This is a genomic window from Deltaproteobacteria bacterium, assembly GCA_021737785.1.
Classification (GTDB): Bacteria; Desulfobacterota; DSM-4660; order Desulfatiglandales; family Desulfatiglandaceae; genus AUK324.
In genome coordinates this window covers 1-93996 of sequence record JAIPDI010000019.1, presented here as the reverse complement: position 1 = coordinate 93996, position 93996 = coordinate 1, and the positions used below count along the sequence as shown (strand labels likewise).

Sequence of the window (93996 nt, the reverse complement as noted above, 5' to 3'; positions counted from 1 at the left end):
AATTCACAATTCCTCTATTATCGCCATATGTTTGAACTCTTTCTCGCAATGAAATACCTCAGGGCCAAGCGAAAGCAGCGGTTCATATCCGTCATTACCATTATTTCCATTCTTGGCGTCATGGTCGGGGTGATGGCGCTTATCGTGGTCCTTTCAGTGATGAACGGCTTCCGGGCGGACCTGATGTCCAAGATCCTGGGGGTCAACTCCCACGTGCTGGTCCTCAACCTCAGCGGCCCCTTCGCCGAGTACCGTCAGGTCGAGCAGGACGTGAGCAGGGAAAAAGGGGTTGTTGCGGTCACGCCGTTTATTTTTACCCAGGTCATGATCAACAATGCAGGGAATGTATCCGGCGCGGTCTTGAGGGGCATCGATCCTGACAGCGCCGGTTCGGTGATCGGCTTTCAAGACATGATCAAAAACGGCTCGCTCTCTTCCCTGGCAGGGGAGGTGGATGATTTTCCGACCATCATTATTGGAAGTGAACTCGCCAAACGGATAGGGGCCCATGCCGGAAGCGAGATCACCGTCATCTCGCCGGAAGGGAAATTGACGCCCCTGGGAAGAACCCCCAATACCCGAAGATTCAAGGTCTCCGCCATATTTGACTCAGGCATGTATGAATACGATGCCTCCATGATCTACATCTCCCTGACAGAGGCCCAGGATTTTCTGGCCCTGGGCAACAAGGTCACAGGAATAGAGGTCAGGGTGGAGGATGTCTACCAGTCGGACAGAATAGCGAAGAATATTCAGGAGCGGCTGGGATATCCCTTCTGGACAAAAGACTGGAAGCTCATGAACCGGAGCCTTTTTTCTGCGCTCAAGCTTGAAAAGCTGACCATGTTCATCATCCTGACCATGATCGTGCTGGTGGGGGCCCTCAATATCATCAGCACCCTGGTCATGGTAGTCATGGAAAAAACAAGGGATGTGGCTATCCTGAGGGCCATGGGCGCTTCCGCCAGGAGCATTATGTCCATTTTCATGTTTCAGGGGCTCCTCGTCGGTGTGGTCGGCACCATTACCGGCCTTGTCTGCGGCCTGGGGATATGCCAGTTATTGGCCAGATATAAATTTATCAGCCTTCCTTCGGATGTGTATTACATATCGACCCTCCCTGTCCAGGTGGAGGTTGCGGATGTGTCATTTGTTGCCGGGGCTGCAGTGGTCATATCCTTTTTAGCCACCCTGTATCCATCCTGGTATGCCTCCAGATTGAATCCGGTGGAGTCTTTCAGGTATGAATAACCAGACGGTTATGGAAAGCTCCGACTCCCCCATGTTAAGGCTTGAGGAGGTATTCAAGTCTTTTCATCACCATGGGGAAATTATCGAGATCTTGAAGGGGATCAACCTGGTGATTCGTCCTGGGGACAGCATGGCGATCATGGGTGCGTCCGGGGTGGGAAAGTCGACGCTGCTCAATATCATGGGAAGTCTTGAACCCCCTTCCAAAGGGGTCGTCCGATTCCGTGACATGGATATGTACCAGATGGATGAAGGAAGATTGACACGCCTGCGAAACAGGGAGATCGGTTTTGTGTTTCAATTTCATCATTTATTGCCCGAGTTGAATGCACTGGAAAACACCCTGATGCCCGCCCTCATCGCCAGGCATCCAAAAAAGACCGCCGTCTCAATGGCAAAGGATGTCCTTTCAAAGGTCGGACTTGAGAAGCGGATGATGCACCGTGCAGGCGAGCTTTCAGGAGGGGAACAGCAACGCGTGGCCATCGCAAGGGCCATGATCATGCATCCGAGGCTGATACTGGGGGATGAACCCACCGGAAATCTTGACTGGATGACAGGGCAAGAGATCGCCGATCTCCTTTTGCGTCTCAATCAGGAAGAAGGCGTTGCCATGGTCATTGCCACCCATAACCAGCGACTGGCGAAGAGAATGTCCAAACAAATGGAGCTGATAGATGGACAGATACGGTAGAACACATCGCAAAGGGAAGAGCGCAGAGCGCAGGGAGACGGCCGTTATGCACCATTCACCAGGGGCCATGCGCTTTGGGGCGGGCAGGATCATATTTCAGGCACTGCTGCTCCTGATCCTGTGTGCTTTTCTTGTGCCGGAGGCAGCGGCCGAACCCAAGGAAACCATCGCAGTTCTGCCCTTTAAGATCAATGCCCGGGGACCGCTCGGACATCTCCAGTTGGGGCTGCAAAAAACACTTTCCTCCCGGTTGGAGGAAAAAGGCTTTCACATCATCCCCCCCCACGAGATCAACAAATCTCCCATTGCCTTTGCGCCGGCACCGGAAATGACGGACCTTGTCGCCCTTGGGAAGAGGCTCGGGACGGATTGGATGGTGGCCGGGAGTCTTACTCAGATCGGAAACAGGGCGAGCATCGACCTGAAAGTGATGGACATTGCCCTGAAGAGGCCGCCGTTTTTTATCTTCCAGGTCTCGGAGGATATAGACGATGTGGCCGATACCATGAAACGTCTTGCCGTCAATGTCTTTGATCGGGTCACGGGCGTACCCGAGATCGACTCGGTCCAGGTGGCCGGCAATCGTCGTATTGAAAAGGCGGCGATTCTGGCCGTAGCCGGGATAAGGGCAGGGGATCGTCTTGACTATGACAAACTTGATAAGGACCTTCGAGATATCTACAAGATGGGGTTTTTTGAGGATGTCAGGATGGAAACCGAGGACGGGCCTTCGGGAAAGATCGTTACCTTTCATGTGACGGAAAAACCCTCTGTCGGGAAAATAGTATTTGAGGGGAATGAAGAGGTGGATGACGATGACCTGAAGAAGGAGCTGGGAATAAGCCTTTATTCGATCCTGGATCATAACGAAATCAGACAGAGTATGAACCGGCTGAAAGAATTCTACCGGGAAAAGGGCTACTACAACGCCGAAATCGAGGAAACCACCGAAACGATCCCCAATAATGAGGTCATGTTGAAGTATAAGATTAAAGAACATGACAAGGTTTACATCGAAAAGATTCAATTCGTGGGGAACAAGCATTTTGATGATGACGACCTGAAGGATATCATGGAAACCAGTGAGAAATGGTTTCTTTCATGGATTACCAAGGCCGGGATTCTGGACAAAAAGAAACTGGAATTCGATATCCACAAACTGACCGCATTTTATCACAATCACGGGTTTATCAAGGCGAAAATAGGCGAACCGACGGTCGCATACGACGACACCATCGAAGGTCTGGTCGTCACCTTTGATGTTATTGAAGGGCATCAATACGGGGTGGACAAGGTTGCCGTCGAGGGGGACCTGATACAACCTGCCGACGATCTCCTGAAGAAGGTTCAAATCGGCAAGGAAGAGGCATTTAATCGGGAAGTGGTTCGACGGGACATCCTGGCGTTGAGGGATGTCTACGCAGATCATGGGTATGCCTATGCAGAAATCCAACCGATCGTCAAGGAAAACGATGAAACGTTTCTTGCGGATGTTACATATAATATCTCCAAGGGGGAGAAAGTACGCTTTGAAAGGATTGCCATCTCGGGGAATACGGTGACGAGAGACAAGGTCATCCGGCGCGAACTGAAGGTCATCGAAGGTGAATATTTCAGCGGACAAGGTCTCAAAGAGAGTACGGCAAACCTGAATCGGCTCGGCTTTTTCGAAGACGTTCAGATGGAGACAAAAAAGGGGAGCCGGGACGACCTGATGAAACTGGATGTCAAGGTGAAGGAGCGGGGGACCCGGACCTTCAGCGTGGGCGCCGGGTACAGCTCTGCATATTCCGGTTTTGTCATGTTCGAGATTGCGGATGAAAATTTCCTGGGGTACGGGCAGAAACTCATGGCCGCGGCGAGGATCGGCGGAAAGAACACGGAATTTGATATACGATTCGTGGAGCCCTGGCTCTTTGATACGCGGTGGTCGTTTGGTGCGGATCTTTACAAGTGGGATCAGGAATATACGGATTATTCAAGGGATGCAATGGGTGTCGCCCTGAACCTTGGTTATCCTCTTGATTTTATCGATGACTACACCCGGGCCTTGATAAGATATGACTACGACAATTCCAGGATTTACGAAGTGCAGGAGACCTCCGGACCGCTCTTCGACATGAAAGGCCGGAATGTCACCAGCAGCGCGGCCCTTATTTTCAAACGGGACAGCAGAGACCATCTTTGGAATACAACAAAAGGGTCGATCAACGAATTGTCAGGGCAGTATGCGGGACTCGGCGGCGATGAGCAATTCATCAAATACAAGGCCAGGACCGCCTGGTTCTTCCCCATGTTCTGGGAGACGGTATTTATGGTGCAGGGGAGGTGGGGCTATATCCAGGATAGGGGAAAACTTTCTGTTTTTCAGAAGTTCTTTCTGGGGGGCATCAATACGATGCGCGGATTTGATTACGAGAGCATCTCTCCTGTAGACTCCAATGGATACAGGGTCGGTGGCACAGGGATGATGGTCTATAATCTGGAATATCGTTTTCCCGTGCTTAAAGAGCAGGGGGTCGTGGGGCTCGTGTTTTTTGACACAGGCAATGTATTTGATTCGGATTATGACCAGCCCTGGTCCTTCGACCTCAAGAAGTCTGCGGGTGCCGGGGTGAGATGGTATTCTCCGATCGGTCCGCTGAGGCTGGAATATGGGTGGAATCTCGACAGGACCGGAGACGAATCCTCCGGCAGATGGGAATTCAGCATAGGGGGGATGCTGTAGTCGATGGGTTGTCGCTCTATGGGGTAGGGGCAAAATAATTAAACGTCTCGGAATTTATATAAGTTGTTGTAATCATATATCTTTCTCCGGCAATTGGCTGTGCCGTTGACCTGGAATGATGGAATCGTGGAATAATGGAATGATGGCCATGAGAATCAGAAAATCATTTTTTCTAATTGTCTCCATTCCGCTAAACCCATTATTCTCACGCCTGGGCGTGATTCCATCATTCCAACATTCCAGTTGGGGCGAAGCCCCTAAGTTCTGCCTAAGTATGATTTGGTCGTTATTCCTACAAATGGATTTTATTTGTCATTTATCATTCAATCAATATCGTCAATATCAACCATAATGGGGGTAAAAATGAAAAAAATTAGTCTTTTGGTCATCTGTTTTTCTATGATTTTTTGTTTTCAACATGAAAATGTCTTGGCAGAGACCGTCAAGATCGGGGTGCTCAACATGAAGCGGCTTCAGCAGAATTCCGTCAAATTTCAGAAGATCAGAGAGGAGTTGAAGGCAAAATTCAATGCCCTCCAAAAAAAGCTGGATGCGGAGAGGGCCCAGATAGCCAAAATCGAGGAGGAACTTCAGAAACAAAGCATGATGTTGAGCCTGGACGCCAAAGAAGGCAAGGAGATGGAATTGGGCAAAAGGACGCGCCACTACAAGTATATGTATGAAGAAGTCACCCAAGAGATGAAAAATGCCGAATATGAGGCGACCAAAATGGTGGGAAAAGACATAGAAAAAATCGTAGAAAAAATCGGCCAGACAGAAGGATTCAGCGTCATTCTTGAAGAAGGGACAGTTGGGCTGGTATATTATAATAATACCCTGGATATCACGGACCGGGTGACCAAGGCGTATGATGCAACAAATTGACAGTGAAGAACGGGCCTTGACTCTCGACGAGATCGCCGATGCTGCAGGCGGGAAGGTCGTCGGAAACGGGGACGTTGTTGTTACCGGCATCAACTCCCTGAACGATGCAGGTCCTTCGGAAATCTCGTTCTTTTCAGATCGACGATATGAGGAGAGCCTGCGCAAGACCCGCGCCGGCGCCCTGTTGATCTCCCATAAGACCGACTTGTTTAGCGGCCCGCAGATCATCGTTTCCAACGCGGAACTGGCGTATGCCAAGGTGGCCGCGCTCCTCGCCCCTCGAGTATCGAGAGATATGGGGATCAGTCCGGAGGCCGTCATTCATGAGGGAAGCCTTATCGGAGCAGGTGTGTCCATTTATCCGATGGCGTATGTGGATCAGGGGGCGGAGATCGGTGACGGCACCACCCTCTTTCCCGGGGTATTTATCGGCGAGGGCGTAAAAATCGGCAGGAGATGCCTCATATATCCCAATGTCGCCATCTTAAGAGGGTGCCTCATCGGAAACGACGTCATCATCCATCCGGGGAGCGTCATCGGCGCCGATGGGTTCGGCTTTGTCCGGGACGGCGTTGCGTCCGTAAAGATCCCTCAGACCGGGATCGTCCAAATCGATGACCGCGTGGAGATCGGGTCCAACAACTGTATTGATCGGGCTGCACTTGGAAAGACATGGATCAAGAGTGGGACCAAGACCGACAATCTGGTGCATATCGCTCATAATGTCGTCATTGGAGAGGATACCATCATCGTGGCCCAGGCAGGTATCTCCGGGAGCTGTCACATCGGGCGCGAGGTGGTCATCGGCGGTCAGGTCGGCATCATAGATCATGTCGAGGTGGGAGACAGGGCCATGATAGGTCCCCAATCCGGCATTGCAAAGCCGATTGCTCCAGGTGAACTGGTCTCCGGCTCCCCTGCGATATCCCATCGACTGTGGCTCAAGACCACCACCTTGACATCACGGCTGCCCGAATTCAATCAGCGATTGAGACAGTTGGAAAAACGGATCGAGGAGGTTGAGCGGCATTCTCACCCCCCTTCGGGGGATGGTTCCTCAGATAAGGCCGCGGAATACGGGAAGGAGTAAGTTCGACCATGGATTTACCGCTGACTTATGAAGATATTATCAAGATTCTTCCCCATCGTTACCCGTTTCTGTTAGTCGATCGAATCATTGAACTGGAAATGAACAAGCGGGTGGTCGGGATCAAGAACGTCACCGCCAACGAGCCGTTTTTTCAGGGTCATTTTCCAGGTAATCCTATCATGCCCGGGGTCCTTATCATTGAGGCGATGGCACAGGTGGGCGGCATTCTGGCCCGGTTGTCCGTGCCCGATGTGCTGGAGCGGGAGATGGGCAATTCAATCTTTTTCGTATCCATGGAGGGGGTGAAATTTCGGAGGCCGGTCATCCCCGGCGACCAGATCAGATTCGAGCTTGTTCCCTTGCGGACCGGATCCAGGATCTGGAAGATGGCAGGGAAGGCCTCTGTAGAAGGGGAAGTGGCTGCCGAAGCCATTCTGGTGGCTACCATCGGCTGAGGGATTTCGATTTATGATGTGCCGATTGAAAGATCCGTAAGACCAACCAAAATGATAATGGACGAATACCAGTGGACAACTCAATCAAAATACATCCTTCGGCAGTGGTCGGTTCAACTGCCCATCTTGCCGATGGGGTGGAGATAGGTCCTTACGCCACCGTGGGAAACCATGTGGTTATCGGAAAGGATACAGCGATAGGCGCTCACGTGGTGATCGAAGGCCATACCCGGCTCGGGGAACGAAACCGGATTTATCCCTTTTCTTCCATCGGCACACCGCCCCAGGACATCGGGTACCATAATGAGGATACGCGCCTCATTATGGGAAATGACAATATCGTCAGAGAATATGTCACCATCAACCGGGCCACCACCAAAGAGGAGTGGGAAACGGTTATCGGCAGCAATAATTATCTGATGGCCTATGCCCACATCGCCCACGACTGCCGGCTTGCAGATCATATCGTATTAACAAACGGCGCTACCCTGGGCGGGCACACCCATATCGATGAATACGCCATATTGGGGGCGTTCCTGGCTGTTCAGCAATTCGTTCGAATCGGTGCACATGCCTACCTGGGGGCCAAATCAGGGATCGACAGGGATGTCCCCCCCTTCATGATAACGGCCGGGCCCAGGGCAAAACTATATGGAATCAACCAGAAGGGTCTGATTCGAAGGGGCTTTTCACAGGGGACCATCGACATCCTCAAAAAGGCGTACAGCATCATCTGGCGTGAAAACAGGAGTTTCAGGGATGGCATCGCTCAAGTCAAAACAACTCTTGAAATCATACCTGAGCTGAAGATGCTGCTGGATTTTTTGGCCGGCTCCAAGCGAGGTATTCTGCGATGAATATGGTCCCATTGTGCGGCCGGAATAAACATGCTTTTCAGGCCAGATAAACTATGGGGAAGAATAGCGGAATAATCGGCATCATTGCCGGTGGCGGCCAGTTTCCGCTCCTTATCGCAGAGGCTGCCAGAAAGGAGGGGTTGCGGGTCGTTGCCGTGGCCCACCTGGGTGAAACCGATCCGGAACTCTCGAGCCAGGTGGATGAAATTGTCTGGGTCAAGCTGGGACAGTTGGGGCAATTGATAAAGACGTTCAAATCGCGCGGCGTCACAGAGGTCTTGATGGCAGGGACCATCACCAAAAAGCGGATGTTCGAGATCAGGCCTGACTTGAAAGGGCTGGCCATCATGTCGAAACTTGCCTTCTTTCATGATGATGACATTCTCAGGGCCGTTGCCAGAGAGCTGGACAAGGAAGGGCTGACAATTACCAATTCCACCCGGTTCTTGCCCGAACTCATTGCCCCGGAAGGATGCCTCACAGCGAGGCGTCCCAGCAAGGCCGAAAAGGAAGATATCCGGTTTGGATGGAAGATGGCCAAGGAACTGGGTCGTCTGGATATCGGTCAGTGTGTGGTGGTGAGGAAGAAGACCGTTCTGGCCCTTGAAGCCATTGATGGCACCGATGCAACCATTCTCAGGGGGGGGAAGCTGGCTCAGGAAAAGGCGGTCGTCGTAAAGGTGAGTAAACCCGGGCAGGATCTCCGATTTGATGTTCCCTGTGTGGGTCTTGAGACCGTACGGACCCTCTCACGGGTAAAGGGTGCCGTGTTGGCCGTGGAGGCAGGGAATACCCTCTTGTTTGACAAAACAGAGATGATTGCCGAGGCCGACAGGAAGAATATCGCCATTGTTTCTCTGGGCACCGCACCTTGATGCGCAGGATCGAAAAGGTTGAGGAATATTGTCATAAGGTAAATGATTTGGCCGATGGATGTGAGATCCTGAAATGGAACAGATAAAGACGAGAATCGGGGTTATCGGTGTCGGGCATCTGGGGGAGTACCATGTACAGAAGTACAGGGCGCACCCGGGGGTGGAACTCGTGGGCGTTGTGGATGTGGACAGGGATCGCGTCAATGAGATCGCCCGGCGTTACCACACAAAGGCATACGCGGATCACCGGCATATCCTGGACAAGGTGGATGCCGTCAGTCTGGCCGTGACGACGGAGATGCACTTTGAGGTGGCCAAAGATGTTCTGGCCGAAGGGGTGCACATGCTCATCGAAAAGCCGATCACCTATGACTTAAGCGAGGCGGATACCCTCATCCGCATGGCCCGGGAACGGAATCTGGTGCTTCAAGTGGGTCTTGTCGAACGGTTTAACCCCGCCATTGTCAAGATGATGCCGCTGCTGAACAACCCCGTTTTTGTGGAGTCCCACCGCATGAACCTTTTTACCACAAGGGGGCTTGATGTTGACGTGGTCCTTGACCTGATGATCCACGACCTGGACATTATTCTTCACATGATCCGGTCAGAGGTGAGAGAGGTCCACGCCGTGGGTATGCCTGTCATTACCAATAAGACCGACATCGCCAATGCCAGGATCATTTTTGAAGACGGAACCGCTGCCAATCTGACCGCGAGCCGGGTATCCGGGAAAATGCTGAGAAAGATCCGTGTGTTTCAGCCGGATGCCTATCTGTCTGCCGATTGCGGAAAACGTCAGCTCACCGTGATCAGCCTTGACAATCAGAAGAAAAATTCTCACAATTTTCCCGAAGTGACCACAAGCAAGAAAAAGTATGCGGATAGCGACCCCCTGAATGACGAGATAAGGGCGTTTATCAATGCCGTCATGAACCAATCCGAACCTGTGGTGACCGGCCAGGACGGGCGAAATGCCTTGAGAATCGCCCTTAACATCATCGACCAGATAGAGAGAGGCTGCCAGAATTTTAGCCCCGCCTTCTGATACCGGAGATCGTCGGCTGGTACTGATCGTTGCCGGTGAGGCCTCGGCCGACCTGCACGGGTCCAATCTCGTGAAGGCCCTCAAGCGCTTAAACCCCGGCGTGGTCTTTGAGGGCATCGGGGGCAGCAGCATGGCTCAAGCAGGGGTCAGGATACTCGTCTCATCCTCGGATATGGCCGTGGTCGGCTTGACCGAGGTCCTGCGCAAAGTCCGAACCATCGTCAAGGCGGCGGGTACGATGAAATCTGCGCTGAAAAGTCTTCGTCCGGACCTCTTGATCCTCATTGACTACCCAGACTTCAATCTTTATCTGGCCCGGATCGCCAAGGGGCTGGGTATCCCTGTCCTGTACTATATAAGCCCCCAGGTATGGGCATGGCGGGGGGGACGGGTAAAGAAGATAGCCAGGCGGGTCGACCGTATGGCAGTCATCCTGCCGTTCGAAAAATCGTTTTACGGAAAACGAGGTCTGAACGTCGATTATGTGGGGCACCCCCTGGTGGATGAATTTGAATCCAAAGTTCGGGAGCGCGTCTTGCCGGGCCGGACCCAGGCCAGGGGCCCAGGCCTTCAGAGCAAGACCCATATGCGACATCCGGTCGTGGGGTTGCTTCCGGGGAGCCGGAAGGATGAACTCAGAAATCTCCTCCCTGTCATGATCCGGGCCGTGGAGATCCTCAAGACCAAATATCCCCACATCCAATGCCTGCTGCCGTTGGCCCAGACCATTGAACGTAAATATGTCGAGACCTTTGTCCGAAACACCCCATTGAATATAGAAATCCACCAAAACGACGTCTACCGGACACTGGAGCACTGCCATATTGCGCTGGTAGCCTCAGGCACGGCGACCCTGGATACGGCAATCATGGGAATCCCCATGGTTGTGGTATACAAGGTCGCCCCTTTCTCCTACTGGCTCGGAAAGAAGTTGATCAGGGTGCCGTTTATCGGGTTGGTAAACCTCGTAGCCGGTGAGAGGGTGGTCCCGGAATTGATCCAGGACGAGGTGACGCCTGACAGGCTTGCCAGCGAGGCACTTTCGCTCCTCGAAGATGAGGAGAGGAGGGAAAAGATGATCGTAAAGCTGAAAGGGATACGTAAAGACCTCGGAAAGGGCGGGGCATCTGAAAAGGCCGCCCGAATAGCCATTGAGATGATGGAATGAATGGAGCGATATCTAAATGGCAAAGACGATTTTAATCGTGGACGATGAAAAGAGTATTCTTCAGTCACTGATCGGTATTCTTTCAGATGAAGGGTTTGAGGTTCTGACTGCCGAGAGCGGGACAGAGGCATTGGATAAGATCAAGGAGGCAACGCCGGATCTGGTCCTCCTGGATATCTGGATGCCGGGACTTGACGGCCTTGAGACCCTGCAAAGGATCAAAGCGGAGTATTCAAACCTTCAGGTGGTCATGATGTCGGGGCACGGCAGCATCGAAACCGCAGTGAAGGCGACCAAAATAGGGGCCTACGATTTCGTGGAAAAGCCGCTTTCCCTGGACAAGCTTCTCCTCTCCATCAATAATGCCCTTGAATATTATAGACTAGAGGAGGAGGTGAGCCTTCTCAAGGAAAGGGAACGGAACAGGTATCACATCACCGGCAGCAGCAGGGCGATTAAGGAATTGAAGGAGCAGATCAAGATCGTCGCCCCTACCAATGCATGGGTCCTTATTTCAGGGGAAAACGGTACAGGAAAGGAGCTTGTGGCCCACACCATCCACCTCTTGAGCCGGCGCAGTCACAAGCCTATCGTGGAAGTAAATTGCGCGGCCATACCTGAGGACCTCATCGAGAGCGAGCTTTTCGGTCATGAGAAGGGCGCATTTACCGGGGCCTCCACCATGAGAAAGGGGAAATTTGATTCCGCCCACGAAGGGACCATTTTTCTCGATGAGATCGGCGATATGAGTCTGAAGGCCCAGTCGAAAACCCTCAGGATCTTGCAGGAACAAAAATTCGAGAGGGTAGGGGGAACCAAGACCATTCACGTGGATGTGAGAGTGATCGCAGCGACCAATAAAGACCTTGAAGCCGAAATCGAAAAAGGCACCTTCAGGGATGATCTGTACTTCCGGCTGAATGTCATCCCCATCCGGGTACCGTCTCTCAGGGAGCGGCTTGAGGATATCCCCAGCCTGGCAAGGGAATTTATATCGGAATTTTCCCTGACCACGAATATTGAGGCAAAAGAGATCTCCGAGGAGGCCATCTCCATCCTTCAGAGATACGATTGGCCTGGAAATGTCAGAGAATTGAAGAACCTTATCGAGAGGCTCATGATCATGGTGCCAGGGAAAATTATCCAGGCCAAAGATATTCCATTACCTTACAACCGGACCTCCGAGGCGAAAACCAGCGTTGAATCGGGTGTTGTGTCCGATTCCCTCAAAGAGGCAAAAAGCCAGTTCGAGAAGGCATTTATTCAGGCAAAGCTGCAGCAGTTCAACGGAAACATCTCCCAGACAGCCGAGGCCATCGGTATCGAAAGAAGCAACCTTCACAAGAAGATAAAAGGATATCAGCTGGATACATACAGGGATGAATGAAAAGGGGCCCATCAAAGATCTCGGAGAAGGTTCCTGGACGTGCATCTCCTGTGATCGGTGGAGACGGGGATCCGTTTGACGGGCCAAATGACGGAATTTGAATGGTGACCCCTTGTGAAACTTGAGAGTCCAAAGTTCTCACGTCATGCCGGCCTTGATCCCCGCAAGTACGGGATCTTCGACCGGCATCCAGAACATTTAACTTCTTAAAAAGACACTGGATTCCGGCTTGCGCCGGAATGACGGCCTGGAATTTATGCATTCAATAAAATCAATATATTACGAGAACTTTGGACTGTGGCGTTATGAAAGAAAAACCCCCGAATCCTGTGAGGAAATCGGGGGTTAAAGGCGTTTTGGGGGCTTCTTGGATCTTTTTTTGGTGGAGGCGGGGGGAGTCGAACCCCCGTCCGGAAACATTCCGCATAGGCGTCTACATACTTAGCCCAATTTTTAAATTTCACCTCAGGGATCACAATTGGGCAAGGCGTCCTAGAAGCTAACCTGTGTAAAGTTTCGCCTTTCCGTTTCACAGGTCCAACGGATCAGCTAGCCCGCTAGTCGACGTCTTTTTCGGTCACGCAGGCAAAGACCGAGAAGACGTTAGCCTATTTTATGCGGCTAAGGCATACGCATAATCGTCTGCGTTTGTGTTAAGCCCACCTGTTTTACGAGCAGCTGGAACCTCGGTATGCAACCTACACTTCAATTATCCCCGTCGAAGCCGTTTCGCCCCCTCAAACGAAGATTATGGATGAAAAGTCATTGGTTATTTTGTTGGTTTAATAATAATTACGGATGGCCCGGTTGTCAATAATTACTTTTCTTACGGGCCTGATCCATCTCCCGTTTCAACTCCTTTTCCTTCAATGACCTCCGCTTGTCATATTTCTTCTTTCCTCTTGCCAGAGCGATTTCCACCTTGGCCCGCCCCTTTTTAAAATAGACTTTGGTGGGGATCAGGGAATACCCTTTCAGCTCGGTCTTTCCGATCAGACGTCTGATCTCCTTATTGTTCAGCAGAAGCTTTCGAGCCCGGGTCGGATCCAGGTCAGCCCCATGGGCAAATGGATAGGGAGAAATATGCATGTTATATAGAAAAACTTCACCCCGCCGCACCCTGGCATAACTGTCCACAAGATTGGCCCGTCCCTCCCTGAGGGATTTCACCTCTGCGCCCAGAAGCACCATGCCCGCCTCAATAAATTCGTCAAGATAGTACTCATGACCGGCCTTTTTATTTTGACAGACCGTCTTTATCGCTGAATCCCGAATCACCGGCATAAAACCGCCCCTCCCAAATGCCCATCCAAGGTCCTTCGATGTCTCATTCGCATGGCTGTCCTTCAATTATCATTGGATGATAAAAATCCGTCGAAACCGGGCCTTTGATTTTGGATGCTTCAGCAGTCCATATGTAATCGTCGATAATCAATTCAGGAGGTATCCCTTTTCCTCCAACTCGGGAAATATCCCCCGGGTCTGCTGCAAGATAAAGGTCCGCACTTCTTTGGCGGTGTTCAGCAACATGATCTTTTCCAGGTCTGCCCGGGCCTGTTCCATCGGAATCGCCCTTACCATTTTTTTGATGAGAGGGATTGCCCTGGCGTTCATGCTGAGCGCGTCGAGGCCGATCCCTAACAAAATGGAAATGCAAAGGGGATCGCCTGCCATCTCCCCACACAGGGAAACCGGTATCCCGGCATTTCTGCCCGCCACGACCACCTGCCGGATCATCCTGAGAATGGCCGGATGAAACGGCTGATACATGTAGGCCACGTGCTCATTGACCCGGTCAATGGCGAGGGCGTACTGGATTAGATCATTGGTTCCGATACTGAAAAAATCGACATGACGGGCCAAGACCTCGGCCATGGTAACGGCTGAGGGGATCTCAACCATAATCCCGACTTCCATGGCGTTATCATACGGGATATGTTCCTGATTCAGGTCTTCTTTGACCTCGTCCAGAATTATCTTTGCATCCAATAGTTCCTGGAGACCGGAGATCATCGGGAACATCAATCGGATGCTGCCGAAGGCACTCGCCCTGAGAATCGCACGGAGCTGGACTTTGAATATCTCCGGCTCCCGCAGGCAGAAACGAATGGCCCTCAGCCCGAGTGCAGGATTATTCTCGTTGGACATGGACGTCTCTGACGCAAACTTATCGCCTCCTAAGTCCAGGGTCCGAATGCTGACCGGTGCCGGCCGCATGATCTCCACGACCTCCCGATAGTCTTCAAACAGTTCCTCTTCATCTGGGAAGCCTTTTCCTCTAAGATAGAGGAATTCCGTTCTGTAAAGCCCAATCCCTTCGCCGCCATAATCTTTGGCAGCAGTCACTTCTTCCAAGAACTCGATGTTGGCGGTAATGGCAATCCGATGCCCGTCAGGGGTCTCCGCCGGGAGATGGCTCATCCGGGCGATGCTGGACCTGTATTTCTGGAGTTGGAGCTTCCGTTCCTGATAAAGGATGATGTCGCTGTCTTCGGGATTGATCACGACCACGCCGGAGGTCCCATCAACAATCAGGAGATCGCCGTCTTGCACAAAGGCAGTCGCGTGCTCAAGACCAACCACCGCCGGAATTTCCAGGGCCTGGGCCATGATGGCGGTATGGGAGGTCTTCCCCCCAACATCGGTAATGAACCCCATCACCTTGGCGGTATTCAATTCAGTGGTATCCGCCGGCGACAGATCATGCGCAACAATGATCACTCTCTGATTGATATCACTCAGGCTGTGCCCGCTGTCGCCGGAAAGGGTCCTGAGGAGGCGATCCGTAACATTCTCCACATCGCTGATGCGTTTGCTGATATAATCGTCATCGATTTGTTCAAAGACACCTCGTATCTCTTCCAGTGTTTTCTTGAGGGCCCATTCGGCATTTATCTTTTCCTCAAGGATCTTATTGATGGTGGAGTCGCGGAGCATGCTGTCCTTAAGGATCATCAGGTGGCTGTCCAATATAAAGGCCTGGTCCTTCACCATATCCGGCATCTTGTTCTTGAGAGAAATAAACTGGGCCTCCACCGAGCGGAGGGCCTCTTCAAATCGTTCCACCTCCCGATTCAACTGCGCTTCGTTGACAAAGCACTGGTACAGGATCTTGGCCTTTGACCGGTCCACCAGATGGGCCTTGCCGATGACGATATCGGGATAGACGGGAATCCCCCGCAGCTCTTTTTGGGCGGTCACAGAATCCATTTTCATGCCCGCTCTCCAAAGTTTCGCTCAAATAACTCACTCAATTTTTCCATAAAGTTCTCCGAATCGTCTCCCACAATCCTGGCCTCCATCTGGGTTCCTTTGGGGCATGCCAACGTCAGTATGGACAGGATGCTGGAACCATCCACCTCTTGGTCATCTTTCTTGAGAAAGAGTCGGGAATCATACTGCCTCCCCAATTCCACTATCTTGGCGGCCGACCGGGCATGAAGGCCCAAGCTGTTTCTGACCTTGAGTCTTCTGACGGATTCCACGGTGTTCTCTCCTCCTGCCTTACTTTTTTCGTCAAGGCATGCTTTGTATACCTGCCGATAGGCCAATCCTTCTTCTTCAGAGATCAGAGCAGCGATATCCTTTGTGCTCCTCCGGTCGGTCCTGATCAGCGACTTTATCTGATTTAAGGCCTTTTCGCTTAATCCTCTGGATGCCTCTTTAGATTCACTCCCTGCCACCACGAGTGTAAATTCACCCCTGATTTTCTCCGGCGTGAGAGAGGCCAGGATATCTCCCGGGGCGCCCCGCTTTACCTCCTCAAAGACTTTGGTCATCTCCCTCAGCATGACCATTCGTCTCTCTCCGAATATCTCTTCCAGATCGGCCAACATCGCCTGGATGCGATGCGGGGCCTCGTAAAAAACCATGGTACGGGTTTCCGAGACCAGTCTTTTCAGCTCCTTTTTTCTCTTCCCTGGCTTATTTGACAAAAATCCCAGGAATAGAAAACGATCCGTGGGAAGGCCGGATACAGATAGCGCGGCCACCACTGCCGAAGGCCCTGGAACAGGCCTTACCCTGATGCCCTCCTCCGCCGCCCGGTTGATCAGCCGCACCCCCGGATCAGAAATGCCGGGGGTCCCGGCATCGGTCACAAGGGCAATGTTCACCCCGGACTTGAGCCGGCGGATGAGCGGTTCGGTCTTCGTGTTCTGATTATGCTGGTGATAGCTCGTGAGGGCTGTTTTGGCGCCATAACGCTCACACAGATGTCTTGTATGAGAGACATTCTCTGCGGCGATCATGTCAACGCTTTTCAGGATTTTCAAGGCCCTCAAGGTAATGTCTTCCAGATTGCCGATGGGCGTGGATACCACATATAGAATTCCATATGTTGGATCGCGGTCATCAATGACATCCGGATTTTCCACTGCAGGTCCTGCCTAATAGGCCAGATCGAAGGCGTTTTTTATGACTTCAATTTCAGGTTCGCCTGGTCCCAGGCTGACGGCGACCACATCGAATCTGGCCTTGATATCGCAACAGTTCATTGATTTCATATAGGCCAGGGCAACCTTTGAGAGCTGCCTCCGTTTCCTCTCATTAACAGCCTCTTTGGCATAGCCGACGGTCTTTCCCTTTCTGGTTTTGATCTCAATGAAGACCAGGGTGTCGCCATCCCGTGCAATCAGGTCCACCTCCCCCAAGGGGCACCGGTAGTTTCGAAGAATGGATCGATACCCCAGGCGTTTTATCTTCCTGAGGGCCAATTCTTCTCCAAATGCGCCTAATTCGAGCCGTTCCCTTGTCAAAACCCGCCTGCTTTCTGTAGATCGTCTCTCTTGCTGCGCTCTCACCGCAAAACAGTCTGATGCATCCAACCTGGGGCAAGCCGGGCCTAAACATTCTCAAAAAATGAAAATTGTGCCCGTCTTGAACTCAATGTGGTTTTCCATTCCCACGCGACTCGTCTAAAGGTCAACCGGTGAAATGGACATGGTCCATACGCCTTCAGTGCGGCAAGGTGTCGGGCGGTTCCATAGCCCTTGTTTTTATCAAAATCGTAGACGGGATACATTTTATGACAGGCCCGCATGATCCTGTCCCGGTACACCTTGGCAAGGACTGAGGCAGCAGAGATGCTGGTACAGATCTGGTCGCCCTTCTTAAGACATCTCTGAGTGATGGAAATGGGAACTGGATGGATCCCGTCAACAAGAAGGATCTCCGGTTGCGGGTCAAGGGCCTTTACAGCGCGCGACATGGCCTCGAGTGAGGCCCTCAGAATATTGAATTCGTCAATATACCAGCGAGGAACAACACCGATGCCCGTGGTTAAGGCCTCCCGCTGGATGACGGCGAATGCCTCTTCTCTCTTCCCTGCCGTCATCTGTTTTGAATCCCGGATTCCCTGCAGATCCGGAGTTCCGGAAAAGATGACTGCCGCGGCCACCACCGGACCGGCCAGGGGACCCCGACCTGCTTCATCCACCCCGGCGATCAGCCGGTATCCGGTCTGTCGCGCCAACCCCTCATAAAAAAAGGGAGTTCCGGTCAAGGGGTCGACACACTCCGGGAAGAGCTGAAAATTTTCATGCGGACCCACGGCTACCCGTCTCGCGGACCGGCGCCATCCGATTTCCTGAACCGACGCGCATCGGCTTCATCAGGTTCGTTTCTCCTTGATCCTGGCCGCCTTTCCCCTCAGGTTTCTCAGGTAGTAAAGGCGTCCCCTCCGGACCTTGCCCCTTGTGACGATCTCGATTTTATCTATCACCGGGGAATGCAGCGGAAAGATCCGTTCGACACCGATATTGTAGGAGACCTTCCTGACGGTAAAGGTGGCGCCGGTAGTCCCCTTCCGCTTACGAATAACAACCCCCTGAAACATCTGGATTCGTTCTTTCTCGCCCTCTTTTATCCTGGCGTGTACCCGAACCGTGTCCCCCGGCCTGAAATCGGGAATATCGACACGCATCTGTTCCTTTTCAAGCGCTTCCATGATATTCATGTTTTTCTCCTCTTCTTGTCATATATCGAAGCAGCAACGCGTCAGTCCGGACCTCCTGCGTCCTGCCCGTATTCAAAGCTTCTTCTATCCCGCCAACCGGTCCAGTATAATGGCTGCCGCGGTCCTGACGGAGAGATGATTGTAGCCTTTTTTCCCCAGGATAGGGACCAGCACCCGGTCCGCCTGCCTTATCGCCTCTTCATGAAGGCCCCATGCCGTCCCGAATAACAGGGCTACCACCTCATTATTCCAAATGGCCTCCCTCGCCTCTGTACAGGATATGGACCGCTCTTTCGGGTTTGCTGCATCAGTGGCGATGGTTAAGGGAGCCTCTCCCTCCATTTCATGGATTCGGGCGATTGCCTGCTCCAGGGTTCCCACAACGGAAACGCATTCAAGCGCCTCTTTCCGGTGCCGGTTGTACCGGCCGCCATACCCTTCGAGCCAATGCCGTAGAACCCGCCTCGCAAATTCCTGCTGATCATCAAGCGGGGTAACAATAAAAAATCTACTGACATCATATGTCGTGGCCAACCTGGCCATATCATGAATATCCAGGGTGGTGATGGCAGACACGATCTTCTCATGGTTCTTGTTGTAAACAGGAAAATGAACCAGTCCGATGTAGAGACGCACCCACGCCCCCTATAGTTCCGCCAGAAACGCTCTGTCCTCTGCCGTCAGGTTGGCCTGTTTCAGGAGGTCAGGTCGTCTTTCTACGGTCCGTCTGAGGGATTCCTTCCTGCGCCACACCCTGATTTTTTCGTGATCCCCGGATAGGAGGACGTCCGGTACGTCACTTCCCTGGAACGTCCTGGGCCGGGTGTATTGAGGGTATTTCAAAAGGCCGTCTTCAAAAGAATCCTCGACACTGGATCTTTCACCCCCCAGAACCCCCGGGATGAGTCGGGCCACCGCATCAATGACCACCATGGCCCCCAGTTCCCCTCCCGTCAGGATATAATCGCCCACCGAGAGTTCCAAATCGATATGGGTCGACAGGATCCTCTCATCGACCCCTTCATAGCGGCCGCAGATCAGGATAAGTTGGTCCCATCGGGACATCTCCCATGCCATCGACTGGTCGAACCGCTTTCCCTGAGGACTGAGGAGGATCACCCGACTTATTCCGTTAACCCTGTCAATCGACCCCAGGGCGCGGGAGATAGGCCCCGGTTTCATGATCATACCGTCGCCCCCGCCATATGGACGGTCATCTGTGATTTTGTGGGTTCCTCTCGCAAAGTCGCGGATATTGACCAGCGTGACACCCACCAATCCCCTGCTCACCGCATGGCCCAAAACACCCTGTCTCAGATAGGCCTCGATCATTTCAGGAAAGAGGGTAAGAACGCTAAAAGTCATTCAGGTTTAACAACCCCTCCATGGGCGAAATGGTCATTGTTCCCTTTTCGAGGTTGATCTCTTTGACCACCTCGTATGTGGCCGGGACAAAGATCTCTTTCTTGCCTCGCCCCACCACATAAATTTCACCGCCCCCTGCGGGTATAATTCGGGAGATGTCGCCGATATACTCCCCCGTGTTTTGAAAGACCTTAAGGCCGATCAGTTCATGCCAGAAATATTCCCCTTCCTCGCGGGGAATGGTTTCAGTTGGGATCAGGACTTCCGCTTCTCTCAACTTCTCCGCCTCTTCTAATGAGTTCACTCCCTCCAATTTCATTAAGACAATATTCTTGTGAGGATTTGCAGACACCACCTTGCACGCATGGATCTCTCCGCCGGCAGGTCTTACAAGAACTTCCGAGGTCTGTCTAAACGATGCCTCAGACCGAGCAAAGGACCGGACACGGAGGAGCCCTTCCAGCCCATGCGGTCTAAGGACCTTCCCTATCAGGAGCAAATTTCCGGCCACCCCGGATACCAACGCTATTCTATTATCTCCAGAACCGATCGTTTCTTAATCTTTGTGGAGGCTGCGCTGAGAATCGTCCGCATGGCGCGTGCCGTGCGGCCCTGCTTGCCGATGACTTTTCCGAGATCATCCTTGGCTACTTTCAGCTCAATAACGGACGTCTGTTCTCCCTCTATTTCCGTAACGGCCACTTCTTCCGGTTTATCCACGAGCGCTTTCGCAATATATGAAATCAACTCCTTCATCGATTCACCTCCCATCTGATCAGGCAGAAACGTCACCTCAATTTGACGCTGAATGGGATTGCATCATGCCTTCCTTCTTCAGGATGGCCTTGGCCGATTCCGAGACGCGCGCCCCTTGTCCAAGCCAGTAGTTTACCTTCTCTTCGTGGATCTTCACTACCGCAGGATCCTTCGTGGGATCATAATAACCCAGTATCTCTAAAAATCTTCCATCCCGCCGTGCTTGTGAATCGGCCGCCACCAGACGGTAAAACGGCTTCTTTTTCGCACCCATCCGTGTCATTCGAATTCTAACTGCCATTTGCCCTTATCACCCCCTCGTTTCACTGGTCCCGGCAAGATCAAAACCGGGACCTGATTAAATGCCCAATCTTCAGCCGAAAAAAGATGGGATTTCCAAGCCACCCTTTTTGGTAAAGCGTTCCATCATCTTCTTTGTCTGCAAAAAGTTTTTTAATAGACGATTCACGTCCTGAACGGTTGTCCCGCTCCCTCTGGCAATTCTTCGTCTCCTGCTTCCATTAATAATTTTATGCCGCCGTCGCTCCTCCGCGGTCATGGAGTCGATAATCGCCTCCACTTTGACCAATTCTTTTTCATCCGGTTTTAGATTTCCGAGTTTCTTCAATTTGCCCATTCCCGGGATCATCCCCAGGATATCATCGAGCGAGCCGAGCTTTTTCATCTGTTTCAACTGTGAGCGGAAATCCTCAAGATCGAATTCGCTTCGTTTAAGCTTTCTTTCCAGCTTCTTGGCCTCTTTTTCATCGAATTCCTCCTGGGCCTTCTCGATGAGAGACAGCATGTCTCCCATTCCCAGGATCTGTGAGGCCATCCTGTCCGGATGAAACGGTTCCAGCGCATCGACCTTCTCCCCCACGCCCACAAATTTAATGGGCTTGCCGGTAATCGCTTTTATGGAAAGGGCGGCGCCGCCCCTTGCATCCCCTTCCATCTTGGAGAGGATCACGCCGGAGATATCAAGCCGCGCATTAAACTCCTTTGCCACGGTGACCGCGTCCTGCCCGGTCATGGCATCAGCGACCAAGAGGATCTCGGTCGGATGCATTTTAGACTTGATCGTCTCCAGTTCGGCCATGAGGGTTTCATCGATATGGAGGCGACCGGCGGTATCGATAATCAGTACATCCGCCCCTTCCCTCCCGGCCCCGGCCAGTGCATCTATGCATATGCTGTCAGGACGCTGTCCTGCTTCAGTGGGGTAGACCGGGACATCGATCTGCACCCCCAGCTTTTTGAGCTGATCCACAGCGGCCGGCCTGTAGATATCTGCAGGGACCAGATACGGATGTCTTCCCTGTTTTCGCAGATGCCGGGCCAGTTTGGCGGCTGTGGTGGTCTTTCCCGATCCTTGGAGTCCCACCAGCATCAGTACATGGGGGGTCCGTCCCACCAATTCAAGCCCTGTCCGGGCCTCACCCATTAATCGGGCCAGCTCTTCATTGACAATCTTTACAATCTGCTGCCCGGGGGTCAGGCTTTCAAGAACGTCCTGTCCGATTGCCCGTTCCCGGATGTCCGAAATCAGGTTCTTGACCACCTTATAGTTGACATCCGCTTCCAGAAGGGCTAAACGCACCTCTTTCATGGCATCCTGAATGTTGGCCTCGGTCAATCTTCCGCGACCGGTCAACTTTTTGAGGGTGCGATTCAGTTTTTCTGATAAGCTGTCAAACATGGAGTTACGCTCTTGATTTTGTAATCGGTTAGTTTATGTCAATTCATTTATTTATGTCAACAAAAATCATAGACATTATCGGGCTCTTTGCCAGCTACTGTTAAACTATTAACACATTTTAACAATTTTGCCACTAAAATGTTCGCATGCCGCCTGAAACCGGATCCCGGCTGCCCGGAATCCCGCCATCCTGAAGGATGTGCCATCCATTCCCTTGGGCAGCAAAATCCGAGCATCAGAAATCCATTGTCAGCGGTTCCGAATAGACCGGCTTCCCGGGATTCCGGCATCCCGGTATCCTATTGTTCAGTGTCCACACTTGGGCGGCCTCTTTCTCTTGTGTGAAAGCTATCCAAGATGTACCCCTCGCCGAGGCAGCATGATCCAGCCCTTTTCCTCGGTGATGCGTCATTTAAGGGTTGCCAATGTGGAGGATTCCTTCTAATATTCAGGCGGTACATCCGCGCCTGCGGCACGATGCTCATTTTTCGGGATCAAAGGCGATTCGCCATTCATGCAAAGGGAAACGCACAGTCAGGGGATTATTCATCCGGTAAAGGGAAAGAGGGATCCCACACTAGGTCCTGTTGTGCTGATGGTGATGCTCCCTCAGGAGCTAAAGCGGCTTGTCCGGCTGTCCGGGGCAATAGAAATTCAGTTCAGTGACTCGCCCCTGTACCGGCTCTACCGGGCTGAAAGTGAAACGCCTGCGTCCGCCGTTGCCCTGGCAGGGCCGTTTATCGGCGCTCCCCATGCGGTCATGGGCCTGGAAAAACTGATTGTTATGGGGGCCAGACAGATATGGGTTCTGGGATGGTGCGGATCATTGCAGCCTGATCTGAACATCGGCGATCTGGTGATCCCGGTCCGGGCAATATCAGAAGAGGGGACTTCACAGCATTATCCTTTGGCAGGTGAGGAGCCCAGTGCCGATCCAGGACTCAACCGGATGCTGGCAGGCGCCGTTGTCCACAAAGGCCGGGAGGCTGTAGAAGGAGACATCTGGACCACAGATGCCATCTATCGGGAGACCCCGGAGAAGGTAAGCCGTTTTCAGAAATTGGGCGTTCTGGCCGTGGATATGGAATTATCGGCCCTCTTAACGGTAGCGGCCTATCGTTCATCGTCACTGACAGCCCTGATGGTGGTTTCAGATGAACTGTCTGATCTTAAGTGGAAGCCGGGCTTCTCCGAACCCAGATTGAGAGAAAGCACCCGGCTGGCAGGCGACCTGCTTTTCGATCTTTCCAAGACCTCGGCGGACCGCTATCCTTTGAAATAAAACAGCCTGGTGACAGGATCGTGATAATGACCAGCGTGGAAAAAGAAATCGAAGCCCTTCGGGAGAAGCTCCGATATCACAACCATCGATACCATGTTCTCGACGACCCTGAGATCTCCGACGCCGAATATGACCGGCTCTTCAGACGTCTCGTCGATCTGGAACAGCAGCGGCCTGAACTGGTAACCCCTGATTCGCCCACACAGAAGGTGGGGGCGGAACCCCTCGAGACCTTTTCCGATGTAAGACATCGGACCCCCATGCTGAGCCTGGAAAATGCCTTCAGCGACCAGGAAATCAGGGAATTTGACGCGCGGGTGAAACGGTTCTTGCAGGACGATTCCCCCATCCAGTATACGGTGGAGCCCAAGATCGACGGCCTGGCCGTGGAACTGGTATATGAAAAGGGCGCTCTCAAGGTGGCCTCGACTCGGGGAGACGGCTTTGTGGGCGAGAACGTCACGCTCAATATCAAGACCATTTTGGACATCCCCTTGACCCTGACAAAAAAGAAGGACGGACCGCCGTTCCCTGATCTTCTGGAGGTGAGAGGCGAGGTCTACATAGAACTGGAACCTTTTGCAACTCTGAACCGGGAGCGGGTCGCCAAGGGGCTCTTGCCCTTTGCCAATCCGAGGAATGCGGCCGCCGGTTCTCTGCGACAGCTCGATCCGAAGGTAACGGCAAAAAGGCCTCTCCATATGTTCTGTTATGGCGTCGGGACCGTTGATGGGATACCCGGCGAAACCCAGTACGAGCGCATGCTTCAACTTCAGGAATGGGGCCTCCGGGTCAATCGGCCATATACCCGCATCTGTGAGGACCCGCCGGAGGTCATAGACTACTGCGGTCATCTGGAAGAAATCCGGTTCCGTTTTCCATATGAAATCGACGGTGCGGTGATCAAGGTAAACCGGTTGGATCTGCAGGCCCGTTTAGGAGAGAAATCAAGAAGCCCCAGATGGGCCACGGCCTATAAATTCAAGGCGAGTCAGGAGACCACGACGCTTCTCAAGATTGATGTTCAGGTGGGGCGCACCGGCGCCTTGACGCCGGTGGCCCACCTGGAGCCGGTTGAAGTGGCCGGCGTACTTGTGAGAAGGGCAACGCTCCATAACCAGGAGGAGATTGAAAAAAAGGATATCCGGGAAGGGGACAGGGTCATTGTCCAGCGCGCAGGCGACGTTATCCCCGAAGTCGTCAAATCGATCCGGTCCTTGCGGACCGGCCGGGAAAAAAGATTCATCATGCCCTCTCAATGTCCGGCATGCGGCGCAGATGTTGTAAAAAAAGGGGGAGAGGTGGTGTTGAGATGCCCCAACCCGAACTGCCCGGCCCAGGTAAAGGGGTCTTTCAGACATTTTGTTTCCAAAGGCGCCATGGATATTGACGGACTTGGGGAAAAGATCTTAATTAAGTTGATCGAGAAGGGGCTGATCCAGGAAGAAGCCGATCTGTATACCCTCACCCTTGACGATCTGCTCAAATTGGACAAGATAAAGGAAAAATCAGCAGGCAACCTCCTGACAGCCATAGCAAAAAGCAAAAAGGCCACATTGGCCAGGTTTATTTACGCCCTCGGAATACGGCATGTGGGGGAATTCATCGCCAGCATTTTAGCCAGACATTTCGGAGGGATTGAACCTCTTATCCACGCAACAGAGCAAGAACTCCTGGCCATCGACGGAATAGGTCCCCAGATCGCCGAGAGCGTCATTACCTATTTTGATGACCCTCGCAACAAAGAGAGACTTGACAGGCTCCTGAAGACGGGAATAGAACTGGAAGCCCCCTCCCTTCCCCCGGTCTCAGCGGTTGCGGGGAAGACTTTTGTCATCACCGGTACACTTTCCTCGTTAAAGCGTTCAGAGGCCAAAGAGATCATCTCGAGCAAAGGCGGGAGAGTCGCCTCCTCTGTGGGGAGCGGCATTGATTACCTGGTAGTGGGCGCCTCCCCCGGATCCAAACTCAAAGCGGCCCAGGATATGGGGATCCCGACCCTGGATGAAGATGCATTCCTGGCACTGCTGAATGCTTGACCGGGAGTCAAGGGGTTCGGGAATTAAGAAACTGCACGAGAGATTTATTGTAAACAGAAACATCCGTTTAGATAATTTCCTTGTGTCTTTGTACCTTTGTGTGAGACTTGGGTTTATTGGTGTTGTCGATCAAAATTGTAGTCTTGAAGGCTTGGCGCTGTTGCGCGAGGCATTGTCCCAGGAGATGTGACGATGAATAACACCAGGATGCGCCTCATCATTGAAGGCCGGGTTCAAGGCGTGTGGTTCAGGGAGTCCACCCGGCGGGAGGCTGCATCACTGGGGCTGACCGGATGGGTAAAAAACCGGCCGGACGGGGCCGTGGAGGTCCTGATCGAAGGGCCTGAACAAGATGTCAACAGACTGGTTTCCTGGTGCCGGAAAGGTCCCCCTGCCGCCAGAGTGACCGGCATTTCCAAGGAGCAGGAGACCTGGCAGGGCGAGTTTGACTCTTTTGACATTGTTTTTTAGGAGGAAATACGTGCGGATCAGACGGTTTTCACAATTACTTTTATTGATCTTTGTGCCTCTTTTCATTGCTGTTTCGGGCTGCAGTACTACGGCATCCCTGACACGGAAGGTCCTTCCCGAATCCTGGGCCAGAAAGATTCTGCCGGAGCAACCCAATCTTAAACAGCGTGTCATGGTCTTTCCCCTTGTGGACCAGGCAGATCTTGGACCCCAGATAACGGGCCAGTACAGCCGGCGGTTCTATGATTTATTGAAGGCATCTCCCCACCTCCTGGTCAATGAGCCCCCGGACGGCATGTTTTCATCCCTGGCCATGGAATCCCCCCAATTCGGAGTGGTCACTCATTCAAGTCTAGTGGATTTCGCCCAGAGTCTGGGAATGAACGATCTTATCATCGGGGTATTGAATCCGGTAGAGATCAGCATTCGGAAGACCGGGATATGGCCCTTTGACAAGTGGCGGAAGTTTTATGGGATTTCCATGGCCGTCAACATCATCGACACTGCAAGCAAGACCCTCCTGTTGACCCATGTGGAATTGGAGGAGTTTCCCGTGGCCCTGGATGAGGCAGAGGATCTGGATGAAAAGGCCTTCATCAATGAGGTGTCAACAAAATCGTACCCTGAGATGATACAAGAATTGGCTGAAATAGTGATCAGAGAGCTGCACCAGCAACCCTGGACAGGAAACGTCCTGGCAGTGGAGAATAACGCTATCATGATCAATGCGGGAAAGGAAGTGGGGCTTGAACCGGGAAAATTGTTCGAGGTCTTCGCCCAGGGGAAATCTGTCCCTTCCGGCAGCGGACGACCGATTTATCTTTTTGGAGAAAAAATCGGCGTGATCAAGGTCAACTCCGTAATGGAATCCCACGCCCTGGCCGAGCCTGTTTCCGGAGGTCCTTTTGAACCCAAGCAGTTCGTCAGGTTTATACCATGATATAAGAATTATGGAATTGAGGAATCAAGAAATTGCATGAATAATCCTTCTTAATCGCTCAATTCTTGAATCCCTGAATTCTTAAATGCCTAAGGCGGCCTGACTGCCGCAACCAAACAGGTTTCCTATGGACCCCCACGGGCAAACTTCTTCGCACGTTGCAGAAAAGTTACAGACAAAGAGTCTAAGGCGGCCTGACGACCGCAGCCAAAAAGGTATGGGTGCAACTCCCGGCAGTTTTCCGAGCGCTTACCGATAAGGCACCAACTTCTCCGCATGGTCCAGAGAAATTTTAACCAAAGATTCTAAATCCAAAAGCGGTTACCATGGACAAGATCGTTATTGAAGGGGGAACTCCCCTGAAGGGCGCTGTCAGCATCAGCGGCGCCAAAAATGCGGCCCTTCCGGTGATGGCTGCCTGTCTCCTGACAGGTGGCTGGCATCGACTGACACGGATCCCCCAATTGAGAGACATTCGGACCATCCAGCAAATCATGTCGGATCTGGGCACGGTATTCAGGCAAGAAGGGGAGGAGGGCGCCCTCGAGGTGGATTCAGGCAATCTGACAGGCTATGAGGCCCCCTATGAACTGGTCAAGACCATGCGGGCATCCATCCTCCTATTGGGACCGCTCCTGGCCCGGTGCGGCAGGGCCAGGATCTCTCTACCCGGCGGGTGCGCCATCGGGGCCCGGCCCGTCAATCTTCATCTCAAGGCCCTGGTGGCCATGGGGGCTGATATCTATTTGGAGCATGGGTATATCAATGCCCGGGCAAACCGTTTAAACGGCGCGAACATCTTTTTTGACATCCCCACGGTCACCGGTACTGAGAATATCATGATGGCCGCGGTTACGGCCCGGGGCCGGACCATTCTCAAAAATGCGGCCAATGAACCTGAGGTTCAGGATCTGGCCGATATGCTCCGGTCCATGGGCGCGGACATCCAGGGGGACGGGACAGATACCGTTGTCATTCAGGGGGTGGATCACCTGAGGCCCTGCCAACACGAGATCATACCCGACAGGATCGAGGCAGGGACCTTTATGATCGGAGCGGCCATTACCGGAGGAAACATCACCATCGATGCCTGCCTGCCCGGCCACCTGACCTCCCTTGTCGAAAAGCTGAGACTGGCCGGTGCGGACGTCGACGCAGGGGATCGTTGCATGACCATACGGGGGCCTGACCGCATTCAGAGTGTTGACATCCAGACCATGCCCTATCCTGGTTTCCCTACGGATCTCCAGGCCCAGTTCATGACCCTCATGGCCGTTGCCGATGGGTGGAGCATGATCCGGGAAACCGTCTTTGAGAACCGATTTATTCACGTCAGCGAACTGCAGCGCATGGGCGCAGATATCGAAACCAACGGGAGTCAGGCCCTGGTCAAGGGAAAAGAACGGCTCTTTTCCGCTCCGGTTATGGCAACCGATCTCAGGGCCAGTGCGTCCCTCGTCCTGGCCGGACTGGTCGCCGAAGGGGGGAGGACCGAGGTACACCGGATCTATCATCTGGACAGGGGATACGAGGCCATTGAAAAGAAATTCAGCGGATTGGGGGCCGCCATATGGCGAGAAAGCGGGTAGCCTGTTTCATCGCCCGCTCATACCCATGGCCATATCATTTGCCGGGGGCATCCTGGCGGCCCATGAAATCCCCTTGCACCACCACATTCTCATCGCCGGCCTCTTTTTTTCCATCATCACATCTCTTATTTCGTTTCTTTTTTACCCTCCCCGCCTGAGGGGGTATTGCCTCCTTTTTGTATTCTTTTTTTCCGGCGCCCTGATGATGCAGGGGAACCCCGCCCCCTCCCGGCTGATCCCTCTGGCGACCCGGAACGGAAAGGCGCTGATCGAGGGGACGGTTCGCGATCCGGTCAAGGTCATCGACGACAGAATCGGACGGTTTGCACTTTACGCTACGGCCCTCTGTCTTCCTGAAGAGACTGTTCCCCTGGATGAACAGATCGCGGTCACCGTGTATCGGAATCTCCCCGAGCTTCACCCGGGCGACCGGATTCGTTTCCCGGCACGCCTGCGCCTTTTCAGAAATTTCAACAATCCGGGAAATTACGACTACGAAGGGGCTATGAAATTAAAGGGCCTTACGTGCGCGGCCAATGTCTCCGAAGGGACACGGATTCTACGGTTGGGACCCGGCCGCCTTCCCTTTTTTCGAGAAACGGTGGAAAGGCTCCAGCGGCCGATCAGGGAATTCTTCCGTGAGCGCCTGAGTCCACGCAACAACGCCCTCCTCCGCGCCCTGATTCTGGGTGAACGACAGGGGATTTCTACGGAGCTGAGAGATCCTTTCAACCAGACCGGGCTGGGTCACCTCCTGGCAGTGTCCGGGCTCCACATCGGCCTGGTGGCCGGCGCGGCCTTTTTTCTCTTTAAGTGGTTCCTTTTCCGCTCCTACCGGCTGACCCTCAGCGTAGATGTGCGGAAACTCGCCGCCCTGTTGACGTGTCTCCCTGTCATCTGCTACACCCTTCTTGCAGGTTTCCAGGTCTCCAGCCAGAGGGCCATGATCATGGTCCTGGCGTTTTTGGGGTCCCTTATCCTGGGGCGTGAACGGGAGGTCTGGTCCACCCTGAGCCTGGCCGGGCTCATTATCCTCCTCTTCGACCCCAACGCCCTCTTCAGCGTCTCCTTTCAACTCTCCTTCATGGCCGTGATCGGCATCCTGTGGCTGACCCCGGCCATACTGAACCGGCTCCACCTTCCGGTGAACACCTTCCCTGCGAAAGCCCCTTCACGCAACCGCCTGCTCGACTATTTCATAGGGCTCACCGCAATGAGCGCGGCCGCGGCCTTCTTCCTCCTTCCTGTCACCTCCCATTATTTCCACCGGATTTCCCTGGTGTCTGTCCCTGCCAACCTCACCACCGTTCCCATATTAGGGATATGGCTCATTCCGCTGGGCCTCCTTTCCGCTGTCATTGTTCCCATTTCCGCAGAGATCGCCGGGCGCTTGCTCCAGATTGCGTCATGGGGACTCGACATATGGATGTCCATTATCCAATTCTGGGCCGACCTCCCCTGGTCGAACATTTGGACAATCACTCCGAATCTCTTTGAGATACTCATCTTTTACCTCTTCCTCTTTTTCGCCTTTTTCTTCAAGCGTTGCAAATGGGCAAGGACGGGCCTTGTGGTGGTTGCCGTTCTGACCCTGGGCGATATCGCCTACTGGGTACATGCCGTCCGGTTCAACAAAGACCTTCAGGTGACCTTTTTAGATGTGGGAAAGGGGAACGCCGCCCTTGTCTCGTTCCCCGGCGGGAAAAAGATGCTTATCGACGGCGGGGGATTTGCGAGCGGACGCTTTGACGTGGGAGAGATGGTCGTAGCCCCCTATCTGTGGCATTCAAAGATCCTGCGGGTCGATTACCTGGTCCTGAGCCACCCCCAGGCAGACCATATGAACGGTCTCCGTTTCATTGCCGGATCTTTTCACCCAAAGGAATTCTGGCATAATGGAGACCAGGTGGAAACCCAAGGCTACAAGGACCTCATGGCGATTGTCGATGCTCGGAAAATCCGGAAGGTGCTCCCTGCTGACCTGAGGGGCGAGATTCAGATAAACGGCGTGCGTGTCCAGGTCCTCCATCCCGATCCGGATGGCCCTGTTGTGCGGGTCAAGGACGACGGCAAGCAGCTCAACAACAACTCTCTTGTCCTCAAGATTACCAGTGGAGATACGTCCTTTCTCTTTCCAGGAGACCTGGAAAAGGCCGGTGAGGAGGCCTTGATCGCCCGTGCAGGTCCGATGATCCAGAGCCATATCCTCCTGTCGCCCCATCACGGGAGCAAGACTTCCAGCTCCGAGAAATTTCTGAGATTGGTGAAGCCTCGTCTCTGTATCATCTCTTCAGGCGAAAGAAAGGCCCGCCATTTTCCCCATCCGGCTGTCCTTGAGAGGCTCCGCAAGATGGGATGCCAAATCCACCGCATTCCGCTGTCAGGGGCCGTCACCGTGACGGTGGGTCATGACCAGGTCAAGGTCAGGACCTTCTTAGGCGGCAGACATCCGTCCAAAAATCCCTTTTCTGGAAAAGAGAGAGATGGTATAAGAGATCAGTCCAAACGGCCTTACCGTTGAGAGCTCTCCTGTGATTTGAAACCATAGGTGGTGTCTTCGAAAAGGGGACTCCGGGGCTTGGTTGTTTTCAAGAATTTCTTCGATCGACAAACATTCATCGACCATCATCAATTCGGTATGGCAGACAGATTCCATTCCCTCAACGAGTGGTTCAAGACCCGCCGCTTCCTGTTCACGCTGATCGCATTCATGCTTCTGTTTATCCTCTATCCATTAACAGAAGAATTCGTCAGGATCAGCTTTTTCCTTGACATCTTTCTGTCCATCGTTCTCTTGTCCGCGATTTATGCAGTGGGGGAGCGAAGGGGGCCACTTGTTTTTGGCGTTTTAACGGCTGTCCCGGCCTTCTTGGCGCACTGGGTACACTTTTTCTTTGAAGTCCAGGTCCTTCATTTGATCGACGTGGTGTTTGGGATCATCTTTTTTGCCTTTGCCACCGTCACCATCGTGACCCACCTGTTCAAAGAGAAACGGGTCACGGCAGACCTCATCCGCGGAGCTATCTGCGGCTATCTCCTCATCGGGCTCATGTGGGCCTTTGTTTTTTCCCTGGTTGAAACGCTTCGACCCGGTTCTTTCGTCTCAGAGGCCGCCGCCAATCTAAATCTGGAAAACTTGATATATTATAGCTTTGTCACCTTATCCACAACCGGATATGGCGACATTGTCCCCATGACCAACCAGGCCAGATCCCTCTCCATCCTGGAGGCCGTCATGGGGCAGATGTATCTGGCCGTCAACATCGCGACCCTTGTGGCCATTCGCATCTCTCAGTCATCGGGAAAAGACCCGGAATGACGTGACGGGCACCATCTTCTATAATGAAGGCAGGCCATGACGCAAGCGCTCCCCAAGCCAAATCTCCCGCCCTGCAAGGACCTGTATATCTATCTAATCAAAGGGGTGTTGAGGGCCGACGATGAGGCCCTCCTCGGCAGCGGTTTTCTTGGAAACTGGGTGGAAGAGGGGAGTTCTTTTCTCTTTTTTTCCAAACCTTCTCGCAGCCGGATCACCCGGCTGTTGGCCGCCCGGCCGGTTCTGGAATTGGATGATGTGTTTCATTTCTCCTATGAAGCGTGGCAGGGCGGGGGTCTCGATCCCCTCACGATCGACCCGTTTCTGATTGTGCCGCCATGGCTGGAAACGGATCCGCAGCAAGGTCTCATGACGATCCTCCTGGACCCGGGGGTGGTTTTCGGCAACTGTCATCACCCCACCACACAGGCCTGTTTAAAGGCCCTCTCCCTCGTGGCCGGAAAGACCCCTTTAGGGCGGGTGCTCGATCTGGGGACCGGCACGGGCATCCTGGCCCTGGCAGCCGCCCGGCTGGGGGCTCGAAAGGTATTGGCTGTCGATTTGAACCCTCTCTGCGTCAAGACCGCAGCCCGGAACGTGGAGTTGAATGACCTTTTGGGGGTTATCCGTGTGATGGAAGCGAGGGCGGAGGATGTGGCAGACGACCCCGCGGACCTGATCGTCGCCAACATCCATTATGAGGTGATCAAACAGCTTCTGGAGCAGAAGGCATTCCATAGAAGTGCGAGGCTGATTATCTCAGGCCTGATGCGGAGCCAGTACCGGGACATTATTGTCAGATTGAAGGAATTTGGGTTTGATCCGGTTCGTGAGTGGGACCATGATATGACCTGGTACACGGTCTTGGCGGGTCGATAATCGTATGATGGAGGGTGGGTCACGGAATTCCGGTGTGGGCGGCCTCTGGCTTCCCGCACCGGAATTCACGTCTCAACGGGTTCAGCCACTGACTACTTGAGTCCGTCTTCCTTCTTTGCCTCTTCCATCTTCAAGCCCCCGATTCTGGGATGGGGCCTGCCGCAATCGGTCACCACAAGGGCGACGACGATCTCATCCGCTTTAGGGGCATCGTCGATTCGGATTGCCATGGCATCGAAGTGGCTCCGAACAAAGGCCGCGTCCTTGTAGTGGGTGGGCACATCGATTTCCGTGCCCATGCCGCCGATCTTTTTGGCTGACGGAATGAGGGCCTTGCCCCCGCCCACTGCGTCACGAAAGGGTTTCCCCAGTTTGGGATGAAGGATGGCCCCTGCGTGTTCCCTCTCGCCGTTCTCGCCCACAATGGCACCCTTGCCGTACCCTTCAGCCGCTTCCGGTTTGATCCCCAGGGCCTCCACGGCCATCTTGCCGAGAATCCCTCCGAGGGCCTCCCCGATATCCATCAAAGGGGTCAGGTCTTCTTCATATGTGCCGGCAAAGGGGTTCTTGATAACCGCAACGGCAGCCGCCCTCTTGCCGGGAGGCGTCATGGGGCGACCCCCTTCGGATAGGATTTCTTCGACAATGGTCACGTATTTTCTGACTTCCATTCCAATTCCCTCCTGTTGTGTGATTTAAGATTTTGCAGCAAACGATGTCCTCTTATCCGGGGATCCATGGATCAGGCATTTTCTGAAATAATCAGTCATCCCGATCTTGCCGTCAACCACGACACATGAACCCAGGATGATCTTTCTTTCCACCAATTCCGCCGACCTTTCCAGCGCCCGTTGCAATGAAAGGGATTTCGTCTCTTCATTCAAAGGCCCGATCTTACAGGTGACGGCGATGCCGGGTATATCGGTAGCGGGATCGATCTTCTCTGCATCCTCCTGGATCACCTGCACATCCTCCACAAAACTCGCATTGCCCACAGCCGTGGCCGCTGCATCGGCGACGGAAGCCTTATGGGCGATCACGGTGGCGGCCGAGGCGATGCCTCTGGTCAGGCTCCGACCGCCCAGGCCGCTGGTGGCCACCCCCCAGGAGGTGCGCTCGGATTCGAGCCGGAGCACATGGGAAAATTCATGGCGCCTTACATCCTGACGGATCCCCACGGTTACCGATCCCTCCCCCCGAAGCCGAACGGCGATATCCCCTCCGTTATTGACGATCGCCTTTGTCATCCCCCGATCGGCCAGGTAATCGGCCACTGCATCGGCAATGGTCCCTGCCACAGCGGCCATGGGGGTCAGGTCCGCATCCCCCACTGCCAGGACGCTGCAGACCATTTCCACGGCCAGGGGTTCCTCGAGCCGATGCGGGAGCTCTGCACAGGCGCGACTCAGGATTTCCCGCCGCCGGCCGATCTTGTCCAGGGCTGAGAAGGCGTATCGGGCCGCATCCACGCTCATCTCTGGTTGGGGAACCTTTCCTACAAAAGATGAGATGACCAGCCTCATGGGACCCCATTCGGCCATGACATCACCGCCCTGCAGGACTCGGAGGATTTGCCGGGCCTCGGTATATTCGGTCAATCTACAACCATCCGAGGACCCTTGACGGCAAAGGGCTTCATCGCTTCGAGATGGCCGCCCATCTCCTGGTAATCTCTTAAATCCATCGTGTATTCCACAGGGCAGATCGTTGCAGGGGTAGGCGTCCAATAGAAAAAGCCTCCCTTAACCCTCTCCACGTCCACCATGAAGTTGATCCCGCCGCCGGGCAGGACATAGGTGGGGGCCCCGCCCACCGTGAGACTGGCCTTGGCGGAATGAACGGCACGGGTCAACTTGACCGGATAGCGGGTAACCCCGGCCCTTGCGCTTCCTCCCGTACCTCCCATATATACGGCGGAAACCCTGGAGGGTTCACATGTGGACGAAATGGCATCGAGTGCCTCCCTACTGGCCCCGGTGAGGGGCACCTCCTGGAACGTCCCCCCCTCATCCAGTTCAAAGAGCCTTCCATTACGGCCCGTGGTCTCCGTGATCAAGACACGCATCCCTGTCCTGGCCACGTCCTGATCCAGACCCGAGATTACCTCCAGGGGGTTCATGATGGATGTGCCGCCCCAACCGCTCCCATGGTCCCCGAAATATCGTCCGGGTGTGCTCATTCTGAAACGGAGTCTGATCCCGGAAGGTCTGGCCCCAACAAACCTGCCGGCCGCGTGTTCGCTCATCAGGCTGGTGATATGAGGGTCGAGGATAATGACCTCATCGGCGGCTGCCACGAGAAGCGGGGCGAAAAGACCCAGGGTGGCGCTCCCGCAGCCGACCCTCATATTGTCGGGACGCATGCCGTTGATGACCGGGGTCTGACCGACCTGCAGTTCCAGCCTTGCCCCCCCCTTCACCCTCATTTTCACCGGTTTTTTATTGGCAATATCCGTGATGGTCCTGGCCACCGCCAGCCCGTCCTTTTCAGTGAGGAGGTTGACCCCGCCGATGGAGAGCATCTTGGAGCCGTACTGCTCGGTGGTCACCATCCCCACCTTTCTTTTCCCAAGGAGGACATCCGCCCCTTCTTCGCCCACCGGAATATCCGTATCGACCTTGACCAGAATGCCGCTGTAACTCAGAGGGGCCTCGGTCACCACCGTTACCACGTCAACGCCTTTCTGTTTGCCCCTGACAATATATGGTGCGGGCTTGCAGTCCGGATAGGTCGTCCCCGATCCAATGGCGGTGATCAAGGGCCTCCTGATGGGCTCGGCCGGGTCCGGACCCACGACGTCTTCCACATCCTGCCAGGTATGAAGGGGGGTGACCCGAAGGAGTTCTCCCTCGACATTTCTGTACCGATGGCATGCGCCGATCATCCCGGGTCTGATCTGGCAGTTGATGGGGCAGGCATCGCAAATGACCGCATGTTCGGGGATCCTGGACTCCCTGGACAGTGCCCCCTGCTCGCATACCTTGAGACAGGCCCCGCACTGGGTGCAGGTCTCGTCGATGACGGCCTTTTTTTTGGACAGGTGAACCGCGCCCACAGGACAATCCCGTACGCAATACCCGCAGCCGATACATTTTTCCAGGTCCACTTTCATCTGAAACGTCTCTGGTTGCTCGTTACTGTTTGTTAAAGTTCGGAGTTACAGGGTACGAGTCATGGAAACCCTTTTCTGTCTCTTTGTGGTGCTGTGTCTTTGTGTGAGTTATTTCTTGGTTGTGGTTGTGCCACCTTGGATCATTCTTCAATCGCGGGCCCGCCGAAGTTCCTGGTCACGGTGGGTTTCCGCTTGGGGGGCGGCGTATTCCTGCTGGTAGAAACAACGATTTTCCCATCCACCAGGATCATGGCGACCCCCGGGACATCGCCCGCTTCAATAGCGGCCAGGGCGTTTTCTCCCACCGACCCCATCGGGGCGTCCATGATGAGGAGGTCCGCCTCCTTCCCTTGCTCAAGGATGCCTCGGTTCAGCTTGTAGATACGTGCCGTGTTCCCGGTCGCCATGCAAATGGCCTCTTCGGCCTTGATCGGGGTCAGACTCGCCAGGTGGTTGATCACCCGCAGAATACCCAGGGGGATCACCCCCGTCCCTGATGGGGCGTCGTTTCCGATGATCATGCGGTCCAGGGCCCCGGCCTTTATGCAAATATTTGCGGCTTCGACGGCCACCTTGGGATTGCCGCAGTGAACGATCTCAATCGCGAGTTTTGTTTCATTGACCAGTCTCTCCACCTCCTCGATGGCAACGGCCGTGGGACCGCCGTTGACATGGGAGGCGATATGGGGATTGGTTTTGATCACCTGTTCCGCGGTGACCGTACTGCTCCCCGGAATGGACGTTCCCCCGGTATGCATCATCACGGTCATCCCCGCCTCTCTGGCCCACTCGACCATGGGTGCGGCATCCTCGGGCTGTTTGACGCTTCCGAGTCCGATTTCACCCACCACACGCACCCCTTCCCGGGCCATTTCCTCGAAATCCTGTTTGACAAGACCTTTCTCCAGGATCACGGCCCCGCCAAGGACCTTGGCCCCTCCGGGTCTGAAATTTGCCCAGGCCTTGGCCGCCAGGATCGCCAGGACCTTGGTTCCCGCCGGATCCTTGGGTCTCCCCTGCAGGTGGACCTCTCCGGCGGAAATCAGCGTGGTGACCCCGCCATGCAGCTCGCTTTCGATAAAGCCCATCTGATTCTGGCGAGAGGTGAAGTCCCCAAGGATCACATGGCAATGGGAGTCGATGAGACCCGGGGTTACAGTGGCCCCTGCACAATCGATGACCATGTCGCCCTTCTTAGTGCCAAGATCATCAACCATGCCGATATCCTTGATTTTGCCGTCCTCGATGGCGATGGCATTGCCTTCGAGAAAGGGCCTTGAGATATCGCCGCTCACAATGGTTCCGATGTTTTTCAGAGTAACGCCTGACATTATTAAACCTCCTTATTGTCTAATTGTCCTGCCGTAACAGCTGCATTCAGGACCCGTTCCAGATTCCCGGGAAGGGTGTAAATCCGTTCTCCCAGGGCATCGGCAATGGCGTTCAGGACGGCCGGGGCAGTGGGAATCAGGGCGGGCTCTCCGACACCCTTTGCGCCATACGGCCCTGTGGGTTCCGGGGACTCCACGATGATCGGGATGACCTCGGGCATATCGCTGCACGTGGGGATACTGTAATCGTTAATAGACGACGTTTTTCCGGGGACACATTCCTCCATGAGGGCAAAGCCGATTCCCATGGCCACCCCTCCGCAGATCTGGCCGATCACGCCTTCGGGGTAGATGGCCTTGCCCACGTCGTGTGCCGCAACCACCCGGTTGACCGCCACTTCGCCCGTATAGACGTCCACGGTCACCTCAACAAGATGGCATGCAAAGGCATAGGTGGCATAGGGCACGCCCTGACCTGTTTCAGGGTCCAGCGGTTCGGTGACCGGATCGAAGTATCCCTGCCATTTCAAGGGAAGGCCTTTCCTGTGGGCACGTTTGACCGCCTTCACCAGGGGGATGCTCTTTTTCGGATCATCTACATCCCGGATCTGCCCGGAATCCAGGACCAGCGACTCCTTGGGAACCTTGAGCAGATCCACGCCCTCAGTCAAGAGCATGTCCGCCAGCTGGTCTGCCGCGTCCTTGACCGCGTTTCCAGAAATATAGGTCTGCCGGCTTGCGGACGTGGCCCCCGCATTGGACGTCAAGCCCGTATCCCCTACAACGGTTCTGATGACGTCCGCGGACAATCCCAGCGTCTCCCCGGCGATCTGAGAAAGGACCGTAGTGGAACCCTGGCCGATATCCGCGCACCCGGTATAGAGGGTGACCCTTCCCTCCAGGTCCACCTCGATCTGGGCCGTGGAGGGGTTCTGAACCCCGGTATTCCCGATCCCGTACCACATGGCCCCGAGACCGACCCCCCGCTTCTGGAAAGGCGGGGTCGGGGCTGTCCGCCACGCTTCCAGTGCCTCGGCATAATAGGGGTGAACCGCATCCAGACACTCTCCGATCCCCACACTCGCCGTCAATTCCTGTCCCGTTCCGGTCCTGGATCCATTTTTCAGGGCATTGAGGCGCCTGATATCAAAGGGACTCATCTGAAGCTTTTCTGCCAGGAGATCCATCTGGGATTCAAAGGCAAAGGCCATTTGAGGCGCACCGAACCCCCGCATGGCCCCTGCAAGGGGATTGTTGGTATAGACGCAGTGCGCCTCCACATCGACGGTTTCGATGTCATAGGGGCCTTGGGCATGGACCGCGGCCCGGGAGGCGACGGCGATGCCGTAAGAGCCGTAAGCACCTGTGTCGCAGATAATGCGCGTCTTCATGGCCAGGAGCCTCCCCTCTCTGTCCGCGCCGGTCTTCATGCGGATGATGAGGGGGTGCCTCTTGGCCGTGGCCAAAAAGACCTCTTCGCGGCTGTATACATGCCGAACAGGTCGCTGCAGATAATAGAGGGCGAGCCCGATGTAACCCTGGGTATTCAGGTCCAGTTTGGAGCCAAACCCGCCACCCGTGGCCGCCTGGATGATCCGAACCTTTCCGTCCTCCAGCCCCAGGAGAGAGACCACCTCACTGTGGTCGTAATGCGGATTCTGGGTGGACGAGAAGATGGCCAGGGTCCCGTCTTTTTCCACATACCCGGCCCCGGCATCGGGTTCCAGATACGTATGTTCCAGAAGGGAGGTCCTGTAAACCTTCTCCACGACAACTTCACATCGATCAAAGGCCTGGTCAATATCTCCCCTCTTTATCTTCCTCGTAAAGAGAAGATTCCCGTTTTCATGTATCCTGGGGGCGTCTTGCTTTAAGGCCTCTTCCGGGTCGTAAACAACAGGAAGGTCCTCATAGGTCACCGCAATGGCATGTAGGGCGTTTTCGGCCGCTTCCTCGCTTTCGGCCGCCACCAGCGCGATGGCGTCCCCCACATGGCGCACCTTGTCCGGGACCAGAAGGGGATGGTCCTTATTGATGATGCCGGTGAGGTTTTTTCCCGGTATGTCCGCTGCCGTGAAGATCCTGACAACACCCTCTAACCTGGCAGCCTTTTCCACACCCAAATGTATGATTCGCGCATGGGCACGGGTGCTCCTCAGGACCTTCAGGGTAAGGGGATTTTCGAGTTTCAGGTCTGCGCAAAAGATGGGCGTTCCCTTCAATCTCTCAATCGCACCGCGACGGGCGATATTTTTTCCGATGTTTTTCATTTCTTCTTTCATATGACACCCGGTCTTCAATCCCGCGGCTCCCGATCCTTTAACAGGCGAAAAAGAAGGCCGGCCGCGACCCTCCTTCTATAGACGGCGCTCGCACGAATATCATCGATGGGAGAGATCGCCTCCTGTACCAGGGGAAAGGTCTCATTGAGGGTCTTGGCAGTAAGCGGTTTACCTGTCAGAAATTGTTCCACCTGTGTAGATCTGACCACGGTGGGGGCCACACTCCCCCATGCCAGACGCGCACCTTCGATAATCCCCGTATGGTCCAGGCTAAGGAGGGCTGCCAGGCTCACGATTGAGACTGCCAGGACCTTTCGGTTTCCCACCTTCTCGAATTGATGTACACAGAACTCGGGGACCTTTTTAAGCCGGATTCCCCGCAAAAGTTCTCCGGCCCCCAATAGGGTTTCTCCGGGACCCCGGATGAAGTCGCTGAGCAACATCCTCCGCAACGAGGAGGACGAGATCAATTCCAATTGCGCCTCATGGGCGTACAGCACCGGGAGGGTGTCCCCGGCCGGTGAGGCCCTGCAGATGTTGCCGCCAATGGTGGCCATGTTTCGGATCTGCGTGCTTCCGAAGACTCTGGCCGCTTTTTGAAGGAGAGGGGCAACAGGGGCTACGGCATTGGAGGTCATAATCTCAGAAAGGGTGACGCCCGCACCGATACATATTGTGTCTTCTTTTTCCTCAATGCCTTTGAGTTCAGGAATCCTTGAGATATCCACAAGAAGTCCGCTTCGGACCGTTCCGGATCGGAGTCCTGTGATGACATCCGTCCCGCCAGCGAGGATTTGGGAATTTTCCCCCTCCTCTTTCAAAAAATAAAGGGCCTCCTCCAGGGTGCCCGGTCTCACATACGCCACATCCCTTTTCATTTGGTAGTTTCCCTGCGGGGGTGTTTTGCCGCATCCTCAACCGCGTCCACAATTTGCTGATATCCTGTGCACCGGCAAAGATTCCCTGAAACGGCGTCAATAATTTCAGGACGATCGGGATGGGGATTCTCCTTGAGCAAGGCATAACTGCTCATCAGGAACCCGGGGGTACAGAAGCCGCACTGGACCGCATGATGGTCCACAAAAGACTGCTGAAGCGGAATCATATCCCCATCCTTCCCTAGGCCTTCAACGGTCAAAATCTCCCGTCCGTGGAGTTGTGCGGCGAGCATGAGACAGGCATTTACACTCTTCCCATCCACCACGATGGTGCAGGCCCCGCATTCTCCGATGCCGCAGCCCTCCTTGGTCCCCTTGAGTGAGAGACGGTCGCGAATCACCTCCAGGGCGGTTTCGCCCGCCTCCACCTCCAGGGATACCTTATTCCCGTTGATTGTACATTCAATCGGTATATGCGCGTATGGTTTCATGACCCTCGGTTTTTCTCACTCTTATATTAGAACAAATAAAAATCCCCTTGGGCCGGGTCCCGATAGGAAAGGGTCACCCTTGTCCCAAGGGTGGAGTTTTTTAAAATTCCTTGATTTTCTTCATGTCCACGGTCTTCAGGACCTCTATCCCCTGGGCCTTCATCTCTTCCAGGGCCTTTTTAGTGGTGTCCGGGGCCACCCCCCTGCAAAGGTCCTCCACAACGATCACCTTGAACCCTGCCCGGGCGGCGTCGACGGCCGTCGCCTTGACACAATAGTCGGTGGCGAGCCCGTACACCACGACCTTTCTAACCATGTTTCTTTTGAGGATTTTGTCCATCTCGGTCCTGGCGCCGCCGTCGTCCTGAAAGCCGGAATAACTGTCATATCGGGAATCCTGCCCTTTCTTTACAATCGCCAGGAACAGGTTGTTATCCACCAGGACCCGGGCATTTTCCGTCCCCTGAATGCAGTGGGGCGGCCAGAGGACCTGGGTCCTTCCCTCGATCTGAATCGCCTCAAAGGGCTTTTTTCCCTCGTGATTGGTGACGAAGGAAACATGATCCGCGGGATGCCAGTCCTGGGTGCCGAAGATCAAAAAGCCTTCCCGGCTGAAGTCCTTGGTGGCCTTGGTCACGGCGTCCACATAGGCCTGATCGGTTCCGTCGACCGCCAGGGATCCATTCTTCAGGGTGGTAAAATCCCCCTGCAGATCCACGACGATCACACCGATGTTGCCCTCTGAACCGCACTCTGCGCAAGGTATGGTGAAAGGCACCGACACCAGGCTTCCCCAAAAAACGATCATCATAAAAACCAGAATGAGTTTATTCATGATTCATCCCCCCTTTTGTTTGTTAACAGTTCGTTTGGACGATTTCCAGACCCATAAGGACCGGGCCGGCCTGAAGGTCCTTGGACCCGAAGACGAACCTCGGATAAGCGGTGATTATATCCTGACCCACAGCGGCCGGCAGGAGACCGATGATGCTGCTGACTAGCCCTTTCATCGAAGGACTGGCGGAAATGAATAACTGTCTATGCGTATGCCCAGCAGGAGGGCTACACCGGTATATTTTTGCGCCATGAATTCAGGGTCAGACCGGCAAGGACAGGAACTGCAACATGAAAATCAGAATTCTACTTTGCTAAGACCTATGCATCCTTCTGTCTTGCCCTTGTCCCTCAAGCATTCCACCGATAGAGAGGACCTCTTTACCGCCTTTTTCAATCTCTGAGAAAATTGATGCCGGCGGGCCGACGGTGAAAAAATCATATCCAGCGGGAAACCACCGTCTTCTCGTCCATGAACAATCGCATGGACGCCATACGGGATTTGGCGGACCCAACAAAGGATTCTCGCCGGGAACCCAGGGGAAAGAAGGCATAGGGCTGGGCCACCCCCAGATTTACCGCAACGTTGCCCACATTGGCCTCTCGAATGAGCTTTCGGGCGTTTTTCATGCTGCTGGTCATGATGGCGGCCGAGTGACCGAGATTGGTCTTGGTGTTGATCCACTCAATGGCCTGATCCAGGCTGTCTCCCCTGATCAGGGCCGCAACCGCCCCAAAGGCCTCTTCCTTGGCCATCGGCATATCCACGTTCACATCTTCGAGAATGGTCGGCGCCATGAAGTAACCGTTGGGATAGCCCTCCGCCTTAACTCCCCTTCCGTCGAGGGCCAGCTTGGCGCCTTCCTGCAGGGAGTGGTCGATCCAATCAAGAATCTTGTCCTTGCCGCCCCGGGTGGTATAGGGGCCCAGCTCCGCATCTTCGTCAAGACCATAACCGAGTCTCATGGCCTTGGCCGCTGCAACGAATTTCTCTTTCACTTCATCGTAGATATCGCCGATGATGACCACGTTGTCCACCCCGAGACATCTCTGACCGGTCATTCCGAAACAGGCCCTCAGCATCCAGCGAATGGATTCGTCAATATCGGCATCGGGCATGATGATTACGGCATTTTTCCCGTTCCCGTTGATGGACGAGGTCTTCAGGAGTCTGCCGCAGGTCTGGAAGAGTTCATGGCCGGCCCTGTTGGATCCGATGAAACCGACCCCCTTAATCTCCGGCTGCTCGAGAATCAGCTTGTTGATCTCCCGTCCGCCATGGACCACATTGATGACGCCTGGAGGAAAACCGGCCTCCTGGGCCACTCTGGATATGGTCTCAGCGGCCACGGGGTCCTGCCTGCTCGGACTGACCACCACGGTACATCCGGCAGCCATGGCATAGGGCACAAAGGACGACCACGCGTGCATCGGAATATTGCCCGGCGTAATGATCAGGAATGCACCGAGCGGCTCCCAGACCAGATACTGGTCGATCCCGTTGGCGAGCTGGTCGATATGTTCGTTTCGCTTGGGTAACCCGTATAGGGCCGAGCATGCCGATTCAATGTTCTCTATCACGCGACTCACCGAACCCCTTGCTTCGCCGATGGTTCTTCCATGATCCTGGGTCAGGATGCGACACATGTCTTCGTAGTTATCTTCAAACTTGGCATGCATGCCGAAGAGGAGGCGTCCCCTGTCCCTCAGGGAGACATGCTTCCACGTCTGGAAGGCCTCGTGGGCTGCCCTGACCGCTTGGAGGGCCTCTTCTTTGGTGGCGGCGGGAAATTCAGCGATTACGTCACCTGTCGCAGGATTGGTGGTCTCGTGAATATCCGTTGATTTGGAATCGATCCACTCACCGTTGATAAGGAATTTGAGTTTTCCATAATGTTTTTTTACTTCCGGTAATACTGCCATCAAATAAACCTCCTTAATATATTTCAAGTCTTTTGCACTGCATGAAGGGGCCAGTGCCTTTTCGGCCGGCCTTCCTTTTTGGTGCCTGACCAAGGTGTTCGTATAATTGCCGAAGCCCTGGTCCGCCGCTGCTTCACCCGATGAGAGCGCCCCAAACAGACCCCGATGGCCTCTCCCCTACCGCGTCATCATGCCCGGCAACAGGAGTGCGATCTTGGGAAATACGGTGATCAATATCACCAGGGCAAATATGGCAAAGAGAAAGGGGATGACCCCCCTGAATATGGTCTCCACCGGGGTATCCTTTGCCACCCCGGCCACCGTAAAGACGTTCAGCCCCATGGGGGGGGTGATCAGGCCGGCCTCCATCATGAGTACCGCAATGACGCCGAACCAGATCGGATCAAACCCCAGGGCCAGTATTACCGGGTAAATCACCGGCAGCGTGAGCACCATCATGGAAATGGCATCCAGGAAACATCCCAGAAAGAGATAGATCACCATCATGATGGCGTGGATCAGATAGGGGGAAATCTCAAGGGCGGCGACCCACTCGGCCACTCTCATGGGGATGGTGGAAAGGGCGAGAAAGTAACTGAACACATTGGCGCCGGCCACCAGAAAGAGCACCATCACGGAGATCCGAACCGACTCCTGAAGCGCTTCCACGAGGTTTGCTCGATTCAGCTTCCTCTTGATCAATGCGATCAGGAAAAGGATGGTCGCCCCGATGGCGCCGGCCTCGGTGGGCGTAAAAAAACCGCCGTAAATACCACCCATCACCAGGAAAAAAACAGCCAGGGGTTCCCATACTGCCATGAGCGACGCGAACTTCGTGCGCCATGAAACCGGTTCCAAACTCACGGGGGCCAGGCTGGGATTGAGCTTCACAGAACCTATCACGATGAGGGTATAGGCCAGGGCCAGGAATGCTCCCGGAAGAATGCCGGCCACCAGCAGCTTGCCGATGGATTGCTCCGTCAGCATGCCGTAAACGATGAACCCGATGCTGGGAGGAATAAGGAATCCCAGGGTCCCGCCGGCAGCTACGCTCCCGGTGGCGAGCCGGGGATGATAATTAAACCGTTTCATTTCGGGCAGGGCAACCGTACCCATGGCTGCAGCGGTTGCCACTGAAGAGCCTGATACCGCCGAGAACCCGGCACATGCCCCGATGGTGGCGATGGCCAATCCTCCGGGCAGTCTTCGAAGCCATTTATCAAATGCACTGTAGAGTTCCCCGGTCATCCCCGAACTTCCGGCAAATCCTCCCATGACGATAAAGAGCGGGATCACGGTATAGGGGTAATAGGAAGAGACCTCGTAGATCGTCCTGCCAAGCATCGGAAGCGCGGCATTTACACTGGATAGATAGGTGACTCCCGAAAACCCCACTAACATCATGGCAAAGGCAATGGGCATGCCGATAAAAAGAAGGAAAAAGACCAGACACGTTCCAATGACGCCGACAACAACTGGATCCACCATTATCGCCTCACAAGTCTCTTCAGGGTGTCCGTCAGTTCAAGAAAAAGCTCAAGAAAGAGAAATACCCCCCCTACTGAAACGAGTAATCGAAAAGGAAACTGGGGGATCCTGAGCATATCCGATACGGTCTGTTCTTTAATTCCCACGACCCAGCCCTGCCAGGCCATCACGGCGATGATGAACAGACTCAGAAGGGCGGTGATCACATCGAGTATGAGCGCCCATGCTTTCGGAAGCCTGGATACGAACATGGTGACACGAACATGCCCCTTGACTTGCTGGGTGTAGGCGAGGCCCAGGAGAATGAAGGCGGCCAGCATATAACTTGAGAGCTCCATGGATCCCGGAATAGGCTGGGACCACACTGCCCGGCCTATCACCTCACTGCTTGTAAGGAGCATCATCGGGAGGAGCAACACCATGCCGACATAACTCATGTAGAGTGTACAGCGTTGGATTATTTTTCTAATCATCGTCAACATACTCCGTGACGCTCGGTGCCCTATTTTGTTAACCCTGCCTCAAGAGACCATAGACGCGTCTTTCGCGGGCCTTTTAGCGCGTTCCCACGCCGAAGCGTGGGAACGAGAGCATCCTATGCGCTATGCGCGTTCAGCTTTGATCTATTCCGATGGCTGCTGCAATCACTTCCACTCCTCAGGGAAGGCGACGCAGGTGACGCCCAGATCTTGAGAAATTTTGTTATATTTCAAGACGGTATCCTTCGCCGGCAACCCTTTTGCTTCCAGATCGGCAACCCATTTCTTGGTCACATCCTGGAACCCAGCAAACCATTCTTTCTCCTGCTCCGGGGTCAGGGTGGTGAGCTGCACGCCCTTGTCCTGGATCTCCTTCATCATGACCTTGTAGACGTCCTGGTTAAGACCGCCGGTGGTCCTGAAGGGATTGCCGCAAACCTCTTTAATGATGGGTTTCAGATCGTCCGGGGTTCTTTCCCAGCTTTTCTGATTCATGATGACGCCCTCGGAAACACATCCGAAGGTCGCGACCACGCCGTACTTGGCCACTTCATACAGCTTGAACGCCAGTACCAGGGGCGGGCAGGTCACCAGGCCGTCAATCGTCCCGGTCTCCAGCGCAAGATAGACGTCGCCGAGGGGCATGAACACCGGTTCCGCTCCCAGAGATTTGATGTAATGGGTTTGGTGTCCACCCGGCGACCGGATTTTCAGCCCCTTGCAGTCGTCCATGGATTTTACCGGTTTTCTCGTCCACAGAAAGGCCTGAATACATCCGTTGAGCTCGATCATCTTGACCCCGGGGAACTCTTTTGCCAGGGCTTCCTTGTACATCTTGTTTCCGATATCCACAGCGATGTCTTTACCGTCCACCCAGGTGGCCAGAGACAGGACATCGGTCAGGGGAAAACGTCCCGGGGTCCAGGTCGCAGTGAAGTACCCCATATCGGACAGCCCGTTGGCTACGATATCATAGTGTTCCGGCCCTGCCCCGAGGGCGGCTCCGGCATAGAGTGTATACGTGATACGTCCGTCGCTTTTCTTCTTTAGCGTCTCGAGCATCGGCTGCCACACGGTTTTGACTTCCCTGCTTGCAGGTGGATGCCAGGTGCTGAATTTTAAATGCATCTTGGATTTTGATTCGGCCAGAGCCCCCGCGGGCAGGATAAAAAAACCGAACAGCGCAACCACTAGACAGCCCAGAAAACCTTTTTTCATCGCTAATCCTCCTTAATTGATTCGTGGTTAATAATCTCGTTTCCCCAATCAACACATCTGTTACAAGATAACACGCTTTGAAAAGACATTGCAAATACCCAAGGCAACCTAACCGCCGCAACCAAAAAGATATGGGTACAACTCCCGGCGATTTTTGAGCGCTTACCCATACGGCACCAGCTCCCCCGCATGGTGTCCCGCAAGGCGGGATTACACCCAAAGATTCCAACTCCCTCTAGAAAGGCTTAGACAGACACTACTAAATAATACCGCCCGCGTATTCGGGGGGATGATCGACGGTTCCCTTTAGTGGGCCCGTCTCCCCTGCAGGGTTCTTTGAAGCCGATTCTCCGGCGATGATCTCTTGAACGATTTCCAGACCTTTCAGGATATGTTCCCGGGTGATCCGGATGGTGCGTTCCATATCCCCTTCCTTAATGGCATCCAGAATTTCCTGGTGGTACGAAAGGGATCCCTTAAGATGGGCTTCATCCATCAGGGATACGCAACTGAATCGATTCATTTGGTGGTGAAGCATTTGAGAGATCTTTTGAAGGCGCTGATGGCCGGAGATCTGAAACATAATGTCGTGGAATTCCTTATTAAGGGACTGGTACCTGATGACGTCGGGGGATTCGGACAAGACACATTTTTCCATCCCCTCCACCACCTTTTCCCATTTCTCCAGGTTTAATTTGGAAATTTTTTCAAATGCCAGTCGGGTGGCCATTTCATACAGACTGCACTTGAGGGTATAAATCTCCCATGCATCATGTTCGGTGATGGTGGCCACAAAGGCCCCCCTATTCGGTTTCCTCAGGATCAATCCCTCTGCCTCCAGGAATTTCAGCGCCTCCCTGATGGGGGGCCGGCTGATCCCTAAAGCGGATGCGATCTCCTGTTCCTTCACCTGCTGCCCGGGATGCAATTCTCCATGAAGAATTTGGCCAAGCAGATATTTTCTTACATTGTCGACGATGCTGTGGATCTGCAACATAAATGAAACCTGCCTGAGACGATGTCTATTGTCTATTGTCTACAATTTATACTTCTTTATCAAATATTGGCCCTTTGTCAAGACAAAAAAACAACTATCGCGACAATGAGAATCCGTTCTTTTCAGCCCATACCAGGATCGGAGAAAGGTGCGTACCCATGCAGCACCAGCATGGAGAAGGAGGAGCGAAAAGGGGCACCTGGAACCTTCTGATCAGGCAGGTTCCAGGCAATATTTAGAAAAGGCCTCGTCGATGGGGACCGGATATCTTCCGTTGAAGCAGGCGAGGCAGAGGTCGTCTTCAGGGATGTCGATGGCCTGTTTGAGAGAATCGATGCTCAGATATCCAAGGCTGTCCAGGCCTGCAAAATCACGGATCTCTTCCACCGATTTTCGGGCCGCGATCAGTTCCCCCTTGGTGGAAAAATCAATCCCGTAATGACACGGAAAGCAGTGCGGGGGGCAACTGACGAGCATGTGGACCTCTCTGGCCCCGATCCTTCGCAAGGTCTGGACCCTGCTCCGGGCCGTGGTGCCCCGGATGATGGAGTCCTCCATGATGATTACCCTCTGGCCTTTCAGAAGCTCCCGGACCGGGTTGAGCTTCACCTTGACCCCGAAATCGCGCATGTTCTGGGATGGCTGGATAAAGGTCCTTCCCACGTAATGATTCCGGATCATCCCCATCTCGAAGGGAATCCCCGATGCCTGGGCATAGCCGATGGCCGCGTAATTCCCTGAATCGGGGAAGGGCATGACCAGGTCCGCCTCGATCGGATATTCTTTGGCCAGCAGTTCACCCTGGCGCTTCCGGAACATGTACACATTCTGGCCGAACACCCGGCTGTCGGGTCTCGCGAAATAGATCAGCTCAAAAATACACTGGCTCTTGTGCGACGGGATGCCCGAGGGTACGGTCTTCAGACCCTGGTCATCGATGATGACGATCTCGCCCGGCTCGATCTCCCGAATGAATTCCGCCTCCACCAGGTCGAGGGCGCAGGTCTCGGAGGCCACCACATACCCGCTGTTGAGCCTTCCCAGGCAGAGGGGCCTGAAACCGTTGGGGTCCTTTGCCGCAATCAGGCCCTTTTCGGTCATGACCACCATGGAATAGGCCCCCCGCATTCGCATCATGGCCTGGATCATGGCCTGTTCCAGCCCCATCCTGTAATGCCGGGCAATAAGATGAAGCACCACCTCGCTGTCCATGGTGGTCTGAAAGATGGATCCGCTGTCCTCCAGTTCCGACCGGATCTGCCTGGCATTCAGGATGTTGCCGTTATGGGCCACGGCAAAGGACTGGCCCGAATACTGGACCCTAAAGGGCTGGGCATTCACCAGGAGAGAAGAACCGGTGGTGGAATAGCGGACGTGTCCCAGGGCGATATGGCCCGGCAACCGGTTGAGGGTCTCTTCGGTGAAGACCTCCGGCACCAGACCCATGGCCTTGTGTTCGAAGATTCGGGTCCCGTCCGATACCACAATCCCGGTGCTCTCCTGGCCCCGGTGCTGAAGGGCATAGAGGCCGAAATAGGCCATCTTGGCCGCCTCTTCATGCCCGTACACCGCAAAGACCCCGCATTCGTCTTTGGGTCGGCCGGGACGCTTTTCGATCGGATCGGTTCTGCTTGTCTGATTCATGGCTGGTTGCTCGTTGCTGGTTACTGGATACTTGATTCTGGATACTGGATTCTGGATGCTGGATGCTGGTTCCTGGATTCGCGTTGCTTACCCTCTTACCCTCTCACCCTCTCACCTTCTGCCATCTACTGGGTCTCGCTTTGAGCTTTCAGCTTCGAGCTTCCCCCTCACGCCTCACGCCTCACGTCTTGCTCCCTGCTCCCTGCGCCTCCCCATGGTATTCCTGCAATGTCCTTACCTCGAGCTCCCCTTCCATCATGGCCTCCACGGCCAGGGCCGTGGCCGTGGCCCCGGAGAGGGTGGTGGTGTAGGGGATATTGAATGCCAGGGCCGCATTCCGGATGGAAAAGGACTCGGTCACGGCCTTCTTGCTCCCCGTGGTGTTGATCACCAGGGCGATCTCGCCATTCTTGATCATGTCCACCACGTGCGGTCTCCCCTCTCTCACCTTGTTGACCCGCCTGCTGGGGATCCGATGGTGCTGCAGAAATTTTGATGTCCCGCCGGTGGCCACGATCTCGAATCCCAGGCTGTGAAAGCGGGAGGCTGTATAGAGCATGGGCTTCTTGTCATCGTCCTTGACACTGATAAAGACAGTCCCGGATAAGGGGAGTTTTTGCCCGGCCGCCAGTTGGGCCTTGGCAAAGGCCAGACCGAAGGACTGGTCGATCCCCATGACCTCGCCGGTGGATTTCATTTCTGGCCCCAGGATCGAATCCACCCCGGGAAACCGGGCAAAGGGAAATACCGACTCCTTCACCGAGATGTGGTTCGGCGTGATTTCATTCGCCAGACCCAGATCTTTCAATTTCTCGCCCAGGATGACCCGCGTGGCCAGCTTTGCCAGGGAAATGCCGGTCGCCTTGCTGACAAAGGGGATTGTTCTGGAACCCCTCGGATTGACCTCCAGGATATAGACAGCCCCCCCTTTGACCGCATACTGGATGTTCATGAGCCCCACCACATTCAATTCACGAGCAATGGCCCGCGTTTGGGTCTTGATTTTTTCCAGGACCTCGGAGGACAATGAGATGGCCGGGAGAACGCAGGCGCTGTCTCCGCTGTGGATCCCTGCCTCTTCGATGTGTTCCATGATCCCGGCCACCACCGTATCGGTCCCGTCCGAGATGGCGTCCACATCGATCTCGGTGGCCGCCTCCAGGAAGCTGTCGATGAGGATCGGTTTCCCTGGAGAGACCTGAACGGCCTCCCCCATATAGAATTCGAGGCCTTTCCGGTCATAGACGATCTCCATGGCCCGGCCCCCCAGGACGAACGAGGGTCTGACCACCACCGGATACCCGATCCTCTCGGCCACCCGGAGTGCCTCCTTCTTGTTGGCGGCCGTGCCGTTTGCCGGCTGGAGGATCCCCAGCTTCCTGAGGAGTTTTTGGAAGTGCTCCCGGTCCTCTGCCCGATCGATGTTCTCCGGACTGGTTCCCAGTATGGGGACTCCGGCCCGGCTCAGTTCCCCCGCGATATTGAGGGGCGTCTGGCCCCCGAACTGGACGATCACCCCCTCCGGTTGTTCCTGTTCCACGATGTGAAGGACATCCTCCACGGTCAGGGGCTCGAAATAGAGCCTGTCGGAGGTGTCATAGTCGGTGCTCACGGTCTCGGGGTTGCTGTTGACCATGATACTCTCGATCCCCATCTCCCTGAGGGCCATGGAGGCCTGCACGCAGCAGTAGTCAAACTCGATCCCCTGGCCGATCCGGTTGGGTCCCCCGCCCAGAATGATGACCTTCCTTCTGCCGGAGGTCTGAATCTCGTTTTCCTGCTCGTATGTGGAATAGTAGTAAGGGGTATAGGCCTCGAATTCGGCTGCGCAGGTATCCACCGATTTGTACACGGGCACGACCCCCTGTTTCTTTCTGGTATCCCGTATTGCCTGTTCCTCCCATCCGAAGATGGCGGCGATCTGGGCATCGGAGAACCCGCAGGCCTTCACCTCTCTCATGACATCCGCATCCCATGCATCCGGCAAGAATCTCTTTTTGGCCATCTCCTTCAACCGGTGGTGCATCTTCTGGATAGCGTGGATGTGGAAGAGAAACCAGGGATCGATCCGGGTCAGCTCGTGAATTCTATCTATGGAAACGCCCTGTTCAAGGGCTTCGTAGACATAGAAAAGACGATTTGAATTGGGGTGGATCAGTCGATCTTCTATCTGATGACGGTCCGGACGGGCTCTGCGCGTGCGGCTGCCGTCCCTCGCCATGCCGAACCGCCCGATCTCCAGGGACCGGACCGCCTTCTGGAGGGCCTCCTTGAAGGTCCGGCCGATGGCCATGGTTTCGCCCACCGATTTCATGGAGGTGGTCAGGAGGTCCTGGGTTCCGTGGAACTTCTCAAAGGTCCAACGGGGGATCTTGACCACGCAATAGTCGATGGTGGGCTCGAACGCGGCCAGGGTCTCCCGGGTGATGTCGTTGGGGATCTCGTCCAGGGTATATCCGACCGCCAGTTTGGCCGCAATCTTGGCGATGGGAAACCCTGTGGCCTTGGAGGCCAGGGCCGAACTCCGGGATACCCGCGGATTCATCTCGATGACCACCATATCGCCGTTTTGAGGATCGATGGCGAACTGGATGTTGGAGCCGCCCGTTTCCACCCCGATCTCCCGGATAATGGCGATGGCCGCATCTCTCATCCGCTGATATTCCCAATCGGAGAGGGTCTGGGCCGGGGCCACGGTAATGCTGTCGCCCGTGTGGACGCCCATGGGATCGAGGTTCTCTATGGAGCAGATAATGACCACATTGTCATGGAAATCGCGCATGACCTCCAGCTCATATTCTTTCCACCCCAGCAGGGATTGCTCCATGATGATCTCGGAGATCATGCTGGCGTCCAGCCCCACCCGGGCGAGCTGCTCCATCTCCTCCCGGTTGTAGGCCACGCCGCTCCCGAAACCGCCCAGGGTGAAGCTGGCCCGGATGATGATCGGATATCCGATCTGTTCGGCCACGGCCCTGGCTGTTTCCATGTCCCTGGCGATTCCGCTCTCAGGGACCCTGAGCCCGATCCGGGTCATGGCGTCGCGGAACTGCTCCCTGTCTTCGGCCTTGTGGATGACCGGGATGGACGCCCCGATCATCTCCACGTTCAGGGCATCGAGGATGCCGGTCCTGGCCACGCCGATGGCCGTATTGAGACCGGTCTGTCCCCCGAGGGTCGGCAGGATGGCCTGGGGACGCTCCCGTTCAATGATCCTGGCTACGATTTCGGGGGTGATCGGTTCGATATAGGTGCGGTGGGCCGTCTCAGGGTCGGTCATGATGGTGGCGGGATTGCTGTTGACCAGGACGATCTCATAGCCCTCTTCCTTCAGGGCCTTGCAGGCCTGGGTCCCTGAATAGTCGAATTCGCACGCCTGCCCGATGACAATGGGCCCGGAGCCGATGATGAGGATCTTATGGATGTCTGTGCGTTTGGGCATGTCCTGGTTACCCGGTTGCTGGTTCCTGGATACTGGATGCTGGATGCTGGATACTTGATACTGGTTGATAGCTGATGGCTGATGGCTCATGGCTGATGGCCAAAACTTAACAGCTTATCAGCTCAACAGCTCAACAGCCCAAAACTGCTTGCTCCCTAAAGGCTTACCTTCTTACCCTCTCACCTTCTCACCTTCTGCCGTTTGCAAGGGTCGCTTTGAGCTTTCAGCTTTGAGCTTTTTGCTTTCAGCTCCCTCCTGCGTACTGCTTACTGACTGCTCCCTACTTTCCTCACGCCTCACCCCTTGCCCGTCTTCACCATCTCCACAAACCTGTCGAACAGGTACCCTGCGTCGTGTGGGCCGGGCGAGGCCTCGGGGTGATATTGGACGGAAAAGAGCGGCAGTTTTTTGTGAACCAGACCTTCCACGGTGTTGTCATTAAGGTTCATGTGGCTGATCTCGATGTCCGAGTCGTTAAGGGAGTCCATATCCACGCAGAAGCCGTGATTTTGGGCCGTGATCTCCACCCGGCCGGTGGTCAGTTCCTTGACCGGCTGGTTGGCCCCGTGATGGCCGAACTTGAGTTTAAAGGTCTTCCCCCCTAAAGCCAGGCCGATCAGTTGATGGCCCAGGCAGATCCCGAAGATGGGTCTGCGGCCCATCTGATGGCGGATCATATCCACGGCATAGGAGACCGGTGCCGGGTCTCCGGGGCCGTTGCTGAGGAAAAGGCCGTCCGGGGCCAGCCGGTCGATGGCCCGGCTGTCCGTATCCGCAGGAAGGACCAGGATGGTGCAGCCCCGCTTCTCCAGGGATCGGAGAATATTATATTTGATGCCGTAATCCATGGCCGCGATTCGCAAAGATCCTGTTTCTTCAGGCCACTGGAAGTCCGGGAGCCCGGTGGCGATACTGGACAGCCCGTTGTCTTGCCACAGCATCGGTTCCCGGCACGTGACCGCTTTGGCCAGGTCGAGGCCCGTCATGTCCGGGGACTGCCTCGCCTTTTCCACCAGGGAATCGGGATCCAGATCCCGGGTGGAGAGGGCGGCCTTCATGGCCCCCCGCGTCCGGATATGCCGGGTGAGGGCCCGGGTGTCGATCCCTTGGATCCCTGGAATGCCTGCCTCTGTCAGGTAATCGGCCAGGCCCTTTTCAGATCGATAATTGCTGGGATATTCCTGGTACTCCTTTACCAGGAGCGCCCTCACCTGTATCCGGGCCGACTCCACATCCTCGTGGTTTACCCCGTAGCTACCGATCAGGGGGTAGGTCATGGTTACCATCTGGCCGCAGTAGGAGGGATCGGTCAGGATCTCCTGATATCCGGACATGCTGGTATTGAAGACCATCTCGCCCACGGCGTCACAATGACCGGTAAAGGAGCGGCCATGAAACAGGGTACCGTCTTCCAATGCGAGCAGTGTTTTCATAATAGCAGTGTTTTCATAATAATAGTAGGCGCAAGGCATTGGCGCAAGGCGGAGGCGCAGAGAGCAGGGAGCCCTTTGCGCTGTCGCCGCATCTCAAATCTCAAATTTCAAATCCTGGAATTTCCGCATACACTTAATCCAGTCATCTATCCATCCGGTTTCCACCACCATTATCCAGCATCCAGCATCTAGCATCCAGTATCAAGTATCCAGCATCCAGCCCCATCACCACGTCATTCTGACCTTCACCCCCCGGGCGTGAAGGGCGTCCTTGATCTCCCTGACAGAATAGGTATTGTAGTGAACGATAGAGGCCACCAGGGCGGCATCGGCCTTCCCTTTTGTGAGGACCTCATAAATGTGATCGATGCTCCCCGCGCCGCCGGAGGCGATCACCGGGATACCGACGTGTTCGGAAATAAGCGCGGTCAGTGTCAGTTCATAGCCGGTTTGGGTGCCGTCCGCATCGATGGAGTTGAGGCAGATTTCACCGGCACCCAGGGCCTCCGCACGCAGGGCCCAGGCCAGGGCATCCAGACCCGTATCGGTCCGGCCGCCGTTAATGACCATCTCGTACCCGGACGGGATGGCGTCAGAGGGCGCCACCCGTTTCACGTCCATGCCCAGAACCATGCACTGGCTTCCGAATGCCTCTGCGCCTCGGGAAATGATCTCCGGATCTTTGACCGCGGCCGAGTTGACGCTGACCTTTTCCGCCCCGGCCAGAAGGACCTTCCGCATGTCCTCCAGGGACCGGACCCCTCCGCCCACGGAAAAGGGGATAAAGATCGCCTCGGCCACCCGGCTGACCACATCGATCATGATGTCCCGGCCCTCGTTTGAGGCGGTGATGTCGTAGAACACGATCTCGTCGGCCCCCTCTTCGAAATAATAGCGGCCCATGTCCACCGGATCGCCGATATCCACGTTCTCTTTGAACCGGATCCCCTTGGTGGTCTTTCCGTTCCGCACGTCCAGGCAGGGGATGATCCGTTTACTCAGCATGGTTGCCGTCCCATTCGCAGAAGTTCTTCAATATTTGAAGGCCCGGTCTCCCGCTCTTTTCCGGATGAAACTGCATGGCGATAAGATTCCTCCTGCCGATGATCGAGGGAAACCGGATTCCATAGTCGGTCGTTCCGATGACATGGGCTTGGGACGCCGGGGCCGGATAATAGGCGTGCACAAAATAAAACTCATCTTCCGGCCCGATCCCTTTCAGCACCGGATGTTTCCTCACCTGCGTGACGCCGTTCCATCCCATATGGGGGATCTTGAGTCGTCCGTTTTCAGGGGAGGGGAGGGGAACCGGGAAGGACCTGGCCTCTCCGGCCATGAGCCCCAGGCACGCTGCATGGTCCTCCTCGCTCCTCTCCAGGATGACCTGGGCCCCGAGGCATATCCCCAGAAATGGGCGGCCCTCCTCAAGCGCCCGGCGCAACACCCGGTCCAGACCGAGTTGTCTCAGGTCGGCCATGGCCTGCCCGGCCGCCCCGACCCCGGGGAAGACGACCCTGTCCGCTTCCAGGATCCGGGTCCTGTCGTGCGTGATCCGGCATGGAAATCCAAGCCCCCTGAGGGCGCGCTCCACGCTTCTGAGGTTTCCCGCCTTATAGTCGATGATTGCGATCATGGGTGTCGGTTATCAGTTGTCAGTTATCGGTTATTGGTTATCCCCTTATCGGCTTTCCTTTTTCATTTTTCACTTCTCATACTTCATTCCCAATTCTTCACTGCCCCGCAGCCATCAGCTGATCCCTGATCTCGGCCACCTTGTCGTCCTCATAGATCTTCTGGCCGCCGGCATCTTTCACGTAAAAGACGCCCCGAAGCCTTTCTTCATCGCTGTTGACCTTGGCGAACCGGATGTTGAGACCTAAAGAGAAGATCTGTTTTGCCAGGGTGTAGGCCAGTCCCACGCTCGTGGCCGAACTGATCTCGATCACCGTAAAAAAATCAGAGGCCTCGTTGTCCACCTTAACCTTTTTGGCTATGGGCCGATGATAGTCTTCCGCATAGAGGGACTGTCCCTTTTCCCGGATCAGATCGTCCAACGGGAGCCGGTCTTCCAGTGCCAGCCGGACGTCGGTCAATGTCTTCTCCCATCGCTCCGCCTCCCGGTACCGGTCCAACGGATTGGTCACCTCGTAGATGTCAAAAGCCAGTCCGTTTTTCAGGGTGAAGATGTGGGCGGACAGGATTTCGATGTTGTTGAGTGTCAAGACACCCACCATTTTACTGTAGAGACCCGGGCGGTCATGGGTGCACTGGATGATGCGGGTGACGGGTGCATCGGCCACCCGCTGAAGGACCCATGCGTGCCTTCTTTCGCCCAGGGTCAGGGCCATGCGGAAGTGGTGGACCATGTCCTCGGGTGCAGCACTCAGAAAATATCGGGAGGATACCTGATCCATCAGTTTCAGAACCTCCCCCACCGGGAACTCCGGCCGCAGCGCCTCCAAAAGGGCCTCCTTCTTGCCCGTGATCTCCTGGGTGGCATCGGGGGAGGCCAGAAGCCCCCGCTCCAGGATGCGCCTCACCTTTACAAACAGCTCGGTCAACAGCACGATCTTCCAGTCGCTCCGGGCCATGGGACCGGTGGCAAAACTGTCGGCCACGGTGAGAAGGAAGAGCATCTTGAGCCGTTCCTTATCCTGGATGGCCTGGGCCACCTGGACCGAGGTCTTCTCATCGCTGAGGTCCCTGCGCTGGGACACGTTCACCAGCAACAGGTGGTGTTTCACCAGGAAAGGGATGACATCAAGGGCCTCCCCGGCCACGCCGAGCCGCTGGAGGATCCGGATGATCATCTTGCCTCCCTTCTCCGCATGATCCGTGTTCTCCCCTTTGGCGATATCATGGAGGAGCGCGGCCAGGAAGAGCCGGTCCGGGTGTTCAATCCTTTCGAAGACCTTCCTGAGAAGGGGCCATTGCCTGTCGTAAAAGCCCTGTGAGATCTCGTTCAGCACCTCCATGGCCCTGAGGGAGTGAAGGTCCACGGTCATGACATGATAATACCCGAACTGGGGGAGATTCCTGATCTCGCTGAATTCAGGAATAAAGAGGGTGATGAGTCCGATCTCGAGGGCCAGCCTGACGATCTTCGAGTTCCGGGGCCTCAGGAGGATCTCCAGGAAGAGTGCCCTTGCCTCGGCCGAATCGACCAGATCCTGTCCCCTTTGGGCGATAATCTCTTCCGCTTCCCAGATAAAGCCGGAACCCAAGAAAAGGCCCCGTTTATTGGCCTCCTTCAGGGCATGGAGGATGATCAGAGGATTTTTTTCAAAGAGCGAACCTTCCTTTAAGACGATATTTCCCTTTAAGATTTGGAACTCCCCGGGGAGTTGATCCAAGGCCTCTTCCGCCGGCCCGGGGTCGATCATATCCAGGCTCTTCGCCAGAAATTCATCGTGACGGTACCGGACCCGGTTCAGGTGGAGATAGAGGTCCCGCATGAGCCTTTCAGGCCCCGAGATATGAGGCCTGTCCGCATAACCCAGGTCTTTGGCGATCCGGTTCTGAAAGGAGAGGAACAGCCGGTCTTCCTTCCGCTTGGCCAGGAGATGCAGCCGGTTGCGGACATTCAGGAGAAAGCTTCTGGAAGCAGCCAGTTCCTCAAAACCGACATGGCTGAAGACCGCAAAGCGCTTGATCTGCTCCAGCCGTTCACACCGGAAGTAGGTCCTTGCCATCCAGTCCATGAGATGGAGGTCCCGAAGACCGCCCAGGCCCTCCTTGAGGTCAGGCTCCACAAAATGATCCTCGTTACCGTATTTTTCGGCCCGTTCCTTCCTGGAGATGAGGAACTTTCCTAACAGATGGGGCTGCTCCCTCTGAATGCGCGACCAAAAGGCCTCCTGAAACAGCTGGTAAAAAGACCGGGATCCCAGAAGAAACCGGCTGTCCAGGAGTGAAGTAAAGACCCTGAAATCGGTGACGGCCAGTCGAATGCATTCCCGGTATGTCAGGATGGAATGCCCCACCTCCAGTTTGGCGTCCCAGAGGGGATAGATAGCCCGGGAGATGACCCCTTTCATCTCGTCCGACAACTTCCCCTGGTGAATCACCATCAGGTCCACATCAGAACAGAGACAGAGCTCTCTTCGTCCATAGCCGCCCAGGGCCATCACGGTGAGGCCGCCGTCCGCCGCCTCCCTCCCGTTTTCCCGGAATCCGGCCTCGAAAAAGAGGGACCGGACAAATTGATCCATCAGGTCGGCATAGCTTCGGACCGCCTCCTGCCCGGAAAGGCGATCAAGCTCTGTCTTTATGAAGGATCCTCTTTCATCAAGGAAATCCGAGACAATTTTCTGTGAACCTTCCAATAGTGTTTACATGCTCAAAGGTGAAAACTGAAAGCTCAAAGCTCAAAGGGCAAAGAGGTTAAGAGTTATTGGTTAATAGTTATCAGGCGAGAGGGCGTAACTCAACAAGCCCAACGAACCCAAGCAACCCAATAAACCCAAGCAACCCGCAACCCGCTATATCGCGTCCCTGTCCTCTTCGCCGGTCCGAATGCGGATCGCTTTTTCCACGGGCATGACAAATATCTTTCCGTCCCCGATCTCTCCGGTATGGGCGTTCTGTTTGATGACATCCACTACCCTGGGGACGATATCCGACGACACCACCACCTCTATTCGGATCTTGGGGAGGAAATCGACCACATATTCGGCTCCCCGGTAGATCTCCTTGTGCCCCTTCTGCCGGCCGAAGCCCTTCACCTCAGTAATGGTAATCCCGCTGACGCCCAGCTTCAGTATGGCATCTTTCACATCATCCAATTTGAACGGCTTGATAATCGCTTCGATTTTTTTCATCATTCGCTTTCTCCATACTCCTCCAGACCATCTTTTTTAACCTCAACCATCTGACGAGGCCTTACTTTTCGATACACCGCCAACGGATCCCTTACCTCTCCCTCCACCGACAGGAGGTCCTGTTCAATGGATATCCCGAACAATCGTTCATTTTCCCTGAGATAGGGGAGAATCAGGTCCCAGTCCTTTGTTTTCATCCCCACGATCTCTCCGCCGTTGAGCTGCTCTTCATTGACCAGGCTGAAGGGATCCCGGATAAATATGGCCCCGCCCGATGCCAGTGAAAAGAGATTGGCACCCGGATAGGGCGTCGCCTGTGGCCGCACCGCTCCCTGACCATCAAATGTCATCCCGTTTAGGACCACAAATCCCCCGCCGTTATGGGGGTCGCCCGCCATAAAGGACTCGGCCAGATAGTCCAGACAGGTCCCGTTGATGACCACCCGAGGCCGTCCCACGCCATTGATGAGGGGCCGACCGGCCGCATTTCCCATGACATAGACCTCGCCCCCCTTGGCCCCATACATGAAGGTCTGGCCCGTATCTCCGTAAATGACCATCTTTCCCGATTTCATGATCTGGCCCAACTGGTCCTGGGCGTCTCCATGGACATGGATGGTGAGCCCGTCGATCCCGGAACCCAAATAATCGCCCGAACTCCCGTAGATATCGATCCGCACCCCGCCCGTGTCCGGCCCGAGACCGCATCCGTGGAACCGCTGTCCCTTGAGCCCGAACACGATAAACCGTCGCCATCCCCTGAAAAAGGCCTCGGCCAGGAGCCGGCTGTCGCAGTGGTCGCCTTCAGGGGGAAAGAGGGATGCATCGATGACCAGGACCTTTTCGTCATAGGAAGGTCCCCTGAAAAACTGACGGGTTTCCCAGTCGATGAGGCGATAGGCGGAGGTCCGGTCCTCCCTCGACAGTGAAGGGAAATGACGGAATATCGCCTCCAGGGTCTGCTGGATCATCTGCAGGATGGACCGGCGCTTCTTGTCATAGGTCGGATACCGCAGGTCCAGAAGCCGGGTCAGGGCCTCCAGGGCCACCTCGAAATGGGCGTCTCCTTTAAGCGCCCACCCCTTGATCTCTTTGAGACACTCCATCAGGTCCGCAAAATCCCAGCCCGGGATACCATCCCTTACATATTCGTAGAGGAGGTCCGCCCTCTGGAGTTCGAAAAATCGCGAGATATCAAAGCGGTCCTTCCCCTCCTCGCCTGCCAGAAGGTAATAGACCTGGCCCGGCAGATAGGCGGACTGGCCCTCCGGGAGCGTGATCGGTCTGTCGAACTTGTCCACGCAGGTGAGCCTTCGCTCCAGGGGATCGCCCCCCTGAACATCCAGGTTGAAGATGAACGCCCCCCCATCCGTATAGCTCCCGCCCCGTGCGTTCCAGCATTGGTCGGCCACCGTCCCCACACGGGGATCTTCCGCTGCCAGGCTCTTGAGGGTGGCGTCGATGGCCTGTTTTTCCGAGCAGATCAGACCCACCTGCACCTGGCCGTCGTGAAGGGCAAAGACCTGGGGCCTCAACATCCCCGTATCGGTGATCCCGATCAACTGGAGCCGGTTCTGTTCCGTGTCGTTGCGGGCGATGATGAAGAACCAGGGGCCGTCCGGGGAACCGTGCACGTGGGCGGCCTGAATCGCCCGGTAGATACGCTGCCGCTCGGGCGATAACTGGTCGAAATCCCGTTCCATGGTGGGGGCCAGGGCCTCGATCACATATTCCAGCGGATATCGGTAGGTCCGGCTGTAGAGATCAAAGAGCAATGCAGAGACCTCGGTATCCGTAAGAAAGAGGGGGTAGATATTCTTCTGCCTCAGGTACTCGGCCACCGAATGGTAGTTGGCAAAATCACCGTTGTGAACCAGGGCCTCGTTGAGCCCGATAAAGGGATGGGCCCCGGCCGGGTGCCAGACCCGCCCCTTGGTGGGATACCGCTGATGGGCGATCCAGATATGGGCCTTGAAATTGTCCAGCTTATAGTACTGCACCACCTGCTCGGCATAGCCCACGATTTTCAAGATAAAGAAATTCCTGCCGTGGGAGAGGACAAAGGCCTGCTGCTCGCCGTAGGCGTCATAGTAGGTCTTGTTGATCTTGAAGCTGTTCTGATAAACAAATTCGTCCTCGGCCCTTCGTTGGTCGATCCTTTCCAGGCCGTTTTCCGATATAAATCGTTTCAGGATATCGGGCCGGACCCGGACAAAGTAACGGAAGACCTCGGGCGGCCTGACATCCAGGCCCCGGATGTCCCGGTAATCATCCACATGGGGGATGCGCTCCGAGAAATCCACATGGAAGAAAGGGTCGATAAACCGCTCTTCCAGGTCGTCGGTCACGCCCTCCTCCAAGGCGGCGATCTGGAGGATATAGTCCTCATCCAGGACCTCTCGGGTGACCCCCAGCATTCGAGGGTCAAACCCCATGGCCGCAATCCCGCCCCCGCGGCCGTTTCCCCGGTTGTGCATCTGCCGCGACGGCTCGAAAATATGTTTTCCCCGAACCGGGATGCTGCATGCAAACCCGGTGACCCCGCACCCCCCCTCGGCCTCGGTCTCGAAGCAGGGACTCGAGGGGAGGTCGGCCACCAGGGGCTGCCTCGATTGGATGATCTGGGTTATGAATCGGTCTTTGTTCATTCCTTTATCCTGATCACACGGAGCCACAAAGAACACAGAGAAAAGGGCATGTTCCCGTTTATTTTCAAAAAAAATCTTTGTGTGCTCTGTGTCCTTGCGTGAGTCCCGCCTGGGCGGGATTGGTTGCGGGTGTCCGCTTTAGTCACTTCTCTTCATATAGTCCAGATGCACCAGACAATCGGTGCGGCCCACCAGCTCGGTCAGGCTGCCCATGCCCAGTTTTTTGAGTATGCGTATCAGTTCTTCGCGCCATGCCAGAAACATATTGATGATCCGCTGCTTCCCCCACTCCACATCCACGAGATTCAGCAGCTCCGGGTCGGTGGTGGCGATCCCCCGGGCGCAACCCCGGCCGCTCTCGCAGTTATGGCATCGGATGCATTCCAGGGCCACCAGGTCTGCGGTCCCGGTGCAGATCCCGTCGGCCCCCAGGGCGATGATCTTGGCCATGTCGTGGGGGGTCCGTATCCCGCCGCTGGCAATGACCGTGATCTTGTCCCTCACCCCCTCTTCCTGGAGGAAGCGGTGGACCTTGGGAACGGCATATTCCAGCGGCATGGCGATATTCTTCTTGGCAATGTCCGGGGCCGCGCCCGTGCCCCCGTAGCTCCCGTCCAGATGGATGATATGGGCCCCGGCATAATAGCTCCCCACCGCCACCATATCCACGTCCGTGGGGGTGGAGACCTTGACCGAGACCAGGGCCTTGGGATTGACGGCCTTGATCCAGTCCACGTGTTTTTTGTGGTCTTCCACCGAGTAGACGCTGTGAAACGGAAACGGAGAAAAGAGGGGATACCCGGCCACGGCCTCCCGCATGCGGGCCACACCCGGGGTCACCTTGTCGCCCAGGAGATGGCCGCCCAGGCCCGGTTTTGCCCCCTGGGCATACTTGAACTCCACGATCCGAACCCGCTGGATAGTCTCCTCCCGCACGCCGAAAAGCCCGGTGGCCACCTGGGTGATGACGTGACGGTCATAGGGTTTCAGCTCATCGGGATAGCCTCCTTCCCCGGTGCAGCAAAAGGTCCCCAGGGCCGCGGCCGCCTTGATCCGGCTGAGCATGGTGTGAATGCTGACCGAACCGTAGGACATGCCGCCCCCGTAAAAGGGGACTTGGATCCGGATCCTGTGGGCCGTGTCGTTTCTCCGGTTGAGGACGACCCCCAGGTCCGGATCCCTCTCGTCTTGTGCGGGATTGGCCGTCTTTTTCGGAAACACGATGCGAAGCTTGTCAAATCCGCCCCCTGAACCCCCGATGCGGTACTCAAGTCCTTTTGGGGGGACCTTACCCAGTTCGGCCATGTGCCAGGTGCTGACCAAAAGATCCGGGGGCCAGCGAAGATCCCCCATCACGTCAAAATCGGGATTTTTCCTGATGGACAGGGCCTGGACCGGGCACGCCTCGGTGCAGGGCTCGCTACACTCCGGTCCTACGCACCGGTCGTGTCTCGCGATGAGGACATTGCCCCGCTTGATCACATGCACGCCGTATGGACACAGCTCCACGCACTTGCCGCAGGCGATGCAGTCGGTCGTGCGGTGAAGCCGGTATTTTCCGATGGGATTCCTGAACCGGGAGGGGGTGGGGACCACCTCCGGAAACTGAAATGGCTCTGAACTATTCAATGTCGCATCCCTCCTCGACGTCACCCATGGCGCTGAAGGTATCCCTCTCCAGTTCCTCGAAAAACATGGCCCTTCCCGCCTCGCCGCGCAACCGGCGTGCATCCCGAATCCCCATGGCCCCCATCATCTCCAAAAGCTGATTGTGCCAGGCACCTATGAGATTCACCACCCGGGAGGCGACCCAGTCTGCCGTGGCGTCTTTAATATCCATGGGACAGGAGAGACCCTTGGTACATCTTCGGCACATGCGGCATTCCAAGGCGACCAGGATCGGAAAATCGACCAACACCCCGTCCGCCCCGCAGATGATGGATTTGGCCACATGCTCTGCCATGGAAATCCCGCCGCTCGCCAAGAGGGTAACACCGTCCCGGACATTTTCCTCCACCAGTCGCAGGTGGACCGACCGGATCCCCTCCTTCAGATAGGCCTGATCATCGTCCTGAAAGCGGCCGTCCTGGGTCCCCTCGATGTGAATGATGGAGATGCCGGCCCGGACCATGGCAAGCGTCGTGTCGGCCGCTTCATGGGTCATGGGCGTCCTTGCCGAGAGGAGGGGAGGGCTATCCAAATCATTCAGCCGGTCCGCCGTCTTTTCCCAGCCGTCGCCCCAGGGGATTTCCACTATTCTTGCCCCGGACGGCATCGACCCTTTGGGACCGGCCCCGTCCGGGATCGCGGGAAGAAGTGCGGGATAGAAATCCGTCAGGGAGTCATTCATCATCTCAAAAGGAAGGGAGAAGAGGGTCCCCAGCTGTTTCGCGGCCATGGCCCACCCTGCCACGGTTTCAGGGCCGACAGCCCCGAAGGAGGGTATCCGCAGGATAATGGGGAGGGGGATATCCACCACCCGGGGGACTTCCCCGTGCAGGTCGCCATGATCATTGAAAGAGAGATGCCCGGGGGTCTTTCCCAGATCGATGGCGGTGCTGATGTATTCGCGGCCATGGATCCCGTCCCGGGTCGGCCGGACGATCTCGGACATGTCGGTCCACATGGCATCGAATCCCGGTCCGCTGAACGGTCCCGGATATCCGGCCCCGGACACCGGGATCTTTCCGGTCTGGGCCTGGGACCAGAGACTGGCGATGATGTCCGGGGTCCACCATTCATCGCCCATGGCCTGGTACTCGGGATTCAGGGACTTGTGGATCAATTCCCTGGGACAATTCTGTACGCACCGGAGACAGCTCATGCACTGGTTGTCGATGGAATCGATCATCTGCACCGGGTCGATCCCACGGCGGTCATACACGCCGTATACGCACTGCTTCTTGACACAGACCGCGCACTTGAGACACCCCTCTTCCCAGGCGATGATCCCGGATCGGGTGATCGGTTTGAAACGGTGGGGGACCGTTGACGTATGGATGGCGTATTTTGCCGGCATATCCAGGTCTTCTACCCCTGATCGATCCCGGGCCTCGGGAGGAGGCCCGCCCTCTCTGCGATCTCTCCCACGGCCGCCTCCCATTCAATGGCCATGATGTGGACGCCCCTGACACCCGGCAGCTCTTTGAGCCTCGATACGGTCTCCACGCAGATCCGGAGCCCCTCTTCGCGTTGATTTTCCTTGGGGACCCCGTCCATTCGTTTGATGATCTCATCCGGGATATCCATGCCTGAGACCCTCTCCTTCATGTACCGGGCCATGCCCGCGGATTTGAGAGGCGTTACCCCGCCCAGGATATGGGTCTTTTCCGTCAGGCCCCGGTCAGCGGCCATGGAGAGCCAGGTTTCAAAGCGATCCAGATTGTAGATGCACTGGGTCTGGATGAAATCGGCCCCGGCCCTGATCTTCTTGGCGAGCCGCGTCACCCGAAACTCCAGCGGGTCGGCAAAGGGGTTGGCCGCTGCACCGATAAAAAGATCGGGGGCCGTATCCAAAGGTTCTCCTCCCAGGATCACGCCCTCATCCCGCATCCCCTTGACCACCTGAAGAAACTGAATCGAATCCAGGTCGAACACCCCGACGCACCCGGACTGGTTCCCGAAACGCTGGTGATCGCCCGAGAGGCAGAGGACATTAGGGATGCCGATGGCGGACGCCCCGAGGATGTCGGACTGAAGGGCAATCCGGTTGCGGTCGCGCACCACCATCTGGAGGACCGGTTCCAGCCCGGCGCCTTTCAGTATGGCGCACGCCGCAAGGCTCGACATGCGAACGATGGCGGTCTGGTTGTCGGTCACATTGACCGCGTCCACCTTGTCCCGCAGGAGTTCCGCCTTTTTCAGAACAGCCGCGGCATCCGCGCCCTTTGGCGGGCCGCATTCCGCGGTTACTGCAAACCCGCCCTGCTCCAGGACCTTTTTGAGTCGGCTTTCCATGCTCACCTCTGCTGATCCTCCCGGATAATTTTTCTGGGGCCGCTTCCCTGTTTTCTGGCCCAATCCTTGGGCGGATAAATCTCCTCCAGCCTGTGGAGTGCCCCGAATCGCGTCAGCCGGTCGATAATCATCTGCCAGGCGCAGGGGATGTCAGGATTCACCTCGCACCGGCCGTCGACCGATCCGCCGCAAGGCCCGTTCAGGATTTGTTTGGAACAGCGGGCCAGTGGACAGATGCCCCCGAAATAATAGAGCATGCAGTCGCCGCAGCCCAGGCAGTTCTCCACCCAGTATCCCTGGTCTCTGGTCTCGCCCAGGAATTCGGTGTTGAGGGCCGGGATCACGGGGATCTCCTGATACATCTCGGAGACTGCCTGTACCCCGGCCCCGCACCCCAGGGAGAGGATGGCGTCATACTCTCCCACGATATCATCCAGAGGGATGATGAACTCCTTGACGCACTGGCGGTCCACTGTCTTTTCCTGGATCAGGATATCTTCCTCATGGATTCGGGCGGCCATTCGAAGGGCCGATGCCAGCATGGCGGTCTCCTTTTCCCCGCCGGCCGCGCACTCGGCCACGCATGACCCGCAGCCCAGGGCCAGGATCCGTTTGTAGGGGACCAGCATCCCCCTGATCTCGTCCATCGGCTTCTGTTCTGCTGTTATCATAACCAGTCTCTCCTTTTCTCGCATGCGAACGTCCCGTTCGCAGGGCGCTTCAAAGCAGGCGAAGGCCCCATCTGAGAGATTTTGTCAAATATTTCCGCTGCATGCTGAGCAAGCGTTCTTGGGGCCTCTTTCGATCCCATGACAATCCCGGCCCGCTCCGGCGCCAGCCCGATGGCCGCAAGTATCTCCCGGGTCCGCTCCACGCGCATTTTCGCACGACGGTTTCCCTCAAAATACCGGCATGCCCCTTCAGGGCAGGTAATGAGGTAGGCGGCATCCGCCACCTCCTCCAGCGCCCGCAACAGATGCATCGGTTCGAGTCTCCCGCTGCACGGCAGGGGAAAGAGGCGGATCTGTTCGCCATGGGCCGTCTCGATCGCCTGCCGGTCGGTCTCGCTGCTCTCCGGGATATTCCGGCAGTAAAAGAGCGCCAGAATGCGCTTGCTTGAATCTGTCATTTTCCGGGACCGGTCCTTTCTGTCAGGGGCCTTGCCCCGTAAGGTACAATGAAATACCTCTGTGTTCTCTGTGTCTCTGTGTGATCATTTTCTGGTCTACGGCCGTCCGGTCGTCTTAGAACATGAAAATCTGGTGGCTGTCGGGGTTCTTCCCAAAACAGGTGATATCATCCACCTTGCCCACCTCGGGACCGCGACAGATGGCGTACAATGTTCTCTCCACCCCGATGCCGCCTCCGTAGGTCTCCGGAAACGCGGGCTTGCCCTGACGGTTCTTCTTGGCCGCGATCATCAGGAAGGGCCCATAGCCCCCCAGTTCATCAATATTCTTTATGTTCCCATTAAACAGGACCGGCCTTGCCGGGATGATGCCGTTGTCCAGGAGCCTCTCCACAATCGGTTCATAGAGCCATTCCCGCACTGCCCCTGAAAGGACCTCAAGGGCCGGGGTCTGCTTCCCGGTGTCCCGAATAATGCTCTTGGCGCAGATATCATAGTTGTAGATCATGGCTGACGTAATTTCAGACATGCTGACCTTCCCTTCGGGACGGAGGTACGGGTAAACCAGATCATAATTTTCCCTCAACAGACCGGTGATCCAGAAGAAGGTCGACTGAATTTCTTTCCCGATACTCTGTTCGTAACCCCTTCCATATTTTTTCTTGCTCTCATCGCACCTGAACCGGGGAAAGGGCTGCCGGGGCACCTCTATAGCCACCCCGAGCCTTCTGAGGTCCTCGTCGTTTTTCTCCACCAGTTGGGTCATGGCATGGACGATCATCCGTTCAAAGAGGTCCATCCCTTTTTCCATATCCTCGGCCAGAATCTTGCTCACCCTTTCCGGTTCCTTCAGGTACATTTCCAGATCGATCCCCCGGTTCCTCCGCACCTCTATGTCCATCTGGCTGAAATCGATCAGGTACTTGCCCCTCTGGGTACGGTCGGGGCTCTCGATCTCCAGCCGGATGTTGGGGGAATCCACAAAGACCCCCTTGATTCTGGGATGATGACACGACAGGAACTTGGAATAGATCATGCTGTGGGTCATCACATATCGCTGGCCCTTGTAATTGATATTGGGCGTATGCTCCACATCGTGCGCCAGGGGGTCGGTTACGGGGCTCAACTGCACCCGTTCCAGGTTGAACAGCCCCTCATCCGCCAGGAACCGGTGCATGGCCGTCACGAACGTGGTTCGCAGGGCCATGGCCGAATAGAGGGTGTCGCTCTCCCATTTCTTGTAGTAGTACGTGTCCAGATATTCCTCAAAGCTGGACCCCGCTTCCTGCAGCGCGGCCTGGAACCCGAAAAGGCTCTGGCCGATAACAGACATGGAATCATCCTTCATGGCTATCTACCTCATTGTCAATTGACGATTGACTTTTTCTCAGGTTTAAAATTAAGCGCATGGCCTGACGGACGGAGGCAGAGATGCATTCCCCTCTGCCCCGGGCAATCCCCGCAACCCAACCGGCGGTCAGTGCAGGGAATGGCACTCATCTCCCAGCGCCTCCCTCCCACGCCTCACACCTTGCGCCTAATGCCTTGCGTCTTGCGCCTACAGCTTCGGCAAATACGTATCGATCTCGAACCGGCTCACATGGGTCCGGTAATGGTCCCATTCGATTTTTTTGTTTTCAATGAATTTGTGGAACACATGGTCGCCCAGGATCCGCTTTACCAGTTCGCTCTTTTCCGTGGCCAGGATCCCGGCGTAGAGGTTTCCCGGCAGATCGGTAATCCCGTGGGCCTTTCGCTCGGCCGGATTCATCTCGAAGATATCTTCTTCCACCGGGGCCGGCAACTCATATTTCTTTTCAATCCCTTCCAGGCCGGCGCCCAACATCACCGCAAAGGCAAGATAAGGGTTGCAGGCCGGATCAGGGGACCTGAATTCGATGCGGGTGGCGTTTTCCTTGCCCGGCTTATACATGGGCACCCGGATCATGGCCGAGCGGTTTCTCCTGGCCCACGACACGTATACCGGGGCCTCATATCCCGGTACCAGTCGCTTGTAGGAATTGACCCACTGATTGCAGACCGCAGTAATCTCCGGGGCGTGACGCATCACTCCCGCGATATAGTGCTTCGCCATCTCGGAGAGATTATATTTATCATTTGAATCATAAAAGGCATTCCTGCTCCCCTTAAAGAGAGATTGATGGACATGCATCCCGCTCCCGTTTTCTCCGAAGATCGGCTTGGGCATGAAGGTCGCATATACGCCGTGCTGGCGTGCAATCTCTTTGACGACGATCCGATAGGTCATGGTGTTGTCGGCCATCTTGAGGGCATCCTGGTACCGAAGATCGATTTCGTGCTGGCTCGGGGCTACCTCATGGTGGCTGTATTCCACCTGAATACCCATGGACTGGAGCGCAAAGATCGTATCCCTTCGCAAGTTGCTCCCCATATCCAGGGGCCTCGAATCGAAATATCCTCCCGCATCCAGGACCTCTGTGCAGGTGTCGTCCTTGAAGTAAAAATATTCCAGCTCAGGTCCGACATAGAAGGTGAAGCCCTTGTCTTCCACTTTCTTCAGGAGTCGTTTCAAGACATATCGAGGGTCTCCCTCATAGGGGGTGCCGTCGGGGTTAAGGATATCGCAAAACATCCTGGCCACGGGCCGCTCATTGCTCCGCCACGGCACCAGTTGAAACGTGGTTGGATCGGGTTTGGCAATCATGTCGCTCTCCTCGATCCTGGCAAATCCCTGAATGGAAGATCCGTCAAAACCCATGCCCTCGGTGAGGCCTTCATCCAGTTCGGACGGTGTAACGGCAAAGCTTTTGAGAACCCCCAGTACATCGGTGAACCAGAACTGGATAAAGCTGATGTCCTTTTCCTCAACAATCCGTTTCACATCTTCTATGCTCTGACAATCCATGGCGTTTCCTCCTTCTCCCCCGGTCCTGCAGGCCGGGACCTCGATCCTGTTTATTGGCTTTTAAGATTCTCCCAAGGCTTTCGCTCTTCCACAGGCTATTTCTGCAAACCCGGTGCCAATGAGGAAGATTATGTGCCAAGTAACTGGTTTCGCATGGGGTTATCATTGTTGCCCCGGAAAATATGTCGGGAGCATGAAATACATTTTTGTAGATTGTCAGGGTATGATAGAACAGAAATGTCGTTTTGTGTGATGCCCCATTGTTCAAAAAGAGAACCGTTAGGTTCCTTCTTATCCGTATCACACGCCGGAGTCTTTCACTTCCACCATAAATTCAAAATTCATAAGTCTCAATTTCTAAAGCGGATATCCGCAACCAATCCCGCCCAGGGCGGGACTCACACAGAGACACAGAGCACACAAAGGTTTTTTTTGTAAATAAACGGGAACATGCCCTTTTCTCTGTGTTCTTTGTGGCTCCGTGTGAGTCTATAAAATAAGGCGTACTGAGATACAAACAGATTTTCTTGTTGTTTGTTACAGGGTTATTGGAAATAAGGTACTAGGCTTTAAGGGCCTATTCCACGGTCACGCTCTTTGCCAGATTTCTCGGTTTGTCGATGTCGCGATTGAGGAACTTGGCGCAATAATAGGCCAGGAGCTGGCAGGGGACAACCGTCAGGATGGGGTTCAGAAAATCGAGGGTCGAGGGGATCTCGATCACGTCGTCCGCGATATCTCTCACCTTGTCATCCCCCTCTGTGGCGATGGCGATCACCGGACCCTTGCGGCTCTTGATCTCATGGATATTGCTGAGCATCTTTTCGTGCATCTCGTCCTGGGGGATGATGGCGACCGTAGGCATCTCGGGGTTGATCAAGGCAATGGGGCCGTGCTTCATCTCCCCCGCTGCATACCCTTCTGCATGGATATAGGAGACCTCTTTGAGCTTCAAGGCACCTTCCAGCGCAATGGGATAGTTATATTTCCTCCCCAAAAAGAGCCAATTGGTGCAGTGGCAGTACTTCTCTGAAATGGCCTCGATATGGTTGGCCTGGGCCAGCACCTTCTGTATCAAACCGGGAAGGGCCTCCAGGGCCCGGATGGCCTGGACCCCTTCGGTCAGAGAAAGATTCTGATGACGGCCCAACAGAAGGGCCAGGAGGGTCAGAATGGTCAATTGCGAGGTGAAATTCTTGGTGGAGGCCACGCCGATTTCAGGCCCGGCGTGATTGTAGATGCCGGCCTCTGTTTCCCTGGAAATGGAACTCCCCACCACATTGATCACCCCGAGGAGACGGGCCCCCTTCCGCTTGGCCTCCTTGATGGCTGCAAGCGTGTCGGCGGTCTCTCCTGACTGGCTGATGGCTACAATGAAGGTGTTGGGCGGGAAGTTGAGCTTCCGGTAGCGAAACTCCGAGCCAAGACCCACCTCCGTATCGATCTCGGTCAGACGCTCAAAGATATATTTTCCCACACTGGCGGCATAATAGGAGGTCCCGCAGGCCACCAGGACCATGTGCCGCGATTCCTTGAGGCTCTCCCAGACCGGCATGATCCCCCCCAGCTTCGGGACCCCCTCTCCCGGCTCCAGCCTCCCCCGGATGGCATTCTCCAGGGCCGCCGGCTGTTCATAGATCTCCTTGAGCATGAAATGGGGGAAGCCGTTCAGCTCCGCGTCCTCTGCCCGCCACTCCACGGTCTCGGTGTGCCGCTGGACCGGTTTGGCCTGGGCCGTGGAGATGGAAAATCCATCGGCCGTCACGGTGGCCAGTTCATTTTCCTCTAAGTGGACCACCTTGTTGGTGTAGCGCACCATGGCCGCCACATCCGAGGCCACGAAATGCCCGTCGTCGCTGACGCCGATGATCAGCGGGCTCCCCCGCCGGGCCACCACGATCTGCCCCGGGGTCTGCCGGTGAATCACGCCGATCCCGAAGGTCCCCTCCACCTGGGCCATGGTTTTTCGGACCGCATCCCCGAGATCGCCGTCGAAATGGCGCGCGATCAGGTGGGCCAGGACCTCGGTATCGGTCTCAGACCTGAATACAGTCCCTTCCCCTTCCAGTTTCTTTTTGAGAACATGATAGTTTTCAATGATCCCATTATGAATGACAAATATGTTATCATCCCGATCCCGCTGGGGGTGTGCATTCTCCTCCGAAGGCCTCCCGTGGGTGGCCCATCGGGTATGGGCTATCCCGGCCGTACCTTTCATCTCCAGGCCGTTCACCTTGTGGGCCAACTCCACGATCTTTCCCACCGCCCGCTCCCAGTGGATGGTCTCACCCTCCTGAACAGCCAGACCCGCAGAATCATACCCCCGATATTCGAGCCGCTTCAATCCTTCCAGCAATATCGGTTTTGCCGGTTTTTGCCCCACGTAACACACGATCCCACACATGCCAGATTCTCCTTAATTCGGGTTGTTGGTAAAAGATACGACTATAATCCATTTGCAGATGGATATACAACTCAAAACCCGATATTTTTCGTGGATCTCAGAGGTTAATGCGCCGTTCGGTGTCGGCATCAAAAAAGTGCAGCCGCTTGGAATCAAAGGTCAACGTCATGGTCGCGCCAGGCTCCGGCAGCGGCCTCGGCAGGGTGCGCAGGACGATTTCTTTCCCTGCATGAGACAGATTGAGGAAAATCTCATTGCCGACCGGCTCGACCACCTCCAATACAGCCGTTATGCGCGGCCTTGCAACCGGGGTATCTCCATCCGCCGGCTGCAGATCCTCGGGCCTCAGACCTATGGCTACTGCACGATCGCGGTACGACCCCACCGCCTGAGGCGCAATTCCCAGGGGCATGATCTCACCGTCGCCGAGGTCCAGATGCGGCTCCTCCGCAACTTTCAAATAGCCTCGAAAGATGTTCATGGCCGGGCTGCCGAGAAAGCCGGCCACAAAAAGGTTTTCCGGACGTTGGTACAGGACCATGGGGGTGTCGATCTGCTGGATCTCCCCTCCCTTTAGCACGACGATGCGCTGACCCAGGGTCATGGCTTCGATCTGATCGTGGGTGACGTAGATCATGGTGGCGCCCAGTTTCCGATGGAGCCGGGCGATCTCCACACGCATGGAAAGCCGCAGCTTGGCATCGAGATTGGAAAGCGGTTCGTCAAGAAGGAAAACGCTGGGTTCGCGCACGAGGGCACGGCCCAATGCCACGCGCTGGCGCTGGCCCCCGGAAAGTCGCGCGGGCCGGCTCTCCAGGACCTCTTCAAGCCCCAGCATGGCCGCTACTCCGGCCACCCGCCTTTGTATTTCCACCCGCGACAGCCTACGAAGCTTCAGACCAAAGGCCAGGTTTTCAGCCACACTCATGTGGGGGTATAACGCATAACTCTGAAATACCATGGCAATGTCCCTGTCTTTGGGCGCCACGTGGTTGACCAGGCGGTCTCCGATGAATACCTTTCCCCGGGAGACCGTCTCCAGACCCGCAATTATACGCAGCAGCGTGCTCTTGCCGCAGCCGGACGGGCCCACCAAGGCCAGGAACTCGCCATCGGCCACTTCAAAAGTCGCGCCGGCCACGGCCACATGCCCATTATCATAAACTTTTCGAATCTCTTCCAGACGAACACCCGCCATCAATTCCTCCGATTTACAATCAAAATAATTTACGCATGATAACACATATTGCAAACCCTGAAACCATTTGCTAACCTGTATCCTGGCAGTGCCTGAACGAAAACCCCGTTCAGGCACTATTGAATATTCAAGAATTGAGAAGTGAAAATTGATGGAACAAATTTTACATTAACAGAAACTTCTTCTCATAGTTCACTGTTTCTTGATTTTTCGGGTTTCCGTTCGGGTACCAACTATTCAACACCCCAAAAGGGTTTTTTCAATGAACAAGACCATACAGTCCCCTGACGATTTCCTATGGGGCTGTGCCTTGGAAAAAGACCCGCACGCGCTAACCGATACGGCGCCAACTTTTCCGCATGGTGTCCCGCAAGGCGGGATTGCAACCAAAGATTCTAAGGTCTAAAGCTCTGGACAACCGCGGCGGCGGGCCAAATCCCGAGATCGCGAGAAGATCATGATCGCACAGCCCTTTTCTATTAGAAAATCCACTCTGAGTTGCTTCCTGTGATCTTGAACCTCTTCTCATATTTCACTGTTTCTTGATTTTCCGGGTTTCCGTTCGGGTACCAGGTATAAAATTCATTGGCAGGCAGATGTACTAACCAAAGCCTGGTATTTCCATCTGCAACTCTGAAACGAAAGGGGTCAGACCATGCCTACAGGGGCCTGCGGAATCAACTGCGATGTGTGCAAACTGCGTCTTTTGGGGCTCTGCTCCACCTGCGGCCCGGGGAAGAGTCCGGAAGCGCAGAAAAAGCTTGCGGCCCAGAAGGCCGTCTTCGGGGGGACCTGCACCATCCTGGCCTGTGCAGTCATGAACCGGATCGACTACTGTTTGAGGGACTGCCATGCCTTTCCCTGCGAGAACTTCAGCGCCGGGCCTTATCCGTTCAGCGAGGCATTTTTATCCATGCAGGACCGCCGGTTGGACAGCGCGGCGCCCCCCCTGGATCATAACGACAGACCGATCCGGGTGCCCGCGGAGTATTGGGAGACGCTGAGGGCCAGGGATACGAATAATCTCCTCAATCTGACCCTGTTTCGGGCTCACCCCTCCGGGGGGCTGGTTTTTCATTTTCTAAATGAAGATATTCTGGTGGACATGGAGAATGCGTGTCTGAAAAGGGAGACCGCGGATGGGTGGAGATCGATGCAGGATCCCCTCCTCGAACTCATTACCCTCCTCTACCTCAATCAGGTGGCCTCTCTTTATCCCCTGGGGAGGGACATGGTGAGTGCCAAGGACCTCAAACAGGCCCACTACTTCAAAGGCCGGCATGAATTGAGGCTTGGTCCCTTGCTGGAAAGATATGGCGAGGATTTGCCCGGGTTTGCATCGGCGGCCGCCTATTGCGAAGGCCGGCCCCTTGACATGGCCGATGCGGCCTACCGCTTCCTCCCCTTTCCGAGGGTCCCTCTTTATTACCTCCTCTGGAAAGGGGATGCGGAATTTGAGCCCAAAATCTCGGTCTTGTTTGACCGCTCTATTGAAGAGTGCTTCTCAGCTTCCGGCATCTGGGGACTGGTCAATCTGGTCTCCTTCGCCCTCCTCAAGGGACCGCGAAGGAAGTTTGACCAGTGAGTGAAGTTTGGCGCCCTGACGTTTCGTGCGGCAGGTATATCCACATTTCTTAGAGCCAGGCCACACAAGATTTTGTGCCTGTCGGAAAGGGCCCCGGAATTATAGACATGAGACTATGTAAGGCATATCTCACGTTTTCCTACCCCGATTTTTTTGAGATTTCCAGATCTGTCAGTGTTTCAGACAGCTGTACAAGGAATCATATCGCCAACTTCGCTAAAGTCACCGGGATCGCAGATTTTTGAAGTTGATTATATTTTGGGATTTCCGGCTGAATATCTATCAGACGCGAAATGGAAAACAGACCAATTACGAGTTCCTGCAAAGGCGATTTTTCTTGACTTATGTGGACTTTTGTCTTTTGATTATTCTGCAATAATTCTCACCAACCATTCGACCTCTATCAGTGAGGTTAACGGTGATACATCTCCTCAAGATCCCCACACCTGAACCCTGACAGGATGAGATTATCCTGTCGGGGGACACACAGATACTGCCAAACAAAGCCAAACTAATCGTGAGATGAGGACGAAAAGCCACAGGTTTTGATACCTGCTGTTACAGATCCTCATTTGGGGCATTCTCTCTCCTCAGGATTAGTATGGGTCCGAATTGCGATCCAAGCGGACATCAAGCAACTCATTGAGGTCCGAACAGTGTCATCTTTGAACAGGGTTTTGAAATTGTCCAGACCATAAGGAGAAAAATGATGAAAATGAAAGCCTACCTATTTGATCTATCGGTCGCAGTACTTGCGCTTGGTAGCATAGTCATTGCTTCGCCCGTCCTAGGTGGGTCAACCAGCGTTACTACGGACGGAATAAAGTTTCCCGATGGACCATTCAATCTACGGCATGGATTACTTCGGGGAGTAACATTTACTATAATAATGGCAATGTCGGCATCGGGACTGGAAGTCCTTCATCACCCCTTCATATTCATACCAGGGTTACCTGGCCAGTCCTCCCAATAATATCAGAGAACAGTGTTGATGGAACTACCAGTGCTGGCATGATTATGAGAAAATCGAGAGGAACCCCTGCCTCAAAGGCAATAGTGAACTTTGGTGATTGCTTAGGTTCGGTCAACTTCGCTGGGTATGATGGCGAAAACTACAGAATCGCAGCTACGATTGGTGCTTGGGTTGCTGGCACGCCAAGTTCCGGAAGTGTACCTGGAATGATTGCTTTTTTTACCAGTGATGGCACATACGACAGCAATGGTCTTGGCGCGGAAAGAATGAGGATTAATAGCTTCGGCAATGTCGGCATCGGAATGTCGGGTCCGGCTGCGAGAATTCATATTAGAGGGTCGGGAAAAAATGATGCGAAAGTATTGATTGACGCAATGGAAGGTGATTTTCCAAGTGTTAATTTCTTTAACAACAATTCACAGATAGGCGTTGTAGGATGGTATAGGGCTGACGATGCGATGAAGTTTTTGTACGACACAACACTATCCAGCGCAAATGGGATAACGTTGAAACCAAACGGCAACATCGGTATCGGAATAACGAGTCCTTCCTACAAGCTTCATGTTAACGGCAATGCCGCGGGTACAAGCTGGACCAATATCTGTTCAAGGGAATACAAGGAAGACATTCGGAAGGTTGATACGGCTGCCTATCCGATGATGCTGGCCAAACTGGTGGATATGGAACTTGCGACCTATAAATACAAGAAAGAGTATGGCGGCGATGGAGACACTAAATTGGGATTTATAGCCGAGGACATGCCTGAGGAGGTTCTTTCAAAAGACGGCAAAGGGGTTGATCTCTACGAGTTGCTTGCTCTGACAATCGGCGCTGTTAAGGCCCATCAAAAGGAAACGGATGAGCTCAAGGCTGAAAATGATGCGCTGAGGCAGGAGATCCGGCAGATTAAGGCGGCGCTGGGAATGTAGAGGGGTAGCGGGTTATCCTGAATCGGATCAAATTCATATGGGAAGGGACGGGGGTTCGAGTCCGATTATTCTGATGTAGTAGGCAAGAATCCGGGACTACTGAGCCTTGACATGCCACTCAGGTATATGGGATTATTACCAATTCCAGGTATTAGCCACGTAGGTGCCACATCCTCGAAGCTTGAGGGGTCGTGAAACACCACCAGATGTTGGTGCGCCACGAAGGTGCAAATTACCAGCGGGTGAAAGTCCCGTCCGGGAAATTGTCGGTACATCCCGGTAGCTACCCAGGCAGTGATGGAGGGAGACCTCGTTGCTGAAGCCCTGGGGACAAATGTAAACTTTTAGGTTGCAGCAACCTGACAGGCCGTAACGCGAGTGAACCTTGAGCAGGCCTCGAAAGTACAGTCGTGGAAGCCGACCCGCCCAATATTCGGGGAAGGCCGCTGTGGGATAGGGAAGTAACCGTCAAATGCACCTGTTCCGATCCACCGGGGTAATGAGGGCAGGATGTCAGGAAGGTAATTTGGGCAACGTGGGAGGCCCGTCCCGGGCGCGGGGTAGCGACCCGTAACGAAGCTTTAGGTTTCGGCCTGAGCGGGAGTCGGAGAGGGACATAGTACCGGTGAAGCCCCGGAAACGGGATGGAGGGAAGGTCCCTTACTTCTGGTGTGCTTTTGAAGGAGATGAGAAAGGGTGATTGGTGATGAGCCTGAAAACACCTGAAAAGATTCGAACTTTCCAGAGAAAGCTTTATCTCAAGGCGAAGGAGGAGCCGGATTTTCGGTTTTACCTGCTCTATGACAAGATCTATCGGGAGGACATCCTCTGGCACGCTTACCGCTTGGCTAAAGCCAATGGGGGAGGAGCTGGTGTTGATGGCATCACCTTCGAAATGGTCGAATCAAAGGGTGTGGAGGGGTGGTTATCCGGGATCGGAGAGGAGTTAAAGGCAAAGGCATACAAACCGCAGCCGGTGCGGCGCGTTATGATCCCAAAGCCCGGTGGAGGATATCGCCCTTTAGGGATTCCTACCATACGGGATCGGGTGATTCAGACAGCGGCCAAACTGGTGATCGAACCAATTTTTGAAGCGGACTTGGAGCCCAACGTTTATGGGTATCGGCCCAAGCGCAGCGCATTAGATGCGATCCAAGAGGTTCACGAGCTATTGTGCCAAGGCTACACCGACGTTGTTGATGCGGATCTGTCAAAATACTTCGATACGATTCCACATAACGACCTTATGCAGTGCGTAGCCCGCAGGATTGTAGATTGTAACATCCTGCATCTGATCAAACTTTGGCTGAAAGCTCCGGTACAAGAGCAGGATAGAAATGGCCGAGGTAAAATGTCAGGTGGACGAAAGAACAAGCTCGGCACCCCGCAGGGAGGCGTTATCAGCCCTCTGATGGCGAATCTCTACATGAATCGCTTTCTAAAGCACTGGCGAATAAGTAGGTGCCATATCCTATGCGGATGACTTCGTTATATTGAGTCGAGGACGGGCCAGGCAATCCCTGCAATGGACGCAAGGCGTCATGGAAAAGCTGGGCCTCAGACTCAACGAGGACAAAACGGTGGTAAGAGATGCTCAAAAAGAGCAATTTGACTTTCTGGGTTACACCTTTGGGTCCGTGTATTTTAAGAAAACGGGGAAACCGTATATGGGAGCCAGCCCTTCAAAGAAAAGTATAGGACGTCTAAAGCAGAAGGTAAGGGGGATTCTTAGACCAGGTGAAAAAGGGGCATGGCCAGATGTGCGTACAAGGCTAAATGCGCTTTTGCGAGGCTGGTTCACTTACTTCTGTTATGGGACGACACAGATCACGAGCCGTGCAGTGGAGCGGAATGTCTATAACCGCGTGAGACTCTTTCTGGTCGATCGGCATAAGTTGCGTTTGCAAGGCATCCATCGATTTCCGTCAGAAAAGGTATTTGGCGAGCTTGGTGTTCTTTTGCCAAGATCGATGATCACAGCCGCCCGACGTGTGCCTTGAGGTGAATCCAGTCGGAAAGCCGTGTGCGGGAGATCCGCATGCACGGTTTGATGAGCGGGGATGGGAAACGGGGCTATATGCTACCGCGCCCATCTTCGACTCTACTGATCACTGGCCACGACAGGGTAAGCCGGTTGTGTGTGAATCTCTAATCTTAACCCTTTTCAGCCTTCTTCTCAATCTTTCCTACCGCAGCTCCGCACACCATACAGTGACGTCATGGCGCTATTAACCCGGAGACAAGCACGCGGCTCCGGCAGGCAGGGGGCTGAAGTCGCCTGTATATCACCGTATCCACAAGGTCGAAACCGGGCTTTTGCCGCGAGTCGCTCCATGGGTTGGGTATGGACATCGTGGCATTTCTCGGGCAGTTATGCTCCGGCGTATCCGCCAGGATCAGAGGTCGGAAGTCAGGTCTCGGAGGTCGGAAAAACCCCCCCAATCCCTGAATCCCTGGATTCCTCAATCCCTCAATTCCTCAGCTCTCCCGTCTCCCCATCCCAGCATCCCGGTATCAAGTATCCAGTATCCAGTATCCAGCATCGAGCATCCAGCATCCAGCTACCAGTCATACTCCTCCCGTTCAATGACCGTGGCCACGCCCTGGCCCCCGCCCACACAGGCATTGGCGCACCCGTAACGTCCCTTCTTTTCGTTGAGGATGCGGGCAAGGGTCCCCACCAGGCGGATGCCGGTGGCCCCCAGGGCATGACCGATGGCCGTGCCGCCCCCCATCACATTGACCTTTTCAGGATCGATGCCGAGTTCCTTCATGGCATTCAGGGCCACGATGCAGAAGGCCTCGTTGATCTCCCAGTAGTCCATATCTGTGGGCGTCATGGCGATTTTATCGAGGGCCATCCGGCTGGCAGGCACCGGTCCTGCGCCCATGATGGTGGGATCCACGCCGGCATACCCGACGGAGCGGATGGTCGCAAGGGGCTTTATTCCCTTTTTCCTGGCCGTCTCCTTGGACATGAGCACCATGGAGGTGGCCGCGGCATTGAGCGGAGAGGAGTTTCCCGGAGTAATCACCCCATCTTTCTTGAAGGCAGGTCTGAGACCGGCCATCCCTTCCAGGGTCGCGTCGTGTCGCACCGCCTGGTCTTTGTCAACGGTGAGGGTGGTGCCGTCGGCCTGTTCCGCCTCGATGGGGAGTATCTCGTCCTTGAAAAAACCATTTGCCTGTGCCTGGGAGGCCAGTTGGTGGGACCGAACGCCCCATCGATCCATGTCTTCCTTGGTAAAATCGGTCTGGGCAAAGAGCTTTTCTGCGGTGAGCCCCATATTGAGGGTCGTCATCATGTCCCAGTGCTGATAGGAAGGATCCAGAAAGAGAGCCATATTGGGGGCTATCAGCCCGCGGTCCGATGTGTACCCGCCCATCGGGATGCGAGTCATGTGTTCATAGCCCGCCGTGAAGACGATGTCGGAAAATCCCATGGCGATCTCCATGAATCCTACATGGATGCAGGCCATGGAGGATCCGCACTGCTGATCCAGAAACTTGGCCGGAATGGTCTCGGGGAGATTGCCCAGAAAAACGGGGAACCTTCCGCCATAGGCCCACTGTTCCCCCACCGCTGTGGCGCAGCCCACCAGAAAATCATCTATTTCCCTGGGCTCGATGCCGGTTCTCCGGATGAGCTCCGGAATCAGTTTGGCCAGGAGTTCATCGCCCCGCATTTTGCAGAACCAGTCCCTGGCCGGATCGTTCGGCCGGGAACGCGACTGGGCCGTTCTCAAATATCCTGCAATCACAACGTCTTTCATGTGAAGTCCTCCTCTATGGGATTTGTGATTGTTGATTTGCGATTGTTGATTTGTCCCGCCCCTATTCTTCATTATTCACTTTTCACTCGTCAATCTTCATTCCTCGGGATAAAAGGCCTTTCCGGAGGCCGCCATCTCCTTCAAAAGATCGGCGGGCCTGAACCGGGACCCGTATTGCTTTTCCAATGCCAGGAGAGTCTCATAGACCTTGGGTATCCCCCATGTGTCGGCATACCTGAGGATGCCGCCGCGATAGGGGGGGAATCCGGTGCCGTAAATCATGGCCAGGTCCATGTCCTGGGGCCGGTCGCAGATCCCTTCCTGGATCATGGTTGCGGCTTCATTGATGGCATTGGCCAGCATGAGGTCCACAATGTCCTGCCGGGAGATCTTTTTCGGGGAGATGTTGTTTTCCTTCAAGTATTTCGCAATCACATCCGCAACTTTCTTATTGGGGACCGGCGTTTCGCCGCTGTAATCCAAGTAACCGGCCCCGGTTTTGCGGCCGTAACACCCGGTCTTATAGATCGCCTCGGTAAGGGGATGGACCCTGTAGCGCTCTCCCAGACGTTTTTCAAAGGTCTTGTTGACATGGTAATTGATGTCGATGCCCGTGAGATCGGCCAGGGCGGCCGGACCCATCGGCATGCCGAAATCCACCATGGCGGCCTCGATCTCGGCCCCGTCCACGCCGTCTGCAACGAGATAGACGGACCCCCCAAAGAGGCCGCCCAATTGCCGGGAGACATAAAAGCCGGGACCGTCATTCACTACAATGGGGACCTTCTTGATGGCACGGGCAAAGGCGACCGCCGTGGCCAGGGTCTGGTCGGATGTTTTTTTGGCGCAGATGATCTCGAGGAGCTGCATGCGATGGGCCGGATTGAAGAAATGGAGTCCGATCATCCGGCCCGGTTCCTTGAGCACTTCGGCCATCTCGGTGATGGGAAGCGCCGAGGTGTTGGTGGCGAATACGGCATGTGCCGGGCAGATCCCATCCAGTTGCTTCCAGATGCCCTGCTTCACCTCCATATCTTCCAGCACGGCCTCTATGACGAGGTCTACGTCCTTCAGATCGGCCAGGGAGGTGGTGGTCGTGAGCTGTTGCCGGAGTTTTTGGTCAAGGTCGGCCGGCGTCATCTTTTTTTTCTTGATAGGATAAGCAAATGTCTTTCGAACAGCCGCCAGCCCCTTCCGGAGGGCCTCATCGCTGATATCCCACAGGATAGTCTCCAACCCGCCCTGCAGGAGGAGATGGACGATCCCTGATCCCATGACCCCGCCCCCCAGCATGGCCGCCTTCTTGATCCGGGCGGGTTGGACGCCCGCAATTCTGGGGAGATTCCCGGCGGCCCGGGTATTGAGAAAGATGTTGATGAGGTTTTTGGCGACATCGGATACGGCGCAGCCGGAGAAGAGGGCCACCTCTTTTTCGATGTCCTTGTCGATATCGAATCCAAGACCCTGCTCAAGGGCGTCGATAGCCTTAAACGGCGCAATATAGCCCCTGGCCTTCTGGGCGGTCATGACCCGTGCATAATTGAGGACCGCGCTCTTTTCCGCGGCGCTGGGAAGCCTGTGATTCACGTTGCGGGTCATCCGCATCCTAAGATTCAGTTCTCCGGAAACGAACCGGCGGGCCGCTTTCAAGGCGGCATCGAGAAGACTCTCCGTCGGAACTACCTCGTCCACCAGACCCCTTGACCAGGCCTGCCGGGCCTTGATGGGGTTGCCTGCAGTAATCATCTCCAGGGCATTGGGAAGTCCTATGAGCCTGGGAAGCCGCTGGGTGCCCCCGGCCCCGGGGATGAGTCCGATCTGCACCTCGGGCTGCCCCAGGTTCACCCCGTCGGCCGCCACACGGTAGTGACATGCCATGGCGGTCTCCAGGCCTCCTCCCAGGCAGTTGCCGTTGATGGCGGCGATAAACGGCTTGGGACCGGTCTCGATGCTGCTGAGAAAACGGGCCCCCTGGAGCGCCGCCGCCATCACGTCCTCGCGGTGTTTGACGAGTTTGAGCTGGGTGATGTCGGCCCCGGCAATAAAGTTCTTGCCCGTGCCTGTCAGCACCACGGCCTTCACCCCTTCTTCCGCCCAGGCCCAGGAGACCGCTGCGGCAAAGTCCGTCATCATCTGGGGCGACATCTGATTCACAGGGGGGTTGTTGATGGTGAGAACGGCGATGTTGTCTTCCCTGTCCACCTTGATGGTCTGAAAATCTGTCTTCATTTCATCCATCTCCTCATAGAATTTAGAATCTTTGATGGTAACTTCTCTGCACCGTGCGGAGAAGTTGGCGCTTTATCAGTCAGCGCTCAAAAATTACCGGGAGTTGCACCACTAAATTTTTTGGTTGCGGCTGTTAGGCCGCCTTGGGTGATTTCCCTGACCGGAACGTCGTTGCGCCTTGACAGTGCGCATCCTCAATACGATCCGGATTTCCCGCTCCGCCTTCCGACTTCCCCGTTCCGACTTCCGCGTTCCATAGCATGGAGCACTACTCCATACTATGCATGTAAGTCAAGGAAAATTTGCATTTTGTTCTTGACATAAAAAATATGATGGCCTATAGGTGGCATAAGTCTATTTGGGTCGTCTCCAACCCTTCCGAATATGTGCGTGCGAGGCAGGAATGCGAATCAGCGAGCTTTCAAAACTCACCAACGCCCCGAAAGAGACGATCCATTTCTATGTCCGGGAAGGCCTTATTCCGCGGCCCAGGAAACAGGGAAAAAACGTCGCGGACTATGACGAGAGCTATATCGAGCGCATCCTCCTGATCAGAAAAATCCAGGATCATTTTTTCCTCCCCCTCTCCCTTATTAAGAAGATCATCAAACGGCACGACCGATCCCCGGAGCTGAAGGCCCTTCTGGACCTGCGCGTGGGCTATTTCAGTCCCCTGGACCAGTTGCTGGAAGAAGACGTGATCGGAGAAGAGGCGTTCTGTAATACCACCGGCATGGCGGCCAAATGGCTCACGCAGTTTGAGGAGTGGGGCGTCATTTCATCCACAATCTCCGATGGCAAAAAGGTGTACTCCCAGGACGATGTCATCATGGGGAGGCTGCTGGTTGACCTGGACCGGGCCGGCTTCGGGCCCAAAGACGGATTCGACCCGTCTTCTCTGAGGCAGTATATCGACTTGTTTAGAAAGATCGTGAAACTCGCCCATGAAAGATTCCTCAATACCCATCTGGATCAATTTACGCCCCAGGAAAATCTGGAGAGGGCTATTCGAGGCCGGGAACTCATGGGGGTCTTTTTTTACCACCTGTACAGGAAACTGGTTCAGGAAGAAGACAGCCGGTTTGGGAATTTGGGGTTCAGAAATTGAGGACCCTGGTAATTCTTAAGACTCTGTGTCTTACCGCCTTATGTGAGCGTCTTTGGGTTCCGGTTTGGCCGGGTTAGAATCGGTAAACGGCGTTATCGGCTTTTCTTTTCCAACCTTAAACCCTACGGAAAGGAGATTCGGGCTATGAAGAAAGGATTGGCGGTTTGGAGCGTTATCGGGGCTGTCTTTCTAATGATGACAGCCGGTTTTACGGCCTGGGCAGCAGAGGATGTGATCAAGATCGGCGTTATCGGCCCCATGAATTTCGTCCAGGGGAAGGGACACTGGGGCGGGGCGGTGATGGCAATGGAGGAGGTCAACGCCAAGGGGGGCGTCCAGGTCGGCGACAAGAAGATGAAAATCGAACTGATCAAGGCGGATTCCAATGAGTTTCTGAGCATCACGGACGCCACCAATGCCATGGAACTCCTCCTGACGCGCAACAAGGCGGATTTTGTGGTGGGCGGCTTCAGGACCGAGGCGGTCCTGGCCATGCAGGATGTGGCCATGGACAATAAGAAGATCTTTGTCGGCTGCGGCGCGGCCCATCCCGAACTGTGCACCCGCGTGGCCAAGGACTATGACCGGTACAAATACTTTTTCCGGGGAACCCCTTTCAACTCCATGTTCCTGGTCAAGACCTGCTTTATTCAGATGGCGACCGTGGCCGGGATATTGAAGAAGGTCCTCAACATCCCCAAGATAAAGGTGGCCATTGTGGCTGAAAAGCAGGTGTGGGCGGACCCCATGGTGGCGGCGACCCAGCAGACCCTTCCCAAATTGGGGATGGAGGAGGCCGGCGTCTGGAGACCCTCCCAGACGGCCACGGATGTCACGGCCGAACTCTCGGCCATCGAGAGTTCAGGGGCCCATGTGATCTTCACCATGTTCTCGGCCTCGGTGGGCATTACCTTTGCCAGGCAGGCCGGGGAGCTCAAGATCCCTGCGGCCCAGGTGGGGATCAATGTGGAGGCCCAGAAAGAAGGTTTCTGGGACGCCACCCAGGGGATGGGCAACTATGTGATGACCATGAACACCTATGCCAGGGATGTGGAGGCCAACGACCTGACCAAACCCTTTGTTCATGGCTATATTGAGCGCTATGGCGAGGTGCCCACCTACACGGCCGACACCTATACCGTCATTCTCCACAGCATCGTCCCGGCCATCGAAAAGGCGGGATCATTGGATTCAGACAAGGTGGTCCAGGCCATGGAGGAGGGTGTCCCCCACAAGACCCCTTCCGGCGTCGCCGATTACCTCAAAGACGAACAGGACCGTCCGCTCCACGATCTGAGGTGGGGCCCCGGCTTTCTGACCAGCCTCGGGGTCCAGTGGCAGGATGGAAAACTCGTGGGGGTGTGGCCCAACAAGTGGAAGCCTGCTGAAGGCGTCCCGGAAGTCACCTACAAGGGTATGGTTCCCTACAAGATCGCACCCTGGATCGTTAAAAAATACAAGAAATAGCGGTTGGTTCCCAAGGGTCTTTTCACCCCCGCCAGTGGATGGGGCGGGGGTGAAAGCCCCTTTTTGTTATGGGAATAGAGGCTTATCGGAGGCATCATGTTTCTGGACATCGTGATCACCGGTCTCATCAGCGGCAGCGTCTACGCCCTCCTGGCCATCGGGTTCTCCCTGATCTTCGGCGTGGCCCGCATTGTCAACATCGCACACACGGCCTTTTACATGCTGGCGGCCTATTGCATCTATTTTGTCACCCAGAAGGCGGGCCTGCATCCGCTCCTGGGGATGCTGGCCGCCTTTGTTGTGGTCACGCTTCTGGGCCTTCTGGCGTACAAGCTCTTCATCGATCCCATACGGGAACATGAGGGTGCGGTCCTGATCGGGACCATCGCCCTTGCCATCGCCATGCAGGAATTCATGCTCCTCCTGTTTACCGGCGACTATGTGAGCGTCCCTTCCTTGATCAAGGGCTACTTCGCCATCTCGGGGGTCAAGGTCTTTTATCAGCAACTCCTTACCTTCGGCATGGTGCTGCTCGTTCTTCTTGCCCTATGGGTCCTCCTCATGAAAACCCGGCTGGGTCTGGCCATACGATCCACGGCCGAGGACAGGGAGGTGGCCAACCTCATGGGCATGAACGACAGCCGGGTGGCCATGACGGCCATGGGGGTCTCCGTGGGGCTGGCCGCCATCACCGGGGCGGTTATCGCGCCGCTGACCATCCTCACTCCCTTCATGTGGATGCACCCCCTTATTATGATGATGGCGGTGGTGGTCTTGGGCGGCATGGGGAGCATCAAGGGGAGCTTTGCAGGGGCCTACATCCTCGGATTTGCGGAGTCGTTGGTGGTCTTCCTGATCCCTCAGGGGGCCTTTCTCAAGGGGTCGGTTGCCCTCAGCATCATGATCCTGGTCCTCCTGATCCGTCCCGAAGGTCTTTTCGGCATCTCCTTTGAGGAAGAGAGGTAGCGCCATGGGTCTTTTCTGGTTTTATGTGAGAAGAGGGTATCGGGTGGTCAGAAATGAGGTCCTGGTCCTCCCCAGCCGGGTCATCCTCGGCCTGTTCGTCATGACCCTCCTTTTCTTGCCCCTTTTCACCCAGGATGCCTATACCCTCCGAATCCTGATCCTGACCAGCATCTTCGCCATCCTGGCCGCCAGCTGGGATCTTCTATCCGGATATACCGGCCAGATGAACTTCGGTCACGCCCTCTTTTTTGGGGTGGGGGCCTATACCGCGGCCCTTCTGAACCTCTACGTCCATATCCCCCCCTGGGGAAGCATCCCCTTAGGGGGAATGGCGGCCGTCCTGGCCGGTCTGGTCATCGGAATCCCCTGCCTCCGGCTGAGGGGCACCTATTTGGCGCTGACCACCCTGGCCTTTCCCATCATTCTGATGGGCATTATTTTCGCCTTGCCGGGCATCACCGGCGGCGAACTGGGGGTTTCGGGACTCACACGTCTCTCCCATTCCAGGATCTGGGACTATTATATCACCGTGGGGCTGATGCTGATCCTGTGCACTGTCATGTGGAAGATCACCGATTCCAATACAGGCGTCATCTTTCATGCCATTCGGGAAGACGAGTTGGCGGTCAGGTCCGCGGGCATCAACACCACCCGCTACAAACTCCTGGCCTTCAGTCTGAGCGGGTTCTTTGCAGGGATATCGGGCGGGCTCTATGCCCACTTCATGCGGATCGCCGGCCCATCCACCCTGGAGGTCTCCATGTCCTTTACCGTGGTGATCTGGGCCATATTCGGCGGAATCGTGACCATCTACGGCCCTGTGGGCGCCGTGTTCATCCTCTTTCCCATGCTGGAATTTTTCCGCTTCTGGCCGGAATACAGGACGCTCATGTTTGCCGGGGTCGTCCTTTTGATCCTGCTCTATATGCCGGAGGGTCTCCTCCCTTGGATTCGGGACAAGATCGAGGTCCAGTGTCCCCGGTGTAAGATACGGAACGCGGCCTTACGAAAGACATGCCGGATCTGCACGGCGTCGCTGGACTGAGGGCAGTGAAGAATGAAGAATGAAGAGTGAAGAATGGTCTCGACGCAGATCCGAACCGCGGGAGGGGCTTTCAACCTCGATCCCATGAGGCCGTCAATATGACCCGTATCCAAAATCCAGCAACCAGTATCGAGTATCCAGAACCCTGAACCCTTTACCAGAGGACACCATGGACCCTAAAGAAGCCTATCTGTCAAAGCCGTGGCTCAAGTACTATCCGGAAGGCGTACCCGAAGACGTGGACGTTCCCCATGTCTCCGTGCCGGAGCTGTTCGATGAGGTGGCCGCAAAATACAGCGGGAAGACGGCCCTGATCTTTTACGGGAGCAAGATCAGCTATGCCAAGCTCAAGGACCTGATCGATCGATTTGCCACGGCACTTCACCGGCTGGGAGTGAAAAAGGGGGACACGGTCTCGCTCTATCTCCTCAACTGTCCCCAGTATGTGGTCGCCTATCTTGCCGCGTTGAAACTGGGGGCCAAGGTCACGCCCATCAGTCCGGTATACACCAGCCAGGAGGTTCGGCACCAGCTCGAGGACAGCGAGGCGTCCACCATCGTCTGCGAGGACATCCTCTATGACAATGTGGCAAAGGCCGGGGTCTCCCTTCAGAATGTCATCCTCACCAATATCGGCGATTATCTCCCGGCCATCAAGCGTCTGTTCGGGAGAAAGGCCCTGGCCAAGGCATACAAAGGGATGGAGGCCCCCACTGCCGAGCGCGCCAGGGCCTCGGGATTGCATCTCTTTCAGGACCTGGTCAAGGATACCCCGCCCGAACCGCCGCAGGTGGTGATTGATCCTGAAGACATTGCGGCCCTCCCCTATACGGGTGGGACCACAGGGCTTCCCAAGGCGGCCATCCTGACCCATCGCAATATGGTGGCCCTTCAGGCCCAGGTACTTGCCTTCTGGCCTATTTTCGAAGAGGGAAAAGAGGTGGGAATCGCCTTTCTCCCCTTTTTTCACATCTACGGTCAGGTGGTGGTCATGTTGAGCGGGTTGATCCAAGGGTCCACCCTGGTTCTCTTCACCACACCGGACCTGGATGAGATCATCTCGGCCATGGAAAGATACGAGGCCTCGGCCTTTTACGGGGTGCCCACCCTGTTCGAATATCTCAAGGAATACGAAAAAACCGATCGGGTGAACTGGAAGCGGCTGAAGCTCATTGCCTGCGGGGCCGACACCCTCCACGAATCCACCACCCAGGGATGGGAGCGGAGGACCGGGGTCAAGATCCTGGAGGGATACGGCATGACCGAAACCACTGCGGTCAGCCACAGCACCCCCTACAACCGACCCAAGGCGGGCTCCTTCGGCGTGCCCCTCCCCGGGGTCAATGCGGCCATCGTGGATGTGGAGGGGACGGAGTTCGTTCCCGTGGGCGAGGTGGGGGAGCTGATCCTGAATGGGCCCAATATCATGAAGGGGTATTGGAAACGGCCCCAGGAGACCGAGGAATCCCTGGTTACGATCGAGGGGAAAAAATGGCTCCGGACCGGGGATCTGGTGAGAATGGACGATGAGGGATATTTTCATTTTTTCGACCGGAAGCGGGACCTGATCAAGTACAAGGGATATTCGGTATTCGCCAGACACGTGGAGGAGGTCCTCTACAGCCATCCCCAGATCAAGGCGGCCGGGGTGGTGGGCGTGCCCGATCCGGCCGCGGGCCAGATCATCAAGGCCTATGTGGTCCTTCAGTCCGAGGCCAGGGGCAAGGTCTCTGAAGAGGAGATCACGGAATTCTGCCGGCAGAATATGGCCCACTACAAGGTCCCCAAGATCATCGAATTTCGAGGAGAACTCCCCAAGACCGACGTGGGAAAGGTCTCCAGGCGTGAACTGAGAGAAGAGGCCGAGGAAATCTGATATGACGCAACCCTTTCTGGAGATCAATTCCCTCCGCAAGGACTTCGGCGGGCTCCGGGCCGTAAACGACGTGAGCTTTTCCATGGGGCGGGATGAGATCCTGGGCCTGATCGGTCCCAACGGCGCAGGCAAGACCACCCTCCTGAGACTGATCACCGCCATCCTGCGGCCCGATTCCGGCTCCATCCAATACAAGGGCGAGGAGATCGTGGGGCTCAAGACATGGGGCATCGTCAACCGGGGCATCGCCTGCACCTTTCAGAACATGCGGCCCTTTCGAAGGCTCCCAATCATTGCCAACGTGATGGTCTCATGCCTTTCCCCTCGCGCCATGAAGCGTGGGGAGTGGGTCAAGAAGGTGGAGGCAAAGGCCATGGATGCCCTTGAGTTTGCAGGGATTTCGGACATGGCACTGGAGAAGGCCTCCACCCTTTCGCAGGGGGACCTCAAGCGCCTGGAGGTGGCCCGGGCCATTGCCACCGAACCCGAATTGCTCCTCCTGGATGAGCCCTTCGGGGGCCTCAGTCCTGCGGAGACGGAATTGATGGCCAAGTCCATCCAGAGACTCAACAAGGGCGGCCGGTTCGGCAGGCTCCACAGCGAGGGACCGGCCATGATTATTGTAGAGCACAAACTGCAACAGCTCATGAAGATCGTAAACCGGATTATCGTCCTCAACTTCGGGACCATCATCGCCGACGGCAAGCCCGAGGAGGTGGTGACCAATGAAAAGGTGATGGAGGCCTACCTCGGCCAGGAGGAGATGTGACAGTGCTGCTGACGGTTTCCCACATGACGGTCTGCTACGACAGGGCCATGCTCTTAAACGATATCAGCATGGAAGTGGACACGGGCGAGCTGGTGAGCCTGGTGGGCCCCAATGGGGCCGGCAAATCGACCCTCCTGCGGGCCATTACCGGGCTGGTGGCCTGGGAGGCCCGGCTCAAGAAGCGCTCGGCCGAAGGAGACATCACCCTCCAGGGGGAGGTGACCTTTGACGGGGAGCGGATCGACCAGGTGCCCGCACACCGGATCGTGGAAAGGGGCCTGATCCACTGCCCGGAACGGCGCCGTCCCTTTCGGGAGATGAGTGTAAGAGACAATCTCCTTGCGGGGGCCTATCTTTCCAGGGACAAGACGCAAATGGCGGAAAACCTCAGCCGGATCTATGACCTCTTTCCGGTCCTCCAATCCCGCGCCAGGCAGATATCCGGAACCTTGTCGGGCGGCGAGCAGCAGATGCTGGCCATCGGCCGGGCCATGATGTCCAACCCCAGACTGCTCTGCATCGATGAGCCCTCCACCGGCCTGGCCCCCAAGACAAGGGCCGAGGTCTTCGGCAAAATCCGGGAAATCAGCGGACTCGGCATTACCGTCCTCTTGGTGGAACAGGAGGTGAGCACGGTGTTCAAGATGGCCTCCCGGAATTATGTCCTCTCCTCGGGCAAGATCATCGCCCAGGGACATGGAAACGACCTTCTCCAGAACGAGGTCATCCGCAAGACCTACCTGGGCCTGTAGGTCCCAGCTGTTTATTCATCATCCGCTTTCGTCTTGACATCATCCGTCCATATTAGGTATATAATCACTTTATAGCTAAATAATAGCCATGTTCGGGCAGAGGGCCCTCCGATGGGTTCCCCCGGTCCCGATCCCACCTTAAGAGGAGATCAACCTATGGAATTTACGAATGAACTTATAGAAATCGTCGGAAAAGAAAACGTATTTGACGCCCGGGTGGAATGCCTCGCCTACTCCCGGGATCTCTCGGTGCATGAAGGGATCCCCGATGTCGTGGTCTTTGCCCGGACCACTGAGCAGATCGCCGCCATCATGCGGCTGGCCCACCGGGAAAAGGTGCCCGTGACCGTCCAGGGATCAGGAACCGCCACCACCGGGGCGTCGCTTCCCGTAGAAGGGGGCATCCTTCTGGATGTCCACAGGATGAACAATATTCTCGAGATCGACAAGGACAACTTTTTCGCTCGGGTCGAACCCGGCGTCATCTGCAACGATCTCAACATCGCCCTCAAGAAATTCAATCTCATGTTCCCGCCCAATCCCGGCAGCGAACTCATTGCCACCATCGGCGGGATGATGTCCACCAATTCGAGCGGGCACCGGGCCGTCAAGTACGGCACGGCCAGGGATTATGTCAAGGGTCTCAAGGTGGTCCTGGCGGACGGCACGGTGATCGAGACCGGATTCAGGACCCCCAAGTCGTCCTTCGGATATGACCTGAATCACGTCTTTGCCAGTTCTGAAGGTACGCTGGGGGTGATTACCGAGGTTACGGTGAAGATCCAGCCGGTCCCGGAATACAATGCCCTGGCCCTGGCCATCTTTCACGATCTGTTTGCCGCCGGAAAGGCCGTGACCGACATCGTCGGATCGGGCATCCAGTTGACCGCCTGTGAGATTTTAGACAATTACAGCCTCAAGGTGGTGGAAGAGGCCATCGGAAAAGATGTCAGCAAGATAGAGGCCATGTTGATCATCGAGTCGGACGGGGTCAAGGAGACGGTCACCCGGGACATGGAGCGGATCGGCGAGATATGCCGGAAATATGGGGTGGAGGAATTCACCTGGAGCGACGACCCGGCCAAGGCCGGGGAGATCATGGAGGCCAGGGGCAAACTGGTGCCCACCCTCTCGAGGATCAAGCCGGGCAACCGGCTGGTGGCCATTTCCGAAGACCTGGGCATCCCCCCCACCCGGATCCCGGAGGTGATCACGCGGGCCCAGGAGATCTCCAAAAAATACAACCTGTTGATTACCACCTTCGGGCATATTGGAGACGGTAATGTGCATACCACCTTTGTCACGGACATGCGGAGCCGGGAGGAATGGGACAGGCTCCGACCGGCGGCCGATGAACTGGCCGATCTGGCCCTTGAGATGGGGGGCACGGTGACGGCCGAGCATGGCACCGGACTTGCCAGAAACCCCTACATCGAAAAACAGCTGGGGCCGGCCCTTGAGGTGATGAGGTCCATCAAGAATGCCCTGGATCCCCTGAACATCCTGAACCCCGGGAAGATGGGGCTCGAAAAGAAGAAATACGATATCTACGATTACTTTGCCTTCAAGACCTTTCTGGAACACCCCGAAGGGGTCAATTCCTACGGCGAGGCGGTTGACAATGAACTCTTGGCATGCATCTATTGCGGGTTCTGCCGCCTCGGGTGCCCCACCTTCAGCGTGACCCACAGGGAGTCGCGCAATGCCCGGGGGCGAAATGTCCTGGCCTTTAACCTCTTGAACGGGACCATCGAGCCCTCACAGGACCTGGCAGAGGCCTTTTACAGTTGTACCACGTGCCAGGCCTGCACCTATTTCTGCCCGGCCCGGGTCAAGGTGGACGAGATCGTCGAAGGGGTGCGAAAGAAATTGTATACCGCCGGTCTTACCCCGGCACCGGTGCTCGGGATTCGAGACAATATCTTTAAGATGGGGAATGTCTATGCCAGCGCCAAGGCGGATCGGATCGACATCTATCCCCCGGCGCTCAAAGAAAAAATCAGCAAAGGGGAGCTCAAGGCGGAGGCCGAAACCCTCCTCTTCATGGGGTGCGTGCCCAGCTACCTGGACATGAAGATGGTTCCCAGCCTGATCAAACCCCTGGATGCCGCGGGCGTGGATTACACCAGCCTGGCCACCGAAGAGGGCTGCTGCGGATTCCCGTTGTTCCTGATGGGGACCGATGAGTTTGAACCCCATGCCCGGAAGGTCATTGAACGGATCAAGGCCACCGGTGCGCAGGAGCTGGTGACCCCGTGCGCCGGATGTTACAAGACCTTCAAGAAAATCTACCCGGAGGTCGGAGATCTGGGGATGGAGGTGTATCACTCGGTCCACTATCTATTGAAACTTATCACCGAAGGAAAAATCACCTTCAAGGGAGAACTGGGGAAGAAGGTCACCTATCATGATCCCTGCGACCTGGGGCGGGCCTTCCAGATCTTCGAGGAACCGAGAAATATCCTCAAGGCGATCCCCGGACTCGAATTTGTGGAGATGGCCAGGAATCGGCTCCAGGCCCGGTGCTGCGGCGGCGGGGGAGGGGTATTGGCCAATAATCCCGATATGGCCGTGGAGATCGCGGCCGAACGGGTGAGAGACGCCCTGGCCGTGGGCGCCGAGATCATCGTCTCGGGCTGTGCGGCCTGCAAGGACAACCTGAAAAAGGGCGCCAAGATGATCCCCAAGCAGGAGCGGGGAAAGATCAAGGTTATGGATATCACGGAGATCGTGGCCCAGCAGATGGCGGAGTGAGACTGGATGCTGGATATTCGATACTGGGTTCTGGTGACTCACACCCCGGTGAAACAAGAGCAAAAAAGCGTTTCACAGGGCAGGCGGAGACACCCCGAGTGAAACAACACAGAAAAGGTTTCACCCCGGTTAAATAAAGAAAACAAAAGATTTAACTGGGCAGGCGGGGCAGGCAAAGAACACAGAGAAAAAGAAAAAAATTCATTACAAAACCCTAAAATAAACCCCCTTTGTGGCTTCGTGGCTTTGTGTGAGCCCCGCCTTGCCGGGGTTGGTTGCGGTTATCCGCTTTAGACTCTTTGTCTGTAACTTCTCTGCAACGTGCGAAGAAGTTTTCCCGTGGGGGTCTCTGCCTCCCGCCCAGGAGGCGGGACAAAAACCGAATACAGCTCCTGGGGACGGCAGCAGGGCTTTACAATACAGTCTGTTCCAGCCCCAAGAACAGTCT

73 protein-coding genes, 1 other RNA gene and 2 pseudogenes are annotated in these 93996 nt (G+C 55.4%); 30 read left to right on the top strand and 46 right to left on the bottom strand.

Annotated features, from left to right (window positions below; translation table 11 throughout):
* Window positions 1-27: 27 nt before the first annotated feature.
* The 11 genes from K9N21_11260 to K9N21_11210 all read left to right on the top strand — a co-directional run bounded on the left by K9N21_11260 (window position 28) and on the right by K9N21_11210 (window position 12435).
* Window positions 28-1251, top strand: a complete 1224-nt coding sequence (locus tag K9N21_11260; GenBank protein MCF8144485.1) for a lipoprotein-releasing ABC transporter permease subunit — start codon at window positions 28-30, stop codon at window positions 1249-1251.
* Between the two features lie 31 nt (window positions 1252-1282).
* Window positions 1283-1945, top strand: coding sequence for an ABC transporter ATP-binding protein (locus K9N21_11255; GenBank protein ID MCF8144484.1), 663 nt, complete (start codon window positions 1283-1285; stop codon window positions 1943-1945).
* The gene (gene bamA / locus K9N21_11250) at window positions 1929-4673 is read left to right on the top strand and encodes an outer membrane protein assembly factor BamA (GenBank protein MCF8144483.1); all 2745 of its coding nucleotides are present in this window, start codon (window positions 1929-1931) and stop codon (window positions 4671-4673) included. The genes K9N21_11255 and bamA overlap by 17 nt, the downstream gene beginning before the upstream one ends.
* 363 nt (window positions 4674-5036) lie before the next feature.
* Window positions 5037-5558: an OmpH family outer membrane protein gene (locus K9N21_11245; protein MCF8144482.1), complete on the top strand. Its 522-nt coding sequence runs from the start codon at window positions 5037-5039 to the stop codon at window positions 5556-5558.
* Window positions 5542-6648 carry a UDP-3-O-(3-hydroxymyristoyl)glucosamine N-acyltransferase gene (gene lpxD, locus K9N21_11240; GenBank protein MCF8144481.1) on the top strand — a complete coding sequence of 369 codons (1107 nt, stop codon included), beginning with the start codon at window positions 5542-5544 and terminating at the stop codon, window positions 6646-6648. Before K9N21_11245 ends, lpxD begins: the two co-directional genes overlap by 17 nt.
* Window positions 6649-6656: 8 nt before the next feature.
* Window positions 6657-7103, top strand: coding sequence for a 3-hydroxyacyl-ACP dehydratase FabZ (gene fabZ, locus K9N21_11235; GenBank protein MCF8144480.1), 447 nt, complete (start codon window positions 6657-6659; stop codon window positions 7101-7103).
* An 83-nt stretch (window positions 7104-7186) separates the two neighbouring features.
* A complete protein-coding gene (lpxA, locus tag K9N21_11230) occupies window positions 7187-7960 on the top strand; it encodes an acyl-ACP--UDP-N-acetylglucosamine O-acyltransferase (GenBank protein ID MCF8144479.1) in 774 nt (257 codons plus the stop codon).
* Between the two features lie 53 nt (window positions 7961-8013).
* Window positions 8014-8835, top strand: a complete 822-nt coding sequence (lpxI, locus tag K9N21_11225; GenBank protein ID MCF8144478.1) for a UDP-2,3-diacylglucosamine diphosphatase LpxI — start codon at window positions 8014-8016, stop codon at window positions 8833-8835.
* Window positions 8836-8908: 73 nt separating this feature from the next.
* Window positions 8909-9880: a Gfo/Idh/MocA family oxidoreductase gene (locus tag K9N21_11220; GenBank protein MCF8144477.1), complete on the top strand. Its 972-nt coding sequence runs from the start codon at window positions 8909-8911 to the stop codon at window positions 9878-9880.
* 16 nt (window positions 9881-9896) lie between these two features.
* On the top strand, window positions 9897-11048 hold the full coding sequence (gene lpxB, locus K9N21_11215) for a lipid-A-disaccharide synthase (GenBank protein MCF8144476.1): 1152 nt from the start codon (window positions 9897-9899) through the stop codon (window positions 11046-11048).
* Between the two features lie 16 nt (window positions 11049-11064).
* The gene (locus K9N21_11210) at window positions 11065-12435 is read left to right on the top strand and encodes a sigma-54 dependent transcriptional regulator (GenBank protein MCF8144475.1); all 1371 of its coding nucleotides are present in this window, start codon (window positions 11065-11067) and stop codon (window positions 12433-12435) included.
* Window positions 12436-12578: 143 nt separating this feature from the next.
* Here the strand turns inward: K9N21_11210 and K9N21_11205 are convergent.
* The 14 genes and pseudogenes from K9N21_11205 to ffh all read right to left on the bottom strand — a co-directional run bounded on the left by K9N21_11205 (window position 12579) and on the right by ffh (window position 22211).
* Window positions 12579-12638, bottom strand: a pseudogene (locus tag K9N21_11205) (hypothetical protein).
* Window positions 12639-12815: 177 nt separating this feature from the next.
* Window positions 12816-13172: a transfer-messenger RNA gene (gene ssrA / locus K9N21_11200) on the bottom strand.
* Window positions 13173-13245: 73 nt separating this feature from the next.
* Window positions 13246-13710 carry an SsrA-binding protein SmpB gene (smpB, locus tag K9N21_11195; protein MCF8144474.1) on the bottom strand — a complete coding sequence of 155 codons (465 nt, stop codon included), beginning with the start codon at window positions 13708-13710 and terminating at the stop codon, window positions 13246-13248.
* Between the two features lie 156 nt (window positions 13711-13866).
* On the bottom strand, window positions 13867-15651 hold the full coding sequence (gene ptsP / locus K9N21_11190) for a phosphoenolpyruvate--protein phosphotransferase (GenBank protein MCF8144473.1): 1785 nt from the start codon (window positions 15649-15651) through the stop codon (window positions 13867-13869).
* Window positions 15648-16811, bottom strand: coding sequence for a 16S rRNA (cytidine(1402)-2'-O)-methyltransferase (rsmI, locus tag K9N21_11185; protein MCF8144472.1), 1164 nt, complete (start codon window positions 16809-16811; stop codon window positions 15648-15650). The genes ptsP and rsmI overlap by 4 nt, the downstream gene beginning before the upstream one ends.
* 12 nt (window positions 16812-16823) lie before the next feature.
* Window positions 16824-17192 carry a YraN family protein gene (locus tag K9N21_11180; protein MCF8144471.1) on the bottom strand — a complete coding sequence of 123 codons (369 nt, stop codon included), beginning with the start codon at window positions 17190-17192 and terminating at the stop codon, window positions 16824-16826.
* Between the two features lie 86 nt (window positions 17193-17278).
* The gene (locus tag K9N21_11175) at window positions 17279-17986 is read right to left on the bottom strand and encodes a ribonuclease HII (GenBank protein MCF8144470.1); all 708 of its coding nucleotides are present in this window, start codon (window positions 17984-17986) and stop codon (window positions 17279-17281) included.
* Window positions 17987-18046: 60 nt separating this feature from the next.
* Window positions 18047-18391, bottom strand: a complete 345-nt coding sequence (gene rplS, locus K9N21_11170; protein MCF8144469.1) for a 50S ribosomal protein L19 — start codon at window positions 18389-18391, stop codon at window positions 18047-18049.
* Window positions 18392-18475: 84 nt separating this feature from the next.
* Complete coding sequence (locus K9N21_11165; GenBank protein ID MCF8144468.1) at window positions 18476-19027, bottom strand: RNA methyltransferase; 552 nt, start codon at window positions 19025-19027, stop codon at window positions 18476-18478.
* A gap of 9 nt (window positions 19028-19036) precedes the next feature.
* Window positions 19037-19756 carry a tRNA (guanosine(37)-N1)-methyltransferase TrmD gene (trmD, locus tag K9N21_11160; protein ID MCF8144467.1) on the bottom strand — a complete coding sequence of 240 codons (720 nt, stop codon included), beginning with the start codon at window positions 19754-19756 and terminating at the stop codon, window positions 19037-19039.
* Window positions 19746-20255 carry a ribosome maturation factor RimM gene (gene rimM, locus K9N21_11155; protein MCF8144466.1) on the bottom strand — a complete coding sequence of 170 codons (510 nt, stop codon included), beginning with the start codon at window positions 20253-20255 and terminating at the stop codon, window positions 19746-19748. Before rimM ends, trmD begins: the two co-directional genes overlap by 11 nt.
* 26 nt (window positions 20256-20281) lie before the next feature.
* Window positions 20282-20512 (bottom strand): KH domain-containing protein, encoded by a 231-nt coding sequence (locus K9N21_11150; GenBank protein ID MCF8144465.1) that lies wholly within the window; start codon window positions 20510-20512, stop codon window positions 20282-20284.
* A gap of 37 nt (window positions 20513-20549) precedes the next feature.
* Window positions 20550-20813 (bottom strand): 30S ribosomal protein S16, encoded by a 264-nt coding sequence (rpsP, locus tag K9N21_11145; protein ID MCF8144464.1) that lies wholly within the window; start codon window positions 20811-20813, stop codon window positions 20550-20552.
* Between the two features lie 72 nt (window positions 20814-20885).
* Window positions 20886-22211 carry a signal recognition particle protein gene (ffh, locus tag K9N21_11140; protein ID MCF8144463.1) on the bottom strand — a complete coding sequence of 442 codons (1326 nt, stop codon included), beginning with the start codon at window positions 22209-22211 and terminating at the stop codon, window positions 20886-20888.
* Between the two features lie 514 nt (window positions 22212-22725).
* Here ffh and K9N21_11135 point away from each other — a divergent pair.
* From K9N21_11135 to K9N21_11100, 8 genes are all read left to right on the top strand, one after another.
* Window positions 22726-23493: a nucleoside phosphorylase gene (locus tag K9N21_11135; GenBank protein ID MCF8144462.1), complete on the top strand. Its 768-nt coding sequence runs from the start codon at window positions 22726-22728 to the stop codon at window positions 23491-23493.
* A gap of 26 nt (window positions 23494-23519) precedes the next feature.
* Window positions 23520-25532, top strand: coding sequence for an NAD-dependent DNA ligase LigA (gene ligA, locus K9N21_11130; GenBank protein MCF8144461.1), 2013 nt, complete (start codon window positions 23520-23522; stop codon window positions 25530-25532).
* A 192-nt stretch (window positions 25533-25724) separates the two neighbouring features.
* Window positions 25725-26003: an acylphosphatase gene (locus K9N21_11125; protein MCF8144460.1), complete on the top strand. Its 279-nt coding sequence runs from the start codon at window positions 25725-25727 to the stop codon at window positions 26001-26003.
* A gap of 10 nt (window positions 26004-26013) precedes the next feature.
* The gene (locus K9N21_11120) at window positions 26014-26943 is read left to right on the top strand and encodes a hypothetical protein (protein MCF8144459.1); all 930 of its coding nucleotides are present in this window, start codon (window positions 26014-26016) and stop codon (window positions 26941-26943) included.
* Window positions 26944-27269: 326 nt separating this feature from the next.
* A complete protein-coding gene (gene murA, locus K9N21_11115; protein ID MCF8144458.1) occupies window positions 27270-28532 on the top strand; it encodes a UDP-N-acetylglucosamine 1-carboxyvinyltransferase in 1263 nt (420 codons plus the stop codon).
* Entirely contained in the window at window positions 28480-31053 is a 2574-nt protein-coding gene (locus K9N21_11110; GenBank protein MCF8144457.1) for a DNA internalization-related competence protein ComEC/Rec2, read from the top strand. Before murA ends, K9N21_11110 begins: the two co-directional genes overlap by 53 nt.
* Window positions 31054-31110: 57 nt before the next feature.
* Complete coding sequence (locus K9N21_11105; GenBank protein MCF8144456.1) at window positions 31111-31851, top strand: potassium channel family protein; 741 nt, start codon at window positions 31111-31113, stop codon at window positions 31849-31851.
* Window positions 31852-31887: 36 nt separating this feature from the next.
* On the top strand, window positions 31888-32727 hold the full coding sequence (locus K9N21_11100) for a 50S ribosomal protein L11 methyltransferase (GenBank protein MCF8144455.1): 840 nt from the start codon (window positions 31888-31890) through the stop codon (window positions 32725-32727).
* Window positions 32728-32819: 92 nt separating this feature from the next.
* Here K9N21_11100 and K9N21_11095 read toward each other — a convergent pair whose 3' ends face one another.
* From K9N21_11095 to ugpC, 30 genes are all read right to left on the bottom strand, one after another.
* Window positions 32820-33398, bottom strand: a complete 579-nt coding sequence (locus tag K9N21_11095) for an amino acid synthesis family protein (protein MCF8144454.1) — start codon at window positions 33396-33398, stop codon at window positions 32820-32822.
* Window positions 33399-33422: 24 nt separating this feature from the next.
* Complete coding sequence (locus K9N21_11090; GenBank protein ID MCF8144453.1) at window positions 33423-34325, bottom strand: FAD:protein FMN transferase; 903 nt, start codon at window positions 34323-34325, stop codon at window positions 33423-33425.
* On the bottom strand, window positions 34322-35839 hold the full coding sequence (locus K9N21_11085; GenBank protein ID MCF8144452.1) for a 4Fe-4S binding protein: 1518 nt from the start codon (window positions 35837-35839) through the stop codon (window positions 34322-34324). Before K9N21_11085 ends, K9N21_11090 begins: the two co-directional genes overlap by 4 nt.
* Before the next feature lie 140 nt (window positions 35840-35979).
* The gene (locus tag K9N21_11080; GenBank protein ID MCF8144451.1) at window positions 35980-37170 is read right to left on the bottom strand and encodes an amidohydrolase family protein; all 1191 of its coding nucleotides are present in this window, start codon (window positions 37168-37170) and stop codon (window positions 35980-35982) included.
* Between the two features lie 2 nt (window positions 37171-37172).
* A complete protein-coding gene (locus tag K9N21_11075) occupies window positions 37173-39452 on the bottom strand; it encodes a xanthine dehydrogenase family protein molybdopterin-binding subunit (GenBank protein ID MCF8144450.1) in 2280 nt (759 codons plus the stop codon).
* A gap of 14 nt (window positions 39453-39466) precedes the next feature.
* Window positions 39467-40330: a xanthine dehydrogenase family protein subunit M gene (locus K9N21_11070; protein MCF8144449.1), complete on the bottom strand. Its 864-nt coding sequence runs from the start codon at window positions 40328-40330 to the stop codon at window positions 39467-39469.
* Complete coding sequence (locus tag K9N21_11065) at window positions 40327-40821, bottom strand: (2Fe-2S)-binding protein (GenBank protein MCF8144448.1); 495 nt, start codon at window positions 40819-40821, stop codon at window positions 40327-40329. The genes K9N21_11070 and K9N21_11065 overlap by 4 nt, the downstream gene beginning before the upstream one ends.
* A gap of 100 nt (window positions 40822-40921) precedes the next feature.
* A complete protein-coding gene (pncA, locus tag K9N21_11060) occupies window positions 40922-41629 on the bottom strand; it encodes a bifunctional nicotinamidase/pyrazinamidase (GenBank protein MCF8144447.1) in 708 nt (235 codons plus the stop codon).
* A gap of 464 nt (window positions 41630-42093) precedes the next feature.
* Window positions 42094-43578 carry an aldehyde dehydrogenase family protein gene (locus K9N21_11055; GenBank protein ID MCF8144446.1) on the bottom strand — a complete coding sequence of 495 codons (1485 nt, stop codon included), beginning with the start codon at window positions 43576-43578 and terminating at the stop codon, window positions 42094-42096.
* 177 nt (window positions 43579-43755) lie between these two features.
* Window positions 43756-45063, bottom strand: coding sequence for a TRAP transporter large permease (locus K9N21_11050; GenBank protein MCF8144445.1), 1308 nt, complete (start codon window positions 45061-45063; stop codon window positions 43756-43758).
* Window positions 45064-45065: 2 nt separating this feature from the next.
* Window positions 45066-45536: a TRAP transporter small permease gene (locus K9N21_11045; GenBank protein MCF8144444.1), complete on the bottom strand. Its 471-nt coding sequence runs from the start codon at window positions 45534-45536 to the stop codon at window positions 45066-45068.
* Between the two features lie 174 nt (window positions 45537-45710).
* Window positions 45711-46763: a TRAP transporter substrate-binding protein gene (locus K9N21_11040; GenBank protein ID MCF8144443.1), complete on the bottom strand. Its 1053-nt coding sequence runs from the start codon at window positions 46761-46763 to the stop codon at window positions 45711-45713.
* A gap of 259 nt (window positions 46764-47022) precedes the next feature.
* Window positions 47023-47760, bottom strand: coding sequence for a GntR family transcriptional regulator (locus tag K9N21_11035; protein MCF8144442.1), 738 nt, complete (start codon window positions 47758-47760; stop codon window positions 47023-47025).
* Between the two features lie 213 nt (window positions 47761-47973).
* Window positions 47974-49404 carry an amidophosphoribosyltransferase gene (gene purF, locus K9N21_11030; protein ID MCF8144441.1) on the bottom strand — a complete coding sequence of 477 codons (1431 nt, stop codon included), beginning with the start codon at window positions 49402-49404 and terminating at the stop codon, window positions 47974-47976.
* Between the two features lie 181 nt (window positions 49405-49585).
* Window positions 49586-52846 (bottom strand): carbamoyl-phosphate synthase large subunit, encoded by a 3261-nt coding sequence (carB, locus tag K9N21_11025; protein MCF8144440.1) that lies wholly within the window; start codon window positions 52844-52846, stop codon window positions 49586-49588.
* Between the two features lie 296 nt (window positions 52847-53142).
* Window positions 53143-54279 carry a glutamine-hydrolyzing carbamoyl-phosphate synthase small subunit gene (carA, locus tag K9N21_11020; GenBank protein ID MCF8144439.1) on the bottom strand — a complete coding sequence of 379 codons (1137 nt, stop codon included), beginning with the start codon at window positions 54277-54279 and terminating at the stop codon, window positions 53143-53145.
* A 225-nt stretch (window positions 54280-54504) separates the two neighbouring features.
* Window positions 54505-55284, bottom strand: coding sequence for an imidazole glycerol phosphate synthase subunit HisF (gene hisF / locus K9N21_11015; protein ID MCF8144438.1), 780 nt, complete (start codon window positions 55282-55284; stop codon window positions 54505-54507).
* On the bottom strand, window positions 55274-55912 hold the full coding sequence (hisH, locus tag K9N21_11010; protein MCF8144437.1) for an imidazole glycerol phosphate synthase subunit HisH: 639 nt from the start codon (window positions 55910-55912) through the stop codon (window positions 55274-55276). Before hisH ends, hisF begins: the two co-directional genes overlap by 11 nt.
* A 97-nt stretch (window positions 55913-56009) precedes the next feature.
* Window positions 56010-58604 (bottom strand): [protein-PII] uridylyltransferase, encoded by a 2595-nt coding sequence (glnD, locus tag K9N21_11005; GenBank protein MCF8144436.1) that lies wholly within the window; start codon window positions 58602-58604, stop codon window positions 56010-56012.
* Between the two features lie 156 nt (window positions 58605-58760).
* Window positions 58761-59099: a P-II family nitrogen regulator gene (locus K9N21_11000; protein ID MCF8144435.1), complete on the bottom strand. Its 339-nt coding sequence runs from the start codon at window positions 59097-59099 to the stop codon at window positions 58761-58763.
* Window positions 59099-61747 (bottom strand): glutamate synthase, encoded by a 2649-nt coding sequence (locus K9N21_10995; GenBank protein MCF8144434.1) that lies wholly within the window; start codon window positions 61745-61747, stop codon window positions 59099-59101. Before K9N21_10995 ends, K9N21_11000 begins: the two co-directional genes overlap by 1 nt.
* 138 nt (window positions 61748-61885) lie before the next feature.
* On the bottom strand, window positions 61886-63478 hold the full coding sequence (locus tag K9N21_10990) for an alpha-hydroxy-acid oxidizing protein (protein MCF8144433.1): 1593 nt from the start codon (window positions 63476-63478) through the stop codon (window positions 61886-61888).
* Window positions 63369-64766 carry a hypothetical protein gene (locus K9N21_10985; GenBank protein MCF8144432.1) on the bottom strand — a complete coding sequence of 466 codons (1398 nt, stop codon included), beginning with the start codon at window positions 64764-64766 and terminating at the stop codon, window positions 63369-63371. The genes K9N21_10990 and K9N21_10985 overlap by 110 nt, the downstream gene beginning before the upstream one ends.
* A gap of 11 nt (window positions 64767-64777) precedes the next feature.
* A complete protein-coding gene (locus K9N21_10980) occupies window positions 64778-65710 on the bottom strand; it encodes a methylenetetrahydrofolate reductase (GenBank protein MCF8144431.1) in 933 nt (310 codons plus the stop codon).
* Window positions 65707-66375, bottom strand: coding sequence for a methylenetetrahydrofolate reductase C-terminal domain-containing protein (locus tag K9N21_10975; GenBank protein ID MCF8144430.1), 669 nt, complete (start codon window positions 66373-66375; stop codon window positions 65707-65709). Before K9N21_10975 ends, K9N21_10980 begins: the two co-directional genes overlap by 4 nt.
* The gene (locus tag K9N21_10970; GenBank protein MCF8144429.1) at window positions 66372-66833 is read right to left on the bottom strand and encodes a hydrogenase iron-sulfur subunit; all 462 of its coding nucleotides are present in this window, start codon (window positions 66831-66833) and stop codon (window positions 66372-66374) included. Before K9N21_10970 ends, K9N21_10975 begins: the two co-directional genes overlap by 4 nt.
* A 115-nt stretch (window positions 66834-66948) precedes the next feature.
* Window positions 66949-68181 (bottom strand): hypothetical protein, encoded by a 1233-nt coding sequence (locus tag K9N21_10965; GenBank protein ID MCF8144428.1) that lies wholly within the window; start codon window positions 68179-68181, stop codon window positions 66949-66951.
* A 210-nt stretch (window positions 68182-68391) separates the two neighbouring features.
* A complete protein-coding gene (locus K9N21_10960) occupies window positions 68392-69720 on the bottom strand; it encodes a glutamine synthetase family protein (protein ID MCF8144427.1) in 1329 nt (442 codons plus the stop codon).
* A gap of 577 nt (window positions 69721-70297) precedes the next feature.
* The gene (gene glmS, locus K9N21_10955; GenBank protein ID MCF8144426.1) at window positions 70298-72124 is read right to left on the bottom strand and encodes a glutamine--fructose-6-phosphate transaminase (isomerizing); all 1827 of its coding nucleotides are present in this window, start codon (window positions 72122-72124) and stop codon (window positions 70298-70300) included.
* Between the two features lie 97 nt (window positions 72125-72221).
* On the bottom strand, window positions 72222-73322 hold the full coding sequence (gene ugpC, locus K9N21_10950; GenBank protein MCF8144425.1) for a sn-glycerol-3-phosphate ABC transporter ATP-binding protein UgpC: 1101 nt from the start codon (window positions 73320-73322) through the stop codon (window positions 72222-72224).
* Between the two features lie 655 nt (window positions 73323-73977).
* Here ugpC and K9N21_10945 point away from each other — a divergent pair.
* The 3 genes and pseudogenes from K9N21_10945 (at window position 73978) to ltrA (ending at window position 78809) form a co-directional block, all read left to right on the top strand.
* Entirely contained in the window at window positions 73978-74907 is a 930-nt protein-coding gene (locus tag K9N21_10945) for a DUF3786 domain-containing protein (GenBank protein ID MCF8144424.1), read from the top strand.
* A 1011-nt stretch (window positions 74908-75918) separates the two neighbouring features.
* Entirely contained in the window at window positions 75919-76809 is an 891-nt protein-coding gene (locus K9N21_10940) for a tail fiber domain-containing protein (protein ID MCF8144423.1), read from the top strand.
* A 706-nt stretch (window positions 76810-77515) separates the two neighbouring features.
* Window positions 77516-78809 (top strand): annotated as a pseudogene (gene ltrA / locus K9N21_10935) (group II intron reverse transcriptase/maturase).
* 561 nt (window positions 78810-79370) lie between these two features.
* On the opposite strand, the gene K9N21_10930 reads toward ltrA, so the two are convergent.
* Window positions 79371-80582, bottom strand: coding sequence for an acetyl-CoA C-acetyltransferase (locus K9N21_10930; protein ID MCF8144422.1), 1212 nt, complete (start codon window positions 80580-80582; stop codon window positions 79371-79373).
* A 96-nt stretch (window positions 80583-80678) separates the two neighbouring features.
* Window positions 80679-82811 carry an enoyl-CoA hydratase/isomerase family protein gene (locus K9N21_10925; GenBank protein MCF8144421.1) on the bottom strand — a complete coding sequence of 711 codons (2133 nt, stop codon included), beginning with the start codon at window positions 82809-82811 and terminating at the stop codon, window positions 80679-80681.
* Between the two features lie 403 nt (window positions 82812-83214).
* Between K9N21_10925 and K9N21_10920 the strand changes: the two genes are divergently transcribed.
* The 8 genes from K9N21_10920 (at window position 83215) to K9N21_10885 (ending at window position 93548) form a co-directional block, all read left to right on the top strand.
* A complete protein-coding gene (locus K9N21_10920) occupies window positions 83215-83919 on the top strand; it encodes a MerR family transcriptional regulator (GenBank protein ID MCF8144420.1) in 705 nt (234 codons plus the stop codon).
* 192 nt (window positions 83920-84111) lie between these two features.
* On the top strand, window positions 84112-85386 hold the full coding sequence (locus K9N21_10915) for an ABC transporter substrate-binding protein (protein MCF8144419.1): 1275 nt from the start codon (window positions 84112-84114) through the stop codon (window positions 85384-85386).
* Between the two features lie 96 nt (window positions 85387-85482).
* Entirely contained in the window at window positions 85483-86352 is an 870-nt protein-coding gene (locus K9N21_10910; protein MCF8144418.1) for a branched-chain amino acid ABC transporter permease, read from the top strand.
* 4 nt (window positions 86353-86356) lie between these two features.
* Window positions 86357-87397, top strand: coding sequence for a branched-chain amino acid ABC transporter permease (locus K9N21_10905; protein ID MCF8144417.1), 1041 nt, complete (start codon window positions 86357-86359; stop codon window positions 87395-87397).
* A 169-nt stretch (window positions 87398-87566) separates the two neighbouring features.
* Complete coding sequence (locus tag K9N21_10900; GenBank protein MCF8144416.1) at window positions 87567-89273, top strand: long-chain fatty acid--CoA ligase; 1707 nt, start codon at window positions 87567-87569, stop codon at window positions 89271-89273.
* A gap of 1 nt (window position 89274) precedes the next feature.
* Complete coding sequence (locus tag K9N21_10895) at window positions 89275-90042, top strand: ABC transporter ATP-binding protein (GenBank protein MCF8144415.1); 768 nt, start codon at window positions 89275-89277, stop codon at window positions 90040-90042.
* A gap of 5 nt (window positions 90043-90047) precedes the next feature.
* Window positions 90048-90794 carry an ABC transporter ATP-binding protein gene (locus K9N21_10890; GenBank protein ID MCF8144414.1) on the top strand — a complete coding sequence of 249 codons (747 nt, stop codon included), beginning with the start codon at window positions 90048-90050 and terminating at the stop codon, window positions 90792-90794.
* 156 nt (window positions 90795-90950) lie between these two features.
* Window positions 90951-93548, top strand: coding sequence for an FAD-binding oxidoreductase (locus K9N21_10885; protein MCF8144413.1), 2598 nt, complete (start codon window positions 90951-90953; stop codon window positions 93546-93548).
* The last annotated feature ends 448 nt before the right edge of the window (window positions 93549-93996 follow it).

Bases quoted from the DNA above. Each gene is read 5' to 3' on its own strand.
- glmS (MCF8144426.1), bottom strand. From the start codon at position 72,124: ATGTGTGGGATCGTGTGTTACGTGGGGCAAAAACCGGCAAAACCGATA.
- K9N21_10885 (MCF8144413.1), top strand. From the start codon at position 90,951: ATGGAATTTACGAATGAACTTATAGAAATCGTCGGAAAAGAAAACGTA.
- K9N21_10990 (MCF8144433.1), bottom strand. From the start codon at position 63,478: ATGCACGCCGGTTGCGCGGCGAGGCGGGAAGGGCCATGTTTTTCGAGG.
- K9N21_10920 (MCF8144420.1), top strand. From the start codon at position 83,215: ATGCGAATCAGCGAGCTTTCAAAACTCACCAACGCCCCGAAAGAGACG.
- K9N21_11055 (MCF8144446.1), bottom strand. From the start codon at position 43,578: ATGGCAGTATTACCGGAAGTAAAAAAACATTATGGAAAACTCAAATTC.
- K9N21_10895 (MCF8144415.1), top strand. From the start codon at position 89,275: ATGACGCAACCCTTTCTGGAGATCAATTCCCTCCGCAAGGACTTCGGC.
- lpxD (MCF8144481.1), top strand. From the start codon at position 5,542: ATGATGCAACAAATTGACAGTGAAGAACGGGCCTTGACTCTCGACGAG.
- K9N21_10910 (MCF8144418.1), top strand. From the start codon at position 85,483: ATGTTTCTGGACATCGTGATCACCGGTCTCATCAGCGGCAGCGTCTAC.
- K9N21_10940 (MCF8144423.1), top strand. From the start codon at position 75,919: ATGATTATGAGAAAATCGAGAGGAACCCCTGCCTCAAAGGCAATAGTG.
- K9N21_10975 (MCF8144430.1), bottom strand. From the start codon at position 66,375: ATGATAACAGCAGAACAGAAGCCGATGGACGAGATCAGGGGGATGCTG.
- K9N21_10960 (MCF8144427.1), bottom strand. From the start codon at position 69,720: ATGGATTGTCAGAGCATAGAAGATGTGAAACGGATTGTTGAGGAAAAG.
- rpsP (MCF8144464.1), bottom strand. From the start codon at position 20,813: ATGGCAGTTAGAATTCGAATGACACGGATGGGTGCGAAAAAGAAGCCG.
- K9N21_11000 (MCF8144435.1), bottom strand. From the start codon at position 59,099: ATGAAAAAAATCGAAGCGATTATCAAGCCGTTCAAATTGGATGATGTG.
- K9N21_10995 (MCF8144434.1), bottom strand. From the start codon at position 61,747: ATGAACAAAGACCGATTCATAACCCAGATCATCCAATCGAGGCAGCCC.
- rplS (MCF8144469.1), bottom strand. From the start codon at position 18,391: ATGAATATCATGGAAGCGCTTGAAAAGGAACAGATGCGTGTCGATATT.
- trmD (MCF8144467.1), bottom strand. From the start codon at position 19,756: ATGACTTTTAGCGTTCTTACCCTCTTTCCTGAAATGATCGAGGCCTAT.
- K9N21_11125 (MCF8144460.1), top strand. From the start codon at position 25,725: ATGAATAACACCAGGATGCGCCTCATCATTGAAGGCCGGGTTCAAGGC.
- fabZ (MCF8144480.1), top strand. From the start codon at position 6,657: ATGGATTTACCGCTGACTTATGAAGATATTATCAAGATTCTTCCCCAT.
- K9N21_11070 (MCF8144449.1), bottom strand. From the start codon at position 40,330: ATGAAAAGGGATGTGGCGTATGTGAGACCGGGCACCCTGGAGGAGGCC.
- K9N21_11260 (MCF8144485.1), top strand. From the start codon at position 28: ATGTTTGAACTCTTTCTCGCAATGAAATACCTCAGGGCCAAGCGAAAG.
- K9N21_11135 (MCF8144462.1), top strand. From the start codon at position 22,726: ATGCAAAGGGAAACGCACAGTCAGGGGATTATTCATCCGGTAAAGGGA.
- murA (MCF8144458.1), top strand. From the start codon at position 27,270: ATGGACAAGATCGTTATTGAAGGGGGAACTCCCCTGAAGGGCGCTGTC.
- K9N21_11040 (MCF8144443.1), bottom strand. From the start codon at position 46,763: ATGAAAAAAGGTTTTCTGGGCTGTCTAGTGGTTGCGCTGTTCGGTTTT.
- carB (MCF8144440.1), bottom strand. From the start codon at position 52,846: ATGCCCAAACGCACAGACATCCATAAGATCCTCATCATCGGCTCCGGG.
- K9N21_11035 (MCF8144442.1), bottom strand. From the start codon at position 47,760: ATGTTGCAGATCCACAGCATCGTCGACAATGTAAGAAAATATCTGCTT.
- K9N21_11245 (MCF8144482.1), top strand. From the start codon at position 5,037: ATGAAAAAAATTAGTCTTTTGGTCATCTGTTTTTCTATGATTTTTTGT.
- K9N21_10915 (MCF8144419.1), top strand. From the start codon at position 84,112: ATGATGACAGCCGGTTTTACGGCCTGGGCAGCAGAGGATGTGATCAAG.
- K9N21_11255 (MCF8144484.1), top strand. From the start codon at position 1,283: ATGTTAAGGCTTGAGGAGGTATTCAAGTCTTTTCATCACCATGGGGAA.
- K9N21_10900 (MCF8144416.1), top strand. From the start codon at position 87,567: ATGGACCCTAAAGAAGCCTATCTGTCAAAGCCGTGGCTCAAGTACTAT.
- K9N21_11085 (MCF8144452.1), bottom strand. From the start codon at position 35,839: ATGAAAGTGGACCTGGAAAAATGTATCGGCTGCGGGTATTGCGTACGG.
- K9N21_10965 (MCF8144428.1), bottom strand. From the start codon at position 68,181: ATGAAGGATGATTCCATGTCTGTTATCGGCCAGAGCCTTTTCGGGTTC.
- K9N21_10945 (MCF8144424.1), top strand. From the start codon at position 73,978: ATGCCTACAGGGGCCTGCGGAATCAACTGCGATGTGTGCAAACTGCGT.
- K9N21_11075 (MCF8144450.1), bottom strand. From the start codon at position 39,452: ATGAAAGAAGAAATGAAAAACATCGGAAAAAATATCGCCCGTCGCGGT.
- purF (MCF8144441.1), bottom strand. From the start codon at position 49,404: ATGAATCAGACAAGCAGAACCGATCCGATCGAAAAGCGTCCCGGCCGA.
- ugpC (MCF8144425.1), bottom strand. From the start codon at position 73,322: ATGGCGGGTGTTCGTCTGGAAGAGATTCGAAAAGTTTATGATAATGGG.
- carA (MCF8144439.1), bottom strand. From the start codon at position 54,279: ATGAAAACACTGCTCGCATTGGAAGACGGTACCCTGTTTCATGGCCGC.
- K9N21_11080 (MCF8144451.1), bottom strand. From the start codon at position 37,170: ATGTCAGGCGTTACTCTGAAAAACATCGGAACCATTGTGAGCGGCGAT.
- K9N21_11065 (MCF8144448.1), bottom strand. From the start codon at position 40,821: ATGAAACCATACGCGCATATACCGATTGAATGTACAATCAACGGGAAT.
- K9N21_10970 (MCF8144429.1), bottom strand. From the start codon at position 66,833: ATGACAGATTCAAGCAAGCGCATTCTGGCGCTCTTTTACTGCCGGAAT.
- K9N21_11150 (MCF8144465.1), bottom strand. From the start codon at position 20,512: ATGAAGGAGTTGATTTCATATATTGCGAAAGCGCTCGTGGATAAACCG.
- bamA (MCF8144483.1), top strand. From the start codon at position 1,929: ATGGACAGATACGGTAGAACACATCGCAAAGGGAAGAGCGCAGAGCGC.
- lpxI (MCF8144478.1), top strand. From the start codon at position 8,014: ATGGGGAAGAATAGCGGAATAATCGGCATCATTGCCGGTGGCGGCCAG.
- ligA (MCF8144461.1), top strand. From the start codon at position 23,520: ATGACCAGCGTGGAAAAAGAAATCGAAGCCCTTCGGGAGAAGCTCCGA.
- hisF (MCF8144438.1), bottom strand. From the start codon at position 55,284: ATGCTGAGTAAACGGATCATCCCCTGCCTGGACGTGCGGAACGGAAAG.
- K9N21_11100 (MCF8144455.1), top strand. From the start codon at position 31,888: ATGACGCAAGCGCTCCCCAAGCCAAATCTCCCGCCCTGCAAGGACCTG.
- K9N21_11220 (MCF8144477.1), top strand. From the start codon at position 8,909: ATGGAACAGATAAAGACGAGAATCGGGGTTATCGGTGTCGGGCATCTG.
- hisH (MCF8144437.1), bottom strand. From the start codon at position 55,912: ATGATCGCAATCATCGACTATAAGGCGGGAAACCTCAGAAGCGTGGAG.
- ptsP (MCF8144473.1), bottom strand. From the start codon at position 15,651: ATGAAAATGGATTCTGTGACCGCCCAAAAAGAGCTGCGGGGGATTCCC.
- K9N21_10925 (MCF8144421.1), bottom strand. From the start codon at position 82,811: ATGAAGACAGATTTTCAGACCATCAAGGTGGACAGGGAAGACAACATC.
- K9N21_11210 (MCF8144475.1), top strand. From the start codon at position 11,065: ATGGCAAAGACGATTTTAATCGTGGACGATGAAAAGAGTATTCTTCAG.
- K9N21_10905 (MCF8144417.1), top strand. From the start codon at position 86,357: ATGGGTCTTTTCTGGTTTTATGTGAGAAGAGGGTATCGGGTGGTCAGA.
- K9N21_10930 (MCF8144422.1), bottom strand. From the start codon at position 80,582: ATGAAAGACGTTGTGATTGCAGGATATTTGAGAACGGCCCAGTCGCGT.
- ffh (MCF8144463.1), bottom strand. From the start codon at position 22,211: ATGTTTGACAGCTTATCAGAAAAACTGAATCGCACCCTCAAAAAGTTG.
- K9N21_11095 (MCF8144454.1), bottom strand. From the start codon at position 33,398: ATGGAAGTCAGAAAATACGTGACCATTGTCGAAGAAATCCTATCCGAA.
- K9N21_10985 (MCF8144432.1), bottom strand. From the start codon at position 64,766: ATGCCGGCAAAATACGCCATCCATACGTCAACGGTCCCCCACCGTTTC.
- pncA (MCF8144447.1), bottom strand. From the start codon at position 41,629: ATGATCGTTTTTTGGGGAAGCCTGGTGTCGGTGCCTTTCACCATACCT.